Annotated in this window: 103 protein-coding genes and 9 pseudogenes (2 of these 112 running past the window's edge); 60 read left to right on the forward strand and 52 right to left on the reverse strand. The window is 69.2% G+C overall.

All coding sequences use genetic code 11. The features are described from left to right. Both ABT123_RS19540 and ABT123_RS19545 read left to right on the forward strand, forming a co-directional pair. Window positions 1–14: the 3' end of an MBL fold metallo-hydrolase gene (locus tag ABT123_RS19540; RefSeq protein ID WP_351315908.1), read on the forward strand. 649 nt of this gene lie to the left of the window's left edge; only the last 14 of its 663 coding nucleotides appear in the window; its start codon lies off the left edge, out of view; it ends in the stop codon at window positions 12–14. 331 nt (window positions 15–345) lie between these two features. Then, window positions 346–1,311 carry an alpha/beta hydrolase gene (locus ABT123_RS19545; RefSeq protein ID WP_351315911.1) on the forward strand — a complete coding sequence of 322 codons (966 nt, stop codon included), beginning with the start codon at window positions 346–348 and terminating at the stop codon, window positions 1,309–1,311. A gap of 161 nt (window positions 1,312–1,472) precedes the next feature. Here ABT123_RS19545 and ABT123_RS19550 read toward each other — a convergent pair whose 3' ends face one another. Beyond that, window positions 1,473–1,679, reverse strand: a complete 207-nt coding sequence (locus ABT123_RS19550; protein WP_351315914.1) for a YozE family protein — start codon at window positions 1,677–1,679, stop codon at window positions 1,473–1,475. Window positions 1,680–1,958: 279 nt separating this feature from the next. Here ABT123_RS19550 and ABT123_RS36750 point away from each other — a divergent pair. Continuing rightward, window positions 1,959–2,099, forward strand: a pseudogene (locus ABT123_RS36750) (three-helix bundle dimerization domain-containing protein); the annotation flags it as partial. Window positions 2,100–2,174: 75 nt separating this feature from the next. Beyond that, entirely contained in the window at window positions 2,175–2,819 is a 645-nt protein-coding gene (locus ABT123_RS19555; protein ID WP_351315917.1) for an acyl-CoA-like ligand-binding transcription factor, read from the forward strand. On the opposite strand, the gene ABT123_RS19560 is transcribed toward ABT123_RS19555, so the two are convergent. After that, a complete protein-coding gene (locus ABT123_RS19560) occupies window positions 2,728–3,387 on the reverse strand; it encodes an NADPH-dependent F420 reductase (RefSeq protein ID WP_351315920.1) in 660 nt (219 codons plus the stop codon). The genes ABT123_RS19555 and ABT123_RS19560 overlap by 92 nt on opposite strands. Window positions 3,388–3,462: 75 nt before the next feature. Between ABT123_RS19560 and ABT123_RS19565 the strand changes: the two genes are divergently transcribed. After that, window positions 3,463–3,813: a winged helix-turn-helix transcriptional regulator gene (locus ABT123_RS19565; protein WP_351315923.1), complete on the forward strand. Its 351-nt coding sequence runs from the start codon at window positions 3,463–3,465 to the stop codon at window positions 3,811–3,813. Between the two features lie 178 nt (window positions 3,814–3,991). Next, window positions 3,992–4,462 carry a mycothiol transferase gene (locus ABT123_RS19575; RefSeq protein WP_502970993.1) on the forward strand — a complete coding sequence of 157 codons (471 nt, stop codon included), beginning with the start codon at window positions 3,992–3,994 and terminating at the stop codon, window positions 4,460–4,462. Here the strand turns inward: ABT123_RS19575 and ABT123_RS19580 are convergent. Together ABT123_RS19580 and ABT123_RS19585 are read right to left on the reverse strand one after the other, a co-directional pair. Then, on the reverse strand, window positions 4,459–5,457 hold the full coding sequence (locus ABT123_RS19580) for an SMP-30/gluconolactonase/LRE family protein (protein WP_351315926.1): 999 nt from the start codon (window positions 5,455–5,457) through the stop codon (window positions 4,459–4,461). The two genes, ABT123_RS19575 and ABT123_RS19580, sit on opposite strands and share 4 nt — an antisense overlap. 125 nt (window positions 5,458–5,582) lie before the next feature. Further along, window positions 5,583–6,491, reverse strand: coding sequence for a helix-turn-helix domain-containing protein (locus ABT123_RS19585; RefSeq protein WP_351315929.1), 909 nt, complete (start codon window positions 6,489–6,491; stop codon window positions 5,583–5,585). Between the two features lie 139 nt (window positions 6,492–6,630). Between ABT123_RS19585 and ABT123_RS19590 the strand changes: the two genes are divergently transcribed. Continuing rightward, on the forward strand, window positions 6,631–7,140 hold the full coding sequence (locus ABT123_RS19590) for an SRPBCC family protein (RefSeq protein ID WP_351315932.1): 510 nt from the start codon (window positions 6,631–6,633) through the stop codon (window positions 7,138–7,140). A 73-nt stretch (window positions 7,141–7,213) separates the two neighbouring features. Here ABT123_RS19590 and ABT123_RS19595 read toward each other — a convergent pair whose 3' ends face one another. Beyond that, window positions 7,214–7,576: a DoxX family protein gene (locus ABT123_RS19595; RefSeq protein WP_351315935.1), complete on the reverse strand. Its 363-nt coding sequence runs from the start codon at window positions 7,574–7,576 to the stop codon at window positions 7,214–7,216. Then, window positions 7,573–7,935 carry a cupin domain-containing protein gene (locus tag ABT123_RS19600; RefSeq protein WP_351315938.1) on the reverse strand — a complete coding sequence of 121 codons (363 nt, stop codon included), beginning with the start codon at window positions 7,933–7,935 and terminating at the stop codon, window positions 7,573–7,575. Before ABT123_RS19600 ends, ABT123_RS19595 begins: the two co-directional genes overlap by 4 nt. 80 nt (window positions 7,936–8,015) lie before the next feature. On the opposite strand from ABT123_RS19600, the gene ABT123_RS19605 reads away from it, so the two are divergent. Beyond that, window positions 8,016–8,867 (forward strand): LysR family transcriptional regulator, encoded by an 852-nt coding sequence (locus ABT123_RS19605; protein WP_351315940.1) that lies wholly within the window; start codon window positions 8,016–8,018, stop codon window positions 8,865–8,867. Between the two features lie 105 nt (window positions 8,868–8,972). On the opposite strand, the gene ABT123_RS19610 is transcribed toward ABT123_RS19605, so the two are convergent. Beyond that, on the reverse strand, window positions 8,973–9,455 hold the full coding sequence (locus ABT123_RS19610; RefSeq protein ID WP_351315943.1) for a MarR family winged helix-turn-helix transcriptional regulator: 483 nt from the start codon (window positions 9,453–9,455) through the stop codon (window positions 8,973–8,975). 110 nt (window positions 9,456–9,565) lie between these two features. On the opposite strand from ABT123_RS19610, the gene ABT123_RS19615 reads away from it, so the two are divergent. Together ABT123_RS19615 and ABT123_RS19620 are read left to right on the forward strand one after the other, a co-directional pair. Beyond that, the gene (locus tag ABT123_RS19615) at window positions 9,566–9,907 is read left to right on the forward strand and encodes an EthD domain-containing protein (protein ID WP_351315946.1); all 342 of its coding nucleotides are present in this window, start codon (window positions 9,566–9,568) and stop codon (window positions 9,905–9,907) included. Window positions 9,908–10,041: 134 nt separating this feature from the next. Then, window positions 10,042–10,908 (forward strand): DODA-type extradiol aromatic ring-opening family dioxygenase, encoded by an 867-nt coding sequence (locus tag ABT123_RS19620; protein WP_351315949.1) that lies wholly within the window; start codon window positions 10,042–10,044, stop codon window positions 10,906–10,908. A gap of 105 nt (window positions 10,909–11,013) precedes the next feature. On the opposite strand, the gene ABT123_RS19625 is transcribed toward ABT123_RS19620, so the two are convergent. Together ABT123_RS19625 and ABT123_RS19630 are read right to left on the reverse strand one after the other, a co-directional pair. Further along, window positions 11,014–11,691, reverse strand: a complete 678-nt coding sequence (locus ABT123_RS19625; RefSeq protein WP_351315952.1) for a response regulator — start codon at window positions 11,689–11,691, stop codon at window positions 11,014–11,016. Next, window positions 11,692–12,876 carry a sensor histidine kinase gene (locus ABT123_RS19630; protein ID WP_351315954.1) on the reverse strand — a complete coding sequence of 395 codons (1,185 nt, stop codon included), beginning with the start codon at window positions 12,874–12,876 and terminating at the stop codon, window positions 11,692–11,694. It abuts the gene before it with no gap. 208 nt (window positions 12,877–13,084) lie between these two features. Between ABT123_RS19630 and ABT123_RS19635 the strand changes: the two genes are divergently transcribed. Both ABT123_RS19635 and ABT123_RS19640 read left to right on the forward strand, forming a co-directional pair. Then, window positions 13,085–14,575: an alpha/beta hydrolase gene (locus ABT123_RS19635; RefSeq protein ID WP_351315957.1), complete on the forward strand. Its 1,491-nt coding sequence runs from the start codon at window positions 13,085–13,087 to the stop codon at window positions 14,573–14,575. A gap of 13 nt (window positions 14,576–14,588) precedes the next feature. Then, entirely contained in the window at window positions 14,589–15,242 is a 654-nt protein-coding gene (locus tag ABT123_RS19640; protein ID WP_351315960.1) for a hypothetical protein, read from the forward strand. A 155-nt stretch (window positions 15,243–15,397) separates the two neighbouring features. On the opposite strand, the gene ABT123_RS19645 is transcribed toward ABT123_RS19640, so the two are convergent. The 3 genes from ABT123_RS19645 to ABT123_RS19655 form a co-directional block, all read right to left on the reverse strand. Beyond that, complete coding sequence (locus ABT123_RS19645; protein ID WP_351315963.1) at window positions 15,398–20,542, reverse strand: glycosyl hydrolase family 18 protein; 5,145 nt, start codon at window positions 20,540–20,542, stop codon at window positions 15,398–15,400. A 451-nt stretch (window positions 20,543–20,993) separates the two neighbouring features. Next, entirely contained in the window at window positions 20,994–21,380 is a 387-nt protein-coding gene (locus ABT123_RS19650) for a DUF3592 domain-containing protein (protein ID WP_351315966.1), read from the reverse strand. Window positions 21,381–21,560: 180 nt separating this feature from the next. After that, window positions 21,561–22,373, reverse strand: a complete 813-nt coding sequence (locus ABT123_RS19655) for a hypothetical protein (protein WP_351315969.1) — start codon at window positions 22,371–22,373, stop codon at window positions 21,561–21,563. Window positions 22,374–22,878: 505 nt separating this feature from the next. Here ABT123_RS19655 and ABT123_RS19660 point away from each other — a divergent pair. The 3 genes and pseudogenes from ABT123_RS19660 to ABT123_RS19670 all read left to right on the forward strand — a co-directional run. Beyond that, window positions 22,879–23,265, forward strand: a complete 387-nt coding sequence (locus tag ABT123_RS19660) for an NmrA family NAD(P)-binding protein (protein WP_351315972.1) — start codon at window positions 22,879–22,881, stop codon at window positions 23,263–23,265. Between the two features lie 90 nt (window positions 23,266–23,355). Further along, the gene (locus ABT123_RS19665) at window positions 23,356–23,784 is read left to right on the forward strand and encodes a pyridoxamine 5'-phosphate oxidase family protein (RefSeq protein ID WP_351315974.1); all 429 of its coding nucleotides are present in this window, start codon (window positions 23,356–23,358) and stop codon (window positions 23,782–23,784) included. Window positions 23,785–23,946: 162 nt separating this feature from the next. Beyond that, window positions 23,947–24,289 (forward strand): annotated as a pseudogene (locus ABT123_RS19670) (LysR substrate-binding domain-containing protein); the annotation flags it as partial. Here ABT123_RS19670 and ABT123_RS36755 read toward each other — a convergent pair. Together ABT123_RS36755 and ABT123_RS19680 are read right to left on the reverse strand one after the other, a co-directional pair. Then, complete coding sequence (locus ABT123_RS36755) at window positions 24,267–24,611, reverse strand: BTAD domain-containing putative transcriptional regulator (protein WP_502970999.1); 345 nt, start codon at window positions 24,609–24,611, stop codon at window positions 24,267–24,269. The pseudogene ABT123_RS19670 and the gene ABT123_RS36755 overlap by 23 nt on opposite strands. A gap of 56 nt (window positions 24,612–24,667) precedes the next feature. Next, complete coding sequence (locus tag ABT123_RS19680) at window positions 24,668–25,252, reverse strand: TetR/AcrR family transcriptional regulator (RefSeq protein ID WP_351315980.1); 585 nt, start codon at window positions 25,250–25,252, stop codon at window positions 24,668–24,670. 99 nt (window positions 25,253–25,351) lie between these two features. On the opposite strand from ABT123_RS19680, the gene ABT123_RS19685 reads away from it, so the two are divergent. Next, entirely contained in the window at window positions 25,352–25,747 is a 396-nt protein-coding gene (locus ABT123_RS19685) for a nuclear transport factor 2 family protein (RefSeq protein WP_351315983.1), read from the forward strand. 98 nt (window positions 25,748–25,845) lie between these two features. Continuing rightward, complete coding sequence (locus ABT123_RS19690; RefSeq protein ID WP_351315986.1) at window positions 25,846–26,886, forward strand: zinc-dependent alcohol dehydrogenase family protein; 1,041 nt, start codon at window positions 25,846–25,848, stop codon at window positions 26,884–26,886. Window positions 26,887–26,950: 64 nt separating this feature from the next. Here ABT123_RS19690 and ABT123_RS19695 read toward each other — a convergent pair whose 3' ends face one another. Further along, window positions 26,951–27,385, reverse strand: a complete 435-nt coding sequence (locus ABT123_RS19695; protein WP_351315988.1) for an ester cyclase — start codon at window positions 27,383–27,385, stop codon at window positions 26,951–26,953. Window positions 27,386–27,711: 326 nt separating this feature from the next. On the opposite strand from ABT123_RS19695, the gene ABT123_RS19700 reads away from it, so the two are divergent. The 3 genes and pseudogenes from ABT123_RS19700 to ABT123_RS19710 form a co-directional block, all read left to right on the forward strand. Further along, entirely contained in the window at window positions 27,712–28,659 is a 948-nt protein-coding gene (locus ABT123_RS19700) for an RNA polymerase sigma factor (protein WP_351315991.1), read from the forward strand. A 336-nt stretch (window positions 28,660–28,995) separates the two neighbouring features. Then, complete coding sequence (locus ABT123_RS19705; protein WP_351315994.1) at window positions 28,996–29,946, forward strand: alpha/beta fold hydrolase; 951 nt, start codon at window positions 28,996–28,998, stop codon at window positions 29,944–29,946. 125 nt (window positions 29,947–30,071) lie between these two features. Next, window positions 30,072–30,236, forward strand: a pseudogene (locus tag ABT123_RS19710) (helix-turn-helix domain-containing protein); the annotation flags it as partial. A 39-nt stretch (window positions 30,237–30,275) separates the two neighbouring features. On the opposite strand, the gene ABT123_RS19715 reads toward ABT123_RS19710, so the two are convergent. Next, the gene (locus ABT123_RS19715; RefSeq protein ID WP_351315997.1) at window positions 30,276–31,283 is read right to left on the reverse strand and encodes a hypothetical protein; all 1,008 of its coding nucleotides are present in this window, start codon (window positions 31,281–31,283) and stop codon (window positions 30,276–30,278) included. Between the two features lie 352 nt (window positions 31,284–31,635). Here ABT123_RS19715 and ABT123_RS19720 point away from each other — a divergent pair, with 352 nt between their 5' ends. The 6 genes and pseudogenes from ABT123_RS19720 (at window position 31,636) to ABT123_RS19745 (ending at window position 36,584) form a co-directional block, all read left to right on the forward strand. Beyond that, window positions 31,636–32,334, forward strand: a complete 699-nt coding sequence (locus ABT123_RS19720; protein ID WP_351316000.1) for an alpha/beta fold hydrolase — start codon at window positions 31,636–31,638, stop codon at window positions 32,332–32,334. 266 nt (window positions 32,335–32,600) lie between these two features. After that, window positions 32,601–33,293, forward strand: a pseudogene (locus ABT123_RS19725) (alpha/beta hydrolase); the annotation flags it as partial. A 133-nt stretch (window positions 33,294–33,426) separates the two neighbouring features. Beyond that, the gene (locus tag ABT123_RS19730; RefSeq protein ID WP_351316003.1) at window positions 33,427–34,695 is read left to right on the forward strand and encodes a flavin-dependent oxidoreductase; all 1,269 of its coding nucleotides are present in this window, start codon (window positions 33,427–33,429) and stop codon (window positions 34,693–34,695) included. A gap of 32 nt (window positions 34,696–34,727) precedes the next feature. Then, window positions 34,728–35,351 (forward strand): TetR/AcrR family transcriptional regulator, encoded by a 624-nt coding sequence (locus tag ABT123_RS19735; RefSeq protein ID WP_351316006.1) that lies wholly within the window; start codon window positions 34,728–34,730, stop codon window positions 35,349–35,351. A gap of 135 nt (window positions 35,352–35,486) precedes the next feature. Continuing rightward, window positions 35,487–35,954, forward strand: coding sequence for an ester cyclase (locus ABT123_RS19740; RefSeq protein ID WP_351316008.1), 468 nt, complete (start codon window positions 35,487–35,489; stop codon window positions 35,952–35,954). 54 nt (window positions 35,955–36,008) lie between these two features. After that, window positions 36,009–36,584 carry an NADPH-dependent FMN reductase gene (locus ABT123_RS19745; protein WP_351316011.1) on the forward strand — a complete coding sequence of 192 codons (576 nt, stop codon included), beginning with the start codon at window positions 36,009–36,011 and terminating at the stop codon, window positions 36,582–36,584. 146 nt (window positions 36,585–36,730) lie between these two features. Here ABT123_RS19745 and ABT123_RS19750 read toward each other — a convergent pair whose 3' ends face one another. Next, window positions 36,731–37,363, reverse strand: coding sequence for an HD domain-containing protein (locus ABT123_RS19750; protein WP_351316013.1), 633 nt, complete (start codon window positions 37,361–37,363; stop codon window positions 36,731–36,733). Window positions 37,364–37,494: 131 nt separating this feature from the next. After that, a pseudogene (locus ABT123_RS19755) lies at window positions 37,495–37,766 on the reverse strand (IS701 family transposase); the annotation flags it as partial. 168 nt (window positions 37,767–37,934) lie between these two features. Here ABT123_RS19755 and ABT123_RS19760 point away from each other — a divergent pair. Continuing rightward, a complete protein-coding gene (locus tag ABT123_RS19760; RefSeq protein ID WP_351316016.1) occupies window positions 37,935–38,411 on the forward strand; it encodes a flavodoxin family protein in 477 nt (158 codons plus the stop codon). A 115-nt stretch (window positions 38,412–38,526) separates the two neighbouring features. Here the strand turns inward: ABT123_RS19760 and ABT123_RS19765 are convergent, their stop codons facing one another. Further along, a complete protein-coding gene (locus ABT123_RS19765) occupies window positions 38,527–39,486 on the reverse strand; it encodes a GlxA family transcriptional regulator (RefSeq protein WP_351316019.1) in 960 nt (319 codons plus the stop codon). Window positions 39,487–39,698: 212 nt separating this feature from the next. Between ABT123_RS19765 and ABT123_RS19770 the strand changes: the two genes are divergently transcribed. The 4 genes from ABT123_RS19770 to ABT123_RS19785 all read left to right on the forward strand — a co-directional run bounded on the left by ABT123_RS19770 (window position 39,699) and on the right by ABT123_RS19785 (window position 43,000). Continuing rightward, a complete protein-coding gene (locus ABT123_RS19770; RefSeq protein WP_351316022.1) occupies window positions 39,699–40,091 on the forward strand; it encodes a GlcG/HbpS family heme-binding protein in 393 nt (130 codons plus the stop codon). A 9-nt stretch (window positions 40,092–40,100) separates the two neighbouring features. Beyond that, window positions 40,101–40,895 carry an SDR family oxidoreductase gene (locus ABT123_RS19775; protein WP_351316024.1) on the forward strand — a complete coding sequence of 265 codons (795 nt, stop codon included), beginning with the start codon at window positions 40,101–40,103 and terminating at the stop codon, window positions 40,893–40,895. A gap of 155 nt (window positions 40,896–41,050) precedes the next feature. Further along, window positions 41,051–42,097 (forward strand): nuclear transport factor 2 family protein, encoded by a 1,047-nt coding sequence (locus tag ABT123_RS19780; RefSeq protein WP_351316027.1) that lies wholly within the window; start codon window positions 41,051–41,053, stop codon window positions 42,095–42,097. A 183-nt stretch (window positions 42,098–42,280) separates the two neighbouring features. Continuing rightward, the gene (locus tag ABT123_RS19785) at window positions 42,281–43,000 is read left to right on the forward strand and encodes an alpha/beta hydrolase (protein ID WP_351316029.1); all 720 of its coding nucleotides are present in this window, start codon (window positions 42,281–42,283) and stop codon (window positions 42,998–43,000) included. Between the two features lie 103 nt (window positions 43,001–43,103). On the opposite strand, the gene ABT123_RS19790 is transcribed toward ABT123_RS19785, so the two are convergent. Continuing rightward, complete coding sequence (locus tag ABT123_RS19790) at window positions 43,104–43,568, reverse strand: hypothetical protein (RefSeq protein WP_351316032.1); 465 nt, start codon at window positions 43,566–43,568, stop codon at window positions 43,104–43,106. Window positions 43,569–43,777: 209 nt separating this feature from the next. Further along, the gene (locus ABT123_RS19795; RefSeq protein WP_351316034.1) at window positions 43,778–44,746 is read right to left on the reverse strand and encodes an oxidoreductase; all 969 of its coding nucleotides are present in this window, start codon (window positions 44,744–44,746) and stop codon (window positions 43,778–43,780) included. A gap of 126 nt (window positions 44,747–44,872) precedes the next feature. Between ABT123_RS19795 and ABT123_RS19800 the strand changes: the two genes are divergently transcribed. Continuing rightward, the gene (locus ABT123_RS19800) at window positions 44,873–45,526 is read left to right on the forward strand and encodes a TetR/AcrR family transcriptional regulator (protein WP_351316037.1); all 654 of its coding nucleotides are present in this window, start codon (window positions 44,873–44,875) and stop codon (window positions 45,524–45,526) included. 362 nt (window positions 45,527–45,888) lie between these two features. On the opposite strand, the gene ABT123_RS19805 is transcribed toward ABT123_RS19800, so the two are convergent. Then, window positions 45,889–46,458 carry a helix-turn-helix domain-containing protein gene (locus tag ABT123_RS19805; RefSeq protein ID WP_351316040.1) on the reverse strand — a complete coding sequence of 190 codons (570 nt, stop codon included), beginning with the start codon at window positions 46,456–46,458 and terminating at the stop codon, window positions 45,889–45,891. Between ABT123_RS19805 and ABT123_RS19810 the strand changes: the two genes are divergently transcribed. Next, a complete protein-coding gene (locus tag ABT123_RS19810) occupies window positions 46,457–47,014 on the forward strand; it encodes a DUF3291 domain-containing protein (RefSeq protein WP_351316043.1) in 558 nt (185 codons plus the stop codon). The genes ABT123_RS19805 and ABT123_RS19810 overlap by 2 nt on opposite strands. Window positions 47,015–47,163: 149 nt before the next feature. On the opposite strand, the gene ABT123_RS19815 is transcribed toward ABT123_RS19810, so the two are convergent. Continuing rightward, window positions 47,164–48,174, reverse strand: a complete 1,011-nt coding sequence (locus ABT123_RS19815; RefSeq protein ID WP_351316046.1) for a TauD/TfdA family dioxygenase — start codon at window positions 48,172–48,174, stop codon at window positions 47,164–47,166. A gap of 41 nt (window positions 48,175–48,215) precedes the next feature. Then, window positions 48,216–49,334: a 3-methyl-L-tyrosine peroxygenase-related protein gene (locus ABT123_RS19820; protein ID WP_502970994.1), complete on the reverse strand. Its 1,119-nt coding sequence runs from the start codon at window positions 49,332–49,334 to the stop codon at window positions 48,216–48,218. A gap of 173 nt (window positions 49,335–49,507) precedes the next feature. Between ABT123_RS19820 and ABT123_RS19825 the strand changes: the two genes are divergently transcribed. Next, on the forward strand, window positions 49,508–50,236 hold the full coding sequence (locus tag ABT123_RS19825; RefSeq protein ID WP_351316052.1) for a dienelactone hydrolase family protein: 729 nt from the start codon (window positions 49,508–49,510) through the stop codon (window positions 50,234–50,236). Between the two features lie 44 nt (window positions 50,237–50,280). Here ABT123_RS19825 and ABT123_RS19830 read toward each other — a convergent pair whose 3' ends face one another. After that, window positions 50,281–50,901, reverse strand: coding sequence for a TetR/AcrR family transcriptional regulator (locus ABT123_RS19830; protein WP_351316055.1), 621 nt, complete (start codon window positions 50,899–50,901; stop codon window positions 50,281–50,283). 111 nt (window positions 50,902–51,012) lie between these two features. Between ABT123_RS19830 and ABT123_RS19835 the strand changes: the two genes are divergently transcribed. Further along, window positions 51,013–52,038, forward strand: coding sequence for an NADP-dependent oxidoreductase (locus tag ABT123_RS19835; protein WP_351316057.1), 1,026 nt, complete (start codon window positions 51,013–51,015; stop codon window positions 52,036–52,038). Here the strand turns inward: ABT123_RS19835 and ABT123_RS19840 are convergent. Then, window positions 52,020–53,003 (reverse strand): helix-turn-helix transcriptional regulator, encoded by a 984-nt coding sequence (locus tag ABT123_RS19840; RefSeq protein WP_351316060.1) that lies wholly within the window; start codon window positions 53,001–53,003, stop codon window positions 52,020–52,022. The genes ABT123_RS19835 and ABT123_RS19840 overlap by 19 nt on opposite strands. 100 nt (window positions 53,004–53,103) lie before the next feature. Between ABT123_RS19840 and ABT123_RS19845 the strand changes: the two genes are divergently transcribed. Continuing rightward, the gene (locus tag ABT123_RS19845; protein WP_351316062.1) at window positions 53,104–53,505 is read left to right on the forward strand and encodes a RidA family protein; all 402 of its coding nucleotides are present in this window, start codon (window positions 53,104–53,106) and stop codon (window positions 53,503–53,505) included. A 28-nt stretch (window positions 53,506–53,533) separates the two neighbouring features. On the opposite strand, the gene ABT123_RS19850 is transcribed toward ABT123_RS19845, so the two are convergent. Together ABT123_RS19850 and ABT123_RS19855 are read right to left on the reverse strand one after the other, a co-directional pair. Beyond that, window positions 53,534–54,442, reverse strand: coding sequence for an alpha/beta hydrolase family protein (locus ABT123_RS19850; protein WP_502970995.1), 909 nt, complete (start codon window positions 54,440–54,442; stop codon window positions 53,534–53,536). 207 nt (window positions 54,443–54,649) lie between these two features. Beyond that, on the reverse strand, window positions 54,650–55,102 hold the full coding sequence (locus ABT123_RS19855; protein WP_351316065.1) for a DUF1622 domain-containing protein: 453 nt from the start codon (window positions 55,100–55,102) through the stop codon (window positions 54,650–54,652). A gap of 225 nt (window positions 55,103–55,327) precedes the next feature. Here ABT123_RS19855 and ABT123_RS19860 point away from each other — a divergent pair, with 225 nt between their 5' ends. The 3 genes and pseudogenes from ABT123_RS19860 to ABT123_RS19870 all read left to right on the forward strand — a co-directional run bounded on the left by ABT123_RS19860 (window position 55,328) and on the right by ABT123_RS19870 (window position 58,429). After that, window positions 55,328–56,986 (forward strand): SulP family inorganic anion transporter, encoded by a 1,659-nt coding sequence (locus tag ABT123_RS19860; protein WP_351316068.1) that lies wholly within the window; start codon window positions 55,328–55,330, stop codon window positions 56,984–56,986. Window positions 56,987–57,113: 127 nt separating this feature from the next. After that, window positions 57,114–57,695: a hypothetical protein gene (locus ABT123_RS19865; RefSeq protein WP_351316070.1), complete on the forward strand. Its 582-nt coding sequence runs from the start codon at window positions 57,114–57,116 to the stop codon at window positions 57,693–57,695. Window positions 57,696–57,872: 177 nt separating this feature from the next. Then, window positions 57,873–58,429, forward strand: a pseudogene (locus ABT123_RS19870) (SUMF1/EgtB/PvdO family nonheme iron enzyme). Window positions 58,430–58,490: 61 nt separating this feature from the next. On the opposite strand, the gene ABT123_RS19875 reads toward ABT123_RS19870, so the two are convergent. Continuing rightward, on the reverse strand, window positions 58,491–60,842 hold the full coding sequence (locus ABT123_RS19875) for a sulfatase-like hydrolase/transferase (protein ID WP_351316072.1): 2,352 nt from the start codon (window positions 60,840–60,842) through the stop codon (window positions 58,491–58,493). Window positions 60,843–61,075: 233 nt separating this feature from the next. Between ABT123_RS19875 and ABT123_RS19880 the strand changes: the two genes are divergently transcribed. Both ABT123_RS19880 and ABT123_RS19885 read left to right on the forward strand, forming a co-directional pair. Next, window positions 61,076–61,561: an SRPBCC family protein gene (locus ABT123_RS19880; protein ID WP_351316074.1), complete on the forward strand. Its 486-nt coding sequence runs from the start codon at window positions 61,076–61,078 to the stop codon at window positions 61,559–61,561. A gap of 46 nt (window positions 61,562–61,607) precedes the next feature. Then, on the forward strand, window positions 61,608–62,276 hold the full coding sequence (locus ABT123_RS19885) for a class I SAM-dependent DNA methyltransferase (RefSeq protein ID WP_351316076.1): 669 nt from the start codon (window positions 61,608–61,610) through the stop codon (window positions 62,274–62,276). Window positions 62,277–62,727: 451 nt separating this feature from the next. On the opposite strand, the gene ABT123_RS19890 is transcribed toward ABT123_RS19885, so the two are convergent. From ABT123_RS19890 to ABT123_RS19905, 4 genes are all read right to left on the reverse strand, one after another. Further along, the gene (locus ABT123_RS19890; protein ID WP_351316078.1) at window positions 62,728–63,594 is read right to left on the reverse strand and encodes an NmrA family NAD(P)-binding protein; all 867 of its coding nucleotides are present in this window, start codon (window positions 63,592–63,594) and stop codon (window positions 62,728–62,730) included. 37 nt (window positions 63,595–63,631) lie between these two features. Next, on the reverse strand, window positions 63,632–64,105 hold the full coding sequence (locus tag ABT123_RS19895) for a hypothetical protein (RefSeq protein WP_351316080.1): 474 nt from the start codon (window positions 64,103–64,105) through the stop codon (window positions 63,632–63,634). Window positions 64,106–64,210: 105 nt separating this feature from the next. Next, a complete protein-coding gene (locus ABT123_RS19900) occupies window positions 64,211–64,729 on the reverse strand; it encodes a MarR family winged helix-turn-helix transcriptional regulator (protein WP_351316082.1) in 519 nt (172 codons plus the stop codon). 59 nt (window positions 64,730–64,788) lie between these two features. Beyond that, window positions 64,789–65,346 (reverse strand): GNAT family N-acetyltransferase, encoded by a 558-nt coding sequence (locus tag ABT123_RS19905; protein ID WP_351316084.1) that lies wholly within the window; start codon window positions 65,344–65,346, stop codon window positions 64,789–64,791. 226 nt (window positions 65,347–65,572) lie between these two features. Here ABT123_RS19905 and ABT123_RS19910 point away from each other — a divergent pair, with 226 nt between their 5' ends. After that, window positions 65,573–66,271 carry a 2-phosphosulfolactate phosphatase gene (locus ABT123_RS19910; protein ID WP_351316086.1) on the forward strand — a complete coding sequence of 233 codons (699 nt, stop codon included), beginning with the start codon at window positions 65,573–65,575 and terminating at the stop codon, window positions 66,269–66,271. A gap of 71 nt (window positions 66,272–66,342) precedes the next feature. Here ABT123_RS19910 and ABT123_RS19915 read toward each other — a convergent pair whose 3' ends face one another. Further along, window positions 66,343–66,777, reverse strand: a complete 435-nt coding sequence (locus tag ABT123_RS19915) for a VOC family protein (RefSeq protein WP_351316088.1) — start codon at window positions 66,775–66,777, stop codon at window positions 66,343–66,345. Between the two features lie 172 nt (window positions 66,778–66,949). Between ABT123_RS19915 and ABT123_RS19920 the strand changes: the two genes are divergently transcribed. After that, window positions 66,950–68,755, forward strand: a complete 1,806-nt coding sequence (locus tag ABT123_RS19920; protein ID WP_351316089.1) for a WG repeat-containing protein — start codon at window positions 66,950–66,952, stop codon at window positions 68,753–68,755. A gap of 26 nt (window positions 68,756–68,781) precedes the next feature. Here ABT123_RS19920 and ABT123_RS19925 read toward each other — a convergent pair whose 3' ends face one another. Then, window positions 68,782–69,561, reverse strand: coding sequence for an NAD(P)H-dependent oxidoreductase (locus ABT123_RS19925; protein ID WP_351316092.1), 780 nt, complete (start codon window positions 69,559–69,561; stop codon window positions 68,782–68,784). Window positions 69,562–69,705: 144 nt separating this feature from the next. Between ABT123_RS19925 and ABT123_RS19930 the strand changes: the two genes are divergently transcribed. After that, window positions 69,706–70,551, forward strand: coding sequence for a helix-turn-helix transcriptional regulator (locus ABT123_RS19930; protein WP_351316095.1), 846 nt, complete (start codon window positions 69,706–69,708; stop codon window positions 70,549–70,551). A gap of 15 nt (window positions 70,552–70,566) precedes the next feature. On the opposite strand, the gene ABT123_RS19935 is transcribed toward ABT123_RS19930, so the two are convergent. After that, window positions 70,567–74,454, reverse strand: coding sequence for an nSTAND1 domain-containing NTPase (locus ABT123_RS19935; protein WP_351316098.1), 3,888 nt, complete (start codon window positions 74,452–74,454; stop codon window positions 70,567–70,569). A 159-nt stretch (window positions 74,455–74,613) separates the two neighbouring features. On the opposite strand from ABT123_RS19935, the gene ABT123_RS19940 reads away from it, so the two are divergent. Further along, on the forward strand, window positions 74,614–75,081 hold the full coding sequence (locus tag ABT123_RS19940; RefSeq protein WP_351316101.1) for an RICIN domain-containing protein: 468 nt from the start codon (window positions 74,614–74,616) through the stop codon (window positions 75,079–75,081). 143 nt (window positions 75,082–75,224) lie between these two features. Here the strand turns inward: ABT123_RS19940 and ABT123_RS19945 are convergent, their stop codons facing one another. Both ABT123_RS19945 and ABT123_RS19950 read right to left on the reverse strand, forming a co-directional pair. Then, window positions 75,225–76,187: a DUF7019 family protein gene (locus ABT123_RS19945; protein WP_502970996.1), complete on the reverse strand. Its 963-nt coding sequence runs from the start codon at window positions 76,185–76,187 to the stop codon at window positions 75,225–75,227. Window positions 76,188–76,324: 137 nt separating this feature from the next. After that, window positions 76,325–76,762 carry a hypothetical protein gene (locus tag ABT123_RS19950; protein WP_351316107.1) on the reverse strand — a complete coding sequence of 146 codons (438 nt, stop codon included), beginning with the start codon at window positions 76,760–76,762 and terminating at the stop codon, window positions 76,325–76,327. 375 nt (window positions 76,763–77,137) lie between these two features. On the opposite strand from ABT123_RS19950, the pseudogene ABT123_RS19955 reads away from it, so the two are divergent. The 3 genes and pseudogenes from ABT123_RS19955 to ABT123_RS19965 form a co-directional block, all read left to right on the forward strand. Further along, window positions 77,138–77,350, forward strand: a pseudogene (locus tag ABT123_RS19955) (hypothetical protein); the annotation flags it as partial. Between the two features lie 88 nt (window positions 77,351–77,438). Continuing rightward, window positions 77,439–77,600, forward strand: a complete 162-nt coding sequence (locus tag ABT123_RS19960; RefSeq protein WP_351316221.1) for a hypothetical protein — start codon at window positions 77,439–77,441, stop codon at window positions 77,598–77,600. Between the two features lie 16 nt (window positions 77,601–77,616). Then, the gene (locus ABT123_RS19965; protein WP_351316110.1) at window positions 77,617–78,204 is read left to right on the forward strand and encodes a hypothetical protein; all 588 of its coding nucleotides are present in this window, start codon (window positions 77,617–77,619) and stop codon (window positions 78,202–78,204) included. Between the two features lie 337 nt (window positions 78,205–78,541). Here the strand turns inward: ABT123_RS19965 and ABT123_RS19970 are convergent, their stop codons facing one another. Beyond that, the gene (locus ABT123_RS19970; protein WP_351316113.1) at window positions 78,542–79,408 is read right to left on the reverse strand and encodes an NAD(P)-dependent oxidoreductase; all 867 of its coding nucleotides are present in this window, start codon (window positions 79,406–79,408) and stop codon (window positions 78,542–78,544) included. Here ABT123_RS19970 and ABT123_RS19975 point away from each other — a divergent pair. Continuing rightward, window positions 79,407–79,808, forward strand: coding sequence for a winged helix-turn-helix transcriptional regulator (locus ABT123_RS19975; protein WP_351316116.1), 402 nt, complete (start codon window positions 79,407–79,409; stop codon window positions 79,806–79,808). The two genes, ABT123_RS19970 and ABT123_RS19975, sit on opposite strands and share 2 nt — an antisense overlap. 402 nt (window positions 79,809–80,210) lie before the next feature. Continuing rightward, window positions 80,211–80,543 (forward strand): annotated as a pseudogene (locus ABT123_RS19980) (DUF4158 domain-containing protein); the annotation flags it as partial. 52 nt (window positions 80,544–80,595) lie between these two features. Here the strand turns inward: ABT123_RS19980 and ABT123_RS19985 are convergent. Beyond that, complete coding sequence (locus ABT123_RS19985) at window positions 80,596–80,868, reverse strand: hypothetical protein (protein WP_351316224.1); 273 nt, start codon at window positions 80,866–80,868, stop codon at window positions 80,596–80,598. A 123-nt stretch (window positions 80,869–80,991) separates the two neighbouring features. Between ABT123_RS19985 and ABT123_RS19990 the strand changes: the two genes are divergently transcribed. Both ABT123_RS19990 and ABT123_RS19995 read left to right on the forward strand, forming a co-directional pair. After that, a complete protein-coding gene (locus tag ABT123_RS19990) occupies window positions 80,992–81,720 on the forward strand; it encodes a hypothetical protein (RefSeq protein WP_351316227.1) in 729 nt (242 codons plus the stop codon). Continuing rightward, window positions 81,618–83,249 carry an NACHT domain-containing protein gene (locus ABT123_RS19995; RefSeq protein ID WP_351316230.1) on the forward strand — a complete coding sequence of 544 codons (1,632 nt, stop codon included), beginning with the start codon at window positions 81,618–81,620 and terminating at the stop codon, window positions 83,247–83,249. The genes ABT123_RS19990 and ABT123_RS19995 overlap by 103 nt, the downstream gene beginning before the upstream one ends. Before the next feature lie 339 nt (window positions 83,250–83,588). On the opposite strand, the gene ABT123_RS20000 is transcribed toward ABT123_RS19995, so the two are convergent. Together ABT123_RS20000 and ABT123_RS20005 are read right to left on the reverse strand one after the other, a co-directional pair. Continuing rightward, entirely contained in the window at window positions 83,589–84,347 is a 759-nt protein-coding gene (locus ABT123_RS20000) for a type 1 glutamine amidotransferase (RefSeq protein ID WP_351316119.1), read from the reverse strand. A gap of 11 nt (window positions 84,348–84,358) precedes the next feature. Continuing rightward, window positions 84,359–85,645, reverse strand: coding sequence for a hypothetical protein (locus tag ABT123_RS20005; protein WP_351316122.1), 1,287 nt, complete (start codon window positions 85,643–85,645; stop codon window positions 84,359–84,361). Window positions 85,646–85,667: 22 nt separating this feature from the next. Here ABT123_RS20005 and ABT123_RS20010 point away from each other — a divergent pair, with 22 nt between their 5' ends. Together ABT123_RS20010 and ABT123_RS20015 are read left to right on the forward strand one after the other, a co-directional pair. Continuing rightward, entirely contained in the window at window positions 85,668–87,077 is a 1,410-nt protein-coding gene (locus ABT123_RS20010) for an RHS repeat domain-containing protein (protein ID WP_351316125.1), read from the forward strand. A 61-nt stretch (window positions 87,078–87,138) separates the two neighbouring features. Continuing rightward, window positions 87,139–87,648, forward strand: a complete 510-nt coding sequence (locus tag ABT123_RS20015; RefSeq protein WP_351316128.1) for a hypothetical protein — start codon at window positions 87,139–87,141, stop codon at window positions 87,646–87,648. A gap of 95 nt (window positions 87,649–87,743) precedes the next feature. Here the strand turns inward: ABT123_RS20015 and ABT123_RS20020 are convergent, their stop codons facing one another. Then, window positions 87,744–88,805, reverse strand: a complete 1,062-nt coding sequence (locus tag ABT123_RS20020; RefSeq protein ID WP_351316131.1) for a site-specific integrase — start codon at window positions 88,803–88,805, stop codon at window positions 87,744–87,746. A 298-nt stretch (window positions 88,806–89,103) separates the two neighbouring features. Between ABT123_RS20020 and ABT123_RS20025 the strand changes: the two are divergent. Further along, window positions 89,104–89,619, forward strand: a pseudogene (locus ABT123_RS20025) (GNAT family N-acetyltransferase); the annotation flags it as partial. 734 nt (window positions 89,620–90,353) lie between these two features. On the opposite strand, the gene ABT123_RS20030 reads toward ABT123_RS20025, so the two are convergent. Next, entirely contained in the window at window positions 90,354–90,539 is a 186-nt protein-coding gene (locus ABT123_RS20030; RefSeq protein WP_351316137.1) for a hypothetical protein, read from the reverse strand. Here ABT123_RS20030 and ABT123_RS20035 point away from each other — a divergent pair. The 3 genes from ABT123_RS20035 (at window position 90,532) to ABT123_RS20045 (ending at window position 92,086) form a co-directional block, all read left to right on the forward strand. Continuing rightward, entirely contained in the window at window positions 90,532–90,837 is a 306-nt protein-coding gene (locus ABT123_RS20035) for a helix-turn-helix domain-containing protein (RefSeq protein ID WP_351316140.1), read from the forward strand. The genes ABT123_RS20030 and ABT123_RS20035 overlap by 8 nt on opposite strands. Continuing rightward, window positions 90,810–91,409, forward strand: coding sequence for a transposase (locus tag ABT123_RS20040; protein WP_351316142.1), 600 nt, complete (start codon window positions 90,810–90,812; stop codon window positions 91,407–91,409). Before ABT123_RS20035 ends, ABT123_RS20040 begins: the two co-directional genes overlap by 28 nt. 473 nt (window positions 91,410–91,882) lie before the next feature. After that, window positions 91,883–92,086: a hypothetical protein gene (locus tag ABT123_RS20045; protein ID WP_351316145.1), complete on the forward strand. Its 204-nt coding sequence runs from the start codon at window positions 91,883–91,885 to the stop codon at window positions 92,084–92,086. Window positions 92,087–92,205: 119 nt separating this feature from the next. Here the strand turns inward: ABT123_RS20045 and ABT123_RS20050 are convergent, their stop codons facing one another. Beyond that, a complete protein-coding gene (locus tag ABT123_RS20050) occupies window positions 92,206–99,144 on the reverse strand; it encodes a polymorphic toxin-type HINT domain-containing protein (protein ID WP_351316148.1) in 6,939 nt (2,312 codons plus the stop codon). A 729-nt stretch (window positions 99,145–99,873) separates the two neighbouring features. On the opposite strand from ABT123_RS20050, the gene ABT123_RS20055 reads away from it, so the two are divergent. Beyond that, window positions 99,874–104,124 (forward strand): ricin-type beta-trefoil lectin domain protein, encoded by a 4,251-nt coding sequence (locus ABT123_RS20055; RefSeq protein ID WP_351316151.1) that lies wholly within the window; start codon window positions 99,874–99,876, stop codon window positions 104,122–104,124. Window positions 104,125–104,769: 645 nt separating this feature from the next. Here ABT123_RS20055 and ABT123_RS20060 read toward each other — a convergent pair. The 5 genes from ABT123_RS20060 to ABT123_RS20080 form a co-directional block, all read right to left on the reverse strand. Continuing rightward, window positions 104,770–105,648, reverse strand: coding sequence for an SDR family oxidoreductase (locus tag ABT123_RS20060; protein ID WP_351316154.1), 879 nt, complete (start codon window positions 105,646–105,648; stop codon window positions 104,770–104,772). 78 nt (window positions 105,649–105,726) lie between these two features. Further along, on the reverse strand, window positions 105,727–106,197 hold the full coding sequence (locus tag ABT123_RS20065) for a GNAT family N-acetyltransferase (RefSeq protein ID WP_351316157.1): 471 nt from the start codon (window positions 106,195–106,197) through the stop codon (window positions 105,727–105,729). Between the two features lie 68 nt (window positions 106,198–106,265). Next, window positions 106,266–107,588 (reverse strand): UDP-glucose dehydrogenase family protein, encoded by a 1,323-nt coding sequence (locus tag ABT123_RS20070; RefSeq protein WP_351316160.1) that lies wholly within the window; start codon window positions 107,586–107,588, stop codon window positions 106,266–106,268. A gap of 81 nt (window positions 107,589–107,669) precedes the next feature. Continuing rightward, window positions 107,670–108,914: a hypothetical protein gene (locus ABT123_RS20075; protein WP_351316163.1), complete on the reverse strand. Its 1,245-nt coding sequence runs from the start codon at window positions 108,912–108,914 to the stop codon at window positions 107,670–107,672. Between the two features lie 36 nt (window positions 108,915–108,950). Further along, window positions 108,951–110,141 (reverse strand): aminotransferase class III-fold pyridoxal phosphate-dependent enzyme, encoded by a 1,191-nt coding sequence (locus ABT123_RS20080; protein ID WP_351316166.1) that lies wholly within the window; start codon window positions 110,139–110,141, stop codon window positions 108,951–108,953. A gap of 210 nt (window positions 110,142–110,351) precedes the next feature. Here ABT123_RS20080 and ABT123_RS20085 point away from each other — a divergent pair, with 210 nt between their 5' ends. Further along, window positions 110,352–110,717, forward strand: a complete 366-nt coding sequence (locus tag ABT123_RS20085; protein ID WP_502970997.1) for a DUF1330 domain-containing protein — start codon at window positions 110,352–110,354, stop codon at window positions 110,715–110,717. 109 nt (window positions 110,718–110,826) lie between these two features. Here the strand turns inward: ABT123_RS20085 and ABT123_RS20090 are convergent, their stop codons facing one another. Further along, the gene (locus tag ABT123_RS20090; RefSeq protein ID WP_351316169.1) at window positions 110,827–111,969 is read right to left on the reverse strand and encodes a DUF418 domain-containing protein; all 1,143 of its coding nucleotides are present in this window, start codon (window positions 111,967–111,969) and stop codon (window positions 110,827–110,829) included. 306 nt (window positions 111,970–112,275) lie between these two features. Beyond that, window positions 112,276–112,455 carry the 3' end of an FAD-dependent monooxygenase family protein gene (locus tag ABT123_RS20095; protein WP_351316172.1) on the reverse strand. The gene runs 1,260 nt beyond the window's last position, so 180 of the gene's 1,440 nt are visible here — the last part of the coding sequence; the start codon falls outside the window, past its right edge; the stop codon is at window positions 112,276–112,278.

A 112,455-nucleotide genomic window follows, 5' to 3' on the forward strand; every position in this document is an offset into this window, starting at 1 on the left:
TCAAGCCCCTGTGACACCGCCACCCGGCCTCACCGGCTCCGCCTGAGGCGAACTCCCCAGGCGGAGCACGCGCCTCTCACCCGGGCGTCGCCCGCACGGGCTGACGTCAACGGGCACGGCAAGGCCGACGAGGACTACGTGGGCCAGCTGTACGACGCTATCCAACGCGTCGTACAGGACGAAGGGCAGTCGCTGGGCGTGTACCTGGGAGCCTGCGCCCACTGGCGATTAAGTTGTGCACAACTTAATTGTGCACTACTTTACTGGTGTGCCTGCCGGGCGGTCGGCACGACGAACGCCGAGGGCTGCCCCGCCCTCGATGCCCTATGCCCTGGAGAGTCCGACATGACTGAGAAGAGTGCTCGTCCGGTCCTGGAACCCGCTGCTGCCGCATTCGCCGAGGCCACGGCGAAGCCGCCGTTCCTGTTCCAGATTCCGCCGGCCGAGGGCCGTAAGGCCGTCGATGAGGTCCAGTCCGGTGAGATCGCCCTGCCCGAGGTCGACGTGGAGTGGGTGACCGTCCCGGGCGGGCCCACCGGCGAGGTCCGCGCCCGTATCGTCCGCCCGGCAGGGGCATCCGGCCCGCTCCCGGTGATCGTCTACATCCACGGCGCGGGCTGGGTGTTCGGCAACGCCCACACCCACGACCGCCTGGTCCGCGAACTCGCGGTCGGCGCCCGTGCGGCCGTCGTCTTCCCCGAGTACGACCGCTCGCCCGAGCACCGCTACCCCGTCGCGATCGAGCAGAACTGGACGGTGGCCCGCTGGATCGTCACCCACGGCGCCGCCAAGAACCTCGACCCGGCGCGCATTGCGGTGGCCGGGGACTCGGTCGGCGGCAACATGAGCGCCGCCCTGACCCTGATGGCCAAGGAGCGCGGCGGCCTGGACCTGCTCCAGCAGGTCCTCTTCTACCCGGTCACCGACGCCGCCTTCGACACCGGCTCCTACCACCAGTTCGCCGAAGGCTACTTCCTGCGCCGCGACGGCATGCAGTGGTTCTGGGACCAGTACACCACCGACGAGACCGAACGGGCCCAGATCACCGCCTCCCCGCTGCGCGCCACCACCGCACAGCTCACCGGCCTGCCCCCGGCCCTGGTCATCACCGCCGAGGCCGACGTACTGCGCGACGAAGGCGAGGCCTACGCCAACAAGCTCCGCACCGCAGGCGTTCCCGTCACCGCGGTCCGCTACCAGGGCATCATCCACGACTTCGTCATGCTGAACGCGCTGCGCGAAACCCACGCCGCCGACTCGGCCATCGCGCTCGCCACCACCACCCTGCGCCGCGCCCTCGCCACCGCCTGAGCAGCCCGGACCGCGGCGGGCGCGGCGTCGACGCCGCGCCCGCCGCATCGCAGTACCGCTCGCCGAACCACTCGCACGCGAAGCCAGCGACCCGGCCCTCGCTGGGGCGGGCTCAGGCGACAAGGCGGAGATCACGCGGATGCGGGCGCAGCTGAAGCCTCTCAGCGGGAGGCGTAGCAGATCCAGGCGTCCGTGAGGTTCTGCAGTGCCATTTGGGTGGCACCGCCGTCCTCCAGGTGATCGGTGAAGGTCTGCAGCCGGTTCGGGCCTTCGGGCCAGTCCGGATCGGCGGCGGCCCTCCTGGCGAGCTCACCGATGGCGCCCTGATCCCTCGCGTGTCGCGACAGCCACGCCGTGAACCCGTCCATCGGTCCATTCCCGTCTCCGAAGTCACCGGCCTCGGCTCACGCACCGGGCAACCGAGTGCCGACAGCCGGCGATCGTCTCGCCCAGTTGGCGGGGTTGACGTGAAGCCGGCCACTGCCGACGGTACTCCGCCACCGCTGATCGCCGGTCAGGGTTCAGCAGGTTCCAGCCGGTGGGTCATGCCACCTGCCGCCAATAGCGGCGAAAGATCAACTTCCCGGCTGAAGGCCGCTCCGCGAAACTGGGGAAAGGCGATCCCCTGAGGAGGACTCAGGCGCATGATGGCGGAATCAGAGGATGCCCTGACCATCCGCCATGTCGCCGAGCGGCTGATCAAGGCGCATCCTCGGCTGGACGCCGGACTGGTGCAAAAGTCAGTACAGACGGCTTACGAAGAGCTCAGGTACGCACGCGTGCGTACCTACCTACCGATCCAGAGCCCAGGACCTGCTGCCCCCCTGACGAGGCGACGGAACGCCACACCTGACCCTCGACGCATGACCGTCCTCGGCATGTCGACGCCAGCTGGAGCAGGCCCTGCTCTCGTAGCCATGCAGGCCACCGCGAAAGAGACTGCCGAGCGGGCGGGACTCACGGAGCGAACGTTCTTCCGGCACTTCGCCAACAAGCGCGAGGTCCTGTTCCCCCACGCCAACCCGCTGCGGGAGTCCCGCGTGACCGCCCTCGACGCCGTCCCCGATACGGCGGCGCCGATCGACGCGGTGGCCGCGGCACTGGAGGGCGCCTGCGGCCTGTTCACGGAACGCCGTGAACAGGCCCGACAGCGCCGGGCCGTCATCGACGCCAACACCGAGCTCCAGGAGCGCGAAATGATCAAACTCGCTTCCCTGGCCTCCGCCCTGGCCGAGGCGCTACGCCGACGCGGCGTCGCCGACCCGGCCGCGACCTTGGCCGCCGAGGTCGGGGTCGCCGCCTTCAAGGTCGCGTTCGGACGCTGGATCAGCGAGCCCGACCATCAGGATCTCGCGCGCCTCGTCCGGGAGTCGCTGGAGGAACTCAGGGCACTCCCGACGAAATGCCCTGAACGCCTCACGCCCTCTCGGCTCGTGGACCTGTTGCATAGGCCAGCGGTGGCGCGATCGCCCGTACGTCTGCCTGCTCCGCCACCCACAGCCCGATGAACAGCGCGGCGGTCGCCTCCAACAGTCCGGCGCGGTCCAGCCCGCCCCCGGCCACCGGCTCGCAGCCGATGTCCCGCACCAACTTGCGTGCCAGCGCGAGTGCCGCTTCGTCGTCCCCGCAGATCGGAACGGTCAGGGGCTGACCGTCGAAGACCGGCGGGGTCATCCGCCACACGCTCTCGTGACAGAGGTTGAATGCTTTGACGACGTGCACGCCCGGTACCGCCGCAGCCAGTCGGCGCGCCGCCGAGGGGCCGCCTTCCGTCAGCAGCCGGAAGCCGGGCCCGACCGGATTGGCGCAGTCGACCAGGACCTTCCCCTTCAGCGTCGGCTGAAGCTCCCTGACGACGTCGGCCACCACGCCGTACGGCAGTGCGGCCAAGACCGCCTCGCCGAAGTCGGCCGCCGCCTGCAGACTCCCGTGCCCCGCACCGCCCCCGATACGCATCGCCAGCCGCTGGGCCTTCTGTTCGTCGCGGCCTCCGACGAACACCTCGTGCCCGGCTCGCACCCACTGCGTGGCCAGTGCGTCCGCCATGTTCCCCGTTCCCAGCACACCGATCTTCATCGATACGTCCCTCTCCGTAAAGCTCCAACCGCTTTCGGGACGACACTAGGAAACCCGTCAGGCACCATTTGGTACGTGACGACCGACGCCCACCTCGCCGACTGCCGCGCCCGCCTCGCCTTCGACCTCCTCTCCAACACCTGGAACGCCGTGCTGATCTGGGTCCTGCGGGACGGCCCCAAACGCCCCGGCGAACTACGCGAGCGCATCGGCAGCATCAGCCCCAAGGTCCTGACCGAGACGCTGCGGCGGCTGGAGTTCAACGGGCTGGTGACACGGAACGCCTATGCCGAAGCGCCGCCCCGTGTCGAGTACGAACTCACCGCTCTGGGACGGACGTTGCTCGGCCCGATCGACGCATTCGGCGCGTGGGCCTTCGAGCACGGCGATGAGGTCATGGCCGCCCAGGAACGAATGGGCGGGTGAGTTCCCCGCCCGTGACCTGTGACCTCCTCTGCACGCGTCGACGCACTTTCATCGGGATGAGTTCAAGCGCCGCCGGCAGATCAGCGCGCATCCCAGAGTGAGGAACGCCGTGCTCGGTGCCTCGCCGGGCGACCAGCGGCTTCACGCCGAGCTTCCACACCAGGCGACGGTACGTGTCGTGGTCGTACCCGCGGTCAGCGAGAACGACGTCTGGTCGACGCCGTGGCCGGCCGCGCTTGCCCCGCACGCGCGGAATGGCTTCGTGGCCGAGGGCCCGTCAGCCATGCGCTACGACCTGCCCGAAGGTGTGACCTGGGAAGACTTCGCGGCAGGCAACGCCCGTGAGTACCCGCAGTGGGCGATCGACCACCAGAACGACTTCCACATGTTGCCCGGCGAGACACTGACCGGCATCCTCCAACGCTACGAGCAGGTCGCCGACCGGACCACGGAAGTCATGGCCGCCGTCCCCGACCTGTCGGCCGGCCACCCGCTGCCGGAAGCGCCGTGGAACGAGCCGGGGGCGGTGCGCAGCGTGCGCCGGGTGCTGACGCACCTGATCGCCGAGACCGCCCAGCACGCCGGGCACGCGGACATCCACAACCTCGTCGGAAGCGTGCTCATCGGCACGGTCCTGGTGGTGATCTAGTCGTTCAGGTGGGCGAGTAGGAGGTTGGGGTCCTTCGTCGTGACGTACGCGGCGCTCAGGACGTAGGCGGTGTCGCCGCGTAGGGCGATGGAGGTGGGGTTCTGCAGGCCGTCGGCGACGGTCAGGACCGTGGAGTGGGTGCCGTCGGGCTGGACGAGGGCGACCTCGCCGGGGCCGTTGAGGGCGGCGAGGAGCTGGTCGCCGTGGCCGGTGAAGGCGAAGTCGTCGATCCCGGCCAGGCCGGTGGCCCGGGTCTGGACTGGGCCGGCGCGACCGTCCCGCAGGACGGGTATGCGCAGCACGGTGCCCCGGTCGAGGTTGGTGACCCACAGCGCCCCGCCCCGGATCTTCAGCCCGTTGGCGCCGAGGAATCCGGTGGAGGCCAGTTCGGGGGCGGTGGACCAGGTGTGGGCGGTGCCGCCGGTGGTGGGCACGCTCGAGATGGTGCCGAGGACGGAGTCGGTGACATAGAGGGTCCGGGTGCGCGGGTCCAGGGCCAGGCCGTTGGGCAGGCCGGCCGCGGGCAGCGCGGCGATGCGCTGCGGTGCGCCGCCGGGGCGCAGGCGCCACAGGCCGGTCAGGTCGGCGGTGCCGGTGGCGTACAGGAAGTACAGGGTGCCGTCGTGCGCGCGGACGATGCCGGTGGTCAGAGCGAAGCCCAGGACCGGGGTGTGGATGCCGCCGTCGGCGGGGGCGGGCAGGGTGGCCAGGATCCGGGTGGACCCTCCGGGGGTGAGGCGGGCGACCTGGCGGGCGGCGGCGAAGGTGACGTACGCGCTGCCGTCGGGGGCCAGCGCGATGTTCTCGGGCGTCTGGTGCCGGGCCAGGTCGAAATGCGCGGCGATGCGTACGCAGCTCAGCGGGGCGGAGACGGCGGACGCGACGCCGGGGGTGGCCGCGACGACTGCTGCTGCGGTCAGTGCGACGGCTGCCGCGGCGGTCTTGGACAACGTGTACTTGTTCTTGTTCTTGTTCTTGTTCTTGTTCTTGAACATGGTTCCTTCACTGTTTTCGGGCATGCGGCAGCGGTACGCCGACGCGCGGAAGTTGGGTTGAGGGGTTGGGGGCTGGCTTGGGGGGCTCGCGGATGTCTGCGCGGCGTTTGGTGGTGTGTGCCGGGTCAGCCGGAGCCGGCGCGAACTCCCGGTCGGGCCGGGGCGTGCTGCGGGGTGACCTGGGCGAGCAGCGCGAGCGTGGTCCGTGCGGGCGAGTCGGCCTCGGTGGTGGCGACCACGATGTTCTGCCCGTGTTCCTGGTCCTGGCCCGGGCCCTGGCTCAGGGTCTGCTGGGTGACGGTCAGCGGGCCGACCAGCGGATGCCGCATCTCGTAGGTCGCGACGGCGCACGCCGTGACGCGGTGGTCGGCCCACATAGAGGCGAAGTCCGCGCTCTTCGCGCTCAGTTCACCCACCAGCGCGTGGAGCGCGGTGTCGTCCGGGTGCCGGCCGGCCACCAGGCGCAGATTCCCCACCACGGCCCTGGCCTTGGCCGGCCAGTCGGCGTACAGATCACGGGTGTGCGCGTCGAGGAACACCAGCCGGGCCATGTTGGGCCGCTCTGCCGGCCGGTCCGGGGCTCCCGGGTCCAGGTGTCCGGCGAACAGCGCATGGCCCAGCCGGTTCCATGCCAGGACGTCACTGCGGCGGCCGGTCACGATCGCCGGGACGTGGACCAGTGCCTCCAGCAGCTGGCCGGTCGCCTCCGTCACCCGCTCCGGGGCGGGCCGGCGGCCCCGGCCTGAGCCCGTGGCCGACGACCGGGCCAGGTTGTGCAGGTGCAGGCGCTCGGCCTCCTCCAACCGCAGGGCCCGGGCGATCGCGTCCAGTACCTGCGGTGAGGCATTCAGGGACTGCCCCTGTTCCAGCCGGGTGTAGTAGGAGACGCTGACACCCGCCAGCGAGGCCAGCTCCTCGCGTCGAAGACCCGGCACCCGGCGCCGCTCCCCGTAGCCGGGTATCCCGAGATCCTCCGGTTGCAGCTGGGAGCGCCGCGTCTGCAGGAATTCCCCGAGCCACACTTTTGCGTTCATGGATCCGAGTATGGGCCGGGCCCGACCGCACAGCCTGACCCTGGCGTGGATAGGCACCAGCGGGTCTGGCTCCCGGGCGGGACCGGTGGTGACGTGGGCGTTGCCGACATGGCACCACCCCCCCGTCCAGGAGGACACCTTGAGCACCACCACCAGCGAACACGACCTCTTCGAGGTCCTGGACGCATCGGATTTCACCTTCACCCGGCGCGCCTGGGTCGATGCCGCGCCCGCCCGCGTCTACGACCTGATCAGTGACGTGTCCGCCATCGGGCGCTGGAGCCCCAACGCGAGCGACGTCACCTTCGACCCCGGCGCCGGGCCCCGGGTCGGGGCCTGGTTCAGCGGCAGCAACCACAAGGACGGCAGGCAGTGGAGCACCCGCTCCCAGGTCGTACGGGCCGACCCCGGCGCCGCCTTCGCCTTCGTGGTCGGCGGCGCCGAGGACGGCATCGTCCAATGGAGCTGGACCTGCCACCCCCAAGGACGCGGAACCGTCGTCGAGCAGTCCTGGCAACTCCTGCGCCTCGACCGCGTGCTGGGCGCCACCCGCGGCGACCTCGATGCCCTGCGCGACTACATGACGAACAGCGTCGAAACCACCCTGCTCTCCCTCGCCCAGTGGATCGCCGAAGCACCGGCCGGGTGAACGACCCCACGCCTGCGGCAATCACTGACGCCCTGGCGAGCGGGCCGCAGCCGACCACTGGCCCCACCCGAAGTCACAGCCATGTCGTCGCCAGCCAGGCGGTGACGGACGCGGTGAGCAAGAGCGTGATGTTGAGGGCCACTTGGCGGTCTCCGAGGCTCAGGTGGACCCCGGTCGCGCCGATCTGCAGGACCGCGAAACCGATGGCGGCGGCGAGGGCCAGCCAGGGGGCGATGCCGGTCAGCGGTGGGAGGACCAGGCCGATCGAGCCGAGCACTTCGATCGTCCCGATGGCTCTGACGGCCGGCATCGGCGTGGTGTCCACCCAGGCCATCATCGGCCGGAGCTGCTCGCGACTCCGGACCACCTTCACCCCGCCCCCGTACAGGTAGAAGAGCGCGAGCAGACCGGCGAGGGCCCAGTATGCGAAGTTCACGACTCCCCTCCACGGGCGAAGTGGGCAGCAGTCTCGGTGGCATAGCGGCCCACTGTGCGCAGTTGCGCCTGCGGGGTCAGCACCTGGCCGCTGGCGAGCATGTTCTGCAGGTCTCGGAAGTACTGCACGTACTGGTCGGATGTGAAAGTACTGAGCGTGAAGGCCGGTTGGCCGGTCGTGTTGGCGAAGGTACGCGAGGCTCCGGGCGGGACCATCACGAGCGTGCCCGCTGTCGCGTCGCGGTCCGCCTCTCCGACGGTGGGCCGAACGGTGCCGGAGATGATGCAGGGGCTCTCGTCATACGGGGCGTGGCGATGCTGCGGTGGTCGGGGCGTGCGCGGCTTCGGTTCGTCAGTCATGCGTCGATTCCACTGCCGGTGCACGACGACTGTCCAAGACCCATCCTGCGAGGCCGATACCGTACGGGTATCGTCGCAGCATGGAGCTACGTACGCTGCGCTACTTCGTGGCCGTCGCCGAAGAACTCCACTTCGGCCGGGCCGCCACCCGGCTGCACATGAGCCAGCCGCCGCTGAGCCGGGCGATCAAGCAGCTCGAGACCGACCTCGGTGCCGTACTGCTGCACCGCTCCTCCACGGGCGTCACCCTTACCCCCGCCGGGGCGGCACTCCTGGACGAAGCGCGCAACCTCCTCGCCCAGGCCGACCTGGTACGCCTGCGCGTAGCCGCGGCGGCCGGCGCCTCGACCATCACCATCGGCATCCTGGGCGACACCACCGACCGCGGCGCAACGCGGCTGGCCGCCACGTACCGCCGGCAGCACCCCGGTGTCGAGGTCCGCATCCGCGAAGCCGACCTGACCGACCCGACCTGCGGACTGCGCACCCGACTCGTCGACGTCGCCCTGACCCGCGCACCCTTCGACGAGACCGGCCTGACGGTGCACGAGCTGCGTGCCGACCCGGTGGGCGCCGTGCTCCGCGCCGACGATCCACTGGCCCGCCGCGACCGTCTGACACTGGCCGACCTGGCCGACCGCCGCTGGTTCCAGTTCCCGCACGGCACCGACCCGCTCTGGCAGTCGTACTGGAACGGCGGCGAGCCCCGCGAGGGACCGGTCGTGCGCGCCGTACAGGAATGCCTGCAAGCCGTGCTCTGGAACGGCACGGTCGGCATGACCCCGCTCGGACACAACCCACCCGAGGAGCTGACCGTGGTACCGGTGACCGACATGGCGCCGAGCCGCGTCGTGGCCGCGTGGAACGCGGGCGACCCGAACCCGCTGATCCGCTCGTTCGTCCAGATCGCGACGGCCGCCTACCGCCACTGAGTAAGCGCGAGCGCAGCTCCCGACGTTCTGTACAACGACGCCGGCCGGCAACCACTGGCGCTCGAACTGCGGTTCGGCCGGGCGCCGAGCGGGCGGTGAGCGCACTCACCCGGTGGGACCACCGGCGGCCTCCCGCCGCACGGTCTCGGCGACGCCGGCCAGTGCCGCGCCGAGTTGGCGGCGCTGGACAGCGGTCAGAGGGTCGAACACGAGTCGGCGCACCTGCGCGACATGACCCGGCGCACTGTCGGCGACCTTCTGCCGACCGCTGTCGGTCAGCGTGGCCAGGGTGTAGCGACCGTCACTCGGGTCGACTCGACGAACAATCCACCCCCGAGCCTCGAAGCGGTCCATCATCTTCGACAGCCGCGGGAGAGTGCTGTTGCAGACCCGCGCCAGCTCGCTGAGCCGCATGGTGACCTGGTCCGCCATCGACAACCGGGCAAGCGCGCCGTACTCGAAGTTCGAGATGCCCGCGTCGCGCTGCAACTGACGGTCCAGGGCCGCAGGCAGCGCGATCACGACGGTGAGAAGGTCCTGCCAAAGTTCCTGTTGCTCGGCGTCGAGCCACGGTGACGGTGCATTCATGCGATCCATCTTACTTGCCCAGGCAAGAGATGTCTCTTGCCTGGGCAAGTCATCGTCGCGTACGTTATGAGTTGCCCAGGCAAGTCAAACTCGACTTCGAGGAGTCATCTGTGATCAAGATCAGCATCTTCCTGACCCGGCGGGCAGGCCTGACCCATGAGGAGTTCGCGGACTACTGGCAGAAGCACACCGCGCTGATCACGAGCCTGCCCGGCGGAGAGGTCCCGGTCCGGCGCTACGTCCAGCTCCTGGCCACCGACGACGAGATCCCCGGCATCACCACAGCGGACTACGACGGTGTCGCCGAAGTATGGGTCGACAAGATCGCCGACGCCGCCCAGTGGTTCACCTCCGACACCTACACCACGACCGTCGCCGCGGACGAGGAGAACTTCCTCGACCGCTCCAAGACCCGTTTCCTCTACGCCACCGAAAGCCCGATCTTCGGCTGAGCACCGCCGCCGGAGACGACTCGCTCCGGGGTCGGCAGCCGGCCACAGGTGAATCGCGCGGAACGCGGCCGGGGCGGCCTCACGATGAGGCCGTCCCGGCCGTGCCCGCCCCAACTCGCAAGGAGCGACACGCCATGACCACCCCCCTGCACACGCCCCGCACCCCGGCCGGGGCCTACGACGATCACCTCGCCCGGGTCCTGCCCCGGGCCCACGAACAGCGGGTCTGGGTCCCCGCCGACGGGGCGCTGCCGAGCCTGTTCATCAGCCACGGAGCGCCCTTCACCCTCGACGATCCGCAGTGGCTCGACGACCTGTTCACCTGGGCGCAATCCCTGCCCAAACCGAAAGCCATCGTGATCATCTCAGCGCACTGGGAGGACGCACCGGCCGCGATCACGGGCGCGGCGGCGGGCACCCCGCTCTACTACGACTTCAGCGGCTTCCACCCCCGCTACAAGACCCTGCCCTACGCGACCCCGGACGCAACCGGCCTCGCCCGTCGGCTCACGGCCACGCTCAGTCCGGTGACCACGGTGCACGAGCGCCCTGACCGAGGTCTCGACCACGGCGCGTTCATCCCCCTCATGGCCATGTATCCCGCAGCCGACGTTCCGGTCGTCCAGCTGTCGATGCCCAGCCTCGACCCCGCTGCGTTGCTCGAGCTCGGGGCACGTCTGCGATCCCTGCGCGATGAAGGCATCCTGGTTGTCGGCTCGGGCTTTATGACCCACAGCTTCGCGGTCTTCCGCCGTCCGGACCTCGCCGCACATACCAAGGCCTTCGACGAGTGGGCCGTCGACGCACTCGGGCGGGGCGATGTCGATGCGCTCACCGACTACCGGCACAAGGCACCCGGCGCCGCGGTCGCCCACCCAACGGCCGACCACTACGTGCCCCTGCTGGCCACAATCGGCGCCGCGAGCGATCCCCGCAGCGCCACCAGCACCATCGACCGCATGATCATGGGAAACTCCACCCGCTCGCTGCAAATAAACTGAGGGCCGCGCTGGCCTCGCCTGTGGCGCTGTCGGGTGCCGGTCCCTGGTCTCGCTCGGCGTGCTGGCGGCTTGGCTGGCGAAATCGTCCGGGTGGCTTGTGGCCGGTCATTGCTCTGCATCGCGGACCAGGAGTGCGATCTGCACCCGGTTTTCGACCGCCAGCTTGGCGAACAGGTTGCCTGTGTGCGCCTTGACGGTCGCGATGCTGATGTGCAGCCGCTCGGCGATCTCCGGGTTGCCCAGTCCGTCCGCGATGGCCCGGGCGGTGTCGAGTTCTCGTTCGGTCAGCGCGGCCAGCCGTTTCCGCGCGGCTTCGCGGGACGAGCGGCGGGCCTCGGAGGACTGCGGCCCGGTGGCTGCGGCGATCACTCGTGCCGTGGCCGCCGGGGACAGCACGGGGTTCCCGTCCGCGACGGTCCGCACCGCGTCGAGAATCCGCGCCGGCGGGGTGTCCTTCAGGACGAACCCGAGGGCTCCGGCGCGCAGCGCGCCGAGCACCAGATCGTCGGAGTCGAATGTGGTCAGCATGAGCACCCGGGGCGGCGTCGGCCGGGAGAGGAGTTCCCGGGTCGTACTGAGACCGTCACGGCCGGGCATCCGGATGTCCATCAGCACGACGTCCGGCCGCTGCTCGTCCACCACGGTGATCGCGGCGTCCCCGTCGGCCGCCTCCGCGACGACGATCAGGTCCGGTTCGCCGTCGATGACGAGTCGTAGTGCAAGGCGCACCAGTTGTTCGTCGTCGACGATGACGATACGCACCGGGTCCCGCTCGCTGTCCACTCAGCTTCTCTTTTCGTGGTCGTGGTTCGGCCAGGGTAGGTGCGCGGTGAGGACGTATCCGCCGTCGGGTGTCGGGTGGTGGCTGAGTTCTCCGCCGGCGAGGTTGATGCGTTCGGCGAGCCCGAGCAGGCCGAATCCTGATTCCGGCGGCCCGGTGGTCGTCGTGGTGGCCGGGGAGTTGCGGACGCTTACATGCAGTTCGTCGCCGACTGTTCCTTCGACGGTGATGTGTACGTGGGCGCCCGGGGCGTGTTTGGCGGCGTTGGTCAGTCCTTCCTGGATGACCCGGTAGCAGGTTCGTCCCACGACGTCGGACGGTCTTCCCGTGACCGCGGTGGAGAGCGTGACGTCCAGTCCGGACGTGCGGGCGTCGGCCACCAGCTCCGGGATGCGGTCGAGGGAGGGCTGTGGCGGTTCCGGACGGTCCGGGTCGGCGCGGAGCACACCGAGGACGTCTCGTAGTTCTTCCAGCGCTTGGTGGGAGCCGTCGGCGATGCCACGGATCAACGTGCGGTTCTCCTCAGGGGTGAGGTTGCCGCGGTGGTCCAGCACTCCGGCCTGCATGGCGACCAGGGAGATCCGGTGCGCGAGCACGTCGTGCATCTCCCGGGCAATACGGTTCCGTTCCAGGGCCCGTGCCTGCTCCGCCCGTGCGGTCTGTTCCCGTTCCGCGCTCTCCGCCCGCTCCCGCAAGGACCGCACCTCGACGCGCCGTGCGCCGATGGCCACGCCTATGGCCACCGCGATGCCCGCGCTCAGTGCCGGGAGTGCGAGTTGGAGCCAGAGCGAGCCGGGCGGGCTCTCGATCGGGTAGAGCACGAGGGCGAATTGCGACGCGGCCACGTAGACGAGCGCGACAACTCCGATCTCCACCGGACGGCGACGAGTGGAGATCGAGCCCAGGGCCAGAAGCGCGGCACCGGTGGCGAGTGTCGACGCGCCCGAGGCGATGGCGACCGCCAGGGCGACGGCCAGCGGGAACCGTCGCCGCCACAGGAGCGCCGCCAGGCAGCCGAGAGCCACCAGCGGATCACCGGTGACCAACCAGGAACACGTGTCGGCCGCGCACCCCCGCGGCAGCGCCGCACCGGTGGAGACCCAGAAGGGGATGCCCAGTGCCGCAGCGGCCACCAGCCGCCATGTCTGCTGCCACCCCCCGAGCCGTGGCGCGACGTCCGTGTTCATCCGGTCATTGTCGCGAACCCGTGCGGCCGGTGCAGCAACCTCCGGGGCACTCCCGCCCTCACCCCAGAGTCGTATGACCGCCTCGACTTTGGTCGAAGGTGACTCGAGCCGCCGGGCCGATGTGCCGATGACGCCGGATGAGCAGACTCGTATCCGTCGCCCGACCGTTCCGGCGCGCGACCTCGTGCGCCCCTGAGGAGGACACCAGATGCGCAAAACCCTGTCCCTCGCCCTCGCCGCCACCGCAGTCGCGGCGGTCGCGATGTCGGGAGCGTCGGCGACTGCAACGGCGACTCCGGGCACGGGGACGGCCACGCCGGACACCCTGCGGTGGGGCCCGTGTCCGCAGCAGCCCGCATCGCAGAACGCCGACGCGCCCAGTCTTGAGTGCGCGACGCTCGGCGTCCCGCTGGACTACCGCGATCCCGACGGCCGGCAGATCGAGATCGCCGTCTCCCGCCTGGCGAGCAAGGACCCTGCGAAGCGCCGCGGTGTGCTGCTGACCAACCCGGGCGGCCCCGGTGTCTCCGGCCTCGACTACCCGGCCCTCCTCGCCGGCGTCGGGCTGCCGAAGGACGTCCTCGACTCCTACGACGTGATCGGCTTCGACCCGCGTGGCGTCGGCCGCAGCACGCCGGTCACCTGCGACCTGACACCGCAGCAGCAGTCACGCGGCAACTTCCCGCCGTACGCGCACACCGCGGCCGACGTCGCCAAGGAGGCACCGTACGCGCGAACCATCGCCGAACAGTGCGCCACGTCGCGGACGGCGTGGATGCTGCCGTACACCACCACCGCGAACACCGCGCGCGACATGGACCGGATCCGGGCGGCGCTGGGCGAGCCGAAGGCCTCCTACCTCGGTACCTCCTACGGCAGCTACCTCGGCGCGGTGTACACGACGCTGTTCCCCGAGCGCAGCGACCGGATCGTGCTCGACAGCAACATGAGCCCGGGCGGCTATGGCCTGGCGAGCTTCCGCCTGCTCGGCCGCGGAATGGAGGACCGGTTCCCGGACTTCGCGGCGTACGCGGCGGCGCACCCCGAGTACGGTCTGGGTGCCACACCGCAGCAGGTGACCGCCAAGTTCTTCGAACTCGTGAAGCGGCTGGATGCCGATCCGATCGACGGCATCGACGGGACACTGTTCCGCGGGGTGACATTCCAGCACCTCTACGTCGAGGGCCTCATGCCCCAACTGGCCAAGGAATGGCAGGCGTTGGACCAGGGCAAACCGCTGACGACCCCGCCGCCGCAGATCTCGGAGAACTTCCTGGCCGGCCACTTCTACGTGACCTGCGGTGACTCGCGCTGGCCCGGCAAGGTCCGGGACTACCAGCGCAATGCCGAGATCGACCGGGTGAAGTACCCGATGCTGGGCGGGGTCACCGCAAACATCAAGCCCTGCGCGTACTGGCCGGACAGCCGGGTCGAGCCGCCGGTGCAGATCGGTGACCGAGGCCCGTCGAACGTACTGATGGTGCAGAACGAACGCGACCCGGGGACACCCCTGGTCGGCGCCATGAAGCTGCGGCGGGCATTCGGCGACCGGGCCACGATGGTGACCGCCGACCAGGGCGGGCACGGGGTCTACCCGTTCGGCGGCAACACGTGCGCGAACAACACGGTGACAGCGTTCCTGACCGACGGACAGCGCCCGGCCAACGACCTCGCCTGCGCGGCGGAGCCGACCAAGTAACGGGAGCGGACCCATGATCAAGGAGTGGCGGCAGCGTCGTGCCGTACAGCGGGTCACCCCCGGGGACGGGCGAGAGTTGAAGCGTTTCCGCTGGTGGCAGCTGCCTTTCCGCGCGCTGTTCCTTCTGCGGCTGCCTGACGTCGACGGCCGCGAGACGGTCTACGCCGTCGACGTCAGGCACTGGCAGAACCAGTCGTCCGGCAACGTCAAGGCCCACCTGTATCGCGACGGCAGGCAGCACGCCGTGTCCAAGCTCCCCGCCGTCTTCCCCGTCCCGGGCGGCACCGTCGAGGTGAAGATGAGCGGATTCGGCCTCAAGCGCTGCCACTACGTCACCGACGAAGGCGGCGAGTTCCAGCTGGTACCGGACCCCGACTCCGCCGAGGGGCGCCGGGCGCGCCTCGACCGCGCGCACCCCGCGCTGAGCCGCACCATCGGTCTCCTCTCGCTGTGCGTGCTTGTCGCCGCGCTGGCCGTCCTCGTCCCACAACTTGCCGAACAGCTCACCAAGTCCGAGGGCATCGCCCAGCACACCGGAACCTTCACCTCGCCCATCGACGTGCCGGCCTGGGCCAACATCGCGATCGGCGTCGCCACCTTGGCGGCCAGCACGGAACGGGCCCTGCGACTGCGCCACAGCCACTTGCTGGACGGCGCAGCGGGCTGATCCACCCAATCACCCAAGGCGTCGCAACCCCGCCGGCGACACCCCGCCGCCGCGGGAGAGCGACATCCACCGGCGTGAGGGTGCCCAGGACCGTCGGCACGACCGTCCTGGGCACCCTCATCGCGTTCTGGCAATGGAAACGGGACTAGCGGTGGTCAGTCGTTGGGGCTGATGTTCCGCCAGACCGGGGCGACGCCCGGTTCATCGCCCTTGTTGGCCCAGTACTGGGCGACCCAGCGGTGGCCCTTGTGCGTGACGGCGTCCCCCTTGTCGTAGTCGGCCTTCGGGTCCCACTTCGGCGCTGAGCACTGGGCCGATCCCACGGGCCGGACCGTCTCCGTGCCGTGGCGCCGGTCACCGGTGATGCCGAAGGTCTTTCCCCCGCTGGTGATCGTGACGTTCGCGGGACCGGCGGCGGGCAGGTAGTACTTGACGGGGATGTCCATGCTGCGCCCGGCCGGGATCTCCTGGCATGCCTCCAGGACGATCGTGACCCGGTGGAAGTCCCCCTTCAGGCCACCGACGTTGGGCCCTGAGTGGCCGGGCTTCACGTCTTCGTACGGCTTCCAGTTCCCGTCCTTGATGACGGACGGGGCCGAAGTCGACAGGTCGAAGGAGACCTTGGCACCCCCGGGGATGGTCTTGTCTCCGTGGTTGGTGATGCGCAGCATGGGCTGGAGCGGCCACAGGTCCTTGTTGTCGGTCGGGTACTTGGCGAACGTCACGTCCGCGTCCAGGACCTGGCTGGGCAGTTTGGTCTTCCCGGCACGGATCGCTCCGTAGGACCCGGCACCGCGTTGGGCATCGTCGAGTTGCTTGGTCAGGGTGTAGCCGGGCACGCACTGCCCCGACTTGTCATCCGGGCACTCGTAGTCCCCGGCCAGCTCCCAGATCATCGCGCCGCCCGCACCTTTGTCCTTGATGTAGTCGGCCTTGGCGGCAGTGTCCTGGGTGTCCTGCGTGGAGAGGAACACCTTCTTGTCCTTGTGCCACAGCCAGGACGCCTTGAGCGTGTCGTTCCAGTGGCGGGTGTAGCCGTCGGTCCCGTTCTCGGTGTCCTTCGGGTCCAGACCGAACCGGGGCAGGTAGCTGGTCAGGACGCCCCGCTCCAGGTTCTTGGCGTGCCACATCGGGTTGGATCCGGCGGCCAGCTCGTCGCCCGCGGCGGTCTGGTCGTGCCACAGGTTGTCGATGCCGGAGGCACCGGAGCCGCACGCCGTCGTGCCCCCGTTGGGGCCGGTCCCGTCGGGGCACTGGGACTGGTCCTTCAATTTGGAGATGCCCCAGAGCCCGTTGCCCTCGCCCCCCTGGACGTCCTTCCAGCCGCGCGTGTAGTACGGCACGCCCAGGTTGATCCGCCCGGCCTGCAGTGCGCCGCGGAGGTAGTGGTAGGACCAGTCGGTGTTGAAGAAGCCCTCCTGCTGGTACTCGGGGTTCTTGGCCTTGTCGTAGATCCCGGTGGCGGCCAGCTCGACGTCCTTGCCGTCGTCGTAGAGCGGCGCCTGCGGGCCGACGTAGTTGTTCCACGAACCGTGGTAGTCGTAGGACATGGTGTTGACGAAGTCCAGGTACTGCAACGCCCGGAAGTCCTCCTGGCCGCGCAGCAGATAGCCGGATGCAGAGGCCGCCGCGGTGAGCTGGTAGTAGGCGTTGTCCGCCGCCGACGCCGCGTCGAGCTTTTCGCGCAGGGTCTTCATCAGCGCGGTGTTGCCCGCGTTCAGGCCCTTGCGGCGAGGGTTGGCGACGGGCCAGTCCTCCGGGTTGCCCGCATCCAGGAGTGAGGTCGGGTACTCGTAGTCGATGTCGACACCGTCGAACCCGTAGGTGCGCAGGAACGTGACGACGGAGTCGGCGAAGGTGTTGATGGCCGGCTGATTGACGCTTCCGTCCGCGTTGTTGGTGACGCGGTACAGGCCACCGAACTTCTCGCGGCTGCCGTCGGGCTTCAGGATGCCGCCGGTCTCGGCCCAACCTCCTACGGAGATCAGGGTCCTGACCCGGGGGTGCTTCTTCTTGTACTTGTTCAGGAGATTGAAGTTCCCCTTGTACGGCAGGCTGCCGTCCATCTCGGCGCCGGGCACATGGGGCCAGGTCATACCGGTGGCCGGGTTGTCCGGGTCGTTCACATCGCCGACCGAGATGCGGTTGCCGCCGTCGACATGCGCGAAGGCGTAGTTGACGTGGCTCACCTGCCCCCAGGGGATACTGCGCGGCAGGTACATGGGCTGCCCGTTCCTGCCGGTGCGCCAGCCGGTGAAGTACCCCACCACCCGCCGCGGATGCCGCTTGCCCATCACTTCTCGGCCCTGGTCGTCGTAGATCAGGCAGTAGGGCGTGTTGACCCCCTTCGTCGCCGTCATACCGTCCGGGCGGCACTTGGAGTGGTCGACTGCCGCGGCGGCGGAGACGGACCGCGCTGCCTGGTCCCTGATCACCGGCTCGGGGTCGGGCGGCGGAGTGGGGCCGTACCGCAGGGACTGTACGAGGAAGTCGTTCTTGTTCTTGCCCCAGTCGAAGATGGTGCCGCGCAACCCCGGCCACTGGTCGGTGAGCTCCCTGGGGTTGCTCAGGAAGTAGCTCTTCGACAGATCGATCAGGTCCAGGTTCATCCGTACCACCCGGGTGCCGGAGACCAGGTCGGCCTGGACCTTCCCGTGGTCCGCGACGCGCAGCAGGGCGGCATCGACGCGATCCTCGAAGACCGTGCCCCTCAGGGCGGGGATCACCTTGCCGACGGGGCCCGGTTCCGCGATCCACTTGTCGCCGTCCCCGTCGAGGTCGACTTCGAGCAGGCCCGCCTGACCGTCACGGAAGACCACCGCATAGGGGTCCTTGCTGTTGCCGACGGCCGCGTCGAGCCCGTGCTCGAACACGGTCCCCTCGAACACGGGGAAGAAGTCACGGATCAGCCCCGGACCCCGGACGCGCTTGTCGTCGATGGTGCCCTCCTCGATCGCGACATGGATGTACCGGCCGCCGCGGAAGAGCGAGAGCTGCCGATCGCCGTCCTCCGTCAGCTCGAAAGCGGCTTCGACTCCGCCGGCGAAGTCGGTGTCGCGCAGGCTGGACCAGATGTCACCGATGTCACCGATGTTGCTGAGGCGACCGGGACTGTTGGCGCCACCGATCGAGCCGTCCGGCTTCGCATCCGGGTTGAAGTACGCGAAGGCGTCACCCTGGAACAGGACGTGGTCGCCCAGGCGCCGGCCGTCGCTGTCGGGGCCCTCCCCGTCCCATGCCGCATCGTCGATCGGTGAGCTCGAGACGATCGGCTCGTCGGGTGAGCTGCCGGGACTGCCGACGCAGCGGAAGGACCGCGCCCCCGTCTCCTCGATCTCCCGCTGCATGCGGACCAGACAGGCACTGAGGGCCCGCTGGCCGTAGGCGTTGGGGTGGACGGCCTCCTCCCACTGTCCGCCGCCGGTGAGTCCGCTGAAGTACCGCACCCACTCCGCGTCTTCGGCGGCGATCGGCTTCTCCAGGGAGTTGCGGGACGTCGCCTGCTTCGTGGACTTCGCGCACAGCTCGTGCCCGGCGAAGGCGTCCGCCAGGTCGAGGAAGGCCGCGTCCGCGTCCCGTGCGGCACCGCGCAACATGCCACCGATCTCCGCGACCGCGCCCTCGCCGGTCCAGCTCACGTCATCGTCGTAGAAGGGGCAGCCGCCCTTGATGTACCGGTCGTAGTGGTCGCCCTCATAGCGCATCTCATGCGCGGCGGGCAGCGGCGCCGGATAGCCCTGCACCACCAGGTTGTAGGTGCTCTGGTCCTGCCCGGACCCGCCCATGGTGTCGTGGATAGCGTCCAGCGTCCGGGCGACGTCCTCGCGGACGGCGCTCAGGCGCTTCTTGAGGTCCTCGTCCGCCTGCTTGCGGCAGGACTCCTTGTTGGTGATGAAGTTCATCGCGCAGCTCTGGACGATGTCGGAGAACTGCAGGTCATTGCCGCCGATGGAGAGCACGACGGTACCGATCTCATGGTCGGCGGCACGTTCCGCGAGCTGCTGGATCTGCGGCTTCTCGCCCTTGAACTCCTCGCTGAGGATGTGCTGCGTCTCGGCGCCGGAACAGGCGATGTTGAACCGCCGCTCCTTCGGTACGCCGCCGATGGCCGCACCCTTGATCTCCGCCACATCGGAGCGGTGGCACGCGTCGCTTCCGGCGGCGTTCTTCTCGTAGACCTGCGTGCCGTGGGCCGCCCGGTCAGTACCCCAGGCGTCGTTGTTGGGGTCGAGCTCGCCGTCGGGCCCGTCCACCTGAGCGTTGGCGTTGCCCTGCCAGCGACCGCCCTCTCCCGAGATGTAGCTGTCGCCGAGGGAGACGGTGGCGGCGGGCAGACCGGGCTCGACCGGGCAGACGCCGGCAGCGGCGGCCCGTGCCGCCCCCGATGCTCCCGCCCCGTCGTCGGCCGTGCAGGTGTCCGGCTCCTCCGCACCCGCTTCGAAGAGAACCGGGAAGTGGTCGGAGCCGAATGAACTCGTGAGCCGCTTGGCCTTGAGGCCTTCGCCGGCGCCCCCGTCGACCATGTAGTCGAGCTCCGCGCCCTTCTTGTGCGTGCTCGCGCCGGAGAAGACGACGCGCTCGTTGTCCTCCAGTTCCATCACGCTGGTGAGAGCACCCTGGTCCTCCGCGAAGTTCTCCTTCTTGGCCCCCTTCAGACGGTTCCGCTGGGTGTTGAAGGCCCGCGACTTCTCGTCGGGGAACCGGTTGAAGTCCCCCATGATGGCCCAGCCGGCCTTGAAGTCCTGCTGTTTGTGCAGGCCCGAGATGTCCTCGACGATGCCGTCGGCGTTGTTGTTCGACCGTTTCGGCGCTGTGGTGGCGTGGATGGAGTAGTACCACTTCCCGTCGAGCTTCATCCCGAACGCGGGGAAGGCCTTTCCGGTGGCGTCGCCCCGCACCTGAACCGCGTGCAGGTCGTCGTGGGACGCGGCGCGCTTCTTGGTGGCGATGGCGAGACTGCGGCGGTTGCTGCCGGTGCGGATGCGGTAGACGGTGATGTCGCCGTCCCAGTGGAACTCCTCAACCCGCCAGTCCCCTAGGCGAGTTCCGTTCGGGCTGCGGTTGGCGATGTCGAAGGCGGCTGCGGGCTTGTGTTCCAGCAGGTCCCCATCGGCCACTTCCTGGAGAGCCACCAGGTTGAGGGCGTGCTCCTTGATCAGGCCGGGAACCTTCTGAAGGGTGTCGTTCTTGCCGTCCCAGGTGTTCCAGGTGGCCAGCTTGAGGTCGGACGCCTCTGCGACTGCGGGCGTTGCGGGCAGAAGGACGACGGGGAGCAGCCCCGCCAGGAGGGCAAGTCCCACAGTGGGGGCCACGGTACGCGGCCACCGGGGCGCCCTCGGGGGTCGAAAAGGATTCATGTTTCCTTCCCAGGCCAAAATGGATGGCACTAGCGGAAAGGTAGCGAAGAGGGACAGAGGCGGTCGAGTAGCAGCCGAGACATCTGCTTTGAGCCGCCCCGTCGAGCCGGGTTGGGACCCTGATTTCGCTGACGGGCAGCCGGCGGGGTACTTCCTGCCGGCCCGGGACGCCCGCCTGCGGGCGATAGCCTGCCGGGGTGCGCGGCCCCAGCTCGGGTACGGCATCCAGCTCGGCACCGTACGGTTCCTGGGCACCATCGCGGCGGCAGCACGTGATCAGACGAAGGCCGCACCCACGTCCGGCGAACCCCAGGCAAGCTACCCAGTTCGAGACGCCGTTCGACTCAACGCCAGAAGAAAAAGACCAAGCTGAGGAGCAAGCTCAACGACAAGCTCAACGACCGGTGGCGAGCATCCAGATCCCGATGGCCGTGAACAGGGTGCCGCCCGCGAGAAGAGCCGCGACCTCCGCAGTCCGTCTCCCGAGGAGGTCGATTCGCGCGCCCTGCGGGGCCTCGGGAAGGTAGCGCACCGGGACCCCACCGCCCACGGGCAAGCCCTTGACTCCGGATGACCTGGCCTGGAACGTGTGCCGACTACCCTGCGCATCAACGAATTCGACCACCGCGAAGTAGACAGGACCACCTTCCACTCTGAGGCCATCCGTGTGGTGGCGGACCACCAGGCCCCTGACGCGGATCCCCTCGCGCTGGAGGCGGTGCTGGACCATGGCCTCATACGTGCCGAACCCGAGGAGGGTGAGACCTGCCAGGAGCGACATCGCAACCCACACCGCTGCCTACCCCTTCCGTTCCTTGCACGACTCTTCGGGTACTTCCTGTCGCAGGAGTTGACGCTCCATCGGCTGGAGGCGGTTCCTGGTATTTCGGGCGCACTGCGGATCACCGGACGGGGGCTCGCCTGCCGTGTCCGGCCGGACGGAACGCGCAGCTGTGCGGCGCTAACCCCGCCACCGTACCCCGTGCCGCCGCCGCAGCCGGTGGATCTCCCACCAGGCCAATGCCGTCACCGACACCGGGCCACCGAGGAAGGCGCAGACCGCGAGCGGCACCGGGCCCGGCGGCAGGCCGCCCGACCACAGGCCGCGGAAGGCGAGCACCCAGACCAGGACGGTGGTGACCAGCGCGGGCAGTGCCGCATGCAGGGCGGACAGGTTGAAGGCGTGACGGAGTGCCGGACCGGTGGCGAAGCAGAGGAAGAAGACCACCCACCAGAACGGCGCCCAGCACACGAACATCACGGACGCCCAGAGCAGCACCCCGAACAGCCCGTTGGCGCTGCTGGGCAGCAGCCCCATCCCCTTGCTCGCCGCCGTCAACAGCAGCGGCACCAGCGTCCAGGCGCCGAAGTACCACAGGCCCGACCGGCCGGCCGGCCACAGCTTCGTCCGCATGACCCGCCGCGTCCCGGGCCTGGCCACCCAGAAGAGCAGCGCCACTACCACCGCCGCGCTGAGCAGCGCCAACCAGGGCGCGAACACCAGCCCTTCCAAGAACTGCCCCTGCGCCTCCCACACGTCCTGCCAGCCACCGAACACGGCCAGCAGCAGCCCCGAGATGACGAGGGCTCCCCAGGCCCGCACCCGCTGCACCCAGAACACCTCGGGATCCTCGACCAACCCTTCCGGGCGTACGGGGAAGACCCGGCGCGCCGTACGGCGGGCCGTACGGGCCAGTTGGTAGCCGACCAGCAGCGGCACAGTCAGCCACCACAGGCACGGGAGGAGCAGCACCAGCAACACCCAGTGGGACATATGCTCCCGCCGCCCCCGCAACACCTCACTCAGCGGCGGCCATTCGTCCTCACGCAGCCGTCGCCACAACGGCGTGTACGGCCGCGGCGGGTCGCCCGCCGGCGGTGGCCCGGACGCAGGGGGTGGGTCGATGCTCGCGGGCGGTGGCCCGGACTGACGGGGTGGGTCGATGCTCATGGGCTTCCCTTCCACGGTCCCGGGAAGGGACGCGACCCGACCCGTCTACGGTTCCCGACCGCAAACCCCGTGCTGCACGGACTTGACGATCCGCCCGTACTCGACGAACGCCTTCCCCCCAGCGGGTTCCGGCGGTCCTCGTCGCGAATCGCGTCGGCGCCAGGTCGCCGCGAATTCAACGCCAGCCTGCCCGTTCTGCACTTGCCGTACTCACATGGCCTTCGCAGGTCGTGGGTGACCTCGTTCACGAGTTCGTGGCCCGGGCCGAGTTCGCCGGGGACCATGCCGGCTGGTCCTGCTCTCCGGGCGCGGCGCCGCCCCAGCCGGCATGGTCCCCGAGCCGTTCATCGACATCGAGGACGTCGCCGACGCCGCGGCCTCGGTGTTGACCGAACCCAGTCGGCACGCCGGACGGGTCTACGAGCTGACCGGACCGCGTGCGCTTACCTTTGGTGAGGCCGTTGAGCTCATCTCCCGGGAGTCCGGGCGCTCTCTCACCTGCCGACAGATTTCCCCCGACGAATACGCCAGGACAATGGTTGATGAGGGCTTTGGCAAGGACGACGCCCACCACGTCGCCGAGATGTTCGTGCTGATGAAACGTGGCCTGATCGCGGCGACGACGGATGACCTCGCCACCGTGCTCGGGCGGGCGCCCCGGACCTTCGAGGAGTACGTCGTGCTGGCCGCGGCGGCGGGAGCCTGGCGGCGATGAACGTCCCACGGCCCCCGACCTGTTTCCGAACGAGTCGACGCCTTCTGCGCAACCTCGGAACCATTCCCCCCAGCTATCGGAAGGACCGTGATGAGCACCGATGCCAGTTCGCTGACCGCCCAGGACCTGGAGCTTCTCCGACGCCCCCTGTACGGGTTCCTGTCCGTGGCCGGGGGGCCACTCCCGCCGCAGCCTCGGCCGGTGTGGTTCGAGGTCACCGCCGAGGACACGATCCAGCTGTTCACGGGTCCGGACACGCCAAAGGTGCGGCGCCTACGCCGCGACCCCCGCGCCTCCATCGTCGTCGCCGCCCCAGTGGGTGAACGCGAGCACTGGGTGTCGATCTCCGGCCGCACCACGGTGGAGCCCGACGGAGCACACGACCTGGCCGCCCGCCTGGCCGCTCGCTACTGGAACCTCGACGGTCCAGCCCGTACCAACGACCTCGCCGGGATCCTGGCCGCAGACTGGGTTCGTCTCGTCATCCACCCGGAGACCGTCAGCCGCTACATGTACTGACCGCCGCGACAACCCATTCGAGTGCGCCGCCGTCCCGTCGGCAACTACGGGCCATCGTTCGGGCGGCGATGGCGTTCGACGGACGGCGCGGTGAGCTGGCGCATCCCCCGTGAGAGCTACCCGGATCGCCCGGCAGTCGCCGTGCTGCTGCTCGGCTTCGCGTTGCAGGAAGCGGCGGTCGTGCAGCGGCTGCGGAGGAACGGTGGCCTCGGTGCCGCACTGCTGCACCGCTCCCCCACGGGCGTCACCCTTACCCCGCCGGCGCGGCACTCCTGGACGAAGCGCGCAACCTCCTCGCCCAGGCCGACCTGGTACGCCTGCGCGTAGCCGCGGCGCAACGCGGCTGGCCGCCACGTACCGCCGACAGCACCCCGGCATCGAGGTCCGCATCCGCGAAGCCGACCTGACCGACCCGACCTGCGGACTGCGCACCCGACTCGTCGACGTCGCCCTGACCCGCGCACCCTTCGATGACACTGGCACTACGCGCGCTCGCGCAGTGGATGTTCCCTTACGGCCGCGGCCGGTTCGGGCAGCAGCACACGATGCCGCCCCAGGTCCCGGCGTACGCGCGTCCAGGCCTCCCGGACGTGGAGGCGGACCTCTCCCCAGCGGGCCGTCTCGTCCTCCACACCTGCTCCCCTGTGACCCCGGCCAACGCGGCCCCCGCCACAACGCGAGCGCCTCGGCGTAGCAGCGCGCGGCGTCGGCGGGGCGCTGTTCGCGGGCCGCGGCCTTGCGCAGGGCCGCGATGACGATGGCGATCTGGTGTGCGCGGGGTGGCCGGCGGCCGATCGTTCCGCACGGCGTCCTGCCGGCAAGATCACTTCACAGTCGGCTCCCCCGTTCCGTCCTCACGGCGCCAGACATGAGGCGTCCGCCGTCACGGCGGTGTGGGGAGCCCGGTGTCGACGATGTGCTCGGCGAGTTCGCGAGCCGCGGCGGCGGCCGGCCGGCTCTCGGGACGGGCCGCGCCCGTGGCGAGCAGGCCGTCGACAAGGATGAGCAGTTGGTCGGCGGCGAAGCCGGGGCGCGCGTGCCCGAGGGCGGCGAACTCGTCCGTGAACAGCCCGTGGAGGGTGCGCCGGTAGGCCCGCGTGACCTCGTGGCCGGGATGCTCCCGGTCTGTGAGCGCGAGGTCGGCGGCGAGGTAGCGGCAGCCATGGAAGTCCGGGCCCGCGGCGATGCGGCCGAGCCGGTCGACGACCGCGAGGAGCCGGGTCCGCGGGTCGCCGCCCGCGGCATCCATGGTGGCGCGGTACTCCGCCACGTCCTCGGCGGTGCTGCGGCGCAGTACCTCGGCGATCAGGCCGTCCTTGCCGCCGAAGTGCTCGTACAGGGAACGGCGTGCGACGCCGGCCGCCTTGAGCAGGGCGTCCACGCCGACGCCGACACCGTGCGTGTAGGTCAGCTCCTGGGCGGCGAGCAGCAGGCGCTCGCGGGGGCTCGGCTTGGCGGAAGCGGTCATGGCGTGATTGTGCCAGCACTTGACGCGGTAGATCAATCGGTCTATCTATATCTCCAGCGGTCGATAGAACGACCGGTCTATCTCGTTCGAGGAGGCGTCATGTCCGTGCGCAGCACCGCCGAAGTCATCGACCGTTTCAACCGCGCGTTCACCGACCGTGAGGCAGCCCTCCTGGCCGACCTGGTCGCCGAGGACTGCGTCATGGAGAGCGTCCAGCCTGCGCCGCGCGGGGAGCGGGTCGTCGGGGGCAAAGCCTGTACGGAATGGTGGACGGCCCTCGTCGAGGACCTCACCTCGCAGTTCACCCCGCAGGAGGTGATCGTGGCGGGAGAGCGCGCGACGATCGTGTGGACCTACCGCTTCGGGGACGGCCCCGACCAGTGGGTGCAGGGCGTCAACGTCATGCGCGTGACGGACGGCCGGATCGTGGAGGCCCTCGGCTTCAGCAAGACGGCCGGCGAGGTCCCGCTGGCCACCGAGTCCGACGACGCGTGAAGCGGCACTGAACCGCCAGAGCCGACCCCGCTCCGGCTCACCCGCACCTCCCCTGACCCGCGTACCACCCACGTCGTCATGAGAAGGGCATTCCCCAGATGCTGAGTTACCACTTGTCGCACACGGGTGCCGGGCTGTCCGGCCTTGCCGTCCGCGAGCACGATACGCCCGTACCCGGTCCCGGCCAGGCCCTGGTGGCGGTGCGAGCGACGTCCCTGAGCTTCCGCGAACTCATGGTGCTCGACGGGACCTACGTACTGCCGGTCAAGCCCGACGTCGTCCCCGTCTCGGACGGGGCCGGCGAGGTCGTCGCGGTCGGCCCGGGCGCCGACACCGTACGCGTCGGTGACCGCGTGGCCGCCACGCTCTTCCCTTCCTGGCAGGACGGCCCGTTCGCTGTCGAGCACCTCGCGCAGCGCGGCGGCTCGCTGGACGGCCTGCTCACCGAGTTCGCGCTGCTCGACACGGACTCGCTGGTGGCCGTCCCGGCGCACTTGTCGTACGAGGAAGCGGCGACCCTGCCGTGCGTGGCGGTCACGGCGTGGAACGCGCTCACCGGCGACGGAGCGGGCCTCGGGCCCGGCGACACCGTCGTCGTGCAGGGCTCCGGCGGGGTGTCCCTCTTCGCGCTCCAGTTCGCCAAGGCCCTCGGCGCGCGCGCGATCGCCACGACCAGCGGTCCCGCCAAGGCCGCGCGGCTGCGGGACCTCGGCGCCGACGAGGTCGTCGACTACTCGGCCACGCCCGACTGGGCCACCGAGGTCCGCACCTTCACCGGTGGCCGGGGCGCCGACCGCATCATCGACGTCGCGGGAATGCTCCACGAGTCGGTCCACGCCATCGCCCTGGCGGGCACGATCGCGTGCGTCGGTTTCGTCGGCAATGCCGCCGCGCCCCTCGACACCGGTGCCCTGTTCGCCTCCGGTGCCACCGTCCGGACCGTCGTCGTCGGCAGCCGCGCTCAGTTCACCGCGATGAACGCCTTCATAGGGACGCACGGACTCCGGCCCGTGATCGACCGTGTCTTCCCCTTCGACGCGGCCGTGGACGCCTACCGTCACTACGCGACCGGCGGCCCCTTCGGCAAGGTCGTCGTCAGCCACTCCCACGCCTCCCCGCGGGCCCGTATCCGGGGATGACCAACAGTCGAAGACTCGGGGGCCGGGCGTGGCCGCGGGGGCGAGCCCCTGGTCGCCGGCGACGTCAGGATCGTGACCTGGCCCGGCTGGGCGAGATCTGCTGCATGAGGCTGATCAAGTCGGGAGCCACCCATTCCTCGGCGATCTTGTCGCCCTCTATGCGGTACATCTCGATGCTCCGGAAGCTGACCGACCGGCCTGTCGCCGGCAGTCCCTGGAAGGTGCCCTGGTGCGTTCCGCGGAAGTGGACCCGCACCGCCACCTTGTCGTGGACGCCGAACATCTCCTCGACTGTGATCTTCAGATCGGGGAAGGCCTCCAGCATGGTCTGCGCCCCCAGCCTCCAGATCTCCCGACCGTGCAGCGGTTCGGGTGCCCCGGGCACGTTGGCGATGAAGTCCTCCGTCAGTACCTCGACGCACGCGTCGAGATCACCACTCGCCATCATCCCGTACGCCGTGTGCAGCAGGGCCAGGTTCTTCTCGACCTCGGTACCCATATCGGTGTCCTCTCCAGCTCCCGCGGCATCAGCCAGCCCAGGCCATTGACCGCTCCGGTCCGTCTGGCACCCAGTAGAGACGTTGCCGTCGCGTCAAGGTCAAGAAGGCCCCGGACGCCACCTCCGGCCGGACCTGGCGCGGCCCTGCGAGCCAAGTTCGATGGCCCTCTACCGAGCCGGCTGCCCGAATATCGGGGCGAAGCTCGAAGCTCGGATACGGAGTGACGGACGGTCCATTCTGGCCGTATCGTCGGCGATGAGAAGCGGGCTTCAACTCCCCTTCCGCGTAACGTTTGTGGCAGGCCCACCACGGGAGGTGTTAGGTCATGGCGCCTTTCGGGCCGCCCTCCTCGGATCCCTCGGACGAGGAGCTCACGCGCAGGGCGCAGGCCGGTGAGACCGGGGCGCTCGGGCTGCTGATCGCCAGGCATCAGGCGTCGATGCGTGCGGTGGCTCTGAGCCTGCTCGGCTACGGGCCCGACGTGGACGACGCGGTACAGGACGCCTCGCTGACCGCGCTGCGGCGCATCGGCGACGTCCGGGACGGCGAGGCCGTCGGTGCCTGGCTGCGGGCGATCGTCCGCAACGCCTGCCGCATGCGCCTGCGTGCCGGCCACGAGGTGCCTGGCCTGGACGGCCTCGACCAGCTGCGGTTGGGCGACGACGAAGGGTCGCAGCCTGAACGGCACATCGATCGGCACGCGATGCGCGACTGGATCTGGGAGGCGGTGGAGGGCCTGCCGCAGCACCTGCGACTGGTGCTGATGCTGCGCCACTTCAGTGGCATCACCTCCTACCAGGCGATCGCGGATGCCTGCGAGGTGCCGGTCGGCACGGTGCGCAGCAGGCTCAGTCACGCCCGGGCGCACATGGCGCGGGCCCTGACTGAGACCGCCTCGCAGGCGCACGGTGATGCGGCGGCGGTGACGGAGGCGAGCCGGGACGAGGCCGTGGCGACCCTGCGGGCCTGGGACGCCGGAGGCCTGCCCCGGGAGATCTCCGAGCTGTGGCCGGCGGAGTCGGAGATGGTCGGCCGACTGGGCCGGGCGGGCGAGCGGGTGCACCCCGTCCCGGTCATGCGCCATTACCTGGAGGACGGGGTGCGTCAGCACGTACGCCATGTGGTGGCGGGCCGGGACATCGCCATCTGGGAGATGGACGTCACCCACGACGGTGCCCGGCACGTCTGCCCGCCGAACCTCGCCTGGCTCATGTTCCGCCGGAACGGGCGCGTCGAAAGGCTCCGGGTGGTCTTCCCCCGGCCGGCGCAGTAGCAGGCCCCGCGGGGCTGTGGCACCCCCGGCCTGCCAGCCGCCTTGCCAGGGGCTGGTGCCCGGCGGCCTGTTCCTCCTGAGCCACCCGGCCTTCACGGGCACACCCACCTCTCGCTCCTGCTGTCCGGCGGCGACCGACAGCCCGCATCGGACCGGCCCGGGCTCGTCGTACGCACCGACACCTCCATCACCCGCCCGCCGCCCGGGCGGACGCACTCGCCGCATCCACCCCACACCTGATGATGTGACCCAGATCACATCAGCGGGTGTGAACTTCCGGCGCTCCGCTGCATCTTGTGGGTGTCATCCACCTGCCTGTCACGATCGGAAGTACTGATGGTCCCTCCTCTCACCAACCCGCTGGCCGAAGGCGTCCACAGCCTGGAGGTGGACGGGCTCGCCCTGCGCTACCACGTCCACGGAACGGGACCCGTCTGCGTGGTGCACCCCGGCGGACCCGGCATCGCATGGGAGTACCTGCGTGCCCCGGAGCTGGAGCGGAGCCTGACGGTGGTCTACCTGGAGCCGACCGGCACGGGCGGCTCGGACCGGCTCGCCACCCACCCCCACGGCTACACCAGGGACCTCTACAGCCGTCATCTGACCGCCCTGATCGACCACCTCGCCGTCGGCCGCGTTCACCTGCTGGGCCACTCACACGGCGGGTTCGTCGCCCAGTACCACGCGATGCACCGCCCCGATCAGCTCGCCGGCGTGGTCCTGTACGAGAGCGCTCCGGGCAACGGACCCGAGTTCGGCGAGGAAATGATCCGCAAGGCCGGGGAGTTCGCCGCCCGGCAAGCCGGCCGCCCGGACGTCCAGTCGGTCATGGACGCGTTCGCCGCGATACCCGCCATCTCCGACGACGAGGCCATGGTCGCCGCTGCCAAGGGGGTGCTGCCCGCCTACGTCGCGGACTACTGGGCGGACACACCGCGTTGGAGCCGCCTCCAAGAGGCTCTGCAGGCGACCTACATCTCGGGGCTCGGCGGGAACGGCGCCCCAGACCTGTTCGACGACCGCGATGCGCTCCGCGCCCTGACGGTGCCCGCGCTGGTCGTGGTCGGCCGCCACGACGTGGTGTGCGGAGTGCGGTGGGCTCAGGAACTGCACGAACTCCTGCCCGCCTCCCGGTTGCTGCTCCTGGAACACAGCGGTCATTTCGGCCATCTGGAGGAACCGGAGAACTTCGCCCAAGAGATCGCCTCCTTCGTGGCCGCCGGCAGCAACGCAGCGACGATCCCGTCCTGGATCGACAACAAGATCTCCTCCTACCGGCCCTGCTGACCGAGCGCAGTCCACGCGACACAGGTCTCGGGTCGCGCCCCGGTGGGTGCGGCCCGGGTTCGGTGCCTCCCCCCTGCAACGGAGAGGAAGTGTGTTCCATCCCTGGACATCTCTGTTTCGGAGAGGTGCTGCGCGGTCATCGGCACGCGGCACGCATGACGTTGGAACAGCTGGCCGAACTGTCCGGGGTGAGCGCCCGGGCTCTCTCGGACATGGAGCGCGGGCGCAGCAGGGGACCCCAGCACCGGACCGTGTCCGCTCTGGCGGATGCCCTCGCCCTGACGGGGGCTCCTCGCGAGCAGTTCACCGAACTCGCGCGTGACGGCCGGTTACGCAGCCGCTGGACAGACCGAGGCGGCCTGTGCGAGTTGCCCCGGTCGGTCTCGGATTTCACCGGCCGCGCGGCCGAACTGGTCTGGACGAGCGAGCTCGTATACGAGGAGAGTGCACCGGGCGTCGGCGTGGTCGGTGTGGTCGCCGGTCCCGCAGGAGTGGGCAAGACCACGTTCGCGGTCCGGGCCGCTCACGCCCTTCGGCCGAGCCATCCCGACGGGTTGCTCTTCCTCGACCTGCTCGGCATGTCCCGTCATCCGCTGCCCGTCGGCGACGCGCTGCGGCTGCTCCTCGGCGCCCTCGGTGTCCCGGAGCAGTGGATCCCGGGCGACGTCCCGGGGCGCGCCGCCCTGTACCGGTCGGTGCTGCGCGACAAGCGTGTGCTCGTCGTCCTCGACAACGCCGCTACGGAGGAGCAGGTGCGCCCGCTCCTTCCGGGGGGAGGCGCGGGCAGGGTGTTGATCACCAGCCGGCGGCTGCTCTCCGGGCTGGAGGGCGTCCGAAGGCTCATCCTGGGACCACTGGCGTTGCAGGAGTCGGTACAACTTCTGACCCGGATCCTGGGCAAACACATGGCACTCGGCGGGGATCGGGCGCATACCCGGCTGGCCGAACTGTGCGGCGGTCTGCCGCTGGCCCTGCGGATCATCGGGAACAGGCTGGCCGGCCGGCCCGGATGGGACGCCGCCGATCTCGCGGCACGGCTGGAGCGCGAGGACCGCAGGCTGGATCAGTTCCAGGCCGGCGATCTCAAGATCGCCGCTGCCTTCGCCATGTCGTACGAGCAGCTCAGCGACGCCTCCCGGCGGATGTTCCGCCGACTCGCCGCCGTACCCGCACCGGACTTCGACGCCACCCTGGCAGCCCTCGCCGCCGGGGTACCCGTAGAGGATGCCTGGGCCGCCCTCGACGGGCTCGTCGACCTCGGCCTGCTCCACGACACGGCAACGGGCCGATACCGCTTCCACGACCTGGTCCGCCTGTTCGCCCGCGAGCGGCTCCACGAGGAGGAGGCCGCGGCCGAGCGCGAGGCTCTGACCAGGAGGGTCACGTCGTGGCTGCTACGGAGATCCCCACAGCCCGGTCGGCGCTCCGGAGACCGGCACGGCCGGCCGGCCTTCCGTCCCGGCGTCCCGGTCGACGCCCGCCGCCCGGACCCGCAGAGTCCAGCGCCCTTGGCCGGCAGGCGGCACGGACCAGCTCCCACCGCCCACGGCCGACACGGCCGACACGGCCCGAAAAGGCAACGCGACTACTTCTGCATGCGGTTCCGCATGGTCCGCTGCCCTGCCAGGGACTTGACTCCCGTGCACCGGGACAGGCGGCATGGCCTGTCCCTCCAGCTCAGGAGCAACCATGGCACCCATCAGGAACATCGTGCTCGTGCACGGCGGCTTCGTGGACGGATCGGGCTGGCAGGGGGTCTACGACCACCTGACCGCCGACGGCTACCGCGTGTCCGTCGTACAGAACCCCACCCTCTCGCTGGCCGGCGACGTCGCAGCCACCCGCCAGATCCTCGACGGACTCGACGGCCCGGCCGTGCTGGTCGGCCACTCCTACGGCGGCGTCGTCATCACCGAAGCCGGCACCCACCCGAAGGTCACGGCACTCGCCTACATCGCCGCGTTCGCGCCGGACGAGGGCGAGTCCGTCAGCTCCCTGATCGCCGACCCGCCGCCCGGGGCACCGGTACCGCCGATCCTGCCGCCCCAGAACGGCTTCCTGTTCCTCGACCGGGACCGCTTCGCGGCCTCCTTCGCCGCCGACGTGCCCGAGAACGTGGCGGCGTTCATGGCCGACTCCCAGGTCCCCTGGGGCGTCGACGCACTCGAAGGCGCGGTCTCCGAACCGGCCTGGCGGATCAAGCCGTCCTGGTACCTGGTCGCCACGGACGACCGCATGATCCCGCCGCCCGCCCAGCGCGCCATGTCCGAGCGCGCGAAGGCCGTCGTCACCGAAACCCCCGGCAGCCACGCCGTCTACGTCTCCCGCCCCGCCGTCGTGGCGGCCGTCATCACCCAGGCCGCCCAGGCGGTCAACGGCCAGGCCTGACGGCGCCAAGGCTCCGCCACTCCGCCACACCACGCACCACACTCTCTCTCGCCCGGCACGCCGCCGGGCGAGAGGCGATCGCGCCCCGTCCCCTGAGAGGGAGTCACGCCATGGGTCCTGACCCCACGCGCCGCCGCGTGCTCGCCACCGGCGCCGCCGTCGCCGGAACGGCAGCGCTGCTGGGACCGCTGAGCTCCACCGCCTACGCAGCGGAGCACAGCGCTGCCGAAGCCGCGGCCAGAACCAAGCCGACCGTCGTCCTCGTACACGGCGGATTCGCCGACAGCTCCGGCTGGAACGACGTCATCCAGCGCCTCCAGCGTGCCGGTTACCCCACCATCGCCCCCGCCAATCCGCTCCGCGGCCTGACCACCGACGTCCCTTACACCGCCAGCGTCCTGCGCTCGATCGAGGGCCCAATCGTCCTGGTCGGCCACTCCTACGGCGGCGCGGTCATCACCAACGCCGCGGCGGGGATCCCCAACGTAAAGGCCCTGGTCTACATCGCCGCGTTCGTCCCCGACGAGGGCGAGCAGCTCGGCGTACTGATCAACAAGTATCCCGGCAGCATCATCCAGGCCGCGACCCGGGCCGTGCCCTACGCCAACCCCGACGGCACCACCGGCACCGACCTGTACCTCCGGGCCGACGGCTTCCGCGCAGCGTTCGCCGCCGATGTGCCGCCCGCCACCACCCGCCTCATGCAGGCCACCCAACGGCCCTTCAGCGCCTCCGCCTTCACCGACATCACCACCGCCGCGGCCTGGCGCACCATCCCCTCCTGGGGCCTGGTGGCCGGCGAGGACAAGGCCATCCCACCTGCCCTGGAACGCTTCTTCTACCGGCGCGCGGGCGCCCGCGGCATCATCGAGGTCCCGGGCGCCTCCCACGTTCCCATGATCAGCCACGCGGGCGTCACGACCCGCCTCATCCAAACCGCCGCCGAGGCCACCGTCTGACCCGGCCCCCTCCCCTCCGCTCCGGTCCGCAAGAGTGCGGACCGGAGCCCCGGTCACGACGGAACACCAGCGATCACCGCCGCATCCCACCCCGGGCCGTGCGGCCCGACCACGAAAGGCAGGAACGAAGCCGATGAGGATCAGCATCGTGGGCGGCGGCATCGCCGGACTGACCTGTGCATTGAGCCTGCACGCTGCCGGCTTCCGGCCCCGGGTGAGTGAAGCGGCGCGGGCCATCGAGGCCGTTGGTGTAGGGATCAACCTGCTGCCCCACGCCGTACGGGAACTCACCGAACTCGGCCTGGCGGACGAACTGGCCGCGATCGCACTGCCCCCGCACCGGCTCAGCTACCACGACCGGGCGGGCACTCCGGTGTGGGAGGAACCCCTCGGAATCTCCGCCGGCTACCGCTGGCCGCAGTACTCGGTGCACCGCGGCCGGCTGCACCTCGTGCTGCTGGCGGCCGTGCGCGAGCGCCTGGGCCCGGACTCCCTCCACACCGGCCGGCTCTTCCAGCGCTTCGAACAGACGGAGGCCGGCGTCCGGGCGCATTTCGTCGACCGCGCGACCGGTACGCCGATCACGGAGGACGCCGACGTACTGATCGGCTCCGACGGCATCGACTCCGCGGTGCGCGCCCAGCTCTACCCGGACGAGGGCCCCTCCCACTGGAACGGCGTCCACATGTGGCGCGGCGTCGCGAGGCACCCGCACGTCCTCGACGGCCGCACCATCGTGGTGGCGGGCGGCACACCCGGAGCGAAATTCGTCGCCTACCCCATCGCGGACCCGGCGGCCGAGGGCGGTGACGCCTTGCTGAACTGGGTACTGGAGGTACGACACGGGCGGCCGACCGGACCGTCGGCCCGCTCGAACCGCCTCATCACGCCGACGGAAGCCCGCTCCGGCCTGGCGGACTGGAACCTGCCGTGGATCGACCTGAACCGGCTCGCCAAGCACTCCTCGGCGGTGTTCGAGTACCCGATGCTCGACCGCGACCCACTGCCCCGCTGGAGCTTCGGACGCGTCACCCTGCTCGGTGACGCCGCCCACCCCATGTTCCCCATGGGCATGAACGGCGGATCCCAGTCCATAGTCGACGCCCGCGTCCTGGCCTGGTGCCTGAGCCGCGAACACGACCCGGCGACCGCGCTCCTCCGCTACGACAGCATCCGCCGCCCGACCGTCAACGCGATCGTCATCGCCAACCGGGACTCCGGGCCGGAAGAGGTCATCACACGAGCGGAGGAGCATGGCGGGGCCCTACCCTCCGGCTTGGCGGAATCGATCACTGACCGCTACAAGCATCTGTCCCGGGCCACGGTGGCGCAGGTCAATACCCACCCATCGTGGACGGCTTCGGCGGATGCCAACGGCCTGGCAGGCCGGCCGACCGCTTGACAATGAAGTCAAACAGTCGCTTGAGTTCTACTGTGAGGCCAGAGAAGACGGACCTGCGCCGTGAGGCCGGTCAGCGAACGCGGGACGATCTGCTGGCGGCTGCCCTTGAGCTGCTCGCACAGCGGGGACAGGAGGGGGTGACCCTCCGGGAGATCACCCAGAACGCCGGAGCCAACGTCGCCGCGGTCAGTTACCACTTCGGCTCGTTGAAGGCACTGTGCGAGGTGACGATCGAGCACGCGCTGGAGCGATACCTGGACGCGCAGATCCGGGAGCTCGACGCTCTGGACGGCACCGCGACGCTGAGCGAGCTGGCCGAGGCGTTCGCGCGACCGATGATGAGCGCGCTCGCGGCCGGGGGGCGGGATCTAGCCGTGATACGGACCGTGGCGCGGGTCGGGATCGACCCTCCCGAAGGGTGGGAAAGGCTCGCCGAGAAGTTCGAGCAGGCCCGACGGAAGGCGGTGCGGGTCCTGGCAGCAAACCTTCCCGAAGCAGACGAGCGCGAACTCGTCTTCCGGGTCCGCTGCGCGGCCGGGATGCTGAACTGGCTCGCGCTGGCACCCATCGGGGCCGAGCTGGCCGCGGAGCCCGCCGACCGGGTCGAGCGAATGCTCGTCCCCGTGGTGGCCGGCTCCTTCCGAGGAGCCCGATAGGCGCCTGCCGTGGGCGAATACGCCGTCCCGACCCCGTGCAGGAGTAAATTCAATCGCTTGCTTGACAAGCCGACCGAGTCCTGCCCACAATTTCAATCAAAGGTTTGAATGGATTCTCTCGCACGGGAGGGCGCCATGAGCACCGACGCGGAAACCGTGGTCCGGGCGGCGTACCGAGCAGCCGAGGGCAGCGTCCTGGACATACAGGGCTTCGTGGATCTGTTCGCCGAGGACGGCGTCTTCAACAACATCGTCGCCGGCGAAACCTACCGCGGTGAGCACCTGGGCGACCTGGTCGCCTTCATGAGGGCGCTCGCCCCCGACATACACCGCGAACTGCACCGCTTCCACGTCATGGGTGACGTCGTCGCCGTCGAGCTGACGATCCGGGGCACCTTCACCGGCCCCTTCGAGACGCCCGCCGGCACCATCCAGCCCACCGGCGCCACGCTCGACATCCCCACGGCCGACTTCTGGTACGTCGAGAACGGCAAGATCAAGGAGTTCAACTGCTACGTCGGCCTCAGCGTCATGCTCGCCCAGCTCGGCGTGCAGCCCGACTTCACCACCGCCGTCACGGCGTCGGCCGCCGCCCCGAGCTGACCGAACCGCTCCGGGCAGCGCACTCGCAAGGAACCACGAAGAGGCAGGCCCATCATGCCCACCATCGGCATCATCCTCGGCAGCACCCGGCCCAACCGCGTCGGAGACCAGGTGGCCCGCTGGGTCCACGACCACGCTTCACGCCGCACCGACGCTGCCTTCGAACTGCTCGACCTGCGCGACCACCCCCTCCCCCACCTCGACGAACCGATGCCGCCCTCCCTCGGCCAGTACCAACACGAGCACACAAGGCGCTGGGCCGCGACCATCACCGCCTACGACGGGTTCGTCATCGTCACCCCGGAGTACAACCACGGCATCCCCGGCGTCCTGAAGAACGCCTTGGACCACCTCTACGCAGAATGGAACAACAAGGCCCTCGGCCTGGTCTCCTACGGCGCCGCGGGCGGCGTACGGTCCGCCGAGCAACTGCGCCTGGTCGCCGCCGAACTCCAGATGGCCGACGTACGGCAACAGGTCACGCTCTCCCTGCACACCGACTTCGAGAACTTCAGCGTCTTCAAGCCCGGCGACCATCACCTGCATTCGCTGGACGCCATGCTCGACCAGGTCATCGCCTGGACCACGGCTCTCGCCCCGCTACGGATGACTCCGGCCGCCGCGACCTGACCAGTCGGCCGCGAAAGCGGGTGAGCCTCCGCCACCGATCCGGCTCACACGAACGGACTCACCATGACCAGATCACCCGCCGATCTGATACGAGTCAACCTCCTCAACGAACCCGACCCGACGCCGGGCCCTAGCCGGCCAAGTGTTTACTCTCCCCAAGGAGATGAGGCGGCCTCCAACTCCATCCTTGTCACACCGTCGACCTGACGCTCGCGCAGCAGTTCGCCGCCAATGGAGTATCGAGGCGCCGCGGCGTCTGACCGAGCAGCTCGTTCCACGATGGCGTCGACCAACGAACGCACCATGTCGAGACGGGGGTAGGCGGCGTGGATCTCCTCCTGCCATGCAGAGGCCAGCTCCGCATTGCGCCCAAAGTCCATCCCCACACCTTCGCGAGTGAGGTAACTCAGCAGCCCTCGGCGCTCAGCAATGCCAGGAGAGGTATGCAGAGCGATGGCCTCCCACACGCGGTCGATGTCCGCTGCGGGGGTGCCATGTCCCTGCAGCAGAGCTGCCGCCAGGTCGGCACCCTCCACCTCGAATCGGGCTTCACCCTTCGCGAGATTGCCGGTACCCAGATCGTGCAGGACAGTTGCGGCGAACAGCAGGTCACGGTCGTATGCGGCATCTTCCAGACAGCCCTCGCGCTCAGCCAGGAGCTGCGCGAAATAGAAACTCCGCACGCTGTGGTTGAAGACGGAAGTGGTTTCGGAGTCACGCACCGCGGAGACGATGGCCTCGGCCAACGGGCCAGTCGGAAGCTCAAGCGAGAAGTCCATATGTGCAGGCTAGGCGTCGCGATTCCAACCACGGCAGGTGCATGCGTGACACGTGCCGCAAGATTCGTGCCATTCATTCGGCGGACGAGCACTCCAGGCGTAGATCGTGATCTTCACGTCTGTGGCTCGGCGGAACGACAACGGTAGTAGGCGAGTTCGCCGGTAGTGCGGTTGCGGCGGATGAGCAGTTGACGGTGGCCTGGCGCCGTTTCGGCCAGATCGATGACGGCCCAGTCATAGAAACGGTTGTCCCTTCGGCTGAGCAGGCCACCGCGAGGACATAGCCGATCCTGCGGCCCTCCAGCACCGCTCGCAGTGTCGGGTTGCCTCCGTAGACCTCGTCAGCGGTCACCCAGCCGACGTGATGTCCGGCGTCCAGGAGCCGTTCGATCATCGCGGACGCACCCGTTCCCGTACCGCCCCCGACCAGCAACATCACCATCTGTAGCTCGACTGCGAAGCGGCCGGGGGCTTGTCGCTGCCCCCATATGGTATGGCCACCATCACACTCAAGTGGTGTCACATCTGACGCTGCTGCGCTGTCCTCACTACGGAAGCAAGAGAAGGGATCATGAGGATGAATGCCGTCATCGTGTGCGCCTCCGTATCGCACGGCAATACGCGTCGTGTCGCCGACAGCATGGCCCAGGTACTGGGCGCGAAGGTCGTCTCCCCCGAGCAGGCCGACCTGGCGGAGCTGGCCGGGGCCGACCTCGTGGGATTCGGCTCGGGCGTCTTCTACGGCAGGCTCCACCCTCGCCTGACCGACTTCGTCAAGGCACTTCCCACCGGCCGGGGCCGGGCGTTCGTGTTCGCCACCAGCGGGCTCCCCGAGATCCCGCTGATGTCTTTCACCCGCCCTCTGGTCCAGTTCCTCGAAGGCAAGGGCTTCGAGGTGGACGGGAGCTTCTCGTGCCGGGCGTTCGACACCTGGACGCCCTTCAAGCTCATCGGCGGTATCAACAAGCAGCGGCCGAACGCCGGGGACCTGGCTGCCGCGCGGGCGTTCGCCGGGCGGCTGCGGGACGGGCGAGGGCCGGTGTCCTGACACGTGCCACTCCGGGAGGCCTCTACCGCATCCCCGACCAGCAAGATGACTGATCTCGAACTCTCCGTGAAGGCAGGCGTGTGGACGGTGGTTGACAACAACGATCGGCCGGCAATCAAGCCTTGCTCGGCGGGGCCGAGTGGAACGTCTCGCGGTACGCGCGGGGCGGTACGCCGACGTGGGCTTTGAACAGGGTCCGGAAGTTGGCCGGCGTGCCCAGGCCGCAGCGCCGTGCGACCGCTTCCACCGTCAGGTCGCTCGATTCCAGGAGTTCCCGTGCGAGGCCGAGCCGTGCGTCGAGCAGCCAGCGCATGGGCGGTCGGCCGGTGTCGGCGTGAAAGCGGCGGATGAGGGTGCGACGCGACATCCCGGCGTGGCGCGCCAACTGGTCGACGGTGAGCGGCTGGTGCAGGTTGTGCAGGGCCCATTCGTACACCGGCGCCGGTCCGTCATCCGGGTCGGGGGGCACCGGCAGGTCTGTGAACTGGGCCTGACCTCCCGTACGGTGCGGCGCGGCGACCAGCAGACGTGCTCGCTGGTTCGCCAGTCGGGTGCCGTGGTCGCGGCGGATGAGGTGCAGGCACAGGTCGAGGCCGGCGGTGACGCCGCCGGAGGTCAGCATCTGGCCTTCGTCGATGTACAGAGCCTCCGACTGCACCGTCACCTGTGGGTACTGCTTCGCCAGTGTTGCTGCGTACTGCCAGTGCGTGGTGGCCCGTCGGCCGTCGAGCAGGCCGGCGGCGGCAAGGGCAAACGCGCCCGTGCAGATGGACACCATGCGGCTGCCCCGAGCTGCCGCCTCCGCCAGCGCGGAGCTGACCGCGGCGGAGGGTGCGTCGGGCTCCAAGTACCCCGGGACTATCACGGTGTCTGCGGCAGCCAGGGCGTCCAACCCATCGGCGACCGACAGCGCGGGGCCGCCGTGCATCGCGACGAGCCCGGGCTGTTCCGCGCACACCGACACCGTGTAGGGCCCATCCGGCCAGCTCCCGAAGACCTGCAACGGGATCCCGATGTCGAGTGCGAGGACGTTCTCGAGAGCCACCACCACCACGCGGTGCTTTCCGCCTGACATCCCACCTCCCATGCCGATGGCACGATTCTATCGCTGCATGGCATCCATGCCACTGACTCCTTCGCCCAGATCGCGCCTACGGTCGCCTCATGACCGATAGAGACCCCGCCTGCCGCTTCCAGGCACCGTGACGGTGCACAGCAGACGGCAGCTGCGTGCGAACCCACCAGGCGCAGCACGACCTGGCACCGCTACCGACAGGGGCAAACGCCATGAGCATCACACTGGATACGGCCCAAGCCATGATCGAGAAGGCCCGCGCCCAGGCGGTGGCGATGGGCGTCGCGATGAACATCGCGGTCGTCGACGGCGGCGGACACCTGGTCGCGTTCGCCCGCATGGACGGGTCGATCCTCGGCTCGATTGAGATCGCGCTGACCAAAGCGAAGACCTCGGTCCTGTTCAACGGCCCGAGCGAAAACCTGTGGGAGTTCTGCAAGCCCGGTGGCCCGGCTCCCGCGACCGAGTACACCAACGGTGGCCTGATCCCCTACGCGGGCGGCCTCCCCGTCCACGACGACAGCGGCGCTCTGATCGGGGCCATCGGAGTCTCGGGCGGCATGCCCGTCCAGGACGGCGAGGTCGCCCGCATCGCGCTCGGATAAGGAAGCACGATGAAGAAGATCCTGATCACCGGCGCCGGCACCGGCCTGGGACGCGGCACCGTCATCGGCCTGGCCCGGGCCGGGCACCAGGTCATCGCCACCACGGAGATCTGGTCGCAGGTGACCGAACTGCGCAAGCACATCGGGGAACTCGGCCTGCAGGACCGCGTCACGGTCGACAAGCTGGACGTCCTGGACGCCCGCGACATCGCGGCTGTCTCCGGCTGGGACTTCGACACCTTCGTCAGCAATGCCGCGATCGGTGACTGCGGGCCGCTGGCGGAGATTCCCGTCGAGCTGGTCAGGCGTACGTTCGAGACGAACGTCTTCGCGAACCTGGAACTCACCCAGCGGGTGATCCGCACCTGGGTGGACGCCGGCGCCGCGGGCCGCGTCGTCATCGTCAGCTCGATGGGAGGCATGCTCACCGCGTTCGGCCTGGGGCCCTACTGCGCGACCAAGCACGCCCTCGAGGCGATCGCAGCGACCCTACGCGACGAGCTCGCGCCGACCGGCATCACCGTTCAGACCATCAACCCCGGGGCGTACCTGACCGGGTTCAACGACCGCATCGCGGACACGGCCTTCCGCTGGCTGGACGACTCGGTCAACTTCAACCGGACCGAGGATGTGCGGGCCCGATTCGCGGAAATTCTGGCCGACCAGTTCGAGCCCCAAGACATGATCGACAAGATGGTCGAGATCGTCGGCGCCGAGCAGGGAAAGTACCGGAACGTCTGGCCCCCGGCGACCGAGGAGCTCATCAAGGAGGTCCAGGAAGCAGCCTGGACCCGCAAGGTGTGATCCGGCGCCATCACCGGGCGTAGGCGCTGCCGATCGGCAAGCCATCGATCGACATGGTGAACAAGTGGCCGCGCAGCTCTGTCGATTCGCCTTATCCACCACCCGACTGCACGCACTCCGCTTCAGTCGCACAGTCCGAACGAAAGAGCCACACCATGACCACTGACACACCCCTGCCCGTCTTCGAGCAGCTCCACCTCCCCGACACGGGCCTCGCCCGGGACGCCTACACCTACGTTGCGGGGGCAACGCCGGACTTCGTCTTCCATCACAGCGTGCGCAGCTACGTCTTCGCCCGAGCCCACGCCCAGAACCAGGGTTTGACCGCCGGTACCGACTACGACGACGAACTGCTGTTCCTCAGCTGCGTCCTGCACGACATCGGGGTGAGCGAGGAGGGCAACGGCGACCAGCGGTTCGAAGTCGACGGCGCCGACACCGCAGCAGCCTTCCTCCGAGAACGCGGCGTCGAGGAACGGCGCATCGCCATCGCCTGGGACGCCATCGCCCTGCACACCTCGGACGGCATCGCCGGGCGGAAGGGCACCGAGGTGGCGCTGGCGCAGGCCGGCATCGGCACCGACATCCTCGGAATCCGGCGCGAGGACCTCCCGCCCGGCCTCGCCGACGAGGTGCACGCCCTGCTCCCCCGCATGGACCTGGCCTACGCGCTCAGCGACGCAATCGTCACCCAGGCCAAGGCCAAGCCCCACAAGGCGTCCCCGCTGACCTTCCCGGGCGCTCTGCTCCGCCACCATCTGCCCTACGGCGCCCATCCCGACTGGTACGACCTGCTCGCCGCGGCAAGCTGGGGCGACAAGCCCGTCGGCGCCGCGGCCCGGCGCCGCGCCGAGACGCCCGAGCAGGTGGGGTCCCTGTTCGTGGAGTACCTGGAGGCGGGTGACATCGAGGGCCTGGTGTCGCTGTACGAGCCGAACGCCCACTTCGTCCCCACCCCTGGAACCCACCTGGTAGGCACCGCGTCCATCCGCAAGGGCCTGCAACAGCTGATCGACACGGGCGCCCGCCTCAAGCTCGACCTGCGCGACATCCGACAGGTGGACGACGTCGCCCTGGTATCGAATACCGCCACCCTCACCGGTGCCGGCCCCGAGCCGGTCATCTCCACCACCACGGAGATCCTCCGACGCCAGCCGGACGGCGGCTGGGCCCACGTGGTGGACGACCCCTTCTTCACCTAGAGCGGGCACCGCCGTCCGCCTGCTGGGGGTGCGGCCGAGGCTGGACGAACGTCCCCCTGGAACCGCCGCACGACTGCACCTCACCCGGTCGCATGTCGCCGAAAGACCCAGTACGTCACTGCCCTTGGTACAGCCTTGTGGACAGGGCCGCTCACGGCGCCCGAGAGCAAGGCGGAGGTAGGCATGAGCAATCCATTCGAGACGGCACCGGCGTCTCGCGGAAAGACCGAACGGGTGCACGCCACAACGACACATCTGATCGTGCTGCCAGGCGGCGGCTATGCCTCGCACGCCTCGCACGAGGCGGAGCCGATCGTCGAGTGGCTCTCCACGCTGGGCCTGTCGGCGAGCGTCTTCCGCTACCCGCTCCACGTACGCCATCCCGAACCGCTGGTCGCTCTGCAAGCCGAGATCCGCCGCAGACGCGAACAGGGGGCAGTCCGCATCGGGCTGATCGGCTTCTCGGCCGGCGGGCATCTCGCGGGCCTGGCCGCCCTCGCACCCGGCGGCGATCCACACGAGTCCGTCCAGTTCGCCCTCCTCGGCTACGCAATCACATCGATGGAGACCGAAACCTACCGACCCGCACGGCTGATCCTGCTCGGGGAGGACGCCTCACCGCACCTGCGCCGCCAGACAAGCCTCGACGCGCTGGTGACCGAGGCTTCTCCGCCCTTCTTCCTCTGGCACACCGCCGAAGACATCTACGTACCGCCGGAACACACCTACCGGCTCGCCTCGGCCCTGGCCGCACACGAGGTACCGCACACCGTGCACGTCTTCGCCCACGGCCCGCACAGTCTCGGTCTCGCCGAGGGCGCCGACGAAGCCGCCACCTGGACGAAGCTCGCGAGATCCTGGATCGCCGAACAGGTCCGCATGCCACACCCAGGTACGTCCTGACCAGATGTCCCGCGCGCACGCCGACCCCCACGACGAGGTGGTCGCCTGCGTGCGCGGCCCACGCGACCAGGGGGTGCGGCGACGGCGAGGGTGGTGTTGCTGCTCATCGCTGCGTCCGGCGGGTGAGGCGGGCGGCGGCGAGGTCGAGCACATCGTCGATGGCGGTCCGGGGCGGGCTGTCGAGATTGACGGCGTGGCTGCGCAGCATCGAGACCAGATGCCGGCCGACCGACGGGGCTTCGGCGGGGATGCCTCGGTCGAGGGCGGCGGCGAGCATGTTGGCGAGCTCGCGGGTGTGGTGGGCGAGGGCGTCGGCGGTGTGCCGGGCGGCCTCGGCGGGGCGGTGGCGGCGGGTGAGCTGCTGGGTGAGGGTGGCGAACGCTTCCCCGGGCAGGGCGGGGAGGAGCAGCTCGGCGTCGAGCTCGTCGGCGAGGCGGCGCAGCATGGCGGCGGCGGTGGCGCGCGGGAGGTTCGAGCGGACGTCCGCGGGGCCTTGGTTCGGGAGGGTGACGATCAGGCGGTGAGTGTCGAGGGAAGCGAGGGTGACGACGTCGGGTGTGCGGGTCACGGGGCGGGGCTCCTGTCCGGGGTCGAGTACTGCTCACGCGCGCGGGAGGGGCCGCGACCGGCCGCGCGGGCCGGCCGCGGCGCGGACGGCACCTGTGAGCCGTTGTGGGGGCTCGTGGTGCGCGGGGTGGATGCGATGCGGAACGCGGCGACTGCGGCGCCTGCCGGGGTGAACATGAGTTTGGGGTCGTCGACCAGAACGGGGGCTGGCTAGTGGGACTCTCGGGTGGGGCATGCGGCATCGTCGGACAGCCGGAAGGGAACGCCGGTGAGCCTCTCGGACAGCTCCCACAGCAGGCGGGCGGTGTCGGTGTCACGGATGGCGCGCTCCCGGTCGCGCAGGACGGGGTCGCCGCGTAGCTGCAGTGGTCCGTCGGGCACGACGTACGCTCCGCCCGGCAGGTCCGGGACGGTGGCGGCGTACAGGGAGGTCTTGGCGCCCTCGGGGGTCGGGCGGAAGGCGACGCGGAGCAGCAGCCGGGTCAATGCTCCGTAGAGTCGGCTGCGGTTGCCGTTGGCGCCGCCGGTGAGAACGTTGGTGCGGGTGAGTCCGGGGGCGACGGCCGTGCTGCGCAGCCTCAGGCCGGCGGCGTCGGCGCGGCGTTGCAGTTCGGTGGCGAAGTAGAGGTTGGCGCGCTTGGACTGCAGGTAGGTGAACATCGCGTGATAGCGGCGTTCGGCGTTGAGGTTGTGCAGGTCGAAGCGGGCGAACCGCTGGCCTTCGCTGCTGACGGTGACCACCCGCGGATCGGGCGAGGCGAGCAGATGGGGCAGCATGAGCCCGGTCAGCGCGAAGGTGCCGAGGTGGTTGATGCCGAACTGCGACTCGTAGCCGTCGGCGGTCCGGGCGAACGGCACCATCGCCACGCCGGCGTTGTTGACCAGCAGATCGAGCCGGCCGTGATCCCATCCGTCGGCGAAGGCGCGTATCGAGGCAAGGTCGGCCAGGTCCAGGAGCCGCACCTCGGCTTGGGCTCCGGGCGCGTGGGCCAGCAGCCGGTCCAGGGCCGCCTGCCCCCGTTGGGGACTGCGGCAGGCCAGCACGACATGGGCGCCCCGGCGAGCGAGGGCCTGGGCTGTGACCTGGCCGATGCCGCTGTTGGCTCCGGTCACCACCACCAAGCGGCCGGACTGGTTGGGGATTGAGTCGGGGGTCCACGTACGGGAGGCGTTGGGCATGGCCTTCCTTCTCCTGGGTTGAGGGCGTCCGGCACCCGGCTGGACAGGAGCCATTTAATGCAACTTCAAGTTGCGATAGGCTGGATCCTGACATGCGACGAGCCGCTAACGCAACTAGGAGTTGCAATGGAGTTGAGTCCCTCCGAACCCGCCCGTCCGGTCGGGCGCGGCCTCAAGGCACAGGCGGCGGTGCGCGCCGCCACCCTCGCCGAGTTGCTGGACCGGGGCTATGCCGAGCTGACCGTCGAGGGCGTGGCCCAGCGGGCCGGGGTGCACAAGACGACGCTCTACCGGCGCTGGAAGGACCGTGCGAGTCTGGTCGTTGACGCGCTGGCCGAGCACTTCGCCACCGATATCCCCATTCCGGACACCGGCGCCGTCGAGACCGACCTGCAAGCCCTCGCGCGGGGGCTCGTGCAGAGCATGACCGGCCCGGTGGGCAGGGCGGTGCAGACCGCGATGTTCTCCGACGCCGGCCGGCTGCCGGAGGTCGCCGAGGCGAAGCGGCGGATCTTCGCCGACCGGTTCCGGCGGGCCGAGCCCGTGGTCGCGCGCGCCATCGCGCGGGGCGAGCTCCCGGCCGACACCGATCCGGTCGAGCTGATCAAAACGCTGGCCGCCCCGATCTACTTCCGGTTGCTGGTCAGTGCCGATCCGGTGGAGGAGGGTACCGCCGAGCAGGCCGTACGGATCACGCTCGCCGCCGCCCACGCCGGTGCCCTGGCACGGGGCTCCGTCGTAGCCGTCGAGGCGACCGAAACGGACGCCGGTCAGGCATGAAGGGCAGCGTGCTTGCCCCTGCAATGCGGCGAGACGGGTGGGGGTGACACGGTCGGTACGGTGCTGGGTGCCCTGCCGCCACGGCTTTCCGTCGGCGGCGCGGCACGGTGGGTGAGGGGCACCGGACGTCGAGCGGGTCGGGCTGTCCGGCTTCGGCGATGCGCTCGCGCAAGTCGAACACCATTCGCACGGGTCGAACCCCGGCGTCGCTCCAGCACGGCGCGTCCAGATCCGTCCGCAGCATCTCGTCGACGAATCGCTTGTACGGATCCAGCACGGTCAACGCCAACATGAACGGGGTGATGCCCCGCCGGGCGGCCTCGCGGGCCAGTTCCGGGCACGACCAGCGTGAGAGCGGTACTTCACCCTCGGCAGGCAGGTAGCCGGCAGGCCAGCGCCTTGACCTCGGCGGCCTGCAGCGGTGTGAACGAGGCGGGACGGCCGCAGCGTTGACGGTCTGTGAGCCCGGGCAGGTCCGCCTGGGCGAACCGGCCACGCCAGCGGCGCACGGTGTCCAAATGCAGCCCCGTCTCCCGGGCGGTGCATGCGTTGGAGCATCCACGCACGGCGTGCAGCACCACCTGTCCTGTGCACGCACCCGCCGCCGGTGCTCGGTCTTGTGGCCGTAGGCCATCTCCTTCAACCGCACGCGTTCGGCGGCACCCGCAGCCTGCCCCGCCCGTCACCGCCCCAGCCCCCGTAATGACCGGTGCAAGAGGCCACTTGGGCAGGGAAAACGCAACTTCGACATGGGCCGCAGAGGCAGCTACCTTCACCTGGTCTTCGGCGATCGCCCACGGTCGCGCAGGAGTTCCTTCGGGCTGAGCCACCCGCGACGGGATGAGTTGGTCATGCCCCACGAACCCTCGCCCCCATGCGTAAGCCACCGAACCGGGTCCACACCAGGCACCCCCAACCAGGGAGAGACGCATGCCCCATCTTGCGCTGTACACATTCGGCGTCCTGAAGTCACCTCTCGCCGATCCCGCACCTCTCACGAACGAGTTCTACGACATTGGTGAAGCCGTCTACCGGAAGATCAGTCAGCACCCCGGGTACCTCGCGCGTGCTGAAGCGGCAGACGGTGACCGGGGCATGCTCTTCGGGGCGGACTGGGGTGCATGGGGAGAGTTCGCCGTACCGACCTGGTACAGCAAGGGCCGTACGGTGGAAACCACCGCCCTGGCCACGACACTCTCACTCTGGACCGACCTGCGCCCCGCCTTCGACGCCGTCTACACCGGTCTGCACCGTGAAGCGCTGAACAGGCGTTACGACTGGTTCGAGAGGACCGGACACCCGAATTACGTGTCCTGGTGGGTCTCCGACGGCGTGATACCCACCTGGCAGGACGGGGTTTCCAGGCTGGAGCACCTCCACGACCACGGCTCCGCGCCGCACGCCTTCACCTTCCACCACTCGTTCGCCCCGGAGGGAACTCCGACCAGGATCAAAGGCATCGGGCCGAAGAGCGACCAGGCTCGCTGACAAGGAAGCCTGAACGACTGGGTTCGCTGTCAAACGCCTCGATTGAACGACGGCGAACAGCTGCGTCTGCGCTACGGCGGATCCGCCAATACCTGGGGCTTCGCCCTCTACCTCGCGAGCGACCCGTGAGTACCGGTACTGGACGCTGGTCAGCGGGTGAGGATGTGGCCGTCGTGGGGGCGGTGGTCGCGGGAGCGGCGCAGGTCGGTGGTGACGTAGGTGCGTTGCAGCCAGCGGTCTGCTCCGTCGTAGCGGGGGTGGAAGGCGGTGCGGCCGTGGACGGTGACGCGGTTGTCGATGACGACCAGGTCGCCCGGATTCAGGCGCAGGGTGCGGGCAGTCGCCTCGCAGGCGCGGCCGAATTCGGTCAGCGCCGCGGCGGCCCGCGGGGTGAGCGGGGTGGTGACGAGTTGGGCCATCCGTATGTCGGGATCCTCGACCGCTCCCGACAGCACCGGTCGGGGCTCGACGTCGGGCTCACTCGCGGCAGCGTCGGAGCCGAAGGAAGGTGGTGGTGTGGTGATGAACTCCGGTGCGAACAGGGCCTGGCGATTGGCTGGGGTGAGGAGCGGAAGCGCTTGGCGGATGCCGGCGACGCGCATGCCGGCGATCCGGTCGTGGTCGGCGCGCAGGCACAGGAAGATCACATAGTCGGGTGGGTGGGGGTGGAAGCCGTTCTCGGTGTGGAAGGACAGCGGCACCGATCCGGCGTTGCCGTGGAAGCTCTCCTGCCCGGGCACGGGCACGACGTCCTGCACGAGGGCGCCGGTTTTCTCAGCCCGGTAGGCGAGAGGCTCGCCGAGCCCGCAGGCCACCATGGTGAGCACCGCGGCCGGGACGGTGGCCCGGCGCTGGACCGAGCCGGGTACGGATGGTGTCGCGGGCAGGGCCGCCTGATCGACGGGCAGGCCGCCGATGACCAATGTGCCATGCGGGCCGGAGTGCCTTCGGAAGTGGCGCAGCCCACGGCGCAGCGGGGAGGGAAGGTCCTCCCAGGCGTCCCGGGCCCGGGCCACCCACCCGGGGTTGTCGACCTGGTCGTGCTCGCCCGTGCACAGGGTGCGGGCCAGTTGCTCGCACGCGCCGGCATCGGCCGGGTCAAGTGCCCAGTCGGCGGCGACGGCAGAGCTTTGGGTGGTGCCGGGCGTCGTCTCGGGCATCAGGGTCTCCTGCCGGAGGTGTGGGCGGCGGACACGCGGACTCACGAGTGGCGCAGGCCGGCCACGGCGTCGGCGATGTAGTGGTCCCCGAATCGGATCAGGGAGGCGTACTGGGCCGCGCGGCGATGGCGCATGAGCCGTAGTTCGGCGACGGCGTTGTCGGGGCCTTCGGGCTTCTGAGCGATGGAGCGACGCAGATGCACCATCGAGTACGCGAGGGTGACGTGCCGTTCACCGTCCACGATGTCGGCTTCCAAGAGCGCGTCCCGTGCCTCGGCCAGCTCCGGGGCGCGGGCCGCCAACTCCTCGTAGGAGTCGGGAACCACGGACAGCAGGTCCTTCATCGCCGCCCGGAACAGCTTGTATCCGCGGTGTTGGCGCCCGCTCAACGGGACGTCCACCGACGGCGGCGCCATGGTGTGGCGTATCGCCGCCATGTAGTAGTCGGCCGGGACCGTACTTGCGTGGGTCATGGCCGCCGGGAAGCCCCGCACGTACACCGTCGCATCTGCCAGCCGCGGCAGAGCGGCATCGCCGTCGCCGTGCCGCAGATGGCGGGTGGCGTCGGCCACGGCGACCGCGGCGCAGATGTTGAACAGGACATGGACCTGGTGCCCGATGAGCCACCGAGCACTCCACACACTCTCCATCGACGCCCGCGCAGCAGGCTCGGGGGCGGCCACCAGCGGTACGGAGCCGGGGTCGGCGCCCGGCGCTGCGCCGGTGAGGTCGAGCACCGCCTGCCGCATCCCGGCCGCCTCCAGCGCCAGGTCGGCGCCCGACAGCGGAGCCTCACACAGGTCTTCCAGACCGCGGTGGACGACCAGGACACCGTGCAGGGCAGCCTGCTGATCCGACAGCTCCCCCTCACGGACCCGGAAGAACGACTGACTGGTCGACTCCGCCGGCAGTCCCTCACCGGCCACGGCCGGAGCCAGAGCCGACAGTGCGGCCACCAACTCACCGGCAGCCGCAGCGGCCTGCCGCAGCGCGAGGGTCCGCTCGACAGGTCTGGCATGGGTCGCCAACCCGGCCAGCACGCGCGCGGTCCGCTCCGCCTCAGCATCGACCCGTGGGCCCAACACCGGGACGGAGTGCCCGCCTCGGGGCTCACGGAAAACAGCGACAGCAGGATGACCGGCGACCGGCGGTGAGCCCATGGTTGAAGTACTTCGCCAAGAACACTCCACACGAAACGTGATCTGCAAGATCGTTCCTGTGCGTGCGCTGGAGTTGGCGGGCTTGGACGTACGCCGAGGGGGCCGGTGGCGCTCTTCTGCCGGCGGTGAACACCGGCCCGGCCGGTGCTCGACGATCACTACTGTCCAGTCTTATGACGACGGTTACGACGCTCACGGTCGAGTACCCGGCCGACGGCCTGACGATGATCGGGCATCTCGCGCTCCCCGCCGGTGTCGACCGCCGGCCCGCAGTCCTGATCGGGCCCGAGGGGACAGGGCTCAGCGACGTCGAACGCCGCCGAGCCGATGCCCTGGCTGAGCTGGGATACGTGGCGCTCGCCTTCGACCTCCACGGCGGCGGGCGCTATGTGAGCGATCCCGAGGAGATGCTGGCCCGTTGCATGCCGCTGCTCGCCGACCCCGACCGGATGCGGGGCATCGGCCACGCGGCGCTCGACGTGCTGCGCGCCGAACCGCGGACCGACCCCGACCGGATCGCCGCCGTCGGCTACGGCACCGGGGGCGCCATCGTGCTGGAACTCGGGCGCGACGGCGTCGACCTGCGCGCGATCGGGACAGTCAACGCACTGACCACGGGACGACCGGGCGAGGCGGCGCGCATCCGCTGCCCGGTGTGGGCCGGGGTCGGGTCGGAGGACCCGATCATGCCGCCCGCGCAACGGGACGCGTTCACCGCCGAGATGCAGGCCGCGGGCGTCGACTGGCGCCTCGCGGTCTACGGCGGCGCCCTGCACGCCTTCCACCACCCGACGGTCGACCACACCGTGCTCCCCGGCGTCGGCTACCACCAACGGCATGCGCAGCGAGCCTGGCGCGATGTCGTCGGCCTGCTCGCCGAGTGCCTGCCCGTGGCGGAGTGATCCGCGGAGTGATCTGGTCAGTCCCGCGTGCGCGGCGATTTCAGCTACGGGCCCGAGGGGGCTGTGGCGTTCCCCCTCGGCGTTTCCGCTCGGCATTGCCGCTCGGCGCTGCCGCTCGCCGCGCTCGTCAGGATCGCGCTCACGACCACATCGAAGAGGTGATCAGCGCGCGGCGCGGAGGAGGGTTGATCGCCGAGCCACGCGAGTGATCCGGCCAGCGCGAACAGATCGGTGCCGTCGATGTCGGTTCGCGCCAGGCCCTCGGCCTGAGCGCGGTCAAGGAGTCGTGTGCCGGCCGCGCGCATGGTGACGCATGACGCATGCAGTGCGGACTGCTCGTCCTGAATGGCAGTCATCATCGACGTGACCACGCCGCGGTAGTCCCGGGCGCAGGCGACGAAGTCGCGCAGCCAGGACACCAGCGCATCGTCGGGCAAGCTCGACGTTTCGAGGGCGTCCGCCCTTGCCGCCAGCTCGTCGAAGTTCGTACGGAGCAGGGCTTCGAGCAGCGCCTCGCGCGTCGGGAAGTGACGGAGCAGCGTCGCGAGTCCTACGTCGGCCCTGCGTGCGATGTCGCGCAGCGATGCGTCGACGCCTTGCTCGGTGATGACAGCGCCCGCAACGGCGAGTAGGTGGTCACGGTTCTTCCTGGCGTCGGCCCGCATCTGTCCCTCTTGACCATCCGGACCACTGATCCATATATTCGGATCAGTGGTCCGGATACATGGATCACTGATCCGATCAGCGTAACTCGCAGCGCGGGCAGGAGAAAAATGATGCCGACACGCACGATGAGGGCGGTCAGGGTGCATGAGCACGGCGGCCCTGAGGTTCTGCGTTACGACGAGGTGCCGATTCCCGAGCCGGGGCCGGGTGAGGTGCTCGTTCGCGTGCACGCGGTCGGCGTCAATCCTCCGGACTGGTACTTACGCGAGGGGCTGACCAACCTTCCTCCGGAGACAAGGCCGAAGGTCTGCTTGCCCGTGATTCCGGGGACGGATGTGTCAGGCGTCGTAGCGGCCGTCGCCGCGGATGTGGACGGCCTCTCGGTCGGTGACGAGGTCTTCGGTCTGCTTCGTTTTCCCAGCTTCGACGGCAGCGCGTACGCCGAGTACGTGGCCGCACCCGCATCGGACCTCGCACGCAAGCCGGCCGGCATCGATCACGTGCACGCCGCCGGGGCGCCCATGGCCGGGCTGACGGCATGGCAGTTCCTGATCGAGCTCGGACACGATCACCCGTCGCCCTTCCAGGCGGCGCGGCACCGCCCGACGGCACTCGACGCCGACACGACGGTACTCATCAACGGCGCCGCGGGCGGCGTGGGGCACTTCGCGCTCCAGCTGGCGAAATGGCAGGGTGCACATGTCATCGCGGTGGCATCGGGCGCGCACGAATCGTTCCTGCGCGAGCTCGGCGCCGACCGGTTCATCGACTACACCCAGAGCCGTCCCGAGGAACTCGTGCGCGAGATCGACCTTGTTCTCGACACCGTCGGTGGTCGGGAGAGCAGTCGCCTCCTGCGCACGCTCAAGCGCGGCGGCGCCCTGTTCCCGGTGTTCTTCGGCGCCTTCGACGAGGAAGAGACCGCGAGGCTGGGCGTCACGGTCTCGGGAACTCAGGTTCGCTCGAACGGCGCGCAGCTCGCCGAACTGGGACGCCTCCTCGACGCGGGGACGGTTCGCGTAGCGATCGACAGCACGTTTCCGCTCGCGGACGCCCGGGCGGCACACGCACGCGCCTCCCGAGGCCACATCCAAGGCAAGATCGTGCTCACGGTCGCTCAGGACGGCACTCCGTAGCGGGTGGCGATTGCGGTGGCGCGGTGGCGCAGGGAGTCGCGCAACCAGTGCGGGGCCAGGGCTTCCGCGTTCGTGCCGAGGTGCCACAACGCCCATTCGGCGTGTCTGGGATCCTGGAAGGTCACCTCCAGCTGCAGCCAGCCGTCTGCGTCGGCTTCCTCGGCTTCCTCGGCGAGGACGGCCAGTGCGGTACCCACCAGGTCCTCCCGCCGCGCCGGGTCCATCCGTACCAGCACGGTGACTTGATCGCCGCCGGTCCGGAACCGTGTGCTGCGTTCCTGCCAGGCCCGGTCCAGATCGACCCGGTCCGGTCGCTGTGCCGGTTCGGCGAGTTCCTCGGCGGCCAGGATCCGGGACAGCCGGTAGGTGCGGTCCGCGCCGGACCGCGTGGCCAGCAAGTAGCCCTGGCCGCGTACGGTGACCAGGCCGATCGGGTCCACCGTGCGCCACTTCGGGGTCTGGTCCACGGCCGCGTAGTGGATGCGCAGTTTGTGTCCGGCGAACACCGCGCGCCGGACCTCGGCCACGACGGTGTCGGGCACCTCCTCGGCAGCCGGCCGCCGCGCGAGGAGGTCGGTCTCCGGGTCGATGAGCAATCGCCGAGCCGCGCCGGCCGCGGTGGCCCGCTGGCTTTCGGGAAGCGCGTCCACCACCTTGCGCATGGCCGAAGCGAGCGCCGAGCCGAGGCCGAACGCCTGCGCGCCGCGCCGCGATCCGGCGACCAGCAGGGCGAGTGCCTCGTCGTGGTTCAGCCCGGTGAGCTCGGTCTGGAAACCGGGCAGCAACGCGAAACCGCCGTGCCGGCCGCGTTCGGCGTAGACCGGGACGCCGGCTGCGGACAGCGCCTCGATGTCGCGCAGCACGGTGCGGGTGGACACCTCCAGCTCGCGGGCGAGCGCGGCTGCGGACAGCCGGCCGTGCTGCCGTAGCAGCAGGACCAGCGATACCAACCGATCAGCGCGCATAGGAAAACCCTACGGGAATACACGACACAGGATGTCGTGATTCGTTGCGAGGCTTACCACCAGCACGACAGAGCCCCATCGCACACGAGAGGTGATCCACATGGCACACGCCCTGGTCAATCCTGACGGTCTGCACGACCCGGTCCCGTTTGGCTACAGCCACACCGCCACCGTCGCCGCGGGTACGGAACTGGTGCTGATCGCGGGTCAGTACGGATCGGGCCCGGACGGCGCGGTGGTCTCGGCCGACTTCACCGAGCAGGTGAAGCGGACGTTCCACAACATCGGCATCGCTCTTGCCGCCCATGGGCTCGACCTCAGCCACGTCGTCCAGCTCAGGACGTATGTGGTGAACCACGACGTCAGCAAGCTCGGGCCGATCGCCGGGGCCGTGCAGGAGGGCTGGGGTACGAAGCCGCCCACGAACACCCTCATCGGTGTTGCGAGCCTGGCTGCGCCTGACGTGCTGTTCGAGGTCGAGGCCATCGCCGCCCGGCCCTGACCGTCAGGTCGACCAAGGTTGTTCGCTTTCACTTGCTCCGCAGAGCCCCGAGCGGTTCGGGGTCTTCCTCCAGCGCGGTGGCCGCCGCCTTCCAGCCGGCGCTGTCGCCCTGGAGGGCGCTGCGCAGGAACGCCGTGGTGAGCTGCTGGATCAGGGCCACGCGCGCCGGGTTCTCATCGGTGGTCTCGGCGACCTCGTGGCCGGGGATGCCGCCGAGCGAGTGCTCCGCCCCGAACAGGGTGAGCAGGCTTTTGTCGCCGGGGCTGTGGGTGTAGGGGTCGGTGAACCAGTCCGGTCCGCGGGTGGACAGGTGGGACTGGTCGTGGTCGCCGGCGACGATGAGGGCCGGGGCGGTCATGGTGTCGAAGGACGGCTTCATGAAGGGGAAGTGCTCGGCGGCGAACGGAGTCAGGTCGTCGCCCAGCCCGGTCAGGGCCAGCAGCACCCCCGCCGTGACCCGGGGGTCGGACATGTCCTCGCCGGGCACGCCGTCGGAGCCGAGGACGCGCGCGCCCAGCAGCGCGCTCACCGTCTGGGCTCCCCACGAGTGGCCGGCCACGGCGATACGGTCATGGTCGACCCGCCCGGCGAGACCCGGCACGGCCGCCTCCAGGACACCGAGTCCGTCCAGCACCCGCGTGATGTCCTCGATCCGGTAGCGCCAGATCAGGGGGGTGCGGGGGTCCTCGGCGGGGATGCCCAGCGTCCGGGAGTCCAGGTGGGTCGGCTGGACGACCACGAAGCCGTGCGCGGCCCAGTGATCGGCCAGCGGGGCGTACCCGTTCATCGACCAGCCGAAGCCGTGGGAGAAGACGATGACGGGCAGGTCGCCGCCCGTCGCGGGGGCGGACACACGGACCTGGAGGTCCTCGCCCCGGCCGCCCGGGGCGGGCAGGACGACCGGCTTCACGGATATCAGGGTGTGCGAGTCGGGCATGAAAGGGCCTTCCGATCGGATTCTTCGACTGAACAAAGCGGAACCTCGTTCCACTTACGATACGGAACGCCGTTCCGGTTTGCAACACCGCTCATACACCGGAAGTTCCGCGGTGTCGTCAGCCCGGCCGGCAGCCCCGGCCAGCCGCCGGTCGGCTCAAGGTCCTCCAGGGCGGCGGCGTCCGGCCGCACGTTGGCCGAGGGAAGTTCAGCGTGGCGGTGGAGCCTTGGGGCCCGGGTCCTTGGGCTGGTCCGGGCTGCTCTTCCGACCCTTTGCGGTTGCTTGCTGGTCGTCCTGTTCGACGTCCGCGCTTTCCCGTTCAATCTCTTTGGCGAGGAAATAGTTAAGCGCTGTCCGGATGGCAGCGATGGCGGCCAGCTGGCCAATTTCGGTGAAGGTCGGTGCGACGGCTGTCCGCAGGACATCGGCCGCCAGCTGGAATTCCAGTCCGAGTGCGATGAACCTGCCCAGGTCCAGGCGGATCCGGTTGTATTTTCCGGACCTCTTGCCCCTGTCGAGGAGCGCTGCCAGAAAGCGGCCGAAAGCCCACGCGGCACCCACGAAGATGATCAGTGCGCCGGCGGCTTCCACAAGGCCCGCCAGAAGGCCGATCGCGTTGCCGAGCCATGCCTCCGGCAGCACGTCCTCAGACAGGATCATGTATCCGGTCTACCCGTTCGGGTGTGCCCTGGCACGAAGGTCGGTCAGACATGGCTCTGACGGCCCACAGTTCCCGCCTCGGCGGTCCGAGGCTGGTCGCCCCGGGAACGTTGTAGGCCAGTACGGCGAAATCGCTGGGATGGCCCATCGTTTTTCCAGGCTGCCGGTGTTTGGTCTTCCGACAATGACCGAGTGACATTACGTCGAGCATCTGTGGCGAATGCGGTGCCGCTTCTGGGTCAGCTGCAGCGGTATTCATGGCGCGGGGTGCGCGGCGATGTCGTGGCCGGGTTCGCGGTCGCGGTGACGCTGGTACCGCAGGGGCTCGGGTACGGGCAGGTGGCAGGGCTGCAGCCGGTGGCGGGGCTCTACACCGCGGTAGGGGCGATGGTGGTGTTCGCCCTGGTGACCTCCACCCGGCTGGTGGCGGTCGGCCCGTCGTCGACCTTGGCGATCATGACGTACGCGGCGGTGAGCGGCCGGTCGGGCGGTGACGCAGGCCGGGCGGTGGCGCTGGCGGCGTGTCTGGCGCTGATGACGGGTGTGCTGCTGCTCTTGCCGGGGCGGTTCCGGGGCCTGGCCACGTTCATGTCGGGGCCGGTGGTGCTCGGTTACCTGGCCGGGGCGGGCGTACAGATCATGGCCAGTCAGGTGGGCCATCTGCTGGGTGTGCCGACGCCCAGCGACCGTCCGATGGTCAAGCTGTGGGAGGTGCTCACCCATCTGGAGCAGGTGCAGGTCGTGACCGCCGTGGTGGGTATCTCTTCCCTGGCCCTGCTCATCCTGCTGCGGAAGGTCTTCGCCGCTGTTCCTGCTCTGCACGCCGTGCCGGTCACGCCGGTGGTGTGCGTGGTGGCGATTGCGGTGTCGGCCGGTGCGGATCTGGCCGGGCATGGCGTGGCCATGACGGGTGGGATCTCAGGCGGCTTGCCCGCCCCCATCTGGCCGAACGTGACGTGGGGGGATGTGTGGGCGCTGCTGCCGGTGGCGGCCGGCATGGCCATGATCGCCTCGATCGAGGGGGTGGCGGTCCTGCGTCGGACCACGGGCTCCACCGGGGCGGAGATCTCGTTGGTCCGGGAGTCGGTGGCCTCGGGCGCGGCGAGCGCGGGTGCGGGCTTTCTGGGTGGCTTCCCGCCGATGGCGAGCACCCAGCGCACCCTGTCCGCCCGCGGCTCCGGTGCCCACTCGCAGCTGTTCCAGCTGGTGTGCGCAGGCTTCGTGGTGGTCGGGCTGCTGACCACCGGCCCGGTGATCGGGCTGCTGCCGAAGACAGTGCTGGCTGCGGTGGTCATGGTGTCCGCTTCACACCTCATCGACATCGCGGGCTTCAAACGGCTGTGGCAGGGCTGGCGCATGGAGGCGGTGCTCGCCCTGGCCGCGATGGTCACTGTCCTGGGTCTGGGAGTGCTGCACGGGCTGTTGGTGGCGGTCATTCTCGCCCTGCTGCAGCTGCTGCGGCGCGTGGCCTGGCCCCACGACGCGGTCCTCACCGTCACCGGCGACGGCACACCCCGCGAGGTGGCTCCCGAGGAGAGCGCGGCCACCAAGGTGCTGATCTACCGGGTGGATGCGCCGCTGTTCTTCGCCAACGCCAACCGCATCCATCAAAGGATCCTCGCGCTGGCGGCGGCCCGGCCGCAGTACCCGCACCATGTGGTCCTGGACGCCGAGGCGGTCTTCTACGTGGACTCCACCGCGGCCGAGGTACTGGCCCAGCTGACCGTGGATCTGCGGGCGCGCAGCTGCGAGTTGGTGCTCGCCCGGCCCCGTGAGCAGGTCGTGGCCACGCTGCGCGCGAGTCCCTACCGGGACGGTGCCACCAGGCAACTGCGTGTCTTTTCCACCGTGCGTGAGGCATACGCGGCCCTGCAGACACCATGACCGAGTCCTCGTTGGGTCCGTCGGCGAAAGCATGTCGCCCCACGTGGAATACCGCACTGATATATCGTCGACAAGTTCAATTGACGGCGTGGGCGCATGAATATGGTGAGAAGCCGGAGCGAACAACATGGTCGACGAGCCCCCTGGCGCCAAGCCGGAAGGGAAACGCAAGCTGCCCGAGATTGACCCGACTCTGCGGGCCACCGCCGCCGCATCAGTGGGTGGAACCCTGTTCATCTGGTGGCCCGCCTTTACGTTGGGGGCGTACAACGCCATCTTCTTCGACAACGTGCTGTCCATCTGGGCGGTGGCAACGGCAGTGCTCCTCTCCGGTGCGCTGCTGCGTACGCGAGGTGCACTGCCCTGGGGCGGCTGGATCGCCTTGGCCGTGCCCTCGGCCTGGATTCTCCTGGCGATCATGGCGCCAAGAACCCACGGCTACCCCTACCTTCATTACTTCGAGGCATTGTTCACGCTGGCAGGCGCTCCGATGCTCACATGGCTGCTGTCGCGAATTCTCGTGCCGGACTACGCCGCCCTGCCCATGCGTCAGCGTCTGGGAGCCGTTGGCGTCACGCTCGCTGTTGGAGTGCTGGCCTTTATGCTCGGTAAGTTCAACCACCTATACCTCACGTGCGCCGACTTCGATGTGAGTGGAAACAACTCCCCTGATGGCTGCGCTTCGGGGCCGGCGTACAACAGGTGGTGAGGCGGTCGCGTACCCAGGGAGGCTTGACGATGTCTGACGGCGAGCTGTTGCATCGATCCGGCTGCTGCAGTCCCTCACCAGCGGCTTCCGACACGCACACAGCGGTGGCTCGGTCATGGGCCGGGGACACGGCCCTGGTGACCGCCGACGGCGGGCCGGCCGGCCGGCCGGGAGGGCATGGTACGCCTGACTGCCGCCGGGTTTCTGATGGGTTCCCAGGACCGCTGGACCGTCCCGGGGGATGGTGAGGGACCGGTTCACGAGGTGTCGCTCGCCCCGTACTGGATCGACCTCTGCGCGGTCTCCAACGCCGACTTCGGAGCCTTCACGGCCGCGACGGGGTACGTGACGGAGGCCGAGCGGTACGGCTGGTCGTTCATCTTCGCCGGGCTGCTGCCGCCCGGCTTCCCCGACACCCGGGCCGCCGCCGCGGCCCCGTGGTGGCGCCAGGTCCACGGCGCCTCCTGGCGGCATCCCGAGGGCCCCGGCTCCGACCTCACCGACCGTGCCGACCACCCCGTGGTGCACGTCTTCTGGAACGACGCCTCCGCCTACGCCGCGTGGGCCGGCAAGCGCCTGCCGACCGAGGCGGAGTGGGAGGCTCGTACCTGTGCCACGCCTCCTACTGCCGCCGCTACCGGGTGGCCGCCCATAGCTCCAGCACCCCCGACAGCAGCACCGGCCACCAGGGGTTCCGCTGCGCCGCGGACGCCGGACCCCTTGACGTGCCTTGACGTGCCTTGACGCTCCCCGATCGGGGAGCGTCAAGGGAGTCAGGGGAGTCATGGGCCGGCGTCAGTCCCGGTGGAACATGCCGATGAGCTCCTTCTCCACGTCGGAGAAGGCCTCCCCGCTGACGTCCACGACCACCTCGCGGATGGTGCCGCCGAGGAACTCGAAGGGGGTCTCGTAGTCGGCGGAAACCGGCTGGCCGGCGTCCCGGCCGACCGCGAGCCCCTCCCCGACCAGTGAGAAGGTGCCGGGCTGGGTCTTGATGTCGGCCTGGGCGACCTGGCGGTCGTCGATGTACAGGGTGAGCGTGCCGTGGCTGCTGCCCTGGTCGTCCCGCTTGCCTGCGCGGAACGCGGCGGAGAAGGTGTGGTCCCCGGTGCTGACCGGCCCCGGGGAGCTGACCTTCTGCTCCATACGGCCGAGCCAGTTGTAGACGTAGTGCAGGTGCCCGTCCAGCAGGTACATACTGTGCCCGCCGAAACGCCCGCCGTGGGAGAACAGCACGCCGCGGGCCTCGGGAGTGTCCAGACGTACGTCGGCGGCGATCGTGTACGACCGGCCGCGGATGTTCACCGCCACCGCCTCGGGCACGTCCGCGCAGCCCGGGTAGTAGACGTACCGGTCACGCGGCTTGGAGAGCTGGGGACGGGGGGTCTCCAGGATCTCCACCGGACTGCGGTCGTCCAGCGGCAGACCGTTGAACTTGGCGGCCTCTTCCGACCACAGGCGCTTGAGCTCCTCGAGCTTCTCCGGGTTCTGCGCCGCCAGGTCCTTGTTCTCGGAACGGTCCTCGCGCAGGTTGTACAGCTCCCACTTGTCCTGCTCGAAGTGGCTCCAGTCGGACGGCGCCGGCGGGTGCGCGGTGGCCGCGTGCCAGCCGTCGTGCCAGATCCCGCGCGTGCCGAGCATCGTGTAGAACTGCGTCTGCCGCGGGTCGGGCGCCTTGGCGTTCTCGATCACCTTGCGGAAGCTGGCGCCCTCGATCGGATTCTGCGTCACGCCGCCCACCGTGGCCGGGGGCTGGATGCCGAGCAGGTCGTAGACGGTCGGCACGATGTCGATGGCGTGCACGTACTGGTGCCGGACCTCGCCCTTCTGCTTGATGCCCTTGGGCCAGGCAACGATCATCGGGTCGGCGATGCCGCCCTCGTACGACACCCACCGCTTCCAGTACTTGAACGGCGTGTTGAAGGCCCACGCCCACCCCGTCGGGTAGTGGTTGTAGGTCTTCGGGCTGCCCAGATCGTCGAGGTGGCGCAGGTTCTCGGCGATGTCGTCAGGCACACCGTTGAAGAAGTTGCTCTCATTCATCGACCCGTTCGGGCCGCCCTCGGCGCTGGCGCCATTGTCGGAGACCGCGACGATGATGGTGTTCTCCAGCTGCCCGGACTCCTCCAGGTAGTCCAGCAGGCGGCCGATCTGCGCGTCGGTGTAGGCAACGAAGCCGGCGAAGACCTCCGCCATCCGGGCGAACAGTCGCTTCTCGTCGGCGCTCAGCGATTCCCACGGGCGGACGAAGTCCGTGCCCGGCCACGGCTGTCCCTGAGGCCCGGTGGCCTCCGGCTCGCCGTGCGGGTTGATGGGCGTGAGCTCGGTGCCTTCGGGCAGGATGCCCAGCTTGATCTGCCGCTGGAGGGTCAGCTGCCGGTAGACCTCGTAGCCGTCGTCGAACTTCCCCGCGTACCGGTCGGCCCACTCCTTGAAGATGTGGTGCGGCGCGTGGCCCGCTCCGGGGCAGAAGTAGGTGAACCAGGGCTTGTCCGGGGCGATGACCTTGGCGTCGCGCATGAACTCGATCGTCCGGTCCACCAGGTCCTTCGACAGGTGATAGCCCTGCTCAGGAGTGGAGGGCGGCGCGACGGGGTGGTTGTCGTAGACCAGGTCGGGGTACCACTGGTCGGCCTCGCCGCCGAGGAAACCGTAGAAGCGTTCGAACCCGCGGCCCAGTGGCCAGTGCCGCTTCGAGGAGGCCATGTTCGCCTCGTCCGAGGGGACCAGGTGCCATTTGCCCAGGGCGTACGTGTTCCAGCCGCGCTCGACCAGCACCTCGGCCAGGCTGGCGTTCTCGAACGGGATACGCCCGTTGGAGCCGGGGAAGCCGCTGGTCATCTCGGCGACGCAGGCCATGCCGTTGCTGGTGGCGTTCCTGCCGGTCAGCAGGGACGACCGGGTCGGTGAGCAGAGCGCCGTGGTGTGGAAGTTGGTGAACTTCACCCCCATCTCGGCGATCCGGCGCATCGACGGCACCTCCACCAGCCCGCCGAAGATGTCGAACGTGCCGAAGCCGACGTCGTCCCACACCAGGTACAGCACGTTCGGCGCGCCGTCGGGGGCCTGTGGCTGTTTGTACGGCTCCCAGTCAGGCACCGACTGCCGGATGTCCTCCTGGATCACGCCCTTGTACGGAACGGCCATCCTTCGTGTCTCCTCAGCGCTGTATGGCGACGGTTCGACGGTCTGTGACAGGAGAACCGTGCCCCGCCGAGGAGAACCGTTACCGGAGAAGGCCTCACGTCATTCCATCGGCCGTACCCGCTGTCGCGGACGGACCCGGCTCGGGCCACGATGAACCCTGCGGCGGTGTGCCGATGTGACAGCTCCAGCTCAGCGCCAGCTCCAGCTCCAGCTCCCGGAAGGGCCGGACCACCATGAAGTACCAGCTGCGGCCCGAAGACCTCGGATTCCTCGAGCGGGCCCCCTTCCGGCGGACCTGCAGCTGCGAGCTCCGGGTATCGGCCGATGCGCTCTTCGAGCAGCTCGCCGCCCGGCCGGAGAACTGGCCCCGCTGGTTCGGGCCGGCCGACGACGTCCACTACGAGAGCCCGCCGCCCTACGGTGTCGGAGCCGTGCGCTTCTTCCGCCTGTATCGGTTCGTCCGGGCCCGCGAACAGATCATCACGTGGGAACCCGGAAGGCGCTTCGCCTACCGCGCCCACGAAGCCAACGTCCCCGGCGTCTCGGCCCTGATGGAACAGTGGACCCTCATGCCGACGACAGGCGCTCTGACCAAGGTGAGCTGGACCCTCGCGATCGACAGCAAACCCCCCGTCCAGCTGTTGCTGCGCGCGAGCCAACGCCATATCGACCGGCTCTTCCGCACGGCGACGCAACGGCTGGAAGGGTTGTGCGGCTGATTTTGGCCACTACCATGGGGTTGTCTCATAGTCCTATCGTTGGCTGATGCGCGCACACCCTATTGACCGCCCAGCCGATCTCGACGTGGTACGTGATTCCTATGACCGGGTGGCCGACAGCTACGCCCATATGGTCGTGTCGACGGGAATCGGCGACATCCGCAGCCATCCATGGCTCAAGGCGTCCATCGACGCCTTCGCCGACACAGTGAGCGGGCTTGGGCCCGTCCTCGACGTCGGCTGCGGACCCGGAACGGTGACCGCCTACCTTGCCGAACGCGGACTCGACGTGTCCGGGGTGGATCTCTCTCCTCGGATGATCGAGAACGCACGTCGTCTTCATCCGCACTGCCGCTTCAGTGTCGCCTCTGCCACCGACCTCGACCTTGGTGAAGCATCCCTTGGCGGCGTGCTCGGGTGGTGGTCACTGTTCAACCTCCCCCGTGACGTCCTTCCTCAGGTCCTCGCCCTGTTCGCACGTGCGTTGAAGCCGGGCGGACACTTCATTACCGCCACACACGTCGGCGACGAAGACGCGGTGCGCACTGAGGCCTACGGAGGTGTGCCCGTTCGTTGGACGACACACAAATGGCGGCCGGAACAACTCGTGGACCTGATCGAGCAGGCCGGCCTGCGCCCGGTCGCCGAACTTCGGCTCCCTGCGGATGAGCACAGCGGGCCGGGGGTGGTCGTCATGGCTGAGCGACCTGGCTGAGGTTCAGGCGTCGGAAGGGTGGGGCGGGGGCGGGGCGGGGCCGGGGCGGCGGGGTTTCGCCTGGGCGGGGTCGGGTGGTGGCCGGGGGCTGCCCGTCAGTCCCAGTGTCGTTCCGTCTCGGCCGTCGGCCTCAAGGGCGCTCCTTCGTCGCGTCGCTTCGCGATGTCGCTTCGCTCCACCCTTGACCCCGCCGTCCGCCCCGGAAAGACAAGGACTGTCGGGAAGCCCCCTGGGGGAGGGCCGGCATGGGGGGCGTGTGACGGATGCGGGCTCGCGAGGGTGGTCGGGCGGCGGCTGCCGCCCGACCGGCCGCCCTGTCGGGCGGAGAGCTCCGTTTCCCCGAAGCCGGGGCCCATTTGGCTGGGCGGAGCCGCCGGTCGCAGGAGATCGCTACGCGCTCCGGCCGGTTTGGCGACCCCCGGGCGTCCTCGCGACCCTCGATGCTGGCAGCTTATCGGCGGAAGTGGGCGTGGTGTTCGTGCAGGAAGGCGTCGAGGGTGCGGGGCGGGCGGCCGAGGATGTCGATGACGGTGGTCGTGGGGGTTTCGGGTCGGGTGATGGCGAGTTGCTGGATCTCCGTCACATGGTCGGCGAGCCAGGTGGGCATGTGGGCGTGGTGGATGAGGTGGTCGCGCAGTTCGTCCGGGGTGAGGTTGACGTGGCGGATCTGGTTGCCGGTCAGGGCGGTCAGTCGTGAGGCGAGTTCGGGGTGGGAGACGGCTTCGGGTCCGGTCAGGGTGTAGGTGCCGCCGGCGATGTCGGGCCTGGTGAGGGCGGCTGCGGCGACATCGCCGATGTCGCGGCAGTCGATGTAGTTGCAGGGCGCGTCGCCCGTCGTGGCGAGGATGATGCCCTGGGCGACGGTGGGGGCCAGGCGCAGGAGGTTCTGCATGAACGCGTACGGGCGCAGGATGGTGTGGGTGAGGCCGCTGGCGCGCAGGTGTTCCTCGACGGCGTGATGTCCGCGGGAGATGGCGACCGGGGAATCGGGTTCGGCGGCGGGTGCGGAGATCTTGACGATGTGTTCGATGCCGGCGTGGGCGGCGATGTCGATGACACAGGTTTCGAGCTCGACCTGTGCGGGGCTGTTGGCCATGGCGAGGAAGAGCTGGCCGGCGCCCTTGAAGGCGGTGCGCAGGGAGTGGGGGTCGGTGGCGTCGGCGTACTGAACCTCGACGGGCGGTTGGTGTGCGCCGGTTATGCCGAGGATCGGCCTGTGCGGGGTGCGGGTCAGTGCGCGGACGGGTGTGCCGAGTGTGAGGAGGCTGTGGAGCAGGGCGTTCCCGGTTGCTCCGGTCGCTCCCATGACGACGATCATCGTGTGCTCATTCCTTGGTGGGCCCGGTGCCGGGGGGCTATGCCGGGGATGCTGTGGTGGTGCTGCGCCAGCGCAGGGTGACGATGGTGGTGGCGAGGGCTGCGGAGACGGGCAGGTCGATGCGCAGGCGCTCCAGCCACGGGGTGGCGGGGATCGGGGTGTGGGCGGGTAGCCATTGGGCGGTGAACCATCCCAGCAGGGTCGCCGCGCCGGCGGCGGTGATGACGAGTGCGGCGGTCAGGGCGACGCGTGACGTGGTGGTGGTCCACCGTCGGGGCTGGCCGCTGTGTCGCAGCCAGGTGCCGACCAGGTACGCCACCACGGCGGAGGTGCCGGCGATGGAGGTGCAGGCGGCCATGGCCAGGTCCTGCTGCCCGGTGAGGACTCCGGCGGTGCCGGCCATCAGCGCGGGGGCGGCGTAGGCGGTCAGCACCTCGCGCCAGAGGGTGAACGGCCGGGATAGCCGGGAGGCTGTGCGGTTTCGGCTGGTTCTGTCCTTCGTTGCGGGCATGCTGGCCTCTTTCTCGTTCGCGTGAGGAAAATGATTAGGTGGCTAACTATTGCCTCACAAAAAGGGCCCTACCCGGGGGCGGGGCCAAATCGGCTGAGAGCCGGATCAGTCAGCGGCCAGGGCCGCACTGCCGCGCACGACGCGGGCGAGCAGGTCCAGGAACACCGCGCGTTCCTCGACGGAAAGCCCGCCCACCATCGCCTCGAGCCGCCCGAAATGCTCGGATGCCATGTCGCGCAGGCGTTGCGCCCCGCGCGCGGTCAGGACGGCCACCGTGCCGCGGCCGTCCTCCGTGGACGGGCGGCGGGCGATCAGGCCCTCGCGCTCAAGGCCGTCCAGCAGGCCGGTGACCGTAGCCCTGGAGACATCGAGGTCTTCTGCAAGGCGCGAGGGGGATTTCTCGCCGCCGTGGTCTTCGAGGTCGGCGAGCAGGCGGTAGCGCCCTGTCGACAGACCGAACCTGGCGAAGTGCGCCTCGGCCGCCCGGCCGACCCTTGCGCCCGCGGAGATCAGCCGTACTGCGACCAGCACGGCCTGCGGATCGACCGCCAGGCCGTAGCGCTCGACCTGCCGCCTGGCCTGGTCCAGTGTGGGCACCTCGCCATCGGTTCCGTCTCGCGTCATGCAGATAATATGGCGGCTAATTAGTTTGGCTGTCAAGGCATCCTGACCTCCAGCTGCTTTCAGCGAAGGTCGAGCAGCATCACATCATGGAGGTCCGCGCCTGTCCCCCATGGCCGCGCCTCGCCGATCTTGCGGTATCCCCACGCCCGGTAGGCAGCCGACGCTGCCTTGTTGCCCGGGTGGACGTTCAACATCACCCGCTCGGCCTCCACGCTGTCGAGCAGCGTCTCGTGCAGACGCCGCGCGATGCCCTGCCTGCGCCACGGTCCGCGCACGGCAAGTTCCATCAGCTTGAAGGTGCGGTGTCCGTCCTCCCGTCGCATGTCGTCGGGCACCGGCTCGGTCAGTTCGTCCCACCAGGTCGTGTCAGGGTCGAGCGGGTGGCCGTACGCCATGCCGGCCGGCTCGCCGTCCTCGGTACGGGCCAAGGCAGCGCGGAAGGCATGCTTGCGGGCCTGGGAGGGGAAACGGCGGAAGGCGGCGGCAACGTCGTCCTCGGCCTCGTTGTAGGGAGGCTCGGCGAACGCTTCGGCATAGATCAGCCTGAACGCGTCCTCGGCCTGCGCTGCGGCTGTTCCGTCCATGCGCTCTATCACGATGGTCCCCTGCTGCGTCATGTGCTGCCCTTTCGGACGGTCTCGCGGTTACGGCGTGTGGTCGGGCCATGGGTAGACGATCTGCTCGGCGTACTCCGCCGAGGCTGCCCAGACCTCGGCGGCAACACGGGGATCGACCGCGGTCAGACGTTCCTCAAGAGGAGGTCCGGCTCTGTGGTCATGGGCCGATGATCGCGGAGCCGGTCTACGGCTGTCACACGAATTCCCGGGGCGTCAGAATGGTGCGATGGACCATCACTTCGTCGGCATCCCAGAGTTGACCGGCGTTCCCCGTGTTGCAGTCGTCATCGACGTCATGCGCGCCTTCACCGTGGCTGCCTGGGCCTTCTCGCGTGGCGTCGAGAGGATCGTCCTGGCCTCGACGGAGAGTGAGGCACTTGCCTTGAAGGAGAGCCGCCCGGGTTGGCTGGCTTTGAAGGACGGAGCTCCGGCAGCGGGCTTCGACGCGGTGAACTCACCCGGCTTGCTCAGGTCACGCGATTTCGCCGGGCGCACGCTGGTGCAGAAGACGACGGCAGGAACCGTGGGCGCGCTGGCCGTTGCGGACGCGCCGCTGGTCTTGTGCGCGAGCTTCGTCGTGGCCGGCCCGACCGCGCGGTTCCTGCAGACCAAGGATTCCGGTCCGGTGACCTTTGTGGTCACCGGCGAGGGAGGCCAGGCCGACGAGGACTTGGCCTGCGCTGAATACATTGGTCAATGTATAGGCGGAGGCGATGTCGAGGCGGCCCCGTACCTCCACCGGGCGAGGACTTCTCGTGCCGCGGCAGACCTCGCCGGTGGGTTGCGGAGCGGATTCCACCCGGACGATGTCGATCTCTGCTTGGAAATCGACAGGTTCCCCTTTGCGATGGTGGCTCGCCAGGAAGAGTCTCTGACGGTGCTCCGTCCCGTTGCGGTTCCTGACATCCCGTCCAGTACCCGCTGAGCTGGTGGAACTTTGGCCTTTCGGGCGGCAGAGCTCACCCGATCCCGCTCAGGCGGGCTCTGCCGCCAGTCTCAGTCGAGGCAGAACTCGTTGCCCTCGATGTCCTGCATCACCAGGCACGACTCGTTGACGCCGTCGGCAAGCAGCAGTCGCACGCGGACCGCGCCGAGCGCGGCCAGTCGCGCGCACTCGGCCTCGAGTGCGGCCACGCGCTCTTCACCCACGAGTCCGGTGCCGACCCGCACGTCCAGGTGCAGGCGATTCTTGACGACCTTGCCTTCGGGAACGCGCTGGAAGAACAGTCGCGGGCCGAGACCCGAGGGATCGACGCAGGCGAACGCCGAACCCTGACGCTCAGGCGGCAGTGCGCGATCGAAATCGTCCCACGTGGCAAACCCCTCCGGCGGCGGCGGTACGACGTACCCCAACACCTCGCACCAGAAACGAGCGACGCGCTCAGGTTCTGCGCAGTCGAAGGTGATTTGGAACTGCTTGATCGACGTCATCGGCCCATCGTAGAGGCGGTCTTTCGCCCGCAGCGGCTGGGAGCCGGGCAACCACCAGGGCAACTGCCCGGACGGCATTGTCAGAGGGGCCCCCTAGCATGAATCACTCCTGATCATCCCCGGGCCGGGCAGCCGGTGACGCTGCGTCGGCCCCCGCGCGAGGAGCCGCACCATGCCGTCCCGCACCACCACCGCTCCCCCGCCGTACGTCGTCCCCTGCGGGGAGCCGACCGGCTCCGGAACGCGGTACGCCCTCGTCGGGGCCGACGGGCGGCTGGTGCGGGCGCCGGAGCTGAGCGCGGTCGGGGTGTTCCGCCCGGACGGCCGGGGCGGGTTCGTCGCGCCCGCCGCCGACCTGGAGGGCCGGTGCGGCTACCTCGACCACCGCGGTGAGTGGCTGGCCGAGCCGGCGCTGCCGTACACCGAGGCGTTCGAGGACGATGGACTCTCGCGGTTCCAGGCGGCGGACGGCCGCTGGGGCTACGCCGGGACGGACGGCATACCTGTCATCCCGGCGACCCTGACGGAGGCCCACGTATTCCGCCATGGCCTGGCCGCCGCCCGCACCGAGGACGGGATGGGCTTCATCGACGCCACGGGCCGCTTCGTGATCCGCCCGCAGTACGCCGCGGCGGGGGCGTTCGCGGCGAACGGGCTCGCCGGCGTGCGGGTGGCCGACGGCGGGCTCTGCGGCTACATCGACCGGGCGGGCCGTACGGTCATCGAGCCGCGGTTCGACGGTGCGAAGTCGTTCGGCCCCGGTGGCGCGGCGCCCGTCCGGGTGGGCGAGCTGTGGGGCCTGATCGACGAGAGGGGCGAGTGGGTCGTCGAGCCGTCCTTCCGGATGCTCAACCCCTTCGACGCGAACGGCCTCGCGTACGTCATCGGCGGCACCGTCGGCGACCTCTTCCGGGGCTTCGTGAACGCCCGCGGCGAGGTGGTGATCAAGGCGGCGACGAACCGGTTGTCCGAGGACTTCCGGTGTGGGCTGGTCCGTTTCGACAACGGCTATGCGCACGGTTACCTCAACGCCACCGGGGAGGAGGTCATCGAGCAGGAGTACGAGTGGGCGGAGGACTTCGACCATGCCGGGGCCGCGGTGGCCCACTACCTCGAACCCCTGGACGAGGACGACCCCGAGGAGGCCCGTGCCGCCGCGGCCGACCGCCCTTCCGGGCGGGCGTGGGGCGTCCTACGCTCCGACGGACGGTTCATACCCGTCCACCACCTGGAACCCCTCACCGACGCCGAGGGCTGGGTCCACGGGTTCGGCTTCGGGACCGGACTCGCCGCGTTTGTCACCCGTGACGGCGGTGTGGCCCATGTGGACCGCGACGGCCTGGACGTCTGCCGGGTCGAGGCCACCGCGGACGGTGCCGCCCTGCGGCTGGTGGACCGCGCCGGGACGACCCTGTGGGAGACCACCGCGGCCGAGGGCACCTTCGCGCGCGTCGAGCCCACCCACTGCCAGGAGACGCACTCCTACCTGGTCTACCCCGGTGCCCCGGAGCGGGACCTCGCCGACCTCGCGGCCGAGCTGCTCGCCGCCGAGCCCCGCCGCTTCGAGCCCTGCGGGCTGATCTGCGACTCCAGGGAGGACCCGTACGAGCCCGCCGAGCCGGACGAGTACGACGACCCGGACGAGGACCGCACCTCGTTCGGCGCCATGAGCGTGGTCGCGGAGACCTTCCTCTACGCCGAGCACCAGCACGACTTCTCCTTCCTCCAGGACTGGGCGATCGAACGGTTCGACGAGATCGAGGCCGACGCGATCGGCCGGCTCACCGCCCGCTTCGGCAAGCCGCTCCCGGGAGTCGAGGTGTGCCTGCGCTCCGGCGACGGCGAGTCGTCCACGGTGTGGCAGGTCGGCGAGCGGCGGCTCGTGCTGCAGTCCTACTTCCTGGTCGGCGACGGGGACGTGGAGATCCAGCTCTGGCTCGCCGCCGTCGCGCCGTCCGACGAGGACGCGCAGTCGTAGCCACCGGATGCCGCGGCGTTGCGCGGTCAGCCGCGCACGTGCAGCCCGAAGCCCGTGCGGCCCGCGGGCTCCAGTCCCTCCTTCAGGTGCAGCGAGGGGATCTCGTAGTCGCCGAAGTTCTGCCGCCGGAACGCGATCGGCTCGGTGGTCTCCAGGGTGAGCAGGCGCTGCTCCCAGGCCTTGGCGGCGTCCGCGTAGTCCCCGCCGGTCATCCGGTCGGTGCCGTAGAGCACGAAAGGCGGCAGCACCTCGATGCCCGGGTAGAAGAGGATGCCGTGGTGGATCGGGAACAGGAGGTCGTCGATGGGGCCGTCGATTCCGCGTGCGGAGTAGTGCGACTCCCGGCCGCCGGCGGTCACCGACAGCAGGGCCCTCCGGCCCGCGAGGGTGCCTTCGCCGAAGCGCTCGCCGTACTTTGTGTCGCTGTGCTCGCCGACGCCGTACGCGAAGCGGAAGGTGAACACCCGGTCCACCCAGCCCTTGAGGATCGCGGGCATCGTGTACCACCACAGCGGGAACTGGAAGATGATCGTGTCGGCCCAGAGCAGCTTCTCCTGCTCGGCGAGGACGTCCGGGGTGAGCGTCCCCGCGTTGAAGGCCCGGCCCGAGTCCAGGGTCACCTTCAGTGGGCTTGAGGCTTCCGGGCCGTAGTCCGCGGCGTCCACGACCGCCTTCCAGTTCATCGCGTACAGATCGCTCACCCGTACCTCGTGCCCGGCGGTCTCCAAGGTGGACACCGCGAGGTCCTTCAGCGAGCTGTTGAGCGACTTCGGCTCCGGGTGGGCGTAGACGATCAGCGTCTTCACGGGAACTACTCCTTCGGATCAGGCGATGCGTTCGATCCTGGGCGCCGCGGCGCCCGGCGTTCAGGGGCGCCGCTTCCGTCGGACGGGACTTCCTGGTATCCACAGGGCCACCATCATGGGCAACGCCGAGGCCATACTGGGGACATGGACGATCTTGCGGGCTTCCTGCGGACTCGGCGTTCCCGGGTCGACCCGGCGGCCGTCGGCGTGCCCACCGACAGCCGCCGCCGGGTCGATGGGCTGCGCCGCGAAGAGGTCGCGCACCTGTCCGGAGTCAGCGTCGACTACTACGTACGTCTGGAGCAGGGCCGCGCGACCCAGCCCTCCGAGCAGGTCCTCGACGCGCTCGCCCGCGTCCTCGGCCTCGACGAGACCGAGCGCGGGCACCTCTACCGGCTCGCCCGGCAGCGCCGCCGCCGCGCGAAGGCGCCGGGCGGGCGGGTCCGGCCGGAGGTGCTGCGGGTCCTCGACCTGGTCGCCGGTGCACCCGCGCTGATCATGGACCATCGCCTGGACGTGCTCGCCGGGAACCGCCTCGCCGGGCTCCTCTACGGCCGGCCGATGCCGGGCCAGAACACGGCCCGGCACCTCTTCCTGGAGGCCGAGTGCGGCTTCTACGCGGACTGGGAGAAGTGCACCCTCGACGTGGTCGGGCACTTGCGCCTGGCCGCCGGCAAATACCCCGAGGACCCCCGCCTGGCCTCGCTCATCGGCGAGCTGGCGATGGGCAGCGAGCGCTTCCGCCGCCTCTGGGCGCGCGCGGACGTGCGCGCCCGTACACATGGTCGCAAGGCGTACCGGCACCCGCTGGTCGGGCTGCTGGAACTGCACCAGGAGAACTTCGCACTGCCGGACGAATCAGGCATGGAGCTGCTGGTGCTGTCCGCGGCCCCCGGCAGCCCCGCCGAGGACGGGCTGCGCCTGCTCGCGGGCCTGGGCGCGGACAGCGGCGACGCGCATCCCACGGTGAACGCTCAGGTCCGCGAGTAACTCAACTGCCAAATGTCATATGGCGGGACAGGGCGGGTTGAAGTCGACCGCCGGGAAGTACTGTGCCCATTGGGCTCTGGTGATCCGGGGGTACGCGCTGTCGCAGATGCGGGCGGCGACCCGGTCCAGGCCGGTGTCCCACAGCCGGATCGTGAAGTCGTTGCCGCCGGTGGCCAGGGTAGTGCCGTCCGGGCTGAATGCCACGGCCGGTACGGGGTTCGAGTGGCCGGTGAGGACAGTGGGAGTGGCCGCACCGTTCACGTCGTCCCACAGCAGGGCCTTGCTGTCCGCGGCGCCGGCTGCCAGTCGGCGGCCGGCCGCGTCAAAGGTCAGCGTGTAGAGCCAGGAGCCGGACGCCGGTAGCTGCGTCACCTTCGCCGGGCGGCCGGCGCGGCTGACGCGTCCGACGCGGCCGATGTCGTTGACATCAATCAGCCAGACCGTCCTGTCCGTTCGGTGCAAGGCGGCCAGTCTCCGGTTGTCGGGGCTGAACACGCCGCCGGTCAGAGGGTCGGACCGGAACGGGGACGGCAGTTCCCGGGGGCTGCGCGGTTCGCTGATGTTCCAGAACCGCAGCGAACCGGACTCGCCGGTGCTCGTCACCAGCGTGCGGCCGTCCGGCCGGAACGAGGCCATCGTGACGTGCGGCGGCCCCGCCTCGGCGATCCGGCTCAGTGGCCGGGGATGGCCGGGATCGGTCAGGTCCCACAGTCCGGCCGTATGTTGTGCCCAGACAGCCAACAGGCGGCCTCCCGGACCGAAAGCGGCGCCGCCGACTTCACCGCCGCCGGGGGTGAGGACCGATACCGGCCGCGGTCGGCGTGGATCGGTCACATCCCAGACGCGTACGGTGCCGTCCTCGCTGGCGGTGACGAGGGTGCGCCCGTCCGGGCTGAACGCCACGCACCGGACGAACTTGGTGTGCCCGCGCAGAACCGACAGCGGCCACACGGCCCGGCCTCCGCCGGTGACCTGCCACAGCCGTGCGGTGCCGTCCCAGCTGGCGCTGGCGAGCAGTCGGCCGTCCGGGCCGAACGCCAGGGACGTGACCACGTCGTCGTGGGTCGCGAGCGACAGGTCCCTCAGGTCCAGGAGCCGGTCGGAGTTGGCGAGCGTACGGCCGTCCGGGCTGAATGCGGCTTGGTAGAACCCGCCCTGAACCGTGCTGATCCGCTTCGGGTTTGCCGGGGCGGCGACATCCCAGAACTGGGTGGACCCGCCTACCGAGACGAGCGTGCTGCCGTCCGGGCTGAATGCCACCGACCAGACGATCGCGGGATGGCCGGGCAGGACGGCCGGTGGCTTCGTTCGCGGGCTGTTGTCGATGTTGCCGATGTTGCCGATGTCCCAGACCCGTGCGGTGCGATCCCAGCTCCCGGTCGCCAGGGTCCGGCCGTCAGGGCTGAAGGCGGCCGAGGTCGCCGTGTCGGTGTGTCCGCGCAGGACGTCGAGGAGGAGGGGATGCGCGGGGTCGGTGACATTCCACAGTCTGGCGGTGGTGTCGCCGGTGGTCGCCAGCGTGCGGCCGTCCGGGCTGAACGTCACCGAGGTGACCGTGCCGGTGTGGCCTGGCAAGGCGGCCAGCAGCCGCGGGCGGCGGGGATCCTTTACGTTCCACAGTCGCGCCGCGCCGTCGGTGTGGCCGGTGGCGAGGACGCCGCCGGGCCGGTACGCCACCCACGTCGGCGCGGCCGGCTGATCCGGCAGCGTGCTCAGCTCGGCGGGCTGCGCACGCCGGTTCGCCACGTCCCACAGCCGCACCGAGCGTTCACTCGCCGTGGCCAGGACCCGGCCGCCCTCACCGAACGCCACCGACATCAGCCGCTCCGGCTGGTGCAGAACGGCCAGTTGTACGGGGTGGTGGGCGTCCCCGATGTCCCACAGCCGGACCGTGCGGTCCCAGCTCGCGGTGGCCAGGACCATGCCCTTCGGGGCGCCGGAGATCGATACGGAGCTCGATACGGAGATCGAGACCACGTCGGAGGTGTGCCCGGTGAGCCGGCTCGTGTACGGCGTTGCGAACGCGCTCATGAGCTGGTCGCGGACGTCGCCGGGGGCCGCCAGCCGGTAAGCGGCCAGGTTCAGCTGCGCGGCGAGCGAGGGGTTCTGCTGCCGCACCTCGGCCGCGTCCGCGGCGGCCTTCCGCGCAAGGGCCACGTTGCGCTGCCGGATGGCCGAGTCGCGCGAGTCGACGGCCAGCCCGCCCGCGGTCGCCGCGATGACCACCAGCACGGTGAGCAGCGTGACCAGCTGCCGCAGGCGGACCGTCCGCCGCCTGACCGCCGCCATCTCGCCGGCCTGCGCTTCCCGGCTCGCGTCGAGGAAGCGCCGTTCCCTGGAGGTCAGCCGGCTGCCGTCGGCGGCGGACAGGTCCAGCGCCGCGGCCAGTTCCAGCGCCGCAGCCAGGCGGGCACCCCGGTACAGGGCGTGCGGGTCGCGGTCCTGCGCCTCCCAGTCGGCGGTCGCGTCGGTGAGCTGCCGGTGCAGGAGCAGCCGGTCCCGGTCCTCGGTCAGCCAGCCGCGCAGCCTCGGCCAGCACCGGATGATCGCCTCGTGGGTGATCTCGACGTACCCCTGGTCCAGTGTCACCAGCCGTTGCCGGGCGAGGGATTCGAGCACGAAGGCGGTGTCGGGGTTCGGGTCCAGCTCGTCCCTGGTGATCCGGCGCCTGGTGTCCTCCGTACCGTCCCCCAGCGCGGTCAGCCGGAGGAACAGCGATCTGGCGAGCTCTTGTTGCAGCGGCGACAGCGCCCGGTAGGCGGCCTCGGCGGTCTGCGCGAGCGCGTGCTGGATGCCGCCGGCCGCCAGATACCCGTCCAGGGTCAGGCGGCTGCCGCTGCGGCGGCGCCAGGTCTCGGCCATCGCGTGCGAGACCAGTGGCAACGCACCCGGCTGACCGGTCGCGTCCGCGACCACGGCCGCCAGCAGCGGGCCGGTCACCGTGCAGTCGGCGAGCATGGCCGGCCGGGTGATGGCCTCGCGGAGCTCCTGGCTGCTCATCGGACCGACCGCGATCTGCGCCTCGCGCATCGCCTCGACCAGCCGGGGGTCCTTGACGCAGTGGCCGTAGAAATCGGCGCGCACGCCGAGTACCACCCGGGTCCGGCTGGTCGCCACCGTGGTGGCGGCGACCAGCATGGCGATGAACGCGTCTCGTTCGTCCCGGTCCCTGCAGAGGGTGAAGACCTCCTCGAACTGGTCGACCACGATCAGCGCGTCGATGTCCGGCGTACGGTCGCTCACGGCCACAGCCACAGCCTGCCGGATCCGCAGGTGCAGCGCCGCGGGATCGTCCAGGAGCTCGGCCATCAGCGCGCCGGGAGCCTCTCCCGTCACGGCGGCCAGCTGGATCGCGCACTCCTCCACGGGATGCGGGCCCGGCGTGAACAGCATCACCGGCTGCCCCGATGCCCGCGCGCGGGCGACGAGCCCCGCCCGCAGCAACGAGGATTTCCCCGATCCGGACGGCCCGAAGACCGCCAGGAACCGGCGGTCACGCACCTTCGCGAGCACCTCGCCGGTCAGCCACTCGCGCCCGAAGAAGCGGTCGGCGTCTTCCGGTTGGAACGCCGAAAGCCCCGCGTACGGTGCGCTCTGCCGACCGGTTTCCCCGGGCTCATCGGCACGTACGCTCGCGGCAATCTCGGCGGCGACCGCATGCCATCGGGCTTCCCAGTCGCGCCGGTCACCTTGACACGCCTCGACATAGGCGAGCGTGACACCAAGGCTCGGAAACGTGTGCCCGCCCGCGGCATCCGACAGGGTCGTGGACGAATAGTGGGCCCTTTTGGCCAGTTCCCGATAAGGCGGCCGTCCCGCCGCCTCGCGCAGCTTCCGAAGGTCGGCCGCGAACCGTGTCAGCGGACCGGTGTCCAGGTCGAGCGGGCGTTCGGGGCGTGGCATGGCCTCCCTCTCTGCACCTTCCTGCGGCTTTCCGCAGCTGTGACAGGTGGTGATTGTCCAGCTTTTGATGTCCGGAACCCCCGTTCCGGCGCCGGACATCAACCGGCGGCTAGACATGGGCCAGCGCAACCGCGCAAGGGCAACACACGAAGGAGAATCATGAGGTCTGTGCGACGACTGATGCTGCTGGCGGCGGCCACCGGACTGCTGGCCGGCGCCGCCTTGACGGGCGCGCCCGCGTTTGCCGCGGCACCGCTGCTCAAGTCCAACCTGAACGGAAGGTGTGCCGACATCTTCATGTTCCACCAGGAGAACGGCGCCTCCACCGTGACGTGGGACTGCACCGGCAACACCAACCAGCAGTGGCGCTGGGACGGTGAGCAGATCCGTTCCGCCATGAACGGAAAGTGCCTGGAGATCTACGGTCCCCATCTGGGTGACCAGGGCTCGGTGGCCATGTGGGACTGCAACGGCGGTCTCCACCAGAAATGGTTCCGGAACGGCACCGAGATCCGTAACCGGGTGAACGGAAAGTGCCTCGACATCCTGGCCGGCCGACCCGAGAACGGCCAGCTCCTGGTGAGCTGGAGCTGCAACGGCGCGCGAAGCCAGAGCTGGGACTTCTGACCACCGGCCCTGCCCGTCCCGGCACATCACGTGCCGGGCCGGGCGGGCGCCGCAGTCACCGGGTCGCGTAGATGAGATTCCCCTACTGTGCGGGAGTGGCTGACGGCGGCGGGGTCCAGCTGCGGATCCCCGTGTTCCGCTGGTCAGTCGTCTCGCTGCGCCACGTACAGCGGAGTGCCGACGACGACGTCCACCCTGTCCCCTGTCCCCCGGGGATCGGTGGCAGTACCGCGCAGCAGCCGCCGTGCCAGGAATTCGCAAGGGAGGGCTGCTTCGAATCCTGGTGGGGGCCGACCGAGAAGATGGCGGGCGAACACCATGACGTCGTACATCACGGCCGCACTCTCTTCCGCCTCGTAGTCAGGCGCGTACCCCTGCACGTTCAGGGGTTCCTCCGGTGCCTCTTGCCGCAAAAGGCGGAACAGGGCCGGCAGAGTGGAGTAGCCGCCGATCGCTTCTTGCGGTCGACCGCCGATGCGGTGGTGGCTCGAACCGATGAGGGCCACCAGGGTTCTGTCGGCTTGCCCCATCATGAAGAGCGGGCCCCCGACCTGGCCGTCCACTTCCTGGTAAGTCGCGGTCCGTAGGTTGAGTTCGCCCCTGAACCAGGAGCCTGGCTCAGTCATCCACGTGATCTCGTAGTTCCGATCGAGGTACTCCTCGACGAGTTCCAGACGACTGTAGAGAGTGGCTTCGGTCTGGGCCTTCTGCAGGGAAACGCCGAGGATCTTCAGGTCGATATCTACCTCGGCAGCGAGCTTGGACAACAGCTTGGGAGGGATCTGATCGAAGAGCATCTGCACCTTGGCCTCGGACACGTACTCGTAGTACCGCAGCACATCGGCACCTCCTCCCTTGACCAGGCCAGTTGGACGGCACGATACGAGGTTCTGGGCGCTTGAGACCTCTCCGACACAGCCTGAATCGTGGGCCGACCGCTGCAGACCGACCCGGTCCTCTACGGAAGCGCGCACGCATACGACTACGCGAACCGGAACCCGATCGCCAACACGGACCTGACGCCGCCGTGTGGCTGGCGTCATGGCTCGGGGGCGGCTTGGGGATGGTGCTGCGCCCGGCGCCGCGAGGGCGCCGGGCACGGTCATGCCGGCCCAGGTACGGCCAGGCCGTGGTCGAGCGCGACAGGGCACCGGCCGTCGGCACGGTCACCGAACCCAACGACCCGTCCGGCTTGAACTTGAAATGGACCGGCGTCCCGGTCGGGCCGTCAACCTCAATGGGCTCAAGTCCGGTGACGGAATGCCGTGTTCGTAGCGCTGAGCCCAGGCCCCGTTGAGACGCCGATTGGTATGGCCGAGCCACGCGCTGAGCACCGCAACCACGGACATGCCGCGCCGGGATGGCCGTCAGGCAGCACCTCTGCCTGCGGGAAGTCGAAGAACCGGAGATCCTTCGTAGCCATGACCGGCTTCTTCACGTACTGGCCGTGCTCGTCCACGCAGGCGTCAGTGCCCCGTCCGTCATCCCGGACAGACAAGGAACCGTCGGGACGGATAACAACGCACCCCTGGCCGCCCTCGTAGCCGCCACCGGCCGCACCGTCGGCGAGCTCGCGCGCCTGGACCTCGCCGACCTCCAGCTCGACCACCGCCCCGCCCGGCGAATCCTCCTCGAAGACCGGCCCGTAGAGCTCGACGCCGACACCGTCGCCATCGTCCACCGATGGCTTCGGCAGCGCGCCGGCATCACCGCCGCTCTCGAAGCCAGCGCCCCGGCTACCTGTGGGTGCCCACCAAGTCCGGCCGACCCGGGATAGCCACGACACTCCCCCACCCGGTGCCCGCCGAGCCACCGCCCGCACCCTCCACCCCGCCCACCGCAGCACCGCCCTCAGCATCCTCCCCCCCCTGCGCCCCAGAGCACTGCGCACGACCGGGCAGCCACCGCAGGTGTCCGGGGGTTCGAGGCCGGGATAGCCCGCGCCCACGGCTTCGGCGCCCGCTCCCTGGAGGACTTCAAGAGCACCTCGCAGACCTGGCTGAAGATCGACTCAGCCACCGGCAAGTACACGCTGGACCTTGCCGCCAACGAATGGATGGCGGATGGCCACACCCTGGACAAGCACGTCGGCAAGACAGACGAGCAGCTGGCGCAGCGCCTGCGCGACCAGCAGTCGAACGGCAACCCGACCCAGGCTTGGCCGTACGGCAAGACGAAGCCGAGTGCCTCCTCGGCCTTCGCGAACTACCAGCGGGCGCAAGAACTCACCCAGTACAACCTCGATCAGAACGCCGCGGCGATCGAGGCTTGGTTCAAGGGTCCGCCGCCACCGGCCGAGGGCACAGTGGAGACCTTCCAAGTCGACGGCGCCCAATGGCGAGGTCAGCGGCCGCAGTGTGAGCAGGCAGCCCACCGACCCGTACGATCCGCTGTCCGGCTACAAGCAGGGCGGCACGGACGCCATGGCGGAGGATGTGACGGGCATCGACACGAGAATCAAGTACGACAGCAGCCGCAATCCTCCGTTCACCGTCATCACGTCCATGCCCAGCAAGTGAGAAAGGCCCTCTGAAGTTGTCCATCGACCAGGAGTCCTGGGAAGCGGCGGTACGGCACCTGTACGAGGACGGGTTCGCGTTCAACGCCACCGGTCCGCGCAAGCACGAAGACTGGCGGGCGGACGTGCTCGCCGTCATGGAACGCGCGGTCCCCGACCCACGAGGCTGGGTCGGGCTCGACGACACTGCGGACTACTTCTATCGGACGGAACAGCCTGCCTTTCCCTTCCGCCCGCCCTTCGAGGCCGATCCCTTCCGCCCGCTCACCCTGGCCGACATCGGGGAACGGCTGTGGGAGATCGACCGTGCAAGCGCCGAGAACCTCCTGCTCGCACTCACTGACGACGGCTGCACCCTGCGGAACCTCGAAAGGTTCACCGAGAGCTTCGACGAGCTGCACGACATGGCCCGCACCATCCTCACCCGCTACGGGGACAGCTTCACCTGCTACACCAACGTCACCGCCGGCCGGCGCAACGGCACGCTGGACTTCACGGCTTCCCACCACGGCTGGCTACCCATGACCTTTTACGGGGAGGACTGCGGCCTGGTCGTCGTCTCCGACACCGAGGTCGGACTCTTCTGGGCGTTCGGCGATTACTGAGCCCTGAGCCCGGGCCGGTCGACGACGACCAAGCGCCCTGTCCGTCTGGGCGTCCGCGTTGCGCAGGGTCTCGGTGACCGCTTCGGCCTTCTCGTGCTCGTCGCGCTCCGGCGCCCGTCCGGCTCGGCCAGCGGGGCGTCCGGTGCCGGGGCGGGAGCACCGTTGACCGCCTCCGTGATGAGGCCCTGGAGGGTGACCAGGTGGGGGGCGTACGTCGTCGAAGAGCTCGGCGGACGCGCCCCTACCGGCGACAAGCCGCATCCCGGACATGCAGATCACGGCCTACAGCTGGATTACTGGACCAACGACGGCGCCCCGTCCTGGCCGAGAGGCGGGTTCAGCCGCGGAGGAGTTCTGCGACGTGGGCGTAGGAATCGTCCGCGTAACCGGCCGCCATGCCCCGGCACGCGATCTCATGGGCGGCGGAGATCACCGTACTGTCGACGCCCCGGCTGCGCGAGGCCTCGAGGACATGGGACATGATCGCCGCCGCTGAGCGGAGGTTGGAGCCCCCGGCGGGGTAGCTGCCGGTGTCGACCTGCTCGGCGAACGCGTCGATCACGTCGGGCAGGAGCGCGGCGACGCCCTTGGCGTAGGGGGCCAGCTCGGATGCGGTCACGCCCTCGGACCCGGCGAGGGCGAAGGAGTGGACGACGCCGGTCAGCGCCGTCCAGAAGATGTCGAGCAGCGCGACGTCGTGCGCCCCCGCCCGGCCCGGGTCCGTGCCCAGGTACACACAGGTGCCGCCGATGGCCCTGAGGGTGTCCCGGTGGCGTTCGTACAGATCGGCCGGGCCGCTGTGGAGGACCAGGGTGGACGGGCCGCCGACGAGGTACGTCGGAACCATGATCGCGCCGTCGAGATAGCCGATGCCGTGCGCGTCGGCCCACTCGGCGGTGGCGCGGGCGTCGTCGGGGGTTCCGGCGGTGAGGTTGACCAGGGTGCGGCCCTTGAGTACGGCGGCGTGCGGGGCGATGACGGCACGGACGGCTTCGTGGTCCAGTACGCAGATCACCACGAGGTCGCTCGCCGCGATCGCCTCCGCGGCGGTCCCGGCCTCGACGGCGCCGTTCTCCACCAGGCCGTCCGCCCGGCCCGGAGTACGGTTCCAGACGGTTGCGGAATGGCCCGCGGCCAGGAACGCGGAGACCAGGGCCCGGCCCATCGGGCCCAGGCCGAGAACGGTGACGGGGGAAGCAGACATGGGGAACTCCGAGGTCGTGACGGTGACCGATCCGCACACATGCGGGATGGGTGTGGCCGTCGGGGTGTTCGAGGGCAAGTGGAAGTCGTTCGTCATGTGGGCGCTCTCCGAGCGTCCGCGCCGCTTCGGGGAGACCAGGCGGCTGGTCACCGGCATCAGCGAGAAGGTGCTGACCCAGCAGCTCCGGGAGCTCCAGGCCGACGGGATCGTGCACCGGGAGGACTACGACGAGATGCCGCCCCGGGTCGAGTACTCGCTGACCGAACGGGGCCGTCGGCTCTACGAACTGCTGGAACTGCTCTCCGCCTGGGGTCGGGACCACCTGGCCGTAAGGACAGGGGCGGTATCGGACGACGGGCTTGGCGCGCCTCAACAAGACTTCCCGGTCGCCGGCCCTTGATCAAGTACGCACCTTCAGGTACGTGCCCACATCGCCCTCCCGGCTTGGCGCTCACGGCCCCGGGGCGGTACGCCGACGGCTGGCGACGGGGCCACCGGCCGCTCGCGGGTGCGAGATCCGGTGGGACAGCGGGCAGCAACAGGCCCCTACCGCCGGAAGGTCCAAGCCTTCCTTCAACGGCGAACACAACGCGGCCAGCGTCCCGATGACCGGCAGCGCGGCGAACCAGCAGCGCAACCGCTTCGTCACACACGTTGCGACTGCCTTGGTCCGAGCCGGAGGCGCTGGAACACCTTGCCGCCCTGAGCGTCCTTGCTCACAAGCGGCGGTACACCTCGCAACGGGCGCATACTCCATCGCCAACTCGCCAACTGAACTGACTCGTACCGGGCGAACCGGCCCATGGCCAGCGGCCAGTTGTCGCTACTGGCCGTTCCGATCCTCCCCAAGGGCCACCACGTGGTGTACGTCCCTGACACCGTCGGACCGGATACAGATAAGGTCTCCCGCTACGATCGGTTCGCGGCCGAGCCGACGCCCGGCGAGCTGGAGCAATTCTTCCGCCTTGACGCGGCCGGCCTGGAGGCGGCCCGCTCGAAGCGGTCGCCAGCGAACCGGCTCGCCTTCGCGGTGCTGTGGGGCTCGGTGCGGATGCTCGGGGTCTTCCCGACCGAGGACCTGGCGGTCGTGCCGGCCGTGGTGGTGCGGTTCGCGGCCGAGCAGCTCGGCGTCGAGGCGGCCCAGTGTGCCGGGAGCGCCCGCTCCATCTGTGTCCCACCGCACCTCCTCATCGCCGCCCTCCCCCGCCCCTCACCCCCGGGCGCCCGCCCGTCGGTGCCAGCACTGCGCAGGCCCGTACGACCTCCGCCCGGTGCCCCGACTCCGTGCCTCCGAGCGCGGCCAGCACCCGGCGCGTGTGCTCCGCCTCCCGGCGCGCGGCCGTACGGAACCCGAACCACCGCCGCGTCACCTCCGCCACCAGGGCCCCCGCCACGACAAGCCCCACCAGCCACCACGCCGCGCCGCCGCCCAAGGAGGCCACCACTCCCAGTACCGCCATGTCCCTGCTCCTCGTCTCCAGGTCGTCCATCGGATGCGGCCAACTCTTCGCCGGGCGCCGGATTTCCCTCTAGCCTGCGGAAAACAGCCGATTCCGGAACTGAAGGATCTGGCCGCCTGGTTCGTGGAGGAGCTCGCGAGAGCCGGCCATCCCTCGGTCAACGCCTTCCTCACCCGGCTCCGCAACCACCACGGCCCCGGCCCCCGTACCGGCCCGCTGCCGGACAAGAACACGGCATACGACATCTTCAAGGGCTTCGCTCTGCACGACCCGGACACCACCCGGAGCCTCGCGCAGGCCCTCGGCAGCTCCCCCGAGGCCGTCACCCCCAAATGGCTCGCTGCGAGCCGGGCCCTGGAACGCAAGGAGCTCGCCCAGCGGCGCCGGCCCGCCGCCGGCGCCCCGACCTGGGAGACCCTCCCCCAGCCGAGTGTGCTCCTGGAGGACCTGCTCCGCAGCCAGGCATCCGCGGCGGAGCAGTTCCCGTACGACCTGCTCGGCGTACGCAAGCCTCCGCTGTCGGAGATCTACGTGGAACAGGACTTCCAACCCCTCTCCCCCGCCGCAGCCTCTCCCGCTGCCGCACGGCCCCGGCACGAGCCGGCCCAGCCGTCCCTCTCGGCCCCCCACTCCAACCCCACGCCGACGCCGACCCCACGCCCACCCTGGCCTCGGTCCTGGCAGGCCATGACCACCTCTTCATCACTGGCGGCCCCGGCGCCGGCAAGACCACGCTGGGCCGCCACCTGGTGCGCCAGATCGCCCGGTACTGGCTCCGCGAGGAGGACGCCGAAACCCCCTGGTGCCCGGCGGCCGTGGCTGCGATCCGCGTCACCGCCTCGGACCTGCTGACGCCGTACCCCTGGAGCCGGCAGCTCAGCGACGCGGTGGGGCGTGCGGGGACGCTCCTCAGCCACGTCGACCACTCCCACTTCGAGGTGCCCCCGCACGGCATGCGCTGGCTGGTCGTCGTCGACGGACTGGACGAGGTGTCCTCCCCGAGCGTCCGTGAGCGCCTTCTGGAGAAGCTCGCCGGGCAGGTCCGGTCGCACGGCCCGTGCCGGCTGCTCATTACCTCCCAGCCCCTGCCCCAGGAGGAGCTGAGTCCCTTCAGCGGTCTGCCGGGTGTCGGTTTCTACACCCTCAGGGGCTTCGACGGCGAGCAGCAGCACGCCTTCGCGGCCCGCTGGTTCGCGGCGCAGGGCGATCCCGACGCCGGCCCGCACGCCAAGGAGTTCCTCGCCGACGTCGCGGACGCCTCCCTTGAGGAGGTGCTCCAGGTGCCGCTCCTGGCGACCATCGCCGCGGCCTTCCGCACCCGCAACCCGGACCGGCCGCTCCCCCGTGGCCGGGTCGAGCTGTACGAAATGTTCCTGGCGGACCTGAAGAACGCCCGCGAGGGCAACGCCGAGGTCCTCAGCCGGTTCCTGCAACGTTGGACCGTACGCGGCTACGGGAAGGTGGCCGCGTGGCTCGTGCAGCACCAGGATCGTCTGCTGACCCATCTGGCCCGGGAACGAACGACCGGTAAGCCGCCGTCCTCGCTGCTCGACACGGCCCTGGAGTGGCTGGCACGTCACCTGCCGGCCGGTCTGGATTGGCCGGAAGGGGCCCGGGGAGAACTGGGTCAGTTCCTCGCCCAGTCCGGTGTGGTCGCCTTTGACGGCCGGGAGCTGTCCTTCCTCCACCAGTCCTTCGCCGAGTTCATCGCAGCCCGCGACGAAGCCGCCTCGATCCCTTCCGACTTCCCCGACTTCGACCGGTGGTCGAGGAGGATCGCCAACGCCGCGAACGGCAACCGGCTCCTGTTCACCCTCGCTCTGTGGGCCAGGCGTCCGGGGAACGACGTCGCAGTGGTCGTCCGCAAGCTGCTTTCGGGACGGACCGACCACCGCATCATGGCCCTGCGCCTCGTGACGTCCGGGGTGCCGCTCGGAGAGGCACTGGAGACGACCGTCATCGAGCGGCTCCTCGACTTCTCCCACGACCACGCCCAAGGACGCTTTCCCGACTCCGACCACGCCGTCCTCGCCGAGCTCGCCGAGCTCGCCGAGCTCGCCGAGCTCTCCCAGTTGCGGGGGCACCGCCGACTCGCGGAGCGGCTCCGTACGATCGCCACGACCGAGGGCATCAGCCTGTCCCTGCGGGCCAAGGCATCCCGGGCATATGCCCGCGTCGCACACCTGCCGGAAGGCGTGAGGTTGCTCAAGTCCCTCGCGGAGTCGGCAGGTGACAGTGACGACACGCTCGAGTGCTGCCGCCACCTCGAGGCGCTGGCCCCGCAGGAGACGCCGTACGTCGTGGCCAGGCTGGGCGCCCTCGTCACCGCCCCGAACGTATCCACCTGGGCACGACTGAGGGCAGCGTCCATCCTCCCCTGACCGGCTCCGACGGGCCCGGCGGCGATCGCATCCCCGCGGGTGCGGGGAGCAGAGCGAGTCGCCGCCGTCGCCCTCAAGGACAAAGGTGTCCCCGTCCCCGAGATCGCGAAGAAGCTGACCATCAAGACCGGGAAGAACGCGGGCAGGCACCCCTCGGTGGCCTCGCTCTACCGGGCACTCGCCGAAGGCGAGGAAGCCGCGGCGGACAACCACCTGCCGCCGCGGCCCAAGCCTGTCCGCATCCGCCGCGGCTGGCGACGGGGGCATCGGCAGCGAGGTGGCCGTGTGCGACGTCGAGCCTCTTTCCGCCCCGTCGAGCGGCGGCGTACTCCGTCGGCCTCAGCGCGTGATCCGGTCGATCACCAAGCGCTCGAAGAGGTCGTCGTGCAGCTGGTACTGCTCGACCGACCGGTGCGCGGCCGCCGTGTCCCCGTTCCAGTCAGTGATGACGTCCTTGTTGAAGTCGATCAGGCGGTGTACGTCGTCCGGAGTCAACTCGGGATGGAACTGGCATCCGAAGACCCGCTCGCCGAAGCTCAGTGCTTGAACGGAGGTGTGCTCGTTGCGGTACTCGATGCGCACCCCGTCGACCTCCTCGATCTGCGGGCTGATTGCCTGATAGTGGAACGACGGCACGACACCGATGTCGTGGTCGCCGCCCCTGCTGCGGTGGCTGTCGCCGGCTCGGCTTACCGGGGTCAGGCCGACCTCTATGCCCGAGGTGTCGATGATCGAATTCGGACGCAGTGCCTCGGCGATCAACTGCGAGCCAAGGCACACGCCGATCACCGCGGGGCCCGGGCTTGCGGGCTCGGCACCCCCGTCGCGCTTGTCCGTGTCCGCGATGAGCTCCCGCACCAGCGCGATGGTCGCGCGCATCCACGCGGCGTCCGAGTGCACAGAGGTCTGGCCTCCGGTGAACACATACGCCAGGGTCGGTCGGGGCAAGCGCGCGGCCGGATCGGCCGCCTCGGCCGGCAGGTTCAGGCGGCCACAGCTCAGGCCGGCCCGGGTCAGTCGTTGCTCGATCCGGTCGGCGTAGTCGAGACCGTCGTAGATCAGCCCGTCCGCGACACAGATCAGCACATCCACCGGCATGGTCTCCCCCTTTACCCGAAGAACGTCGACCACAGGCTGGCCGCCGCGTCCGCGCACTGGACGAAACTCAGGATAGCCACGATCGTCACGGCCAGGTTGACTCGCTTCACCCGGCGCATCTGCTCGTGCTCCAGCTTTCGTTCCACCGCGTGCCGCGCCATTTCGAGCAGGGTGTCAGTACGCTCGCGCACCTTTTCGGTCTCCCACGCCTTCAGTACGCTGTCACGCAACTTGAGGACGTGGAAGTCGTAGCTGAACGTGGGCCGCACTAACGCCTGGTAGTCGGCACGCAGCCGTCGTTCCAGCCCGATGAGCAATTCGGGGTCTTCGTCCAGGGCCGACTCGCGGATGATCCGTTCCGCGGCGTTGGCGGAGTGTTCCAGCCGGGCGTAGTGCACGTTCAGCTGACCTAGCAGGTGCTCAAGTTGGCCGAGCGTGTCATGAGGGTTTCGGGAGGCCAACAGGAAGAAGGCGTACCCGGGGTAGAAGAACTCTTCCAGCCACGTTGATTCGGAGGGGATCGGCTCGGCGGAGCGGGGGTAGATCAGGTGCCGTAGGGAATTGGAGAGCGCCGCCCGGCCTGGAGCCGGGTGGGTGGTGCTACCCGCGTAGGTGAGGTTGAAATAGGGCAGGACCGTGGGGCACGGCGGCCCCTGTCGGCATCGGTCGGACATCGCGGCAAGGGCTGGCAGCAGCTCGTCCCTGATGCGCGCGGTGACATCGTCGCGGCCCTTCGGCCCGAAGACGTCGATGAGCCGCTCCCGTTGCACCTCGGACCACCCGTCGGCGATGCGCATGTGCACGGCCACCGAGCCGTAGCCGTCCGGGAACAGAATGCCGGTGACGCTCAGTTCCACCGGGAGCAGCGTCGCCTCCTGCACGATCGTCGTCAGCCGCGCGTGGAACGCATCGGAGCCGGCGAGGTGCGTGAGCAGGACGACGGGGGGATTGCCGAAGGTGAGCGAGCCACGCAGGAATTGGTCCAGGGACCGTTGCACCACCGTGAGGCGCCTCTCCGGCTCGAGCGCGCCGTCCGCCGGAACGGCGAAGCTGGGAGGGTCCGCGAGCGACACGGACCCCGGATAGAAGGGCCCGGTCAGCAGCAGCAGGGTGTCGCCGCAGAAGTCGACGTCACCTGACTCCGCAGGCGGCGGCCCGACAGCCGCACGGGCATGCGGCAGCCCCACTCCGTCTGGTGCCCCGCCGTTCTCCTGAACAAGTTCGTACCTGTCCATGCGACCGCCCCCCGGCGATTCAGACATCGCGGCCTTGCAGGCTACTGCCTCTTCGAGATCCATTGCAGGCATCTGATGCGGCGCGTTGCCCCGCCGCCCGCATCCCGCCTCGCCCATCAGGGTCCGTCGATCCCGAAGACCTCGAGCAACAGGCCGCAACACCCTCACCCGGCCCGACGCCGCAGGTAAGACCCAGACGCTGACGTGGACCGCCGAAGGCCGGCTCGCCTCGGCCACCACCCCGGCCGGCACCTCCACGTACCTCTACGACGCGGACGGAAACCGCCTCCTCCGCAAGGACCCGGGCAGGACCACCCTCTACCTCGGCTCGACCGAACTCACCCTGAACACGGCCACCAACACGGTCACCGGAACCCGCTATTACTCCACCCCGGGCGGCACCACCATCGTCCGCACCTCGGACGGCAAGCTCTCCTACGTCGCGGCCGACCACCACAACACCGGCACCACGGCCGTCGACGCGAGCACCCTCCAGGTCCAGCGCTGCGCGACCAAGCCGTTCGGCGAGGACCGCGGGGCCAAGCCGACGGCCTGGCCCGGCGAACGCGGCTTCGTCGGCGGCTCCCAGGACAAGAGCACCGGCCTCACCCACCTCGGCGCCCGCGAATACGACCCCCACACCGGCACCTTCCTGTCCGTGGACCCCGTCCTCATCCCGGACTCGCCCGGTTCCCTCAACGGCTACGGCTACGCCAACAACAGCCCGGTCACCACGTCCGACCCCACGGGGCTGTGCGCCGAACTCGACTGCCCCACGCGCGCCTGCGCCACCTGCCGCAACTCGACTCCGGGCCATGCACCGCGCCCGGGCGACGAGGTCCCCGGAAGCGGTTCCGCCAACCCGAACGCACGCTCGGGCGTCGGCGCCAACCACGGCAGCAGCTACAGCAAGGGCTCCAGTTCTCCCTTGGGAAGGGACTTCAACTGCTCCTTGAACAACTGCGGCCTCACACCCCCGGGACCGCCGGTACCCTTGCCGCCGTCCCGGGCAGCAGCTCCCCCGCCACCGGCGCCGCCGGCTCCGGCTCCCCCGTTGAACTGCAAGCCGGATGACAACCGGGTGGCTTGCATGGCGGACATCAGGATCGACGACATCCTGACCGATCCGTTTCACAAGATGAACGTGCTGAACGGAGCTAACGTGCTCGCTCGTGACTACGCGCGAAAGCTCTCAGACGGTTGCGCGAAGCGGGCGGCCCAGTACGTATGCTTTGGACACTCGCCAGCTGGGGATCAAATGATAACGGTGGGAGACGTTCATTTTTACCCAGGAGACAAGGAGAGTTTCTCGAAGCGATTGAATAGCGAGGCGGGCAAGCGAGCCTACATTGCCAGCCAGGCCGATCCTGCCACCGCCGAAAAATTCGGCCCCGATATCGAACGACATGAAGCTGTCCATTCACGCCAGTGGGCCAAGTACCCGCGTGCAGAACTTTACGCGGCCGATTACGCGATGGAATCCACAAAATCCTGAATGAGGACCGGCAATACGACAAAGAAGAACCGATTCGAGACCCAAGCGAACCTGTGGTGGGGTGGATATGTGGAATGGCAGGAAGCTGGCCTTCCTTCCGGCAGGAGTGGCGCTTCTATTGAGTGGAATGGCGGCATGCTCACCAGTCCCCAAACCTCTGCTCGCTGCGGAAAGGACCGAGACGGGGCAGGTTCGAGTTTTGATCGCGCCCTGCCCTGACTACGATGTTCTCGGGCTTTCCGTCTTCCTGAACGACAACATCGGTGAGCCCGAAATCTGGACGGCGAGAAGCAAGCTGAGATCAGGTTCACCCGGACAGGTGGAACTCTTCACGCCGCCTGAAGGGTGGCTGGTGTCGCAATCTTCATTGGCTGACACGAGTCGTCCTGGAAGATATGTCATCGACGTCGACGGGGCGGTGAACAAGTGGTCCCTGGACGGCGAGGTTGCTTTTACTGCCGAAGAGTTTCAGAGACTCGAAAATGGGAAAGTGATCACCGGAACGCGGGACGGGGAAGTGATGGACCGTACCGAGTTCATGAAGCCGGATTCTGATCGGTGCGAACCATAGAATGGCAGGAACGTCTCAAGTAAAGTGGCGTCCACTCAGAGCCCGATGCCTTGAGTGGCGGCGTCGTCCCAATTCTCGCCCTCGTCGATGTACTCTCAGAAGACGTGCGATTTCGGGGACCAGCCGCCCTGGGTACGGAGCTTCTCCACGCGCTTACCCCGCTTGCGGCCGGTGGTCACCAGCCCCCGACGGCCGGAGTGGCCGGTGCGGCGGCCCTCGAGCCGGGCCTGCTCAGCACTGCGAGTGGTGACCCGGCCGCAGCCGTCTTGGGAAAGCCGGGCGCTACCGACGTTCCCCCACTGGTCTACGGCGAGAAAGGCTGGGCCGCCCGGACCGGCGCCGGCAGCGTGTTTGGCCTTTGGCCAGGCGAGCCAGCAGCGGACCGGACAGGTGTCGGGGTCCGAGCCGTAGGCCACGACGACATCACGGGCCGGTCGGCCCTTCACGCTGGGGACGTGCACCTCCAGGCCCTCGGCGACGAGCCGGATTCCGGGGTCGTCGAAGGCGGATACCTCCTCGTTGCGGCCGGCGATGGCGAACCGAAGGGTGTTGAGTGCCCGGTCACGCAGCCGGGCCAGCTCAGGGACCTCACGGTGCGTGGCCGGCGGGCGCTCGGCTTCGGCGGGACCGTACGGTCGACGGTGTTCATCTGCTTCAACTCGGCCGGGTTCAGCGGTGCGGCCTTGCCACGGCCTCGAGCAGCCCTCACCAGGTCGTTCCGGTACTGCTTGACCAACTGCCGGGCGGCGAGCGTGGCCTCCTTCGGTACGACGGTGCCCAGACCGCGCGCGGTGACGGTGACCCCGGTGATCCTGCGGTCGACGGAGTTGGGCGGCCCGCTTCACCTCGTCCAGCCACACCGCGAAGCTGACCATCGTCCCCTTGGTGACAGCGGTCAGCGGCAGCGACGTCCCGGTGCGCTCAGCGAGCCAGATGTGGAACTCCCTCCACAGCGGCCAGTCGTTGGCGTACGACGCCTTGGTCTTGTGCGGGCGCGATGCGGCGATGTGCTGCTCGGCGCCCTGCTCGAGTGCGGCAAGCAAAGCGGACGCCGCACCGCCCGCCTCCACCAGCCCGGTACAGGCCCCCTGCCCGCGAACCTCGACGAACAGCGCGTCGACGACTTCGGCTCCGGCGTCAGAGCGCGTCGGCTCCACTGTTGTGTTCCCTCCTGCTGTCGCGTCTCATTGAGACTGCTCCGGCGTTAGGCCCCTGACCAGGTCGGAGCAGTTTCGTTGAGACTGGCGGGACCGGGTGTGTGTCATCCGATCTGCTTTATCCTGCAGCTTTACTCGGGGGATCTCACGGAATCTGCTCGATGTGGTGCATCTTCGATGGCGCTCCGCCGCGTGGTGTAGGCCGTGCAGATCTGTGCAGGGGGTTGGCGCTGGCGAGCACGGTAGGGCGCGACATAACCGATCGACACCCTGATCCTGATGACGTTAGCTGGGCAGCATGCCGGAACTGCGTACCGATCGTCTCCTGCTCCGCCGGTGGCGGGAGTCCGACCTCGAACCATGGGCGGCGATGAACGCCGATCCCGAAGTTCGGGAACACCTGGGGGAACTGCTGACGCGGGAGCAAAGCGATGCCACGGTGGCACTCATGCAGGCCGAGTTCGACGAGCGAGGTTTTGGGTGGTGGGCGCTCGAAGCACGGGAGACCGGTGAGTTCATCGGCCGCGCCGGCTTGGACGAGGTGGGCGAGGACATGCCGTTCGCGGGGGTGGACGTCGGGTGGCGGTTGATACGTTCGGCGTGGGGTCACGGTTTCGCCACCGAGGCCGCCCTTGCCTGCCTGGCCTTCGGCTTCGAGGCCCTCGGGCTGCCGGAGGTCGTAGCGTCGACGACCGTCAACAACCTTCGTTCCCAAGCGGTGATGCGGCGGATCGGCATGACCCGGGACCCGGCCGACGACTTCGAGGATCCGAGCGTGCCCGTGGGGCCGCTTCGCCAGTGTGTGCTGTACCGGACTCCCGCAGAGATGCCCACGGGCTATACCGCGCGGCGGGACACGACCGCATCTTCACCGAAGACCTCCGGGGTTGGCCGCCCCTCGGACGGAACCGCGAACTCCACCCCGTAACCGGCTCCCGGCTTGCCCGAACGATCCACCCTCAGCGCTGCTGTGCCCATCGCGCCCTCCCGCCACGTCGCAGACGTACGACGTTAGGCACCACGAAAGCACCAGCAGGACAGGCTCAGTGAGATAGCCACCCGAACGAGGCATCTTCCCTGAGACGCGGAAACGCCCTCAGCTCACGGTAGTCAGTCGCAGAGCGTGTTCAGTGAGACGCAGGCCCGGATCGGATCAGCTTTGGTGAGATTGGAGCGGGTCGCCTGAGACGGGACAACACCTGCGCACCCGGTTCGGGGCGATGGCTCGTCACATCTGATGTATCACCTCGGATATGGCATCTTATCCGAGGCTATCGGTGTCACAGACGGTTGGGCGAGATTCTTTGCCGGATGCAGGTCCTCCCGCGGCCTGAAGCACCACCACGAGCGACAGCAGCGCGAGCGCGGGGCCGCAGGCACCCCGCAACAACACAGCAGGCACGTGTTCACCACTGCGCTCGACGGCGACACCGGGGTGGATCGAGATGACGGCGACGAACCGTCTCCACTCGCCCACCCGTCCGCTGACGTTGCCGCTGAGGCTGAAAGGGTGGAGTGACAGCTCGCGTTGACATTGCTACGTCATCGTCATGAGGTACGCGGATGGCGGCGTCTGACCGCTGCGGGGCGGGCGAAGCGTGAGGCGGTGCGCTTCGAGGCGGCGGAGATGTTCGAACAGGTGGTGCGGCCACCGGAGGTGGCCCGCAGGTTGCGGGCGTCGCGGAAGTCGGCGTAGGCCTGGAGGGACGCCGACCGAGCGGCCTTGGTGTCCAAGGAAGCCGGGAACTCTCCGTGTCAGCTCACCGATGGTCAGGCCGAGCGGCTCCAGTCCGAGCTGGAGGCCGACCCCGCCACGCATGGCTGCGAGGACCAGCGGTGGACCCTGGCACGGGTTGCGGGGCTAATCCACCGTTTGTTCGGCTACCGGTACACCCCGCTCGGGGTGTCGTATCTGCTGCACGGGCTGGTCGCCGCAGGCGCCCGCGCACCGGGCGATGAGCGCGATGACGCGGTTGTGGAGCGGTGGCGGACGGAGCAGTGGTCATGGTTAAGAGGACGGCCCAGCTCCTAGGCGCGTGGATAGTCTTCAAGGACGAGGCCGGGCAGGACCTCCGTCCGGCCAAGGGCCGAACCTGGTCACCGCGCGGGCGGACGCCGGTGATCAAGGTGACCGAAAAGGGCTCGGGCCGGGCCCTGATGGCCAGGATGGTCTTCGTCAGACCGGGCCGCGAGACCCGTCTGATCTACCGGACGCAGACATACTGGGGCCGCACGGGCAAGAAGAAGCGCTTCCGGGCCCGCGAGTTCGCCGAACTGATCACCGCTGCACGCCGCCGGCTGGGCGGCGCCCCACTCATCCTGGTATGTCACAACGCCAGCACCCACCACGCCAAGGCTTTGCGGAAGTTCTGCGACAGCAGCAACGACTGGCTCACCATCGTCAAGCTCCCGCCCTACGCACCCCACCTCAACCCACTCGAAGGCGTCTGGGCCCACCTGAAGAAGTCCCTGGCCAACCTCGCACCCCGCTCAATCGAAGACGTCGCACCCCTCGTGACGAACCGCTTACACAGCCTCCAACGCCGGCCCCAGGTGCTCGACGGCTTCTTCACCGAGACCGCACTGGGGCTGGAGCCCCTATGACCCGTCACCCCACCCTTTCAACCTCAGCGTCACCGTTGCCGTCAAACGACTCGAGGCCCTGCCGATATTCGGCAGGGCCCCGAGATTTCTAGACTGCCCTCAAATGCGTTCCTTACAGCCCGAGAGCCTTCACAGAGAAGACAGGACACCGCGAGCGTTCGAACATATCAACCCATGCCCGCATAGACCATTCTACGACTGGGCCCCTAGATTTCATGCCCACGTCGCTCAAGTCGTTGCAGTGCTACACAGCCCGAACTTCCACGAAATTCATGCAACTCGAATTCTTGGGCCCCAGTCAAACAGACCCAGGCATCCAACCTGCGAGATACGTAGCGCACGACAATCAGATCGCATGATTCACAGGATGCCACTCAAGAATCCTGACGACCCTCAGTAGATTTCACTCCAAAGCAAGCGACGATAGCCGTGAGACCCGGATTCAGAAAGATCTGGAAGTAGTATCCGCCTCGATGTCGATCATCGATGAATCCGATTGCGAGCTCGACACCTTCATAGCTGCAGAGTTCGACGAGTGCTTCATTAAATCCGATCGAAGGTTGGCCGGAGCGCCGCGTGCTGCGCTCCCTCCTCTTGTAGATGGAGAGGAGGCGTTGAGCAGGCACAGCCTCAGGCCAGACCTCGTACCCGGCGCCGGCAGCGAGGGCGGATCGTGAAAGAAGACGCACTGCATCACCCCCCGCCAGGAGTTGTTTGAGGCGACTTCTTTCCACGAAACCCTCCGATGGATCCGCAAACTCATCTCTAGACGGGCTAATCGGCAGCACACCATCCGTTAGCCGCCAGGTCTGAACCATGGGCCGCGATCGATACTTATTTCTGCGCCTTCAACCACCCCGCGCAGTGCGTGTTCCGACTCCTCGTATACCTCGTGCTCGGTTCCATGAATTTGGACGTTTCTTCCGGCTGGCACACTGGCATGTGGGATCCGCATTACGATCCCACCTGGACCGAGCTCCTCGGCTGCATCAAGAGCGACTTCCTCATAGTCGTGAGTCCATGAAGTGTATTCGCTGTTAGTGTTGCCGCCCGCGTGACGTCCCGGGTCAGAGTGCCCGCCAAGCGGGACAGCGCGCCCCTCCATAGCATCGTCATATTTATAATGCCCGTTCGGGACTCCGCGGTAAAGGTATTCACCCTCGATCTCACAGTTGTGAACGAGGACCGGCGTGGCGCCTGCGAGCACATAGTACGTGTGGAAGTCGTTGACGGTGAGGTTGTGCGTGGTGACGGCGTACGGGTAGTTGCGGACGGACTGGACGGTGAAGGTGGTGCCGTTGGGCTGGCGGAGCCTTTCGCCGAGGGTGAGTTCGCCGGCGTCTACCCACTGCTTGCGGGTTTCGCTCCAGTAGGGGTGGTGGTAGGTGGAGGTGATCTGGCTCGGGGGACCTCGGGGGCTGGCGTCGTTGGTCAGGCTGAGGTCAGTGAAATCCTTGTCGTCGGGAGTCGTGATGGTGGTGGTGACGTCCCGCGGGGCGGTCTTACCAGTCTGGGGATCCGTGGCCGCCACGGTGTCGCCATCGCGGACGTCCTGGATCTCCTTGGTCGATCCATCAGCCATCAGCACTCGGACACCGGCAGGGAAGCTGTTGCACTTCGCGGGAGCCTCGGCCCCTTCAGCAGCGCCACCTCGGGAGTCAGCGCTTCCGGCGTCCGCCTCGGCGTCGGCTTCGCTCTTCGCAGCCTTCGCCTCGGTACTGGCGGCATCGCCGGCCGATGAGTCCGCTGCTTTTGCTTCTGCTGCTTTCGCTGCTTGGGCATGGGCGGCGCGGGCTTCGTCACCCGCTTTCTTGGTCCGGGTGAAGGCCTCCATCGCCCGAGCCGCGCGGCGTTCGCCGGCATGGATCGCGTCGTAGGTCTTATTCAGTTGTTTGTAGATCTTGTAGGCCTTGACGCCGATCTTGACGGCCTTCAGCAACTTGCCCCAGGGAACAGCGTTGAGGGCGGTATTGATGCAGGCCATGACGTCGCCCTTGGTGAAGCAGTCACGGGCGTCGTTGTAGCCGATCAGATCCATGACGATGTTGATGACCTCGCGCTTGAGTTCATCCCGTCGCTGCTTGGCACTGTTGAGAGCGGCGTTGGACTCGTTGAGCTCCGCCTGCGCCTTCTTCTCCTCGGCCGACTGTCCTGTCGAGAGGCTGTTCTGCTCCCTGTGGCGCTTGTACACACCCCCGCATCCCGGGCCCAGATCACCGCAGGCCTCTCGGAGGCCGGTCGCGTCCGACTTGTTGATGGGGCCGTTGCTGGAGTACGCGTAGGCGTTCCACTGCTGCGGGTTGCCCGGGTCGATGATGGGGTCGGGGCTGATGAAGCGACCGATGGTGGGGTCGTATTCGCGGGCGCCGAGGAGGGTGAAACCTGTTGATTCCTCCTTGGTGCCGCCGACGAAGCCCTTGTCGCCGGCCCAGGTGCCGGGGGCGGGCTGGGTGCCGCGGGCGTTGCCGAAGGGGTCGGAGTGGCGGCGGGTCTGGGCGAGGTTGGCGGAGTCGAACTGGACGCCGCCGGTGCCGTGGTGGTCCGAGCCCTGATAGCTGAGCTGGCTGGTGCCGCCGGTGGTGGTGCGGGTGATGGACAGGCCGCCGGGGGCCGCGTAGGTGCGGACGTTGGTGACCTTCTTGGTGGCGGTGTCCAGGGTGATCTGGTCGGTGCCGAGGTTGAGGGTGGTCTTGCCGGGGTCGCGGCGGATGAGCTGGTTGCCGCTGGCGTCGTAGAGGTAGCTCGTGCCGGCGCTCTCGCCGGTGCCGGTGATCTTGTCGAGCTTGCCCTGACCGTTCCAGGTCAGGGTCTTGGTGCCCGGGGTGCTGGTGATCGAGGCCGTGTTCCCGGCCGCGTCGTAGGTGTAGGAGGTGACCTTGGTGCCCGACGAGCCGGTTTCCGTGGAGGTCAGCAGGGCGTGGGGTCCGCCGGTGCCACCGCCGGTCTTCGGGTCGGAGGACGGGGTGTTCGGGCCGGTGGCGAAGGTCTGGGTGACCGTGACGTCCTTGGACGCGTTGCCGGTGGTGTCCTTGCGGATCAGCTTGGTGCGGTTGCCGATCTTGTCGTACTCGTACTGCTGCCAGTACGGAGCCGGACCGCCCACGCTCGGCTTGCCGGTGCCGTCCACGGACGGGCCGCCGGCGTTCGTGCAGCCGCCGATACCGCGGACCGAGGGCTGGGGCGACGTGTTGATGGTGCCGGTGTCGGTCCACGACTGGGTCAGGCGACCCAGATAGTCGTGCGTGAAGCACTGCTGATCGGTCTTCGCACCGTCCTCCACCGTGCGGATGGAGGTGAGGGATCCCGCCTTGTTGTAGGTGTAGTCGGTGACGTCCACGCTCGCCGTGGCCGCCGTCTGCTTGTCCAGCGTGGTACGGACCGGCCGCCCCGTGCCCTGGTCGTAGTCGACGGTGGACACGACCTGCTTGCCGGTGTTGCCGACCGTGGTGCGAATGGCCCGGCCGTACGCGTCGTAGCGCAGGTCCACGACGTAGGGCGTCGTGGCAAGGCCGATGCTTCCGACCATCCCGGCAAGGTTGCCAACCGTGTAGTAGGAGAAGGAAAGGGTCTCCGCTCCCAGGCCCGCCTGGTTGATGGCGGGCAGGGCCGTGGACTTCAGCTGGCCATGGGCGTCGTAGGTGCTGGTGGTCTGGTAGGTGCCGGCGAGTTCCTTTTCGACTGCGGGGATGGTGGTCTTGGTGCCGAGCGGGCGGTAGCCGCCGTCATATCCCGTGACCTCGGAGACGTACGCAGCGCCGGTTGCGCCACCGACGTAGCGGGTGGTGGTGGAGGGCTTGCCCAGGACCTTCGTGTCGTACGTAAAGCCAGCCACCTGCTTGGCCGGGTCGACGGCCGCGCCCTCGTACGTCGCGACGGGGCGGCCGAGGAGGTCGGAGACCGTGGTGGCGCTCTTGCCGCGGGCGTCGGTGGCGGTGACCAGGTTCTTGCTGTCGTCGTACGCGGTGGTGGACGTTCCGGAGTCGGGGTCGGTCGACTTGGTCGGACGGCCGAGCAGGTCGTACGTGAACGTCCACTCGTTGCCGGCCGAGTCCTTGCGCCACAGCTCCTTGCCCTGGGCGTTGTAGCCGTAGGTCGTTTCGTCGTAGGCACCGGTGGGCGTGTTGGCCTTGTACTGGCGCAGGGCCACCCTCTGGCCGAGGCCGTCGCTGATGGCGGCGGAGGCGAAGCCGCCGTTCGGCGGGATGCTGCGCACCTCGTCGGCGCCCGGGTACTCGGTCTTCGAACGCCACTGCTCAACACCGTACGACTGGAACACCGACGCGGTGGACCGGCCGAGGCCGTCGAAGACCTGCACCGTCTGCGCGGGGATCTTCGAGTCCGGGTTCACCCCGCCGTTCGGCAAGAACAGCGCGCCGGACGGGGCGCCCTCGTCTACCCAATACGGGGCGCTGGTCTTGACCTGCCAGCCGTGCGAGTCGAACAGGGCGTCGGTGACCATCCGCCCCGAGTCACCGTTGGGCGGCGTGGCCTGGGTCTGGCGGACCCGGCCGAGACCGTCGTAGATGGTGTAGGCGCTGATGTACTTGTTGTCGTTCATGAGCGTCTGGCTCAGAACGGTGGTCGGCGCGTTGACGCCGTTCATCGTGTACGAGAACTTGCGCACCGGCAGGAAGCCGTCGGCCTTCTCCTGGCCTGGCTGCCACACGGCCACGACCCGGCCGAGCGCGTCGTACTCGCGTTCGGCAACGTGGCCGTTCTCGTCGATGGACTTCAGCGGCAGGGCGCGGCCGATGTCCAGGGTGTTGTACGACTTCCAGCCCAGCGGGTTGGTGTGGACGACCTCCGTCGGGAGGGAGCCGGTAGCCGGCTTGTACTCCGTCCTGGTGACCGCACCACCCGGGTTGGCCGCGTCCTTGCGAACGTTGTTGGTGGTGCTGGTGACCCGGCCGTAGGCGTCGTACGTGGAGGTGACGTTGCGGCGGTAGACCGGCTGCCCCGCGCCGTCGTACTTCTCCAGGACCTCGGTGCCCGTCTGGTCGGCGGTCGCCCCAGACTGGCCCAGCGGCAGGCCGTCGAAATACGTGCGCGTGTCGCCAACGGTGTTGGCCGCCGTCGGAGTCTGGCCGCACGTACCCGAGAGGATCAGGGTGCGGGAGACGAGCTGGGTCAGCGCCCCGCCGGGGCCGTCCGCGTACTCGAACTCCGTGCACATCCGCTGTTCGGGGCGGGTGATGTCGGCCTGGTCGTCGACGGACTTCGGGCGGGCGAAGTCGGTGTCGTCGTACGTCGACGTCCGGTAGGAGTTGCGCCAGCCGCTGACGAGCTTGGCGGCGCTCTTGACCTTGGCGGTGTTCAGTGCGCGAGCCGTGATGGCGGGCAGGCCGCCGGACTGGGCGCGTGTCGCGGTGATCTTGCTGAGCCAGGGGCTGGAGACCTCGTCCGCGATGGCGGTTCCGCCGTCCCGGTCGTAGGTCAAGGTCCGCAGCAGGAACCCGGACAGGACGTCTTCGTCGGGCTTCTTGTCCCCGGAGGCGTCGGTGTACTCGACAGATCGCTTGGTGGTGCCGTCGGCGAGGATGTCGCCGTCCATGCCCTGCAGGTAGGTGGATACGGTCTTGGTGCGGGGGGCCTCGGCTGCGGTGCCGTTACCCGTCGTGGTGGTGACGGTTTTGAAGCCCCGGAACTGATCCCAGGTACGGGACTTCGGGTCGGCGAGCTCGGAGTCGTTCCGATGCCAGGCGAGACCGTCGTACTTGTACGTCGTCACCTTGGCGACGGTGGGATCGTTGTCGGCGACCGCATCCTGTTCGGTGACGGACTCGACGATGACCTTGTTGAACCAGTCGTTGACCGGATCGGGCTCGGACTGGCCCGGCAGGTACCACTTGACCGGCATGCAGGCCATGGTGTTGCTGTCTTCGGAGGCCGGCATCCGGTTGGCGGTCCGGGAGCACTCGGCCGCCTTGTAGACGACGTTGATCTTGCCGCCGGTCTCGGTGGTGATGGTCTGGATGCGCGGGCGGTTGTAGCGAGAAGGCGATTCCTCGGTGCCGTCCGGGCGCTTGATGACACCGTCGACGCGGTTGGGGATCTGCAGCGGCTTGAACGTTACCGGGGGCACGGGGAGAGTGGCCTGGCCGTTCTTGCCCAGGCGCTGGATGGAGTCCAGCCAGAGAGAGCGGGACGTGCCGTCGTTGGGGTCCTCGAAGGTGTGCTTGAGGCCGAAGGTGTCGACGCGGCGGTAGGTGGTGCCCTCGAGGACCTCGGTGTCGATCCAGTTCAGCTTCTTCGTGGTGAAGTAGGTGGGCGAGAGGTTCAGGCAGGTGCCGGTGGACTTGCACTCCTGGTCGATGGGAACGTCCGGCCAGTAGGCCGCATTGGCCGTGGTGCGCTGGGTGGCCGGGTCCCTGCAGACGGCGCTGTCGATGGGGGCGCAGCGTTCGCCGGTGCGGAACCACACCTGGGCGGCCGGCTTGGCAGCCCCCTTGGCGGCGATCTGCTCGGGCAGGCGCTGGCCGTAGCCGACCCAGGTCGGGTAGCTGGCGCGCTGGTAGGGGGTGAGGGTGCCGTTGCCGTTGTTCTGGCCGCCGCCGCGGGAGTAGTGGTTGGTCTCCTGCTCGTAGCGGTAGGAGATCAGGTTCTGGTGCGGGTCGACGACGTAGTCGAGGTTCCACTGCCAGCCGAGGTCGTTCCAGGAGCCGGTGGCCGGGGACTGGGCCCCCATGCACTTGTCCTGCCCGCCCGGCCAGTAGACGGGCACCCGGGAGACCGACTTCGCCTCCGGGTCGGTGCCGTCACCGCCGGGGAGGCGGTTGGCACCGAAGTAGTACTGGGTGCCGTCGCTGGTGGTGACCTTCCAGGCCTCGCCCTTCCAGGCGTTGTTGTTGCGGCCGGTCAGGCGTTCGATCCTGCTGCCGTCGTCGCCGCGGAGGCGGTAGACGCAGGAGTTGTCGTCGCGGACGATCTCGCCCGCGTGGCCGGCGAGGTTGAGGGAGAGGACGTCGCCGCCCCAGCACTCGTCACCGGAATCCTTGATCCCGGCGTCCTTGCAGGACTTGTAGGAGCGGGAGATCGAACCCGGGTGCCAGTCCCAGCCGTCACCGATCCAGCTCGCCTGCGCATTCGTGGACGCCGTACGCCCATCCAGCGAGGAGGAATCGTAGGACAGGCCGACACTCGGAGCCGGACCCGCGATGGCCGAGGGCACCTCGACCGTGTAGCCGTAGGTGAAGTTGGCCGCGTTCGATCCCCCCTGCCAGGACATCGATGGCAAGAGCGGGGTCGCCGAGAAGTCACCGGCCGCACCCGACGGTCCGGCCTCGACGGCCAGGACCATGCCTCGGGCCGACGGCGACGGCGCGGCGAGGAGGTCAGCCGGGGACTGCTTGCCGGACATGGGCGTACGAACGAAGGCACCGGGCGTGGCCGGCACGTCGATGTCGGCGACCAGTCGTCCGGTGGCGGCGTCCCGCTTCGCGCGGAGCGGCGTTCTGGTGGTGCAGCCCTCCGCGCCCGGTCTGGTCAGAGCGCAGGCGGGGAGCTGGACGAGCCGGGCGCGGTCGGCCCAGTTCGCCCCGGTCTTCGCAGCCCAAGCCTTGAGGTCGAAGCCGAGCTTGAGCTTGCCGGCCGGGCTCGTGCCGTCGATGTCGGTGAGGGTGATCAGGGCGCCGTTGACACCGGCCGCGCCAGCCTGGCCGGCGTCCTTCACCTCGACCTTAAGCGCACCCTTGTCGCCCGTGGCGGCGGGGGAGGAAGCAGCCGCTGAAGCGTTCACGCCATTCGCTGGCGCGATCCACACAGGAAGAGATCCGGCCTTAAGGGAAGCCTTACCCAGGGCGGACCCGGATGCCTGCGCATCGTCAAGTGCCACGGTTGCGGCGCCAGTTAGATGTGCGGTGTTCGATTCGGGAACCCACTCCCGACCAGCCTGCGCCGACGATGCCGGGCGCTTGGCGTTCGAGCCCTTGACGGGCTTGGCATCCGGCAGCGGGGTCTTGGGAGGCACCCAGACCTTCGGCGGCTTTTCGGCCGCCTCGACCAGGGGAAGACCCAGGCCGGAGAAGAGCACGGCGAAGGCCGCGGTGACCGCGACACGCGACCGCCCGCGTTTCGAGCGCACGAAGAAGCCACTCCGACGAGACAAAAGGATCCCCCCACAGGAGAACAAGGCATGGGAAAGGCCGGGCAGACGCAGGCCCGGATCGAACGCACCTTACGAAGCGGATGTTCGATAAGTACAGCGAAACATTAAAAGATCCTTTAGTGATCAACATCACGCGCTAGGCACTCCGGACCGATCGGTCGAGAAGAGACATTTCCATCTGACGGGTCGTTGACTGCCTTGCATAAGTGAAGGATTCTGCGCCTGACTTCTGCCCGTTTCCTGCTCACAGCGAGGACTGCCACCGTGAGGCCGTCACTTCTTCCTTCGTGGATATCCAGACCGGGGGCTTCCCGCCGACGCCGGGCCTCCAGTGCAGCCCTGGGCCCGGCCGCCGGTGCCGTGGCACTGGCCCTCGGCCTCGGCCTGGTCTCGGCGCCGCCGGCGCTGGCCGAAGAGGACCGCGGTCACGGTCCTGCCGACACCAACTGGCCCGCCATTCCGCCCAACCCTTCCCCCAGCGCGGAGGAGAAGGCTCTTCTCGCCGCTCAGGAACAGGCCAGGAGCACCGGAAAGCCGGTGCTCGTAGGCCACCTGACCACGGAAAGCTCGCAGACGTTCGCCAATCCCGGCGGCTCCTTCACCACCGACTCGACAGCGACCGTTCAGCGCGTGAAGAGCGCTGACGGAGGCTGGAAGGAGGTGGACGCAACCCTGCACACCAACACAGACGGCATGCTCGCCCCGGCCGTTGTGCCCTCACAGCTCACCCTGTCCGGCGGCGGGACCGGCCCCATGGCCACCATGACCACTGCCGACGGCAAGAAGCTGGCTGTCACCGCGCCCTTCACGCTGCCGCGGCCCGTGCTGGAGGACAACAGTGCGCTGTACAAGTCGGTCCTGCCGGATGTGGACCTGCGGCTGACGGCGAACACGCTCGGCGGCTGGCGCCAGGTCCTCATCGTCCACACGCCCGAGGCCGCAGCCAACCCCACGGTGAAGAAGCTGCGCCTGGCTGTGGAGGCCGACGGCCTGAACGTAAAGGCCGACGCTGCCGGCAACATCAGCGTGACCGACACCGACGGCGGTATCCGCTTTTCCAGCCCCAGCTCCCTCATGTGGGACTCAGGGACGCCCTCAGCAGACGGGGGTGACACCGGAGGCGGCATGCGCACCATGCTGTCGGCTCCAGCCACAGCGGCAGAAGACGAACCGGTCCCCTCCAGCCCCGACGGCCCGGGCGAAGGCGCGACCGTGGCACCCATCGCCGTCACCGCGAACAACAACGCGATCGACCTCGTACCCGACCCGGCCCTGCTGAGCCAGGGCACCGGCCCCTGGTTCATCGACCCGGGCTTCAACCCGAGCGCCAGCAACACCCGCCAGGCTTATTCACAGGCGCAGGAGGCGTACCCGGACACCAACGGGTTCAACGGAACCGAGTACGGCCAGGACAAGCCGGCCACCGGTTTCTGCGGGTACAACATCGGCGATCCGCCCTGCCAGAAGGAAGGCCGCACCCGTGCCTACTTCAAGATCGGTATCAACTCGGCGATCCACACCAAGACGAACTACGACGTCAGCGTCATAAACGCCCGCTTCTACACCACGATCATCTCGTCCTCCAGCCCCTCCACCAGCACCCCCCTGGGTCTGTACGCCACTCCGGTGATCAGCAACCCGACCAGCTGGCAGGACCAGCCGTGTGGGACTGGATCCCGCATGGGCGGCTGTACCAAGCTCGGCGCCAGCGTCCCTGTCTCGGGCACCGGACAGATCTCCTTCGACGTCACCAACACCATGCGCGCCGCATCCCAGGGCGGCTGGACCTACCAGACCTTCGGCCTCGCACCGGACGACGAGTACAACAAGTACTACCGTCAGCGGTTCGCCAACGACCCGCACATCACCGTCGAGTACGACGTCAAGCCCACCATCTGGTGGCCGCGCACCCGCCCGACCCCCGGCTTCGCCTCCAACGGCACCTTCAACGACTGCAAGACCCCCGGCACCGCCAACCCCTGGGACAACCCGGGCTGGGTCGGCGCGAACAACAACATCACCCTCACCGCAAGCACCTGGTCCCCCGTCGGCCGGCAGCTGAACACCACCTTCCAGCTCTGGGACGACGACAACAACGGCCACACCACCTACCCCACCACCGGCTGGATCAGTGATGGCGAAGGAACCGTCGACGTCGGACCGCTCACCGACGGACACCAGTACGGGTGGACCGCCCGCACCACCGACTCCACCCTCACCAGCACCGACACCGACTGGTGCTTCTTCCGCATCGACCGCACCCCGCCCACCGCGGACGTAACCTCCACCGACTTCCCCGAGTCCGGCACCATCGGCGCCCGGCCCAAGTACGCCGGCCAGGAGGGCACCTTCACCCTGACCGGCAGCGACCCCGCCCCGGCGGGCGGCGGCCGTAGTTCCGGTCTTGCCTGCGCCCGCTGGACCACCGACCCGGTCAAGGCCGCAGCCACCAACTGGAACTGCACCGACGCGTCCGCCGAATCCGGCATCGTCGTCCTCACCGGCGGCAAGGCAACTGTCAAGATCACGCCGCCGCGCTGGGGCACCAACTTCGTCTACCTGCAGACCCAGGACAACGCGGGCAACATGTCCCAGCCCGCCGTCTACAGCTACTACGCCCCGTCCAACCTCAACGGCGCAGCGCCGGTCTTCGGCGACATCACCGGTGACAGCAAGCCCGACATCGTCCTGCCCGACGGTTCCGGCACGCTACGGACCATCGAGGGCCGGACGGGGGACCGCGATCCGTCCACAGCCCTTGCCTCCAAGATCAGCGCAGCCCCCACGGGCAACAGCTGGAGCAACGTCCGGATCGCACACCGCGGCAACCTCGCGTACAAGAACGTCGATGATCTCTTCGCGCATGACCCGAGCAGCCCTGAGAACCTCTACCTCTACAGCAATGCCAACATCGACGGCGTTTTCAACCTCCGCGACCGCATGACGGTCACCAAGCCGGCCAACTGCGTGAACACCAGCTTCGCGGCCATCAACTGCTCCGCCTACTACGGCATCGACTGGCGCAACGTCACGCAGATCGCGGCATTCGGAGCGCCGTCGGGCGATGCGCCGGTCAACGGTGCCCTGCCGAAGTCGTCCCTGCTCTTCGTCGAGAACGGCAGGCTCTGGCTGAGTAGCGCCGCGCCCACGGACATCAACCAGCTCGAGAACCGGGCTATCCAGCTCTCGGCCAACGATGACCGCTGGAAGGACTACACGCTGATCGCGCCCGGCCGGGCGAAGGGAACCAACTTCCCGACCCTCTGGGCCCGCTCCAAGAGTGGCAGCATCCATTCATTCGCCATCACCGGAACCCCCGAAGCCCCCGTTCTGACCGGTTTCACGGACCCGACCAAGGGGGCCATTCCCGGCATCGACCTCGACCCCGCCGCCTACCCCCGCGTCGGATCCGACGGCGACATCACCGGCGACGGCATCCCCGACCTCTGGGCCGTAGACACCCAGCAACAGCTCGTCGCGTTCCGGGGCACCGGAACCGCACCCAACGGAACCACCGTCCTGCACCCCACCGTCACCGGCTTCGACCCGGCTCCGGTCTCCCTCGGCAACCTGAACAAGCCGGCCGGCCAGTGGAAGCTGACCACCGACGACACGAGCGTCGACCCGACCCCCGAGGTCACCTGGCCCACCGCCACCATTGGCGGCACCAGCACCCCCTACGCCGCCTTCAGCGGCCCCAGCTCCCGCGCAACCCTGGCCGGCCCGACCGTCGACACCCGCAAGAGCTTCACCGTCAGCGTCTGGACCAAGAGCTCCGGCTCCAGCGGCGTCGTGGTATCGCAGGACGGCAACCGGTCCAGCACCTTCACGCTCTATCCGGACGGCGGTGCCAAGGTATGGCGGTTCGCTCTCTCCAAGGGTGACGCCGACGGCTGGAACTACGACTGGACCGGCTTCTCCAACGACGCCGCCCGTGTCATCCCCAACGCCTGGACCCGGCTGACCGCCGTCTACGACGCGCCCACCAGCCAGATGCGCCTCTACGTCAATGGCACGCTCGCCTCCACCGGCTACCACAAGGCCACCGACAGCCCCGCCCCGACGGGCGTCCTCGCCCTCGGCCGCTACAAGAGGGACGGCGCGATCGACACCGCCGGCGGCTACACCGGCGGCATCGGCAACCTCGCCCACTACTCCTACGCAGCCTCCCCCAGCGCCCCCGGCGCCACCGGACCCATCACCCTCGCCTCGACCGCCACCAACTGCGTCGACAACGACAACGGGCGCGCAACGGACGGCAACGCCATCCAGCTGTGGACCTGCACCGGAGCACCCAACAACCAGCAGTTCCAGATCCACCACGACGGCACCATCCGTATCCAGGGCAAGTGCCTCAACGCCGAGAACGCGGGCACCGCCAACGGCACCCTCATCCAGCTCTGGACCTGCAACGGAACCCCCGCACAACGATTTGTGCCCCGCGCCGACGGCAGCGTCCACAACCCCGCCTCGATCCGCTGCCTCGACCTGCCCCAGGGCAACAAGGCCAACGGCACCCGCCTCCAGCTCTGGGACTGCAACACCACCGAGGCCCAGCGCTGGACCATCCCCACGCTGAACACCGCCGTCCTCCCCATCCCCACCTACTAACCCTCGACAACACCAAAGCCACGCCCCGTGCCCCGTCTCCATCAGCCTGGAGACGGGGCACACTCACGTCACGGCGGTCGGGCGTGCCTGTGAAGCACGGGGTGCTGTCTGCGCCAGAGTGGGCGGATGCGCCGTCGGACCATCCCTCTGCTGCTTGCTGCCCTGCTGACGACGTCCGGGTGCGTCTCGGTCATCCCGGCCGACGACAAGCCGCCCGCAGTGCCCTCCTCCGCACCGCTCGGCCGCTCGACGCCCTCCGTCGCCGCCTTGCCGTTGACCACGCTGCCGGCGGACCCGTCCCCGGCACCGGCCGCCGCTGTGCCCGCCGAAGACCAGCCGGCCGCGCGCCCGCAGAAGCGGCACACGGCGCCGAAGGCAGAAGGACGGGAAGCCGGCGGGGTGCAGGTGAAGAGAAAGCGGTGGGCGCCACCGAAGACCACACGGCCGGGCTCTGCAACCTCCGCGCCGAAGGCGAAGCAGAGGACCCGCAGGGCCCCCATCGCCCACCCGCCGGCTGCCCCGCGTCCGCGGCCCACGACACGTGTCCCGGGGACGGGCCGGGTGGAGATGGCCGATCTGTGCCGGGCCTCGCAGGGGGTGACGAATCCGGCGATCACGCAGCTGTGCCGCAGCACATATCGCTGATCATTCGCCGGTGAGAAGCGCGGGGGCTACGAGGGCAGCTCGTCCTGCTTCCGCGGGGAGGTGAAGGGCGAACTGCCTCACGCCGCGCAGGGTGGTGCGCAGGACGCGCTGGGTTGCGCGGCTGTCGAGCCGTACATCCAGGGCACCGAGATGTGTGCTGTTGGCTCGCAACGCGGTGGGCAGCCGGGATGCGTCGAGTCCGTCGCGCTTGGCGATGAGGATGCCGAGCTCGTGGCGGCTGACGGCGTCGGGCCCTGCGATGTGGTGGACACCGGCTGCTTCGCACATCGCGAGCTCCAGGAGGGCGGCGGCCAGGTCGGCGACGTGGACGGGGCAGCGGATGTCGTCGGTGAACAGAGCGCCGTCGCGGGTGCCGGCGGCGAGGTCGTGGACGAGCTTCTCGTGTGCGGAGCGTCCGTAGCCGATGATCAGCGACGTACGAGCGACAGCGGCCTGCGGGTGCACGGCGAGGATGCCGGTCTCCGCCGCCGCCTTGGCCGCTCCGTACGGGGTGACGGGGTCGGGGAGGCAGGACTCGTCGTAGTGGATTCGGGCGCCGGAGAAGACGGCGTCGCTGGAGACATGGACCATACGGCTCCCCTGCTTGGCAGCGGCCATGGCGAGCCGGATGGGGCCCTCCGCCGTCACCGGCCAGTCGGCCCCTCCGCTTGATGCGTTGAGGATGACGTTCGGGCGCACCTCGGTCATCACCGCGTCCAGGCTTCGGGCGTCTCGCAGGTCAAGGGGGTACCACGCGGTGTGAGCGGTGTCGCCGGGCTTGGTCGCGTACGTCGCGGCTGTGGTGTGCCCGGCGGCTTTCGCCTGCCGGATGAGCTCGGCTCCCAGGAAGCCGCTGCCGCCGATGATCAGAGTGGTCATGCGCGGCACGGTAGTGCGGAGGGGTGGGCACTGGCGGAAGTTCAGGACGACCGCCGGCGCCTGGGACATGGGCCTTCCCTACGCTGGGCGCGGCCTGGGCTGCCAGGAGTAGAGAACGTCCGGCTCGCGCTCGTCGTTGCGTCGGCCGTCGGTCCGTTCGACCGCGGTGAAGCCGTGCCGTTCATAGAACCGGTGTGCCGAGGTGTTGACCTGGAACGTCCACAGCGTCAGCCCGTCCGGCTGCTGCCGCTTGGCCAGGGCAATGAACCGGTCGCCGAGTCCCCGACCGCGCCAGGACGGGTCCAGGTAGAGCTGCTTGAGTTCCCCGCCCTTGAGCACCATCACGCCGACCACGGTGTCCTCCGTGACCGCCACCCAGGTCTCGTACTGGGGCACGAGCACCCGTGAGAACCAGTCCCGGATCTCGTCGCTGGTGTGGGCGCAGCGTACAGAGGGGAGTGCGGCGGCGAAGGAGCGCAGCCAGACGTCGGCTGCGGCGAGCGCGTCGGCGTCGCCGGCACGGCGGAGAAGAACGTCACCGTGGTCCACAGCGTGAGGCCTCCTGTCTTCCAGGGGTAGATGGCGTCTCCGGCTGCCCCCGCTCCAGGGCACCCGGTCTATTTGCCGGGTCGTCCGAGTTGGTGGACTGTCCAGCCTGCTGTGCGCCAGGGGGCGGGGTCGAGGGTGGTGCGGCAGTCGACAAGCTGGGGGTGGGCGGGGCGGTCCACGAGGGATTGGGGGTTGGCCTGCCGGTATTCGGGCCATTCGGTGGCCAGGACGACGAGGTCGGCGCCGTTGAGGGAGGTGGGCAGGTCGTCGGTGTAGTCGAGCTCGGGGTTGCGGATCACTGCTGTGGCCACCGCCTGGGGGTCGTGGACGGTGACGGTGGCGCCGGCCTGCTGGAGGGCGTGGGCGAGGGCGAGGGCCGGGGATTCGCGGACGTCGTTGGTGCCAGGCTTGAACGCCGCTCCCCACACCGTGACCCGCGCGCCCTTGAGGGGCCGCTCACCCAGTGCGCGGGTGATGAGATCCATGGCTACGTCGGTGCGGGTCTCGTTGATCTTCTCGGCGGCATACAGGAGGTCGGCGGCCCGGGTGGCGCCGAGTTGGCGGGCAGAGGCGGTGAAGGCGCGGACGTCCTTGGGGAGGCAGCCGCCGCCGTAGCCGATGCCGGGCCGCATGCCGCCGCTGCCGATGCGGGGGTCGATGCCGAGGATCTCAACGATCTGGGAGACGTCGCCTCCGGCGGCTTCACACATGTCGGCGACGGCGTTGATGTAGGAGATCTTCAGGCCGAGGAAGGAGTTGGCAGCGCCCTTGGCGAGTTCCGCGGTCTGGAAGTCGGTGACGAAGATCGGGACACCGGCGTCCAGGATGGGGGCGTAGACGGCGCGGATGGCCTTCTCGGCTTCGGCGGTGGTCAGGCCGGCGATGATGCGGTCCGGACGCAGGGTGTCCTCGACCGCGTGTCCTTCGCGCAGGAACTCCGGGTTCCATACGACGTCCACGGCGGTTCCGGCGGGGGCCAGGCGCTGGGCGAGGGCGGTGACCTGGCTGGTGGTGCCGACGGTGACCGTGCTCTTGCCGACGATCGTGCAGGGGTGGTCAAGGTGGGGGGCGAGCTGGCGGATCGCTCCGAAGACCTGGCCGGTGTCGTAGGAGCGGCCGTCGGCGTCGATGGGGGTGCCGACGCCGATGAAGTGGAGCTCGGCGAAGGCGGCGGCTTCGCGGATGTCGGTGGTGAAGCGCAGGCGTCCGCCGGCGGTGTGGGCGGCGAGCAGTTCGGGCAGGCCGGTCTCGTAGATGGGGCATTCGCCGGCGTTGAGCCGGTCGACCTTGGCATGGTCGGTGTCGACGCCGATGACCTCGTGGCCGAGCTCGGCCATCGCGGCGGCGTGCGGGATGCCCAGGTGGCCGCAGCCGATTACTGAAACGCGCATTCCTGACTCTCTCCTTGGGAGCGTCGGCCCGGGGGCCGGGGAACTGGCGCAGAGGCTACTGCTGTTCCCCGGCCCTGGAATTCAGGCGCCGGTCGGACCGGTCCCGAGCAGCTGTTGCAGCTCGCCGATCGCGTCGGCGGCCGTCTTGCGGACGACGATGTCGCCGGTCTGTGGTCCCTCCAGCGGGTAGGTGAACCAGGAGCCGTCCGGGCGCGGGAACCCTTCGGGGTCGACGTTGAAGACCTTCAGGCCGCGCTCGCGGGCCCGCTTGGCGACGTGCCGGCGGTCGGCGTGCAGCCCGATGACGACCAGGGCCTTGGCGTCGGGGTGGAAGGTGACCGGCGGGATCCGCTGGTCGTAGCGGCGCATGAACTCCTCGTCGAACCCGGCGCGGGCGCCGAGCGCGTCGAAGTTGTTCGTGATGAACGGCCCGACCATGTGCCCGGCCGTCTGGAGCCGCTTGAGCGCGTGCAGGGCCGGGGTGACCTCGGCGTTGAAGCACGCCCGGTACATGTCCGACAGCTCGTGCACCTTGTCCTCGGTGTCGAGGAACATCTCCGCGAGCAACGGGTCACGGCCCGGGGCGAGGACAAAGGTGAAGCCCTTGCGCAGCTGCTCGTCCTCGATCTCGTTGACGTGGTAGATCTCGTGGAGGCGGTGCAGCGGCGGAATCCCCGCCTCGTAGGAGACGCCGCAACCCACCTCGACCTGGAACGGCAGGAAGTCCTTCAGCTGCTCCAGGGTGTCGGCGTACGTCGGCTCCCCCGGGGTGTCCTTGACGCGGACGCCGTGGGTCAGCACCTCCCACGGCCGCCGGCGCACCGCCCTGGGCGGGAAGGTGTTGACGGAGGTGAACGTGGTGTCGATCACCTCGTAGTCGGCCGGAAGCTTCCGGCCCGCCCTCAGGTCCTCTGGGTGCTCCTCGACCCGGAGCATGTGGACGCGCAGGTCGCCCAGCTCGAACCGGCCCGGCCCCACCTCCTTCCAGCCGCCCTCGGCCAGCATGGCGTGGTTCTGCTCCCACGCCTCGTTGATCTCGCCGCTGGGCGCGGCCACCGAGTGGTACAGGTACATCTCCTGCATGGCCAGCGCCGGCGCCGCTGTGGTCTCCACCAGACCGAACCTGTGCCAGTAGTGGACGATCCGGCGGCGGGCGTCACCCTCCCCGGCCCAGCCGGAGTGCTCGGCGGTCTCCGGCTGCTGGGTGCGCCGCCAGATGCCCTCCTCCTCATAGCGGGGCCGGTCCGCGTTCACCCCGTAGAAGTCGTGCCACTTGCGCAGCTGGGTCTCGTCGAGCTGGTCGATGACCGTGACGGGAAACTTCATGCTGTTGTCCTCTGATGTGATGGGTTCCGTCCCAGGTCAGGGAGCGGTGGTGGATGCGGCAGCCGGGTGCGGCCAGCTGAGGGCGGTCACCGCGTCGCGCAGCGCCGCGATGACGAAGGTGATGTCGTCGTCGGTCGAGGTCAGTGGGGGCGCGACGACCAGGCCCTCGCTCTGCGGTCGGCCGGCGCCGGTGAACGGGTAGAAGAGCGCCCCGTGGCGCTCGGCCTGCTCCATCAGCGGCCACAGCAGGCCTGGGGTGACTTCCACCCCGTAGAGGTAACCCAGCCCGCGCACCGCCTTGACCGGCCCCAGGTCGGGCAGCTCCCGCAGGGCCGCGCCCAGGCGCTCCCCTCGGGCCGCGAACGCCTCGACGTCCAGGGACTCCAGCTCGTCCAGGACACCGAGGCAGGCCGCCGCCTGGAGGGGATTGGCGGCCATGGTGCCCATCGCCGGGAGAGGGTCCGCGTCCTTGTGGCGGAGCAGGGGGGCGAGTTCGGGGGACACCAGCACCGCAGCCACGCTGGTGTAGCCGGCGCCCAGCCCCTTGGACAGGATCACCAGGTCCGGCTCGGCGCCCGCCCAGTGGTGGCTGGCCAGGGGCGTCCCTGTCCGCCACAGGCCGGTGAGCACCTCGTCGTGGATGACCAGGACATCCCGATCCCGGCAGATCTCCGACACCCTCTTGAGGTATCCGGGCGGCGGAACGTACGCCCCGCCCGTCGTCCCGTTCACGGGCTCGATCAGCACCGCGGCCACGTTCTCCGCGCCCCGGCCGTCGATGGCCTTGGCCACCTCCTCCGCGCAGGAGGCGTCGCAGGCGCCACCGTCGTGGTCGTGCGTCGGCGCGTACGGGGCGGGGAATGCGGGGCCGAGACCGAGCCCATCCGCCTCGCGAGGCCGACGCGCGTGGTTGCCGGCCAGCGCGAGCGTGAGCGCGCTGTTGCCGTGGTAGCTCAGGTTGGACGTCAGGATGTCGCCGCGGCGCTTGCCATCGCGGACCCGGGTGATGTTCCGGGCCAGGCCGACGGCGACCTCGACTCCGAGAGTCCCGCAGGTGACCAGCGCGACGGAGTCCCGGGGCCGTCCCACGGCACGGCACAGACGGTCGGTCAGCTCCAGCTGGACGCGGGGCCGTACGACGGCCGCGCCGCCAAAGGAGAAGCGGGCGGACTGCGCCTTGATGCGGGTGCGGACCTTGGCGCTGCCTCGACTACGCAGCCTGAACACCCGGCGGGCCCTGGTCGACCAGGTCGCCGCCGCCCACGTCGTGGGGGCGTCGCTCGTACAGCGCGCCCCACAGGATGTCCTAGCTCTCGTGGCTTTGTTCAGAACCGTGTTGCCTCAGCCCTCCGGCAATTACCGCCGGGGTAATCGCACCGCTCAGGGGCCCTCAGCTACGTTCGCGGTCATCACTCACTCCCGGAACCAAGGAGCCCCGTGGTGCCCGCTTACGGCTTTGCTCATCTCCGCAGCCGCCGGAATCACTCCGACGTCATCGAGTACCTGGAGTGCATCCAGGCAACCCTCGACCCCTTCGCAGGCCGCTTCGTCATCCACGGTCCGCCGGCGGAAGTCGTAGAGGGAAATTGGCCTGGCAGCATGGTGCTGATCGAGTTCCCCAGCCTGGCCGAAGCCCGTGCCTGGTACGACTCTCCCGCCTACCAGACCATCCTGCACCTGCGTACCGACCACATCGAAGGCGACCTGCTGCTGATCGAAGGTGTCGGGCCGAACTACGACCCGGCCGAACGAGCTCGCAAGCTGCAAGAAGAAGCCGGCCGGGCTAGCCAGTCGACCAGTTAGTCCAACAGTCGCAGACGACCTGTTCATCCTGTCGGCAAGCGCAACAGCCAGCACTCGTCCGTCGCCGGCATCCACCGGGCGCTCGCCGAGGGTGACAGCGGAGTGTGCGTCAGCGTGTGGCCGCCGCCGACCGGTCGCGGTCGTGCGGGAGCCGTGCAAGGGTGACTGCGCGGAGTAGCCATTCCACTGGGCCGTACCGGTGTCGGGCCATCAGTCGGGTGCTGAGGGCGAGTTGGGTGGCATACAGGACGAGCGCGCCGAGTACGACGATGGCCGGGCTGAGGCGGTCGTACAGGGCAAGGCCGTAGGCGGTGAAGACCAGCGCCATGACCAGGGACTGGCTCAGGTAGTTGGTCAGGGCCATTCGGCCGGCGGGAGCGAAGAGCGCTGCGATGCGTGCGCCGCGGGCGGTCTTCATGAGGAGGAGCATTCCGCAGACGTATGTGGCGGTGAGGGCTGGGGCCGTGACTGTTCCCACCATCTGGCCGAGGACTGCCCAGCGGGGACCGAGCGGGCCGCTGATGGCCAGAGCCATGAAGAGGCTGCCGGGCAGGCCGACGGCGGCACCGAGCACGAAGATGCGGCGCATCTGCGCCTTCTGGTTTCCGGTGTCGGTGAGCAGGCGCCGCTTGCCGCAGTGCAGGCCGGTCAGGAAGGCCGCCAGGACGAAGCCACTCATCAGCAGTGCGGCGAGGAGCGCGTCGGGCAGCTGGCCGATGTTGGCCTGTACGACGGAGGCGGCGTCGCCGCGGTAATCGTCGACCAGTCCGACGAAGCCCGCGGCGAGTTCGGCGTCCAGTTCGGCCGCCTCGGCGTCCGACATGAGCAGGAACGCCAATCCCATGAGAAGCATGAGGGCGCTCACGCAGCCGTACACGATCCGGGCGGCGCGTAGGGCCGTCTCTGCTGAGCAGTTGCGTGCGGCGATCAGGATCAGGCCGAGCACCGCGTAGGTCATGAGGATGTCGCCGATGTACAGCAGTACGGCGTGCAGGACACCCAGGACGAGCAGGCCGAGGGAGCGGCGCAGCAGCCGGGGAACGGCGCTCGCGCCGTCGCGGTCAGCGGAGGCCAGCTGGAGAGTGAAGCTGTAGCCGAAGAGGAACGAGAACATCAGATAGAACTTGCCGACCACGAAGGTCTGGACGATGCCCTCGACGGTCCGGTCCAGCGTGGAGGCGCCCGGATCGTCGGCGGCTCCGAGGGCGTACGGGGTGGCCATCATCAGCGCGTTGACCAGCAGAATCCCCACGAGCGCGAAACCACGCAGGGCATCGACCTCCGGTATTCGCGGCGGCCGGTCTCCTCGTGTGTGCGCAAACGTTACGGGCACTGCTTCCCCCCAGGTAGTCGTGGGTGTGTGGGGCTCCCTGGTTGCCGTACGGCGGCGGCCCGGCCCAGTTCGAAGAACTGACCGGGGGTGGAGCCCACTCCTTCCGTGGTGACGGTAGCCCGGCGAAGGCCGTGGGCCTGGTGGCGGGGGATCCTGCCGCCACCAGGCCTTGCTCTCCCTTGCCTGCCTGCGGCAATGGCTCCCGTGAACGTCCCACGGCGGCGGCTACTGGTGACTGCTGCCGGTGGGCTCTTCGGTGCGCAGCGGGTCGCGGTCGAGGACGTGCTGTTCCCTCGGTGTGAGGGGAGGTGAGACCAGCAGGGGCTTGCGCAGGCCGCGGGCGGCCGAGATGAGGACGCCCGGGGCCGCCAGGACCGATGCGGGCTTCTGCATCGTCATCACATC

The organism is Streptomyces sp. NPDC002054 (assembly GCF_040296685.1).
In the GTDB taxonomy this organism is placed as follows: Bacteria; Actinomycetota; Actinomycetes; order Streptomycetales; family Streptomycetaceae; genus Streptomyces.

Bases quoted from the DNA above. Each gene is read 5' to 3' on its own strand.
- ABT123_RS19745 (WP_351316011.1), top strand. From the start codon at position 36,009: ATGCCCACCATCGGCATCATCCTCGGCAGCACCCGGCCCAACCGCGTC.
- ABT123_RS19835 (WP_351316057.1), top strand. From the start codon at position 51,013: ATGCCGACACGCACGATGAGGGCGGTCAGGGTGCATGAGCACGGCGGC.
- ABT123_RS19910 (WP_351316086.1), top strand. From the start codon at position 65,573: ATGGACCATCACTTCGTCGGCATCCCAGAGTTGACCGGCGTTCCCCGT.
- ABT123_RS19750 (WP_351316013.1), bottom strand. From the start codon at position 37,363: ATGGACTTCTCGCTTGAGCTTCCGACTGGCCCGTTGGCCGAGGCCATC.
- ABT123_RS19665 (WP_351315974.1), top strand. From the start codon at position 23,356: ATGAGCACCGATGCCAGTTCGCTGACCGCCCAGGACCTGGAGCTTCTC.
- ABT123_RS19545 (WP_351315911.1), top strand. From the start codon at position 346: ATGACTGAGAAGAGTGCTCGTCCGGTCCTGGAACCCGCTGCTGCCGCA.
- ABT123_RS19815 (WP_351316046.1), bottom strand. From the start codon at position 48,174: ATGCCCGAGACGACGCCCGGCACCACCCAAAGCTCTGCCGTCGCCGCC.
- ABT123_RS19795 (WP_351316034.1), bottom strand. From the start codon at position 44,746: ATGCCCAACGCCTCCCGTACGTGGACCCCCGACTCAATCCCCAACCAG.
- ABT123_RS19805 (WP_351316040.1), bottom strand. From the start codon at position 46,458: ATGCGTCTCTCCCTGGTTGGGGGTGCCTGGTGTGGACCCGGTTCGGTG.
- ABT123_RS19600 (WP_351315938.1), bottom strand. From the start codon at position 7,935: ATGACTGACGAACCGAAGCCGCGCACGCCCCGACCACCGCAGCATCGC.
- ABT123_RS19915 (WP_351316088.1), bottom strand. From the start codon at position 66,777: ATGACGTCGATCAAGCAGTTCCAAATCACCTTCGACTGCGCAGAACCT.
- ABT123_RS19890 (WP_351316078.1), bottom strand. From the start codon at position 63,594: ATGATCGTCGTCATGGGAGCGACCGGAGCAACCGGGAACGCCCTGCTC.
- ABT123_RS19695 (WP_351315988.1), bottom strand. From the start codon at position 27,385: ATGGGTACCGAGGTCGAGAAGAACCTGGCCCTGCTGCACACGGCGTAC.
- ABT123_RS19685 (WP_351315983.1), top strand. From the start codon at position 25,352: ATGTCCGTGCGCAGCACCGCCGAAGTCATCGACCGTTTCAACCGCGCG.
- ABT123_RS19555 (WP_351315917.1), top strand. From the start codon at position 2,175: ATGACCGTCCTCGGCATGTCGACGCCAGCTGGAGCAGGCCCTGCTCTC.
- ABT123_RS19830 (WP_351316055.1), bottom strand. From the start codon at position 50,901: ATGCGGGCCGACGCCAGGAAGAACCGTGACCACCTACTCGCCGTTGCG.
- ABT123_RS20070 (WP_351316160.1), bottom strand. From the start codon at position 107,588: ATGCGCGTTTCAGTAATCGGCTGCGGCCACCTGGGCATCCCGCACGCC.
- ABT123_RS19660 (WP_351315972.1), top strand. From the start codon at position 22,879: ATGGTCCCCGAGCCGTTCATCGACATCGAGGACGTCGCCGACGCCGCG.
- ABT123_RS19630 (WP_351315954.1), bottom strand. From the start codon at position 12,876: ATGAACACGGACGTCGCGCCACGGCTCGGGGGGTGGCAGCAGACATGG.
- ABT123_RS19850 (WP_502970995.1), bottom strand. From the start codon at position 54,442: ATGCCCGACTCGCACACCCTGATATCCGTGAAGCCGGTCGTCCTGCCC.
- ABT123_RS19705 (WP_351315994.1), top strand. From the start codon at position 28,996: ATGGTCCCTCCTCTCACCAACCCGCTGGCCGAAGGCGTCCACAGCCTG.
- ABT123_RS19975 (WP_351316116.1), top strand. From the start codon at position 79,407: ATGGGGAACTCCGAGGTCGTGACGGTGACCGATCCGCACACATGCGGG.
- ABT123_RS19620 (WP_351315949.1), top strand. From the start codon at position 10,042: ATGACCACCCCCCTGCACACGCCCCGCACCCCGGCCGGGGCCTACGAC.
- ABT123_RS19880 (WP_351316074.1), top strand. From the start codon at position 61,076: ATGAAGTACCAGCTGCGGCCCGAAGACCTCGGATTCCTCGAGCGGGCC.
- ABT123_RS19785 (WP_351316029.1), top strand. From the start codon at position 42,281: ATGAGCAATCCATTCGAGACGGCACCGGCGTCTCGCGGAAAGACCGAA.
- ABT123_RS19740 (WP_351316008.1), top strand. From the start codon at position 35,487: ATGAGCACCGACGCGGAAACCGTGGTCCGGGCGGCGTACCGAGCAGCC.
- ABT123_RS19940 (WP_351316101.1), top strand. From the start codon at position 74,614: ATGAGGTCTGTGCGACGACTGATGCTGCTGGCGGCGGCCACCGGACTG.
- ABT123_RS19560 (WP_351315920.1), bottom strand. From the start codon at position 3,387: ATGAAGATCGGTGTGCTGGGAACGGGGAACATGGCGGACGCACTGGCC.
- ABT123_RS19875 (WP_351316072.1), bottom strand. From the start codon at position 60,842: ATGGCCGTTCCGTACAAGGGCGTGATCCAGGAGGACATCCGGCAGTCG.
- ABT123_RS20060 (WP_351316154.1), bottom strand. From the start codon at position 105,648: ATGACCACTCTGATCATCGGCGGCAGCGGCTTCCTGGGAGCCGAGCTC.
- ABT123_RS19985 (WP_351316224.1), bottom strand. From the start codon at position 80,868: ATGGCGGTACTGGGAGTGGTGGCCTCCTTGGGCGGCGGCGCGGCGTGG.
- ABT123_RS19690 (WP_351315986.1), top strand. From the start codon at position 25,846: ATGCTGAGTTACCACTTGTCGCACACGGGTGCCGGGCTGTCCGGCCTT.
- ABT123_RS19655 (WP_351315969.1), bottom strand. From the start codon at position 22,373: ATGTCCCACTGGGTGTTGCTGGTGCTGCTCCTCCCGTGCCTGTGGTGG.
- ABT123_RS19970 (WP_351316113.1), bottom strand. From the start codon at position 79,408: ATGTCTGCTTCCCCCGTCACCGTTCTCGGCCTGGGCCCGATGGGCCGG.
- ABT123_RS20000 (WP_351316119.1), bottom strand. From the start codon at position 84,347: ATGCCGGTGGATGTGCTGATCTGTGTCGCGGACGGGCTGATCTACGAC.
- ABT123_RS19930 (WP_351316095.1), top strand. From the start codon at position 69,706: ATGGACGATCTTGCGGGCTTCCTGCGGACTCGGCGTTCCCGGGTCGAC.
- ABT123_RS19770 (WP_351316022.1), top strand. From the start codon at position 39,699: ATGAGCATCACACTGGATACGGCCCAAGCCATGATCGAGAAGGCCCGC.
- ABT123_RS19900 (WP_351316082.1), bottom strand. From the start codon at position 64,729: ATGACGCGAGACGGAACCGATGGCGAGGTGCCCACACTGGACCAGGCC.
- ABT123_RS19580 (WP_351315926.1), bottom strand. From the start codon at position 5,457: ATGTTCAAGAACAAGAACAAGAACAAGAACAAGAACAAGTACACGTTG.
- ABT123_RS20045 (WP_351316145.1), top strand. From the start codon at position 91,883: ATGTCGATCATCGATGAATCCGATTGCGAGCTCGACACCTTCATAGCT.
- ABT123_RS19865 (WP_351316070.1), top strand. From the start codon at position 57,114: ATGGTCGACGAGCCCCCTGGCGCCAAGCCGGAAGGGAAACGCAAGCTG.
- ABT123_RS19920 (WP_351316089.1), top strand. From the start codon at position 66,950: ATGCCGTCCCGCACCACCACCGCTCCCCCGCCGTACGTCGTCCCCTGC.
- ABT123_RS19810 (WP_351316043.1), top strand. From the start codon at position 46,457: ATGCCCCATCTTGCGCTGTACACATTCGGCGTCCTGAAGTCACCTCTC.
- ABT123_RS20075 (WP_351316163.1), bottom strand. From the start codon at position 108,914: ATGAAGTTTCCCGTCACGGTCATCGACCAGCTCGACGAGACCCAGCTG.
- ABT123_RS19800 (WP_351316037.1), top strand. From the start codon at position 44,873: ATGGAGTTGAGTCCCTCCGAACCCGCCCGTCCGGTCGGGCGCGGCCTC.
- ABT123_RS19775 (WP_351316024.1), top strand. From the start codon at position 40,101: ATGAAGAAGATCCTGATCACCGGCGCCGGCACCGGCCTGGGACGCGGC.
- ABT123_RS19640 (WP_351315960.1), top strand. From the start codon at position 14,589: ATGATCAAGGAGTGGCGGCAGCGTCGTGCCGTACAGCGGGTCACCCCC.
- ABT123_RS19935 (WP_351316098.1), bottom strand. From the start codon at position 74,454: ATGCCACGCCCCGAACGCCCGCTCGACCTGGACACCGGTCCGCTGACA.
- ABT123_RS19780 (WP_351316027.1), top strand. From the start codon at position 41,051: ATGACCACTGACACACCCCTGCCCGTCTTCGAGCAGCTCCACCTCCCC.
- ABT123_RS19845 (WP_351316062.1), top strand. From the start codon at position 53,104: ATGGCACACGCCCTGGTCAATCCTGACGGTCTGCACGACCCGGTCCCG.
- ABT123_RS20005 (WP_351316122.1), bottom strand. From the start codon at position 85,645: ATGGATCTCGAAGAGGCAGTAGCCTGCAAGGCCGCGATGTCTGAATCG.
- ABT123_RS19765 (WP_351316019.1), bottom strand. From the start codon at position 39,486: ATGTCAGGCGGAAAGCACCGCGTGGTGGTGGTGGCTCTCGAGAACGTC.
- ABT123_RS19905 (WP_351316084.1), bottom strand. From the start codon at position 65,346: ATGACGCAGCAGGGGACCATCGTGATAGAGCGCATGGACGGAACAGCC.
- ABT123_RS19730 (WP_351316003.1), top strand. From the start codon at position 33,427: ATGAGGATCAGCATCGTGGGCGGCGGCATCGCCGGACTGACCTGTGCA.
- ABT123_RS19895 (WP_351316080.1), bottom strand. From the start codon at position 64,105: ATGCCCGCAACGAAGGACAGAACCAGCCGAAACCGCACAGCCTCCCGG.
- ABT123_RS19820 (WP_502970994.1), bottom strand. From the start codon at position 49,334: ATGGGCTCACCGCCGGTCGCCGGTCATCCTGCTGTCGCTGTTTTCCGT.
- ABT123_RS19855 (WP_351316065.1), bottom strand. From the start codon at position 55,102: ATGATCCTGTCTGAGGACGTGCTGCCGGAGGCATGGCTCGGCAACGCG.
- ABT123_RS19550 (WP_351315914.1), bottom strand. From the start codon at position 1,679: ATGGACGGGTTCACGGCGTGGCTGTCGCGACACGCGAGGGATCAGGGC.
- ABT123_RS20040 (WP_351316142.1), top strand. From the start codon at position 90,810: ATGGTTAAGAGGACGGCCCAGCTCCTAGGCGCGTGGATAGTCTTCAAG.
- ABT123_RS19650 (WP_351315966.1), bottom strand. From the start codon at position 21,380: ATGTCGCTCCTGGCAGGTCTCACCCTCCTCGGGTTCGGCACGTATGAG.
- ABT123_RS19605 (WP_351315940.1), top strand. From the start codon at position 8,016: ATGGAGCTACGTACGCTGCGCTACTTCGTGGCCGTCGCCGAAGAACTC.
- ABT123_RS19840 (WP_351316060.1), bottom strand. From the start codon at position 53,003: ATGCGCGCTGATCGGTTGGTATCGCTGGTCCTGCTGCTACGGCAGCAC.
- ABT123_RS19680 (WP_351315980.1), bottom strand. From the start codon at position 25,252: ATGACCGCTTCCGCCAAGCCGAGCCCCCGCGAGCGCCTGCTGCTCGCC.
- ABT123_RS19610 (WP_351315943.1), bottom strand. From the start codon at position 9,455: ATGAATGCACCGTCACCGTGGCTCGACGCCGAGCAACAGGAACTTTGG.
- ABT123_RS19585 (WP_351315929.1), bottom strand. From the start codon at position 6,491: ATGAACGCAAAAGTGTGGCTCGGGGAATTCCTGCAGACGCGGCGCTCC.
- ABT123_RS19635 (WP_351315957.1), top strand. From the start codon at position 13,085: ATGCGCAAAACCCTGTCCCTCGCCCTCGCCGCCACCGCAGTCGCGGCG.
- ABT123_RS19945 (WP_502970996.1), bottom strand. From the start codon at position 76,187: ATGACCGTGCCCGGCGCCCTCGCGGCGCCGGGCGCAGCACCATCCCCA.
- ABT123_RS19885 (WP_351316076.1), top strand. From the start codon at position 61,608: ATGCGCGCACACCCTATTGACCGCCCAGCCGATCTCGACGTGGTACGT.
- ABT123_RS19700 (WP_351315991.1), top strand. From the start codon at position 27,712: ATGGCGCCTTTCGGGCCGCCCTCCTCGGATCCCTCGGACGAGGAGCTC.
- ABT123_RS19760 (WP_351316016.1), top strand. From the start codon at position 37,935: ATGAGGATGAATGCCGTCATCGTGTGCGCCTCCGTATCGCACGGCAAT.
- ABT123_RS19825 (WP_351316052.1), top strand. From the start codon at position 49,508: ATGACGACGGTTACGACGCTCACGGTCGAGTACCCGGCCGACGGCCTG.
- ABT123_RS19720 (WP_351316000.1), top strand. From the start codon at position 31,636: ATGGCACCCATCAGGAACATCGTGCTCGTGCACGGCGGCTTCGTGGAC.